General features: G+C 63.0%; 103 protein-coding genes, 1 tRNA gene, 1 pseudogene and 1 riboswitch (1 of these 106 cut by a window edge). Of the genes and pseudogenes, 39 read left to right on the forward strand and 66 right to left on the reverse strand.

Features of this window, described 5'->3' with window-relative positions; translation table 11 throughout:
- The 4 genes and pseudogenes from B7X65_RS09745 to B7X65_RS09760 form a co-directional block, all read right to left on the reverse strand.
- A pseudogene (locus B7X65_RS09745) lies at positions 1–8,820 on the reverse strand (hypothetical protein); the annotation flags it as partial.
- Between the two features lie 15 nt (positions 8,821–8,835).
- Positions 8,836–9,534: a hypothetical protein gene (locus tag B7X65_RS09750; RefSeq protein ID WP_293594115.1), complete on the reverse strand. Its 699-nt coding sequence runs from the start codon at positions 9,532–9,534 to the stop codon at positions 8,836–8,838.
- A gap of 145 nt (positions 9,535–9,679) precedes the next feature.
- Positions 9,680–11,047: an HlyD family type I secretion periplasmic adaptor subunit gene (locus B7X65_RS09755; RefSeq protein ID WP_293594116.1), complete on the reverse strand. Its 1,368-nt coding sequence runs from the start codon at positions 11,045–11,047 to the stop codon at positions 9,680–9,682.
- Positions 11,044–13,224, reverse strand: coding sequence for a peptidase domain-containing ABC transporter (locus B7X65_RS09760; RefSeq protein WP_293594117.1), 2,181 nt, complete (start codon positions 13,222–13,224; stop codon positions 11,044–11,046). The genes B7X65_RS09755 and B7X65_RS09760 overlap by 4 nt, the downstream gene beginning before the upstream one ends.
- 538 nt (positions 13,225–13,762) lie before the next feature.
- Here B7X65_RS09760 and B7X65_RS09765 point away from each other — a divergent pair.
- Positions 13,763–14,386: a hypothetical protein gene (locus B7X65_RS09765; protein WP_293594118.1), complete on the forward strand. Its 624-nt coding sequence runs from the start codon at positions 13,763–13,765 to the stop codon at positions 14,384–14,386.
- A gap of 113 nt (positions 14,387–14,499) precedes the next feature.
- On the opposite strand, the gene B7X65_RS09770 is transcribed toward B7X65_RS09765, so the two are convergent.
- The 12 genes from B7X65_RS09770 to B7X65_RS09825 all read right to left on the reverse strand — a co-directional run bounded on the left by B7X65_RS09770 (position 14,500) and on the right by B7X65_RS09825 (position 22,612).
- Positions 14,500–15,084, reverse strand: a complete 585-nt coding sequence (locus B7X65_RS09770) for a hypothetical protein (protein WP_293594119.1) — start codon at positions 15,082–15,084, stop codon at positions 14,500–14,502.
- A 276-nt stretch (positions 15,085–15,360) separates the two neighbouring features.
- Complete coding sequence (locus tag B7X65_RS09775; RefSeq protein ID WP_293594120.1) at positions 15,361–15,786, reverse strand: hypothetical protein; 426 nt, start codon at positions 15,784–15,786, stop codon at positions 15,361–15,363.
- Positions 15,761–16,021 (reverse strand): hypothetical protein, encoded by a 261-nt coding sequence (locus tag B7X65_RS09780; protein WP_293594121.1) that lies wholly within the window; start codon positions 16,019–16,021, stop codon positions 15,761–15,763. Before B7X65_RS09780 ends, B7X65_RS09775 begins: the two co-directional genes overlap by 26 nt.
- A complete protein-coding gene (locus tag B7X65_RS09785) occupies positions 16,018–16,311 on the reverse strand; it encodes a helix-turn-helix domain-containing protein (RefSeq protein ID WP_293594122.1) in 294 nt (97 codons plus the stop codon). Before B7X65_RS09785 ends, B7X65_RS09780 begins: the two co-directional genes overlap by 4 nt.
- An 11-nt stretch (positions 16,312–16,322) precedes the next feature.
- Positions 16,323–16,538 carry a hypothetical protein gene (locus tag B7X65_RS09790; RefSeq protein ID WP_293594123.1) on the reverse strand — a complete coding sequence of 72 codons (216 nt, stop codon included), beginning with the start codon at positions 16,536–16,538 and terminating at the stop codon, positions 16,323–16,325.
- 91 nt (positions 16,539–16,629) lie between these two features.
- Positions 16,630–17,082 carry a hypothetical protein gene (locus tag B7X65_RS09795; protein ID WP_293594124.1) on the reverse strand — a complete coding sequence of 151 codons (453 nt, stop codon included), beginning with the start codon at positions 17,080–17,082 and terminating at the stop codon, positions 16,630–16,632.
- A gap of 179 nt (positions 17,083–17,261) precedes the next feature.
- Positions 17,262–18,476, reverse strand: coding sequence for an integrase arm-type DNA-binding domain-containing protein (locus B7X65_RS09800; protein ID WP_293594125.1), 1,215 nt, complete (start codon positions 18,474–18,476; stop codon positions 17,262–17,264).
- Positions 18,477–18,662: 186 nt separating this feature from the next.
- A tRNA-Ser gene (locus B7X65_RS09805) sits at positions 18,663–18,750 on the reverse strand.
- 37 nt (positions 18,751–18,787) lie between these two features.
- Positions 18,788–20,128: a serine--tRNA ligase gene (gene serS, locus B7X65_RS09810; RefSeq protein WP_293594126.1), complete on the reverse strand. Its 1,341-nt coding sequence runs from the start codon at positions 20,126–20,128 to the stop codon at positions 18,788–18,790.
- 48 nt (positions 20,129–20,176) lie between these two features.
- Positions 20,177–21,118 (reverse strand): threonine/serine dehydratase, encoded by a 942-nt coding sequence (locus B7X65_RS09815; protein ID WP_293594127.1) that lies wholly within the window; start codon positions 21,116–21,118, stop codon positions 20,177–20,179.
- Positions 21,119–21,134: 16 nt separating this feature from the next.
- Positions 21,135–22,127 (reverse strand): 4-hydroxy-3-methylbut-2-enyl diphosphate reductase, encoded by a 993-nt coding sequence (gene ispH / locus B7X65_RS09820; protein ID WP_293594128.1) that lies wholly within the window; start codon positions 22,125–22,127, stop codon positions 21,135–21,137.
- Positions 22,124–22,612 carry an FKBP-type peptidyl-prolyl cis-trans isomerase gene (locus tag B7X65_RS09825; RefSeq protein WP_293594129.1) on the reverse strand — a complete coding sequence of 163 codons (489 nt, stop codon included), beginning with the start codon at positions 22,610–22,612 and terminating at the stop codon, positions 22,124–22,126. Before B7X65_RS09825 ends, ispH begins: the two co-directional genes overlap by 4 nt.
- Positions 22,613–22,769: 157 nt before the next feature.
- Between B7X65_RS09825 and radC the strand changes: the two genes are divergently transcribed.
- Complete coding sequence (gene radC, locus B7X65_RS09830) at positions 22,770–23,444, forward strand: DNA repair protein RadC (protein WP_293594130.1); 675 nt, start codon at positions 22,770–22,772, stop codon at positions 23,442–23,444.
- Complete coding sequence (locus tag B7X65_RS09835) at positions 23,444–24,106, forward strand: Smr/MutS family protein (protein WP_293594131.1); 663 nt, start codon at positions 23,444–23,446, stop codon at positions 24,104–24,106. Before radC ends, B7X65_RS09835 begins: the two co-directional genes overlap by 1 nt.
- Positions 24,107–24,289: 183 nt before the next feature.
- Here B7X65_RS09835 and B7X65_RS09840 read toward each other — a convergent pair whose 3' ends face one another.
- The 19 genes from B7X65_RS09840 to B7X65_RS09930 form a co-directional block, all read right to left on the reverse strand.
- Complete coding sequence (locus B7X65_RS09840) at positions 24,290–24,706, reverse strand: group II truncated hemoglobin (protein ID WP_293594132.1); 417 nt, start codon at positions 24,704–24,706, stop codon at positions 24,290–24,292.
- A gap of 136 nt (positions 24,707–24,842) precedes the next feature.
- Positions 24,843–27,386, reverse strand: a complete 2,544-nt coding sequence (locus B7X65_RS09845; protein ID WP_293594133.1) for an FtsX-like permease family protein — start codon at positions 27,384–27,386, stop codon at positions 24,843–24,845.
- A 117-nt stretch (positions 27,387–27,503) separates the two neighbouring features.
- Positions 27,504–28,478: a formate dehydrogenase accessory sulfurtransferase FdhD gene (locus tag B7X65_RS09850; protein WP_293594134.1), complete on the reverse strand. Its 975-nt coding sequence runs from the start codon at positions 28,476–28,478 to the stop codon at positions 27,504–27,506.
- Between the two features lie 68 nt (positions 28,479–28,546).
- Positions 28,547–28,936 (reverse strand): hypothetical protein, encoded by a 390-nt coding sequence (locus tag B7X65_RS09855; protein ID WP_293594135.1) that lies wholly within the window; start codon positions 28,934–28,936, stop codon positions 28,547–28,549.
- A 25-nt stretch (positions 28,937–28,961) separates the two neighbouring features.
- Positions 28,962–30,134, reverse strand: coding sequence for a formate dehydrogenase subunit gamma (locus B7X65_RS09860; RefSeq protein WP_293594136.1), 1,173 nt, complete (start codon positions 30,132–30,134; stop codon positions 28,962–28,964).
- 12 nt (positions 30,135–30,146) lie between these two features.
- Positions 30,147–30,368 (reverse strand): hypothetical protein, encoded by a 222-nt coding sequence (locus tag B7X65_RS09865; protein WP_293594137.1) that lies wholly within the window; start codon positions 30,366–30,368, stop codon positions 30,147–30,149.
- Complete coding sequence (fdh3B, locus tag B7X65_RS09870; protein WP_096669558.1) at positions 30,365–30,988, reverse strand: formate dehydrogenase FDH3 subunit beta; 624 nt, start codon at positions 30,986–30,988, stop codon at positions 30,365–30,367. Before fdh3B ends, B7X65_RS09865 begins: the two co-directional genes overlap by 4 nt.
- 9 nt (positions 30,989–30,997) lie before the next feature.
- Positions 30,998–33,973 carry a formate dehydrogenase subunit alpha gene (locus tag B7X65_RS09875; protein ID WP_293594138.1) on the reverse strand — a complete coding sequence of 992 codons (2,976 nt, stop codon included), beginning with the start codon at positions 33,971–33,973 and terminating at the stop codon, positions 30,998–31,000.
- Between the two features lie 32 nt (positions 33,974–34,005).
- Positions 34,006–34,212, reverse strand: a complete 207-nt coding sequence (locus B7X65_RS09880; RefSeq protein ID WP_293594139.1) for a formate dehydrogenase — start codon at positions 34,210–34,212, stop codon at positions 34,006–34,008.
- Positions 34,213–34,441: 229 nt separating this feature from the next.
- Positions 34,442–35,062: a molecular chaperone TorD family protein gene (locus tag B7X65_RS09885; RefSeq protein ID WP_293594140.1), complete on the reverse strand. Its 621-nt coding sequence runs from the start codon at positions 35,060–35,062 to the stop codon at positions 34,442–34,444.
- A 9-nt stretch (positions 35,063–35,071) separates the two neighbouring features.
- Positions 35,072–37,162 carry a 4Fe-4S binding protein gene (locus B7X65_RS09890; protein ID WP_293594141.1) on the reverse strand — a complete coding sequence of 697 codons (2,091 nt, stop codon included), beginning with the start codon at positions 37,160–37,162 and terminating at the stop codon, positions 35,072–35,074.
- Entirely contained in the window at positions 37,092–37,793 is a 702-nt protein-coding gene (locus B7X65_RS09895) for a DUF3306 domain-containing protein (RefSeq protein ID WP_293594142.1), read from the reverse strand. Before B7X65_RS09895 ends, B7X65_RS09890 begins: the two co-directional genes overlap by 71 nt.
- Complete coding sequence (locus tag B7X65_RS09900; protein ID WP_293594143.1) at positions 37,786–38,373, reverse strand: DUF3305 domain-containing protein; 588 nt, start codon at positions 38,371–38,373, stop codon at positions 37,786–37,788. The genes B7X65_RS09895 and B7X65_RS09900 overlap by 8 nt, the downstream gene beginning before the upstream one ends.
- A 69-nt stretch (positions 38,374–38,442) precedes the next feature.
- Positions 38,443–41,319: a formate dehydrogenase subunit alpha gene (gene fdhF, locus B7X65_RS09905; protein WP_293594144.1), complete on the reverse strand. Its 2,877-nt coding sequence runs from the start codon at positions 41,317–41,319 to the stop codon at positions 38,443–38,445.
- On the reverse strand, positions 41,316–43,199 hold the full coding sequence (locus tag B7X65_RS09910) for an NADH-ubiquinone oxidoreductase-F iron-sulfur binding region domain-containing protein (protein WP_293594145.1): 1,884 nt from the start codon (positions 43,197–43,199) through the stop codon (positions 41,316–41,318). Before B7X65_RS09910 ends, fdhF begins: the two co-directional genes overlap by 4 nt.
- A 41-nt stretch (positions 43,200–43,240) precedes the next feature.
- Positions 43,241–44,212: a LysR family transcriptional regulator gene (locus B7X65_RS09915; RefSeq protein WP_293594146.1), complete on the reverse strand. Its 972-nt coding sequence runs from the start codon at positions 44,210–44,212 to the stop codon at positions 43,241–43,243.
- A gap of 25 nt (positions 44,213–44,237) precedes the next feature.
- Positions 44,238–45,329: an iron-sulfur cluster carrier protein ApbC gene (gene apbC, locus B7X65_RS09920; protein WP_293594147.1), complete on the reverse strand. Its 1,092-nt coding sequence runs from the start codon at positions 45,327–45,329 to the stop codon at positions 44,238–44,240.
- A 148-nt stretch (positions 45,330–45,477) separates the two neighbouring features.
- The gene (locus B7X65_RS09925; RefSeq protein WP_293594148.1) at positions 45,478–46,500 is read right to left on the reverse strand and encodes a hypothetical protein; all 1,023 of its coding nucleotides are present in this window, start codon (positions 46,498–46,500) and stop codon (positions 45,478–45,480) included.
- Entirely contained in the window at positions 46,497–46,832 is a 336-nt protein-coding gene (locus B7X65_RS09930; RefSeq protein ID WP_293594149.1) for a hypothetical protein, read from the reverse strand. Before B7X65_RS09930 ends, B7X65_RS09925 begins: the two co-directional genes overlap by 4 nt.
- 260 nt (positions 46,833–47,092) lie before the next feature.
- On the opposite strand from B7X65_RS09930, the gene metG reads away from it, so the two are divergent.
- The gene (gene metG / locus B7X65_RS09935) at positions 47,093–49,174 is read left to right on the forward strand and encodes a methionine--tRNA ligase (protein ID WP_293594150.1); all 2,082 of its coding nucleotides are present in this window, start codon (positions 47,093–47,095) and stop codon (positions 49,172–49,174) included.
- A gap of 71 nt (positions 49,175–49,245) precedes the next feature.
- On the opposite strand, the gene B7X65_RS09940 is transcribed toward metG, so the two are convergent.
- Complete coding sequence (locus B7X65_RS09940; RefSeq protein ID WP_293594151.1) at positions 49,246–50,880, reverse strand: 7TM diverse intracellular signaling domain-containing protein; 1,635 nt, start codon at positions 50,878–50,880, stop codon at positions 49,246–49,248.
- A gap of 261 nt (positions 50,881–51,141) precedes the next feature.
- Here B7X65_RS09940 and B7X65_RS09945 point away from each other — a divergent pair, with 261 nt between their 5' ends.
- Positions 51,142–52,812: a SulP family inorganic anion transporter gene (locus B7X65_RS09945; RefSeq protein WP_293594152.1), complete on the forward strand. Its 1,671-nt coding sequence runs from the start codon at positions 51,142–51,144 to the stop codon at positions 52,810–52,812.
- A gap of 58 nt (positions 52,813–52,870) precedes the next feature.
- On the opposite strand, the gene B7X65_RS09950 is transcribed toward B7X65_RS09945, so the two are convergent.
- Positions 52,871–53,392 (reverse strand): outer membrane protein assembly factor BamE, encoded by a 522-nt coding sequence (locus tag B7X65_RS09950; protein ID WP_293594456.1) that lies wholly within the window; start codon positions 53,390–53,392, stop codon positions 52,871–52,873.
- A 126-nt stretch (positions 53,393–53,518) separates the two neighbouring features.
- Here B7X65_RS09950 and B7X65_RS09955 point away from each other — a divergent pair, with 126 nt between their 5' ends.
- The 14 genes from B7X65_RS09955 (at position 53,519) to panC (ending at position 68,837) form a co-directional block, all read left to right on the forward strand.
- Positions 53,519–53,743: a DUF3460 family protein gene (locus B7X65_RS09955; RefSeq protein ID WP_293594153.1), complete on the forward strand. Its 225-nt coding sequence runs from the start codon at positions 53,519–53,521 to the stop codon at positions 53,741–53,743.
- Between the two features lie 163 nt (positions 53,744–53,906).
- Entirely contained in the window at positions 53,907–54,704 is a 798-nt protein-coding gene (locus B7X65_RS09960) for a ScpA family protein (protein WP_293594457.1), read from the forward strand.
- 327 nt (positions 54,705–55,031) lie between these two features.
- Positions 55,032–56,786 carry a ShlB/FhaC/HecB family hemolysin secretion/activation protein gene (locus B7X65_RS09965; protein ID WP_293594154.1) on the forward strand — a complete coding sequence of 585 codons (1,755 nt, stop codon included), beginning with the start codon at positions 55,032–55,034 and terminating at the stop codon, positions 56,784–56,786.
- Between the two features lie 47 nt (positions 56,787–56,833).
- Entirely contained in the window at positions 56,834–59,059 is a 2,226-nt protein-coding gene (locus tag B7X65_RS09970; protein ID WP_293594155.1) for a filamentous hemagglutinin N-terminal domain-containing protein, read from the forward strand.
- A 230-nt stretch (positions 59,060–59,289) separates the two neighbouring features.
- A complete protein-coding gene (locus B7X65_RS09975) occupies positions 59,290–59,964 on the forward strand; it encodes a hypothetical protein (RefSeq protein ID WP_293594156.1) in 675 nt (224 codons plus the stop codon).
- 52 nt (positions 59,965–60,016) lie between these two features.
- Positions 60,017–60,130, forward strand: a riboswitch (TPP riboswitch).
- A 93-nt stretch (positions 60,131–60,223) separates the two neighbouring features.
- Positions 60,224–62,125: a phosphomethylpyrimidine synthase ThiC gene (gene thiC / locus B7X65_RS09980; protein WP_293594157.1), complete on the forward strand. Its 1,902-nt coding sequence runs from the start codon at positions 60,224–60,226 to the stop codon at positions 62,123–62,125.
- Positions 62,126–62,160: 35 nt separating this feature from the next.
- Positions 62,161–63,237, forward strand: coding sequence for a glycine oxidase ThiO (gene thiO / locus B7X65_RS09985; RefSeq protein WP_293594158.1), 1,077 nt, complete (start codon positions 62,161–62,163; stop codon positions 63,235–63,237).
- A 5-nt stretch (positions 63,238–63,242) separates the two neighbouring features.
- Positions 63,243–63,443, forward strand: a complete 201-nt coding sequence (gene thiS / locus B7X65_RS09990; protein ID WP_293594458.1) for a sulfur carrier protein ThiS — start codon at positions 63,243–63,245, stop codon at positions 63,441–63,443.
- Positions 63,444–63,450: 7 nt separating this feature from the next.
- Positions 63,451–64,233, forward strand: a complete 783-nt coding sequence (locus B7X65_RS09995; RefSeq protein ID WP_293594159.1) for a thiazole synthase — start codon at positions 63,451–63,453, stop codon at positions 64,231–64,233.
- Positions 64,230–65,453: a thiamine phosphate synthase gene (locus B7X65_RS10000; protein ID WP_293594160.1), complete on the forward strand. Its 1,224-nt coding sequence runs from the start codon at positions 64,230–64,232 to the stop codon at positions 65,451–65,453. Before B7X65_RS09995 ends, B7X65_RS10000 begins: the two co-directional genes overlap by 4 nt.
- A 14-nt stretch (positions 65,454–65,467) precedes the next feature.
- Positions 65,468–65,848, forward strand: a complete 381-nt coding sequence (gene panD / locus B7X65_RS10005) for an aspartate 1-decarboxylase (protein WP_293594161.1) — start codon at positions 65,468–65,470, stop codon at positions 65,846–65,848.
- A gap of 65 nt (positions 65,849–65,913) precedes the next feature.
- Positions 65,914–66,930, forward strand: a complete 1,017-nt coding sequence (bioB, locus tag B7X65_RS10010; RefSeq protein ID WP_293594162.1) for a biotin synthase BioB — start codon at positions 65,914–65,916, stop codon at positions 66,928–66,930.
- Positions 66,927–67,823, forward strand: coding sequence for a 3-methyl-2-oxobutanoate hydroxymethyltransferase (panB, locus tag B7X65_RS10015; RefSeq protein WP_293594163.1), 897 nt, complete (start codon positions 66,927–66,929; stop codon positions 67,821–67,823). Before bioB ends, panB begins: the two co-directional genes overlap by 4 nt.
- 165 nt (positions 67,824–67,988) lie before the next feature.
- On the forward strand, positions 67,989–68,837 hold the full coding sequence (panC, locus tag B7X65_RS10020; protein WP_293594164.1) for a pantoate--beta-alanine ligase: 849 nt from the start codon (positions 67,989–67,991) through the stop codon (positions 68,835–68,837).
- Positions 68,838–68,963: 126 nt separating this feature from the next.
- Here panC and B7X65_RS10025 read toward each other — a convergent pair whose 3' ends face one another.
- The 3 genes from B7X65_RS10025 to B7X65_RS10035 are packed head-to-tail and all read right to left on the reverse strand — an operon-like array spanning position 68,964 to position 70,126.
- A complete protein-coding gene (locus tag B7X65_RS10025) occupies positions 68,964–69,338 on the reverse strand; it encodes a DUF3318 domain-containing protein (protein ID WP_293594165.1) in 375 nt (124 codons plus the stop codon).
- The gene (locus tag B7X65_RS10030; RefSeq protein ID WP_293594166.1) at positions 69,331–69,774 is read right to left on the reverse strand and encodes a phage holin family protein; all 444 of its coding nucleotides are present in this window, start codon (positions 69,772–69,774) and stop codon (positions 69,331–69,333) included. Before B7X65_RS10030 ends, B7X65_RS10025 begins: the two co-directional genes overlap by 8 nt.
- 46 nt (positions 69,775–69,820) lie before the next feature.
- Complete coding sequence (locus B7X65_RS10035; protein WP_293594167.1) at positions 69,821–70,126, reverse strand: DUF883 family protein; 306 nt, start codon at positions 70,124–70,126, stop codon at positions 69,821–69,823.
- Positions 70,127–70,308: 182 nt separating this feature from the next.
- Between B7X65_RS10035 and B7X65_RS10040 the strand changes: the two genes are divergently transcribed.
- Together B7X65_RS10040 and B7X65_RS10045 are read left to right on the forward strand one after the other, a co-directional pair.
- Positions 70,309–70,665, forward strand: coding sequence for a hypothetical protein (locus tag B7X65_RS10040; RefSeq protein WP_293594168.1), 357 nt, complete (start codon positions 70,309–70,311; stop codon positions 70,663–70,665).
- Positions 70,666–70,922: 257 nt separating this feature from the next.
- Positions 70,923–71,873, forward strand: a complete 951-nt coding sequence (locus B7X65_RS10045) for an IS110 family transposase (protein ID WP_293594169.1) — start codon at positions 70,923–70,925, stop codon at positions 71,871–71,873.
- 551 nt (positions 71,874–72,424) lie between these two features.
- Here the strand turns inward: B7X65_RS10045 and B7X65_RS10050 are convergent.
- From B7X65_RS10050 to B7X65_RS10065, 4 genes are all read right to left on the reverse strand, one after another.
- Entirely contained in the window at positions 72,425–73,483 is a 1,059-nt protein-coding gene (locus B7X65_RS10050; protein WP_293594170.1) for an NAD(P)H-dependent glycerol-3-phosphate dehydrogenase, read from the reverse strand.
- A 42-nt stretch (positions 73,484–73,525) separates the two neighbouring features.
- Positions 73,526–73,993, reverse strand: a complete 468-nt coding sequence (gene secB, locus B7X65_RS10055) for a protein-export chaperone SecB (RefSeq protein WP_293594171.1) — start codon at positions 73,991–73,993, stop codon at positions 73,526–73,528.
- A gap of 126 nt (positions 73,994–74,119) precedes the next feature.
- Complete coding sequence (gene grxC, locus B7X65_RS10060) at positions 74,120–74,377, reverse strand: glutaredoxin 3 (RefSeq protein WP_293594172.1); 258 nt, start codon at positions 74,375–74,377, stop codon at positions 74,120–74,122.
- Between the two features lie 40 nt (positions 74,378–74,417).
- A complete protein-coding gene (locus tag B7X65_RS10065; RefSeq protein WP_293594173.1) occupies positions 74,418–74,828 on the reverse strand; it encodes a rhodanese-like domain-containing protein in 411 nt (136 codons plus the stop codon).
- A gap of 184 nt (positions 74,829–75,012) precedes the next feature.
- Here B7X65_RS10065 and gpmA point away from each other — a divergent pair, with 184 nt between their 5' ends.
- The 3 genes from gpmA (at position 75,013) to B7X65_RS10080 (ending at position 78,226) form a co-directional block, all read left to right on the forward strand.
- Positions 75,013–75,756, forward strand: coding sequence for a 2,3-diphosphoglycerate-dependent phosphoglycerate mutase (gene gpmA, locus B7X65_RS10070; RefSeq protein ID WP_293594174.1), 744 nt, complete (start codon positions 75,013–75,015; stop codon positions 75,754–75,756).
- Positions 75,757–75,955: 199 nt separating this feature from the next.
- Positions 75,956–77,392: a S41 family peptidase gene (locus B7X65_RS10075; protein WP_293594175.1), complete on the forward strand. Its 1,437-nt coding sequence runs from the start codon at positions 75,956–75,958 to the stop codon at positions 77,390–77,392.
- A gap of 78 nt (positions 77,393–77,470) precedes the next feature.
- A complete protein-coding gene (locus tag B7X65_RS10080; RefSeq protein ID WP_293594176.1) occupies positions 77,471–78,226 on the forward strand; it encodes a HesA/MoeB/ThiF family protein in 756 nt (251 codons plus the stop codon).
- A gap of 28 nt (positions 78,227–78,254) precedes the next feature.
- On the opposite strand, the gene B7X65_RS10085 is transcribed toward B7X65_RS10080, so the two are convergent.
- Positions 78,255–80,297 carry an AsmA family protein gene (locus B7X65_RS10085; protein ID WP_293594177.1) on the reverse strand — a complete coding sequence of 681 codons (2,043 nt, stop codon included), beginning with the start codon at positions 80,295–80,297 and terminating at the stop codon, positions 78,255–78,257.
- A gap of 339 nt (positions 80,298–80,636) precedes the next feature.
- On the opposite strand from B7X65_RS10085, the gene B7X65_RS10090 reads away from it, so the two are divergent.
- The gene (locus tag B7X65_RS10090) at positions 80,637–81,035 is read left to right on the forward strand and encodes a response regulator (RefSeq protein WP_293594178.1); all 399 of its coding nucleotides are present in this window, start codon (positions 80,637–80,639) and stop codon (positions 81,033–81,035) included.
- A gap of 23 nt (positions 81,036–81,058) precedes the next feature.
- Here B7X65_RS10090 and B7X65_RS10095 read toward each other — a convergent pair whose 3' ends face one another.
- Entirely contained in the window at positions 81,059–81,691 is a 633-nt protein-coding gene (locus tag B7X65_RS10095) for a response regulator transcription factor (protein ID WP_096698225.1), read from the reverse strand.
- Positions 81,692–81,846: 155 nt separating this feature from the next.
- On the opposite strand from B7X65_RS10095, the gene B7X65_RS10100 reads away from it, so the two are divergent.
- From B7X65_RS10100 to B7X65_RS10125, 6 genes are all read left to right on the forward strand, one after another.
- Entirely contained in the window at positions 81,847–83,163 is a 1,317-nt protein-coding gene (locus B7X65_RS10100) for a CHASE3 domain-containing protein (protein WP_293594179.1), read from the forward strand.
- A 230-nt stretch (positions 83,164–83,393) separates the two neighbouring features.
- Positions 83,394–83,558 (forward strand): DUF1328 domain-containing protein, encoded by a 165-nt coding sequence (locus B7X65_RS10105; RefSeq protein WP_096667256.1) that lies wholly within the window; start codon positions 83,394–83,396, stop codon positions 83,556–83,558.
- Positions 83,559–83,625: 67 nt separating this feature from the next.
- Complete coding sequence (locus tag B7X65_RS10110; protein ID WP_293594180.1) at positions 83,626–84,027, forward strand: hypothetical protein; 402 nt, start codon at positions 83,626–83,628, stop codon at positions 84,025–84,027.
- Positions 84,028–84,068: 41 nt separating this feature from the next.
- Complete coding sequence (locus B7X65_RS10115; protein WP_293594181.1) at positions 84,069–84,434, forward strand: hypothetical protein; 366 nt, start codon at positions 84,069–84,071, stop codon at positions 84,432–84,434.
- 5 nt (positions 84,435–84,439) lie between these two features.
- On the forward strand, positions 84,440–84,862 hold the full coding sequence (locus tag B7X65_RS10120; protein ID WP_293594182.1) for a hypothetical protein: 423 nt from the start codon (positions 84,440–84,442) through the stop codon (positions 84,860–84,862).
- Between the two features lie 94 nt (positions 84,863–84,956).
- Entirely contained in the window at positions 84,957–85,271 is a 315-nt protein-coding gene (locus B7X65_RS10125; protein ID WP_293594183.1) for a BON domain-containing protein, read from the forward strand.
- A 243-nt stretch (positions 85,272–85,514) separates the two neighbouring features.
- Here B7X65_RS10125 and B7X65_RS10130 read toward each other — a convergent pair whose 3' ends face one another.
- From B7X65_RS10130 to B7X65_RS10220, 19 genes are all read right to left on the reverse strand, one after another.
- Positions 85,515–85,970, reverse strand: coding sequence for a BON domain-containing protein (locus B7X65_RS10130; protein WP_293594184.1), 456 nt, complete (start codon positions 85,968–85,970; stop codon positions 85,515–85,517).
- 42 nt (positions 85,971–86,012) lie between these two features.
- Positions 86,013–86,210, reverse strand: a complete 198-nt coding sequence (locus B7X65_RS10135) for a CsbD family protein (protein WP_293594185.1) — start codon at positions 86,208–86,210, stop codon at positions 86,013–86,015.
- A 140-nt stretch (positions 86,211–86,350) separates the two neighbouring features.
- Complete coding sequence (locus B7X65_RS10140) at positions 86,351–86,764, reverse strand: thermonuclease family protein (RefSeq protein WP_293594186.1); 414 nt, start codon at positions 86,762–86,764, stop codon at positions 86,351–86,353.
- Between the two features lie 68 nt (positions 86,765–86,832).
- Positions 86,833–87,666, reverse strand: coding sequence for a DUF429 domain-containing protein (locus tag B7X65_RS10145; RefSeq protein ID WP_293594187.1), 834 nt, complete (start codon positions 87,664–87,666; stop codon positions 86,833–86,835).
- Positions 87,667–87,678: 12 nt separating this feature from the next.
- Positions 87,679–88,560, reverse strand: a complete 882-nt coding sequence (locus B7X65_RS10150; RefSeq protein ID WP_293594188.1) for a DMT family transporter — start codon at positions 88,558–88,560, stop codon at positions 87,679–87,681.
- A gap of 64 nt (positions 88,561–88,624) precedes the next feature.
- On the reverse strand, positions 88,625–89,050 hold the full coding sequence (locus B7X65_RS10155) for a BLUF domain-containing protein (RefSeq protein ID WP_293594189.1): 426 nt from the start codon (positions 89,048–89,050) through the stop codon (positions 88,625–88,627).
- Between the two features lie 9 nt (positions 89,051–89,059).
- On the reverse strand, positions 89,060–89,791 hold the full coding sequence (gene folE / locus B7X65_RS10160; RefSeq protein ID WP_293594190.1) for a GTP cyclohydrolase I: 732 nt from the start codon (positions 89,789–89,791) through the stop codon (positions 89,060–89,062).
- Positions 89,792–89,950: 159 nt separating this feature from the next.
- Complete coding sequence (clsB, locus tag B7X65_RS10165) at positions 89,951–91,189, reverse strand: cardiolipin synthase ClsB (RefSeq protein ID WP_293594191.1); 1,239 nt, start codon at positions 91,187–91,189, stop codon at positions 89,951–89,953.
- Between the two features lie 76 nt (positions 91,190–91,265).
- Positions 91,266–91,712, reverse strand: coding sequence for a dihydroneopterin triphosphate diphosphatase (gene nudB, locus B7X65_RS10170; RefSeq protein WP_293594192.1), 447 nt, complete (start codon positions 91,710–91,712; stop codon positions 91,266–91,268).
- Positions 91,713–91,876: 164 nt separating this feature from the next.
- Positions 91,877–93,676 carry an aspartate--tRNA ligase gene (aspS, locus tag B7X65_RS10175; protein ID WP_293594193.1) on the reverse strand — a complete coding sequence of 600 codons (1,800 nt, stop codon included), beginning with the start codon at positions 93,674–93,676 and terminating at the stop codon, positions 91,877–91,879.
- 49 nt (positions 93,677–93,725) lie between these two features.
- On the reverse strand, positions 93,726–94,346 hold the full coding sequence (locus tag B7X65_RS10180) for a DUF502 domain-containing protein (protein ID WP_293594194.1): 621 nt from the start codon (positions 94,344–94,346) through the stop codon (positions 93,726–93,728).
- The gene (locus B7X65_RS10185) at positions 94,346–94,693 is read right to left on the reverse strand and encodes an FmdB family zinc ribbon protein (protein ID WP_293594195.1); all 348 of its coding nucleotides are present in this window, start codon (positions 94,691–94,693) and stop codon (positions 94,346–94,348) included. The genes B7X65_RS10180 and B7X65_RS10185 overlap by 1 nt, the downstream gene beginning before the upstream one ends.
- Positions 94,694–94,835: 142 nt before the next feature.
- The gene (locus B7X65_RS10190; protein WP_293594196.1) at positions 94,836–96,281 is read right to left on the reverse strand and encodes a sodium:solute symporter family protein; all 1,446 of its coding nucleotides are present in this window, start codon (positions 96,279–96,281) and stop codon (positions 94,836–94,838) included.
- 44 nt (positions 96,282–96,325) lie between these two features.
- Positions 96,326–97,879 (reverse strand): ubiquinone biosynthesis regulatory protein kinase UbiB, encoded by a 1,554-nt coding sequence (gene ubiB / locus B7X65_RS10195; protein ID WP_293594197.1) that lies wholly within the window; start codon positions 97,877–97,879, stop codon positions 96,326–96,328.
- On the reverse strand, positions 97,876–98,457 hold the full coding sequence (locus B7X65_RS10200) for a hypothetical protein (protein WP_293594198.1): 582 nt from the start codon (positions 98,455–98,457) through the stop codon (positions 97,876–97,878). Before B7X65_RS10200 ends, ubiB begins: the two co-directional genes overlap by 4 nt.
- A gap of 162 nt (positions 98,458–98,619) precedes the next feature.
- Positions 98,620–99,573, reverse strand: coding sequence for a TIM44-like domain-containing protein (locus B7X65_RS10205; protein WP_293594199.1), 954 nt, complete (start codon positions 99,571–99,573; stop codon positions 98,620–98,622).
- Positions 99,574–99,596: 23 nt separating this feature from the next.
- Positions 99,597–100,328 carry a bifunctional demethylmenaquinone methyltransferase/2-methoxy-6-polyprenyl-1,4-benzoquinol methylase UbiE gene (ubiE, locus tag B7X65_RS10210; RefSeq protein WP_293594200.1) on the reverse strand — a complete coding sequence of 244 codons (732 nt, stop codon included), beginning with the start codon at positions 100,326–100,328 and terminating at the stop codon, positions 99,597–99,599.
- Between the two features lie 160 nt (positions 100,329–100,488).
- The gene (locus tag B7X65_RS10215) at positions 100,489–100,902 is read right to left on the reverse strand and encodes a DUF971 domain-containing protein (protein ID WP_293594201.1); all 414 of its coding nucleotides are present in this window, start codon (positions 100,900–100,902) and stop codon (positions 100,489–100,491) included.
- Between the two features lie 19 nt (positions 100,903–100,921).
- Entirely contained in the window at positions 100,922–104,875 is a 3,954-nt protein-coding gene (locus B7X65_RS10220; RefSeq protein ID WP_293594202.1) for an FAD/FMN-binding oxidoreductase, read from the reverse strand.
- Between the two features lie 204 nt (positions 104,876–105,079).
- Here B7X65_RS10220 and ugpB point away from each other — a divergent pair, with 204 nt between their 5' ends.
- The 5 genes from ugpB (at position 105,080) to ugpQ (ending at position 109,991) form a co-directional block, all read left to right on the forward strand.
- A complete protein-coding gene (ugpB, locus tag B7X65_RS10225; RefSeq protein WP_293594203.1) occupies positions 105,080–106,390 on the forward strand; it encodes a sn-glycerol-3-phosphate ABC transporter substrate-binding protein UgpB in 1,311 nt (436 codons plus the stop codon).
- A gap of 92 nt (positions 106,391–106,482) precedes the next feature.
- Positions 106,483–107,370 (forward strand): sn-glycerol-3-phosphate ABC transporter permease UgpA, encoded by an 888-nt coding sequence (gene ugpA / locus B7X65_RS10230; RefSeq protein WP_293594204.1) that lies wholly within the window; start codon positions 106,483–106,485, stop codon positions 107,368–107,370.
- On the forward strand, positions 107,370–108,221 hold the full coding sequence (gene ugpE, locus B7X65_RS10235; RefSeq protein ID WP_293594205.1) for a sn-glycerol-3-phosphate ABC transporter permease UgpE: 852 nt from the start codon (positions 107,370–107,372) through the stop codon (positions 108,219–108,221). Before ugpA ends, ugpE begins: the two co-directional genes overlap by 1 nt.
- Positions 108,222–108,235: 14 nt before the next feature.
- Positions 108,236–109,240: a sn-glycerol-3-phosphate import ATP-binding protein UgpC gene (locus B7X65_RS10240; protein ID WP_293594206.1), complete on the forward strand. Its 1,005-nt coding sequence runs from the start codon at positions 108,236–108,238 to the stop codon at positions 109,238–109,240.
- 4 nt (positions 109,241–109,244) lie between these two features.
- The gene (gene ugpQ, locus B7X65_RS10245) at positions 109,245–109,991 is read left to right on the forward strand and encodes a glycerophosphodiester phosphodiesterase (protein ID WP_293594207.1); all 747 of its coding nucleotides are present in this window, start codon (positions 109,245–109,247) and stop codon (positions 109,989–109,991) included.
- 9 nt (positions 109,992–110,000) lie between these two features.
- Here ugpQ and B7X65_RS10250 read toward each other — a convergent pair whose 3' ends face one another.
- The gene (locus B7X65_RS10250; RefSeq protein WP_293594208.1) at positions 110,001–110,291 is read right to left on the reverse strand and encodes a hypothetical protein; all 291 of its coding nucleotides are present in this window, start codon (positions 110,289–110,291) and stop codon (positions 110,001–110,003) included.
- Between the two features lie 139 nt (positions 110,292–110,430).
- Between B7X65_RS10250 and hemA the strand changes: the two genes are divergently transcribed.
- The 3 genes from hemA to prmC form a co-directional block, all read left to right on the forward strand.
- On the forward strand, positions 110,431–111,711 hold the full coding sequence (gene hemA / locus B7X65_RS10255) for a glutamyl-tRNA reductase (RefSeq protein ID WP_293594209.1): 1,281 nt from the start codon (positions 110,431–110,433) through the stop codon (positions 111,709–111,711).
- Between the two features lie 98 nt (positions 111,712–111,809).
- Positions 111,810–112,928: a peptide chain release factor 1 gene (gene prfA / locus B7X65_RS10260; RefSeq protein WP_293594210.1), complete on the forward strand. Its 1,119-nt coding sequence runs from the start codon at positions 111,810–111,812 to the stop codon at positions 112,926–112,928.
- Positions 112,929–113,016: 88 nt separating this feature from the next.
- Positions 113,017–113,695 carry the 5' portion of a peptide chain release factor N(5)-glutamine methyltransferase gene (prmC, locus tag B7X65_RS10265; RefSeq protein ID WP_293594211.1) on the forward strand. Its footprint extends 212 nt past the window's final position, so the window shows 679 of its 891 coding nt (coding positions 1–679); it begins with the start codon at positions 113,017–113,019; its stop codon lies beyond the right edge, outside the window.

Genomic DNA, 113,695 nt, shown 5'->3' on the forward strand with positions numbered 1-113,695 from the left:
GTTGCCCGCGTTGCCTTCGAGACGGTTGTTCAGCGTATTACCAACAGCGTTGATGTTGGCGCTGCCTGTCAGGGTCAGGCGTTCGACGTTGTCTGCCAGGGCGTAGGGAACGCTGGCATAGACGGTGTCGGTGCCTTCCAGGGTGTTTTCAACCACCAGGTCGTCACTGGAGTCGACCCAGTATTTGTCGTGGCCCAGGCCGCCAATCAGGATGTCGGCGCCTGCTCCTCCGTCCAGGCTGTCGTTGCCCAGGCCGCCCCAGAGTTTGTTGGAGACGGCGTTGCCGGTGAGTTTGTTGGCAAGATCATTGCCCATGCCGGCTTCGGCGCTGCCGGTGAGCGTCAGGTGCTCGACGTTGTCTCCCAGGCTGTAGTTGACGCTGGCTTCTATGGTGTCGCTGCCTTCAGCAGCGTTCTCGACGACGCTGTCGGCCTGGCTGTTCACGATGTACAGGTCGTTGCCTTTGCCGCCTATCAGGACGTCGGCGCCCAGCCCGCCGTCCAGGGTGTTGCCAGCGTTGTTGCCGGTCAGGACGTTGGACAGCTCGTTGCCGGTCAAACTGGCTGCACTGCCCAGCAGGACGCCGTCTTCGACGTTGGCGGCCAGGGTGGCTGCGCTGATGCGGCTGATGAGGGTGTCGCGGCCGCCGTTGACGTCTTCGATGATGGTGTCCAGATCGTCTTCGAAGAGGTAGGTGTCGTTGCCGGTGCCGCCTGCCAGGGTGTCGGCGCCTTTCATGCCGTTGAGGGTGTCGTTGCCGGCACCGCCTGTCAGGAGGTTGTCGGCCACATTGCCTTGCAGGAGGTTGTTCATCTCGTTGCCGGTGCCGTCTGTGGCCAGCAGGCCGGTGAGGAGGAGGTTCTCGACGTTGGCGCTCAGGGTGTAGGTGGCTGTCGCCTCTACCGTGTCCACGCCTTCACCGGCCAGCTCGGTCACGACATCGGCGGTGTTGTCAACTTCGTACAGGTCGTCGCCTTCCCCGCCCAGCATGTGGTCTGCGCCCAGGCCGCCTGTCAAACGGTCGTCTCCGGCCAGACCCGTCAGGGTGTTGGCACCGGCGTTGCCGGTGAGTTTGTTGGCGCTTTCGTTGCCGGTGGCGTCGTTGTTGGCGGTGCCTGTGAGTTGCAGGTCTTCGAGGTTCTCGCCCAGGGTGTAGCTGATGCCGGCGAGCACTCGGTCTGTGCCCTGGTCTTGTTCTTCAATCACTTCGTCGCCAGTGTTGTCGACGTAGTAGCTGTCGTTGCCCTGCCCGCCTTGCATCACATCGGCCCCGGCCCCGCCGTTGAGGGTGTTGTTGGCGCTGTTGCCGGTCAGCACGTTGTTCAGGCTGTTGCCGCTTCCGTTGATGGCTTCCGTTCCAGCCAGCGTGAGGTTCTCGACATTCGCAGCCAGGCTCTTGCTGACCGTGGTGATGACCGTGTCTGTGCCTTCTGCAGTTTTTTCCACCACCACGTCTGCAGCGTTGTCAACGTAGTACGTGTCGTCGCCCAGGCCTCCTGTCATGCGGTCTGCGCCGGCAGCACCGTCGATAACATCCCGATTAACCGTTCCTACCAAGACGTCATCGCCGGTTGTCCCGTTAATTCGATTGACCGGAGGCTGTACCTGCGCCCGGGCGATCTCTAACGCCTCAGCCAGCGTAATTTTCTGTCCATCCTGGAACTCCAGAATTTCTACGCCTGTACCCAAGGGATCGGCCGCCGTGCCGGGTGAAGCGATGGCCCTAGCCAGCTCGATTGCAACCAATCTTCGGCCGTCCCGCTCCACAACCAGATAGGGTTGAGGATCCCAATATCGGCCGACATTGGGCAGGAAATACTCGGAATCGGTGCTGGCGGTTTCAACGCTAAATTGAAGATCGTCCAGAAAAATGCCAGGACCGAACTCGACCGTGTCGATGTCCGCCCCGGGAGGCAAAATTTCCTGGGGAATCCCACCATAGATATAGAACAAATCATTCTTGAGTGGATCGCTGACGGAGTTGTCGGCAATGTAGTCGAACCCAACGCCATCCGCTCTGTGGTCGACCACCAAATAACGATCTGGTCCAGCGCCCCCATCGAGTGAATTGAAACCCGGACCACCGTAAATCACATCCGACACTTCGGAACCACGAATCGTATCGTTGCCTTCCCCACCATTCATCCAACTGGCAGTAGCTTGCCCAGTCATCAAAATTTCGTTTCGGTCCGTCAGGGCTACACTTTTCCCACTGATGACCGAATAATCCTGGCCCCATGTTGGCCATAACGTCACATAGGTGTTCCGCGCGAAGGACGCCAGATTCGCGGTGATCTGATCATCACCCTCTCCGCCATTAACCAATCCCGCGGAAAACGTAAAGGTATTGTTCGCAGACCCTAGCTGCACATCCACAGAAGTGGGGGCAGGATCGAAGGTGTAGTCCGTGGTGTAACCGACCCTCTGCTCGGTAAATGCGGTCAGATTGGGGATGGAGTAGGTGACAGAATGCGGGATCTCATTGAAACTGAGGAGAAATTGCCATGCACCATCTCCCAAGACCCGAATACCTGTGGTCGTAACGGTTGTTGTGTAGGTGGTCAACGTATAGTAATTTGTTGCGTAAACGTTGCCCTGTGCATCGTGGTAGCCACTGACCGTATAGTAATAAGGCGTGCTTTCAGCGACATAGGAGGAGACCGATACGTCTGTTATCGGCTCATTTGAGGTGATTTCCTCCTTCAGCGCCCCTTTTGCATCGCTTGGATCTTCACGCCAAGCTAAAGCACCAATGCTTCCGGCATATTCAATTTGCATGCGCGCCTTGTATTCATGCTGGGCTATGAAGCTTGCATTCGCCCGGGCGGGCGTTGTCGGCGGCTCTTCTGTTGGGGGTGCAACCAGATAGTCTGCAAGCGAAGTGCGCACGCCGTCTATGTCCAATTGGAAGCGCGTCAGTGCGTCGCTTCCTCCTTTTAACTTGACGCCACCCGTGCCCCACAAAACACTGTATTCCTGATTTCCCAAGGAAAATACTTTGACCTCAGACGCTGACGCTCCTTGCACTTGAATGACATCTGCACCCAGCACGTCAGTGATCTGATCTGCCTCGGCAATGCGGTTGGCGCTAAACGGATCACCATCAAACACGTACAAGTCGTTCCCTTCGCCCCCGTTCATCGTGTCTGATCCCAACCCTCCATTCAAGACATCCTGGCCGCCGCCACCGAGCAGCACATCGTCGCCTTCGTTTCCAAGCAGGGTGTCGTCTCCATCTCCACCCTCCAGATGATCGCTCCCTTCTCCGCCTTGTAACCTATCCACGCCAGCACCACCGTACAGAGTGTCGTTACCCAACTCACCTATCAGAAAATCATTGTCGGTATCACCCCATAGAATGTCGTCGTCCTCGCCACCAGCAAGCAGGTCATCACCATTCCCTCCGTGCAATACATCTGCCCCGGCACCGCCCGTCAGAACGTCTTGCCCCAGGCCGCCCCGTAGCAGATCATCGCCGTAACTGCCATCGAGAATGTCGTCTCCGCTACCACCGTCGACAACGTCGTTGCCATTCAGGGCGAACACATTGTCATTTCCACCCAAGGCGTCAATCACCTCTGAACCAGGGTGACCATAAATGATGTCGTCGCCTTCTGTGGCAGGCGTAAACGAAAACAGCAACTCATGAATCGAAAGCACGCTGCCGTCCTCAAATGCCACAGTGGCAGCTGACCAAGCAGCAGCACCTACACCTGAGTCGAAATACCCTTCCAGACGCACACTGGAACTGGTGCCAGACTCCGTGAGATGCGCCGTAATGACCAGGGAGTTGTCTACACGGCTGGTCACCCATGTGTACTGAGACTTCGCTCCGGTGAAAACAATCCGGTCAGCGCCGGCTTGTTCCGCACTTTCACCTGGATCCAGCCCAACCAGCAAGGTCACACTTCCAGCATTGGGCGTAATGACGTAGGTGTCATTGCCTTCTCCGCCAACCAATATGTCGTCGCCACCATCCGCAATCAGGGTGTCATCGCCCTCGTAACCAAGAAGAACGTCATTGCCTGCCGCACCCCGAACCACGTCATCAAACACAGACCCCACAACAAGGTCATTCCCTTCAGTTGCACGCCCAGCGAGGTCCCTCTGGACCAGATCAGACAATTCGAACAATTGATCGTCGTCCTGGAACCTTACTTCAGTAATTCCTCCTCGAATCTGCGCACCGGTGGTTCCATCAACCGTTCGGACCAAAACTTCACCCTGGGCGCCACGTTCAATCACTATGTCGTTAAGCGCAATGCCGCTGCCAAACTCAAGCAAATTGGTTTCCCCGGCAGCTGGGACAGAGCCGTCGATTCGATCAATACCGTCCCCTGCTCTGATCAACACCGTGTTCCCGGTGCTGTACAGGCCTATGTCGTCGTCGCCCTTGCCAGCGGATACCAGTGTGTTGTTGTGCTCTGCCTCCAGATAGTCAGAATCCGCGCCCCCGGCCAAAGTCCGTCCTTCCTGCGCGGTTCGGCCATAAACCCAGTCTTGCAAGTGGGTGCCAATAAATTCCAGGAAATCAAATGTTTGTCCCTCGATCTCAAGCCATTTGATGGCGCCGCCAGCCAGGCCGTCCTGAACTGCAACTTTGGCGCCCGTAGCGTTGTAAGTTATGGACAAATATTCAGCGCCACCACTCCGGGCATGATTGAGTTGAATATCCGCAAGCGACGCGCCTTCTATGCGCAGGGTATTGACGCCTTGTGAATCGCTGATGACGTCGACTCCATTTGCGACAGCGTCACTGGTACGGACCACATACTCGTCATCGCCTTCACCGCCGAATAGCGAATCGGAACCATTGCCGCCATCCAGTGTGTCATTTCCAGCGCCGCCACGAAGCGTGTCATCGCCGTCATCTCCATTCAGTAAATCATCACCGTCATCGCCTGATAGCACGTCGTTCTCTGCACCACCCATCAGGACGTCATTGTCTGCGCCGCCGTGGAGTTGATCCACGCCATCGTCGCCCTTCAGCAAGTCAATGCCTTCATCGCCCCACAGAGAGTCGTCGTCCAGGCCGCCCGTCAGGACATCGTTGTCCGCACCGCCATTGAGGTGGTCCGCGCCTTCGCCACCCATCAGTTCGTCCTGCCCTGCATCGCCAAACAAGGTATCAACGCCGGCACCGCCATCCAGCACGTCATTACCCTCGCCGCCTTGCAGTTCATCAACGCCGTCGCCTCCCCGGAGATCGTCATCGCCCGCATCGCCGTACAGCAAGTCGTTGTCTTTCCCACCGACGAGAGTATCGTTTCCACCCTCGCCGCGCAGCTCGTCATCGCCATCGCAGCCATCAAGAAAATCGTCACCTTGGTATTCGACGGCGTCCTCTTCCATGTCGCCCACTAGCAAGTCATTGCCCGTTCCGCCCAACAAATAGTCCTCTCCCGCGCCGCCGAACAACTTGTCGTTGTCGGCCCCGCCTTCAAGATAGTCATTGCCTGCGCCTGTCCCTGTGACGCCCGGGCCATCGCCGTAAATCTCGTCTTCCCCCGAACCACCGAAGAGAAAATCAGATTGGCCATTTCCGAAAATGATGTCATTTCCACCTTCTCCAGCGATGTAGTCTGAACCGTGCGTCGCCAGGTCCAGTCCGGTGTTGAATTTAAGAAGGGCCGTGAAAAAGTCCAAAATACCGTTCGTCTCGGGTGTCGCGCCTTCCGCATCTCCATCCAGACGATCATTGCCTTCGCCGCCCCAGATTGCATCGTCCCCTGCGCCGCCCACAACGATATCGTTGCCCGAACCTGCCAAAACCGTGTCGATTCCGCCACCGGCATTCACTACATCGTCTCCCCCGCCTGCATAGATCGTGTCGTTGCCTACATGGCGCGCAGTGTTGAAACTCTCTTCGACTCCAAAAGCGGCCGAGTCGCCCGGTTGATGCACAGTCTCAGAGCCGACCTCCGTGTTGCTGTCGAGTAAAAGATCACCGTGGGTATAGCCCAGGTTGCGGACGTCCTGGCCTATCAAGGTGCGAAGGTTTTGATAGTCAATGTCGATAGTCATATCCAGCAGCCGCACCAGGTGCTGGCGGTAGACCCGGCGACCGCCAGTGTTATCTGCGTCACTCACATAGAGTCGGGCCCCTTCGTGCACGACGTAAAGCGTTCTCGCATCGCCCGTTAACGGATCATTGCTCCCCGTTACCCAGCCCGCCTCTGTTACGTTTCTTATAGCTCCCGCATCACCATCGCTATTGATCAGATCGCCTCCTGCCCCGCCCACGATAGTGTCATCACCGGCACCGCCGAACAGAACATCGGCGCCAGTGCTTCCTACGAGCAGGTCATTGCCGGCTCCGCCATCGATCAGGTAATTGGAGCTCGCACTGTCTGGCAGGGTTTCGCCCTGCTCTATCGCTTCTTGCAGGGTCTGCTCTAAATGCGCATATATTCGATCGTTGCCGCCATTGCCTCGTATGTCCTGTTGATCGATGGCCGGAGCCGATCCGCCTTCAATGAGGTCGTCCCCTTGAACGCCTTCTCCCCAAGCCGTTGACTGGGCAACATTTTGCAAGTGACGTGCCATCTGAGGATTTGGGTTAATGGACGCCCAATACGCTGAGTCACCTTCATCCGTACTCATGTCGTACGTGGCGGTGACAGGCGTCGGCGCAGGCCCGACCGTCGGCGCTCCTGGCAGGGTGATACCCAAATTGCCGGAAGTGAATTTATTAACACGCGCTGTAACGCCTGGACCGCTGATAAGCAAGGTGGTGCTGCCGTCACCTTCCTGGCTGGTGGTATAGGTGAAGCGTTTGTCTTCGGACTGCCAAGTGTTGTCGCTGGTGGTGAGCTTGTTGATGACGCCTGTGCCCAAGATCGTTTCACTGCTATCTGAAGCGATGACCTTGATGCTGCCCAGACCGTCTGAGTCAACAATGGTGTCTACGCCAATGTCACTGGCGCGCAAAGTGTAAGTGTCGGTGCCGTTTCCGCCTTTGAGGATGTCTGAGCCCGCTCCGCCGTCGAGTTGATCATTGCCCGTACCGCCTAGGAGAATATCTTGGCCATTGCCGCCTTTGAGGGTGTCGTTTCCGACGTTGCCTTCTAAGTAGTCGTCGCCGGCATTGGCATTGATATAGTCGTCGCCTGCTCCACCGTACAAACGATCCCCCAGACCAAACGCCTCTGAATTTGAGCCGACCAACCCGTTGTCCTGATCGTTGCCAAACATGACTTGCTGGGCTTCTTGTCCGCTGGCGTTCGCAGCCATGCCTCTGAACTTGATGACCTGGCTGCTGGTGAAGTCGGTATAGGTGTAGTTGGCATTGACTCGGCCCGGAAGCGCTATGTCGTAGCTTTTATCAACAAGGTTGTGGGAAATGAGCCCTTGCAGCATGGCTGCGCGGTCTGTGTACCAGTTGTCGCTGTAGTCAAAGACCTTGGTGGTGTCGCCGTACAAGCGCGCATTGTTGTCGGCGGTCCAAGCAGTGGATAAATCGGGGTTTGCTGCTTTGAGGGCACTAATGGCCGCCGCATCGGTAGTGCTGATGACGACTGGGCTTAGGGCATTGAGGCCCAAGAAGACGCCGAAATCTGTCTTCGCCTTGGTGGCTAGGGAATTGTCTGCCAGCGTCAGAGTACCTTTTTCGAGAATGGCCCCAAAACCGGACGACTCACTAAGCGCCTTCATATTGGCGTGAAGCGATTTACGGGTAGCACTCAGTTGAGCGGCTTCAGTACTGTCCAGGCTCGTCGCTGGCAGAGCGTTACCCAGAATGACTTTTCTGAGGCCATCAAGCAATGATTCGTAACTTGCTCCGGGTGTGTTCGATGCGCCGTCAAACAATGCTTTGGCAATACGCGGGTCACTCATATACCGCGCGTCGAGCTTTCCAAACAGCTCAGCCAACGCCAAGCCATCAGCAACATTCGCAACCGAATGATTGGTGGTCAGGGGTGCCAGTACTTCAGAACGAGTTTCCATACCGACAGTCAGCGTCGTACCGGGATAGGTTCGGGCGATTTCAGAAACACCGTCGCCAACTGACTCCATACGCAAAATTTTGCTTTCATTCCATTCACCGAACTGTGAAAGTACGGCCTCTGAGTTTGTCGCATTCAGACTACCAGGTGCTGCAAAGGGGGGGGCATAAAAAGCTACTGCATTGACGGTAATCACATCGTCAAACGCACCGGGAAACAAGCGTTGCGCCAGCATGGCCAAGTGACCGCCAAGACTGTGTCCAGCCAAATCAATCTCTTGACCAGGACCCATCAATGCGACCCCGTCAACACCGCCCTCAACCCCTCTATCGGCTCTTAGTTGGGTTTTGAAGGCATCAAACAATACGTCAGTACCGCCAAGCTGAGAAAAACTATTGCCGTCGAGAAGATAGAGGCTGCGCAGATCAGCTTCACTGTACTCAACCGCAGCACCACCAGCGGTCTGCAACTGCCTGACATACCGATACATCGCAAGTGCTTGTGGCTTGGCATAACCAACTATGCCAATCTGTGCGTCGGTGACCAGGCCATCGCGCAGCGCATCGGTTTCAAACTCCGTACCGGAAAAACCCAGCACCAGCCGATTAGGGTTACTTTTGTCCTGAAACAAAGTAGCGCTAAAGCCACCATTTGCCAAGGTGTCTTCGTCACGGAATTGGTTCAGAACGCGATAGCGGTTGGTGAAATCAATGGATTGCTGCTCGGCGAAAGCTCCATTAGGAGAGGACTGAAGCAATGCTTTAGTTTGCGCAGTGGCTAGATCGCTATCCGAATAAATTGCTTGTTTATTGAGCAGCGCGTAGGACGCTTGTGCAAGTTGTGCAAACTCTTTGAGTTCAGTTGTAGTCTTCATGATTGCTTTCGAAAATTATTTCAAAATTAATTTAGCAAGAGGCTCGTAGGGCAGAATTACGGCATCCGGCTGGCGCTGGTCTGGACAACGCCAAGTGGGCAACGCATCGGGGTAATGAATCCCTGTCCACCAATGCACCAGTTCCGTATATTTGGCATAAGTCGTGCCACTCCTGCTTAGCCGTGTTTCTTTGATCGTGCCATGGGGAATATCGGATTCATGCACACTGATCTCAAACACCGTTGGGTCCAAGGTGTGTACATTCGCTTCTGAAAAAATGAGCTTTGGCTCTTTCCTAGAATCTTTTTCCATGGGTAGACCTGCTCTTGGATTCACTACTGCTGTGTAAGAAAAATAATCCTTTATTTCTTTCCCATCGCTTGCCCGTTTTCCCGAATTGGACTCAACGAGTTGTAGTTGAGGGAAAAACTGCCAAAGAAGAGCCTTGGAGTCAGTGCTGTTGTAGCGATCCCCCACCAACCTCACTCGATCTACTTTCTCTGGCTGAATTAAAACTCTCAGCCCGCCGACGTCCGCGCACATCCTGGCGTGCTCACTTTTAATCTGGTAATACGGCCAACAGTACAGAATTGCGGGGACCGGTAGTAGCGCCCAAAGCACAAAACGCCGCCCCCAGGTTTTGCTGCGTAGGCCGATAAAGATGAATGCGACAGGGTGCAGCGCTGCAAGGATTAAAAAAAGTAACCAACTCATGATTTCCCTAGAATAAAAAACCTCATGCACCGGAAGTTTGAGCGCTTAGATGATGCGATGAATTGAGCATCAAATCGGTCTTTACGGGTTGAGTTAGTAGAGTCAACTATTAATTCAATAGCACTACTTAACGTCAATGTTGTCTTCACCGCTCCCTCCCCGCCTCAGCCGACACCTTCTGCACCGGGCTCAACAAATACTCCATGATGGTTCTGCGCCCCTGGTGAATTTCTGCGGCTACCTGCATGCCGGCCTCCAGGCCCTTGCGTTGGCTGGCGTCGCCGTTGAGGGACTCCAGGTACTGCGTGTCGAGCTTGACCAGCGCCTTGTAGCCCTGCGGGGCTGACTGGCCCGGGTTGTTGTTATTGCTGGCTTGCGAGTCAGGCGCCAGGGTCTGGATGCGGCCTTCGAGCAGGCCGTATTTTTGAAACGGGTAAGCTGCCACCTTGACGCGCACGTGCTGACCTGTTTGCACAAAGCCCACGTCTTCATTTTTTACCTGCACCTCGGCCAGCAGTTGCTCGCCTCTGGGCACCAAGGTCAGCAGCACCATGCCGGGCTGCACAACGGCGCCCTTGCTGGTGGTGGCCACGTCTTTAACGATGCCGGCTTGCGGTGCCTTCAGTTCGAGCAGGCCGGTTTTGTAGCCCATCTTCTGCGTGTCTTGCTCCAGCTTGGCCAGCTGGCCCATGGCCTCGGTGCGCTCAATCAGCAGCTGGCTGCGAAAGGTGCTGGAAAGTCCGGCGATTTTTTTGTCTTGTGCGGTGATGGTGGAAAGCAGACCTTGCACCGTTGCGGCCTGGGCTTTGAGGTCCTGTGACTTTTCAATCGCTTCACGCTCTTTGTCGTTGCCGGCTATGGGGCTCAAGAAACCTTCCGCCACCAGCTTGCTGTGCGCCTTGGCGCTTTGTTCGTAGCTGGGCAAAGTGTTCTTGAGTTTGGTGAGCGTCTCCTGGGCTGAGCGCAATTCGTTTTGTGCACGTTCACGCGTTGCCACTTCCTGGGCCAGTGAATCAGTGAATGCTTGCCGGTGGGCGTTGGCCTGGGCCTGCACCTGGGCAATCATCACGGGGTCGTCACCGTCCTTGATGGAAAGCGGTATGCCGGCCAGTTCTGCATCTACCCTGCGCAGCGTCAGGCGCTTCAGGCTCAGCTCACTGGCCAGGCTGCGGCTGTCGGCACCGGTCATGGTGGGGTCCAGCCGGATCAGCACCTGGCCGGCCTGCACCTGGTCGCCCTCGCGCACCAGAATTTCTGCCACCACACCGGCTTCGGCCGGCTGCACAATTTTTGTGTAGCTGACGGGTACCAGCTTGCCGTCGGCCACGGCCACCACGTCTACCTTGGCAAAAATGGCCCAAGCCAGCAAGATGGTGAAGAGCCCACCAACAAGGTACAAAATCAGCCGCGGCAGCTTGGGCATGGGGCTTTCCTGAATGGCCAGCAGGCCCGGGGAAAACTCAGCCGCATCCGGCAACAAGCGCTTGGTCAAGGTTTGGGCCAGGCTGCTCATGCGACCGCCTTCGCTTGAACAACTTTCTTGAGGTGTCCGCCACCAATGACAAAGATCTCGTCCACCTGTAGCGTCTTGGGCAATGCGTGCGTGACAAACAGCATGCTGACCTTGCCGCGCAAGGCGTTGACCGTGGTGGCAAAAGCGTTGGCGGTTTGCGCATCCAGTGCGCTGGTGGCTTCGTCAAAAATCAGCACCTTGGGTTTTTTGAGCAGGGCACGGGCAATGGCCAGGCGCTGCTTCTGCCCGCCAGACAAGCCGGCACCGCGCTCGCCGATTTCGGTTTGGTAACCCTGAGGCAGGGTCTGGATGGCGTCATGGATTTCGGCCATCTGGCAAGCCTGTACCACTTGCTCAAAACTGGCGTGGGGGTTGGCCATGAGCAGGTTGTCGTACACAGTGCCGCTGAACAGCACAGTTTCCTGTGGCACCACGCCAAAGTTAGCGCGCAACTCGTTGGCGCTCAGGTGCAGGATGTCGATGCCGTCCACCTTGATTTGCCCTTCGGTCGGGCGGTAGAAGCCCTGCAGCAGTTTGGTAAGCGTTGACTTGCCCGTGCCGCTGGGTCCCATGATGGCCACCGTCTGGCCCGGCTCTATGGTGAGGTTGACGTTTTTGTAGAGCAGCGGCAGATCAGGCGCGTAGCGAAAGCCGATGTCTATGAGTTCAATCTCACCCCTGGCATCGCCCTTTCTGCTGGGCGCCAGGCGGTAGGGCTCGGTTGGCACGTTCATCAAATCGCCCAACCGATCTACCGCCAGGCTGGCTTGCTGAAACTGCTGCCACAAACCGACCATGCGAAGCATGGGCTGGCTGAGCTTGCCGGCAAACATTTGAAACGCCACCAGCATGCCGACGGTGAACACCGTGCCGGTGCCTGCGGCCAGGGCAATGGTGTCGGGGTGCATCACGATCCACGCGCCGATGACCAGTATCAGCAGCGTCATCATCTGCTCCAGCGTGTTGGCGATGACGTTGTAGGTGTTGGCTATCTGCTTGGTCTGAAAGCCTGACTGCAGGTAAGTGGCCAGGTAGCCGTCATACCGGGTTTGCAGCTGCGGCTCAAACTGCAGACTTTTGACGGTCTCCAGGCCGGCGATGTATTCGGTCAGAAAAGCCTGGTTACGCGCGCCCAGCATGAATTGCTGGTTCAGGCGAGTCTGAAAGACCGGTGCCACCAGAAAAGACAACAGGGCAATGACAGACAAGATGCCCAACACGATGAGCGTGAGCGTGACCGAGTAATAAAACATCACGCCCATGCAAATCAGCAAAAACGGAACATCCAGAATAATGGTTACCGCTGCCGAGGCAATGAACTCGCGTATGGTTTCCACCCCATGCAACCGGGCAGCGATCACGCCCGTGGGCCGGTTCTGAAAATACTTGGGTGGCAGACGAAACAGGTGCTGAAACACCGCGGCGCCCAGCACAGCGTCAACCCGGTTGCCCGTGTGCAGGATGGCGTACTGGCGCACCCAGGTCAGCAACGCGGTGAAGAGCATGAACACCGCCATGCCGATGCCAAGCGCCACCAACGTGCTTTCGGTGCGATGCACCACCACCTTATCGATGATGGCCTGCGTGAACAGTGGCAAACCCAGCGCAAGAAGCTGCAGCACCAGGCTGGCGCCCAGCACTTCGTGCCATACCTTGCGGTGTTTGAGCAGCTCAGGCACAAACCAGCGAAACCCGAAGGACGATGCCACGCCAGCGGCAGAGTCCGGGTCCCGCACGGCCTCGTCTTCCGGGTAAAGCAGCACTGCCTGGCCACTGAGAGTTTGCGTAAATTCAGCCTTGGGGCTTGTGACGGGCGAGTTGCTGTTGGCGGGCAACCAGACAACCTGCTCGTCGCTCACGGCTATAACGATGCCCAGTGTCGGAGCAAGGGGAGTGACGTCCTCAGGGCCTTCCGGTGCGGGAGCAAGTTCACCCTCGGCACGCGTGGCGCGAAGTTCGACCACCAAGGGCAAAGGCAATTGCGCCAGTACTTTGGGTTCTACAACGCGTAACTGCGCCTTGAAACCCAAACCCCGCGCCGCGCGAACTAGACCCGATTCGTCATACGGCGGTGGAAACTGCTGCAACAGCAATTGCGCGTCAAACGGACGGCGATGCACCGCACACATGGTCTGCAGCGCCCACACAAAATCAGTTTGTGCATACTCTTTTTGCATGACTCCCTTACCCGCAAGCTGGTTACGGGCCCTCCCTCTATTCGTATATGGCAGAGCACACAGTTGAAACATCTCGAAACACCGTCGATGATCAACGAATAGGAAAGCGATGCAACACCAACCCCTGTCAATGTTGACAGGGTAGGAGTTAAAACAAGGGTAAATACTTGAAGGATCTGACTGCGGCGCCAGATTGATGGCATGCCAACAAAATTCAGGGTGCAGCAAGACCTGTGCGAGATGTCAAGACCCATGCTGCCCCACAGACGGCAACAAAAAAGCCCCGTCAACACTTGGTTTACGGGGCTTTTGGGGGTCTGTGTTGGACTACATCAAACCGGTTCTTGGGAGGGTGTCGTTCCCATCATGGGCGCTAACCCGCATGGATGTTAGGTTCTGCTATGTTTGAACACTGACGTACCCCCAAAAATACCCCCCCGCGACGGCATTTTGCGTTATTCGCTGATCACCCCGAAAATCGAGCGCGCCCTTCTGCTTGCGGCGTAAGCCAATCATTGCCAGCCCTATAAGGAACACCATGAGCACCATAAATCAGGCCCTGAAAGATCACCTAGTACGCCAATTGAAATTTCTGACAACCTCATGCGTCACGTTTGACGCAGGTGATAGAGAAGAGGCGCTACGGATCGCGACCGCTATACGTGTCATTTTCTATGACACCACAAACAGTCATTCAATCCTTTATCAGATGGGCGTCAAGGCATCAATTCAGTTGATCTCGACCACTAATCCAACTTCAACCGCCAATGCCCTCGCTATGTTGCCGACCATCGATTTCGGGTCATTCTTTCCCATCACACTTGGGAAACATCTGGACTACACGCCACCGAGCGTCGGCGCTTTAACGCAGTCAGTCGAAGACTGGTGGAACCAGCCCGCTTTGTACACCAACCAAGTTTTATTGACGCGGGGACGTGTGGTGCTTGCAGCCGCCCACAAAGATGGCGGAGCTCACGTCGATCTAAAAAAGGATTTGGACGACATCAACGCCTTGAAAGATGGGCAAATGTTTAACCGCATCATTAAGCAAGCCGACGGCACCCAGAAAGAGGAACGGATCGCCGATCATCATTTTGCTTTATTGCGACATTTCGCCGCTGAGATCTTAGCGAGTCCCGATATTCAGGCGTTACAGACCTAGGGGAATGCGGGCCAATTCCACAGTCCTTTTCGAGGGAGTTTCTTTGCGTGGCGACCAGTTCGATTTCTGCCCACGCCCCTCCAGACTTTTTACTCCCTATATCTATGTGCCCCTTATAGTGCACCCGTCACCGCTAGGAATCGCGCCGTAAATTCGCAGAACGCATCTTCGCGCCTTTGCTCACAGGCTTCCAGTTGATCTATCAGCCGGTCATAGGTGTAATGCCTCATGCCCTTGGGTCGCCGCCAATACTCACCCAGCCGGGCCTCCAGTTTTGATTGCTTGCGCCACATCCGATCCAGCACATCACCTGACTGGCTGGCATAGCTCACCCGCTGGCAGTGCCTGCAGGCAAACCGCCCCGCGCGCATGTACAGCACACCCGCGCGTCGCTGGCAGACGGGGCAAACAAACCAGGGCCGGGACTTGCCGTAATTGCAGGCTGTATGCGCAAGCCGGATAGTTTGGCTCCCATCGCGCCGCTGGTCGTCACTGCCCACCATGTATTGCAGGGCCAGCGAGTCAGTGCCATGCACCAAAACCCCAATGCTGCCCGTAGGTTCATCGCCCCGATGCCAGCTCCAGGTAAATGACTGCCCTGCGCGCAAATAGCCGCCGCGATGCCATCGGCCAATTTCTACGCGTAGCAGGTGTTCCGCCTTGAGCTTGTAGCTGGGCCTGCCAGCGCCGTACCTCATGCCGCCTCTACTCATTCGCCACCTCCACAGAAAACGAAATCAATAGGCCAACTCGCCTTTTTTCAATCAAGGCAACGGCCATCAACCGCCCCCGGTCACGCGCGCGCACCTTTTCGCCTTTTTGCCCATGCCTGTATCTGTGGCTTTGAATGCCTGCAATAGATGGTATTTCTAGATACTCCCCGCCTATCGGGTTAGCGCATTGACTGAAAGTGGCCGGATAGCCCCGATGAGCGGGGCAAAGCCCGTTACACCATCGCCAGAAATCGGGGCTGTTCATACCCTTCCTACCCCGACCTTCGGGTTAAGCGCCGCAAGTCTGTACTGCCCTGTCCGATAGGTTTTTGGATCAAGGTCTATGCCGTCCGTCACGTCCAGGGCATACCAGCCCAATGCAAACCAGGCCGCACGGTTAGGCCGCATACCCATGCGGGTTTCAATCAGCAGCCCCGCCTCCTTGACTTCCGTCAGCGCGCGCGAAACGGTGTCGTGACTTCGCCAGCCCATCGGCTTGAGGTACTTCGCGCAAGCCACCAGCCGCCCGTTATTGCTGCCCGTGTACTGGCGGGCAATATCAAGCAGCAAGGCGCGCGCAGCGTACCCCAAGGCGCGATAGCTGGGGCTGTCAATCACCACATGCGGTAAGGCCACGTAGCGATCACCGTCCCGCTTGTCCTTACTGCGCTTGTAGCTCTTGCTCACGGCCTGCCTTTGTGCGTTTAGCCAGGTACTCGCGCGCCGCGTCCAGGCTATCCAGGGGCTTCCAAAGCCCATAGCGGGTGGCGTAGTAAGGCGTCTGGCCGATCACCTCCGGGTCGCCTTTAATCAGCTCTATGCCGATCAAGGCGAATTGCGCCGCCAGCGTTGCATAGGCTTTGCGCTCACGCTGCCCGGTAGGCAGGTCAAGGTCGTTGTGTACCGCGTCAGGCGTGTTCATTGCTTGCCCTCCCGCGTATACAGGCCCACACAATGCCTCACCCCGGCCTCCGTCACCACGGTCTGCCTGTGCGTCAGGATTCGGTGGCCTTCCTTGCGCAGCTGCAATATGCGCGCGGGGCAGTGGTAAATGTCCAGGTAGCGCATGGCCTCGAACGTGGTGATGGGAAACCGCGCCAGGGCCTCCAGCAGCCGCGCGCATTGCGTATCGGCACTGGTGCCCTTAAACTCTGCCCTGATAGCTTCTAGGGCCGCTTTCTTTTCGGGGGAGGTGGCCTTATTTTTTTCCATGGCTTGCCCGCTTACTTCGCTGCCTGCGCTTTGAGAAAAGCGTCTATGGCGTTGATGTCGAACAGCGTGACTTTTTCCCCGGCCTTCAGGGGCTGCGGGAAACCATGGCGGGATTTCGTCCACTGCCACAGGGTTGACCGGGCTATCTGGAAATGCGCGCAGGCTGCTTTGGCGCGTGCGTAGTGGGGCTTTTGGTCGGTGCCTTGAACCGAGGTTTTGCTGACCATCAAATAACTCCAAGTGTGTCCAGCGCCGTGGTGGCTGGCATGGAGTCGATGATGTTGGTCTAGGCTGTGGAAGTCATTACCCGCCTGCCAGCTACCCGGCCGGTTTGCCTGCAGGCGGGGTATCGCGCAGCCAGACCTCGCGCAGTTGTTTCTCCGTTACCGTCACATTCATTTCGTTCCACACACGTCGCACATAGTCACGTGCGAATGCGGATTTGTTGTCCCCGTAGTTCTCGCGATGCAAACTCCACTCCGCTTGGACGAATTCTTTCGCTTTCCTGTGTGGAGCATGTTTTAACAGTGCTTTGGCGGAATTTGTGTCACTGATGACTATTTCAATTACTTCGATCATGGACAGGGGGTTAGCTTTTTGTCTAAAAACTTCCATCGCCCGCATGTGCATATACGCAAAGGCGTAGCGTTCACTATCACCTTCAATCTCATCCAACCTGCTCATGTCGGGCAACACTGCGAGCAATGAGCGCGCGTCCTCTAACGCGTCGTCTGCCATTTGGCTTGCTTCCAAAATTGAGCGTTCAGTCATTGCCTCAAACTCAGCAGCCGCTAACCCTCGCCTCCGATAGGCAAGAACTGGCCTCGATTTTCCCTGTAGCTTTCTAATATGCGACATGCGGCCCCCGCGCCCCTGATAAGGTGCCAGTCCAGCCCGTCAGGGAAACGGGTTTTCGGGGATCAGCCTAGGACTGGCAAAAATCTTTTAGTTCAAGCTGCCTTGCGTTTGAAGGTCAACACTTTGCCTGATGTGCAGTTCTCCAGATAGTCGCCCCAATGCTGCATCATCTTGGCGCGTTCCTTGAGATAGGTTGCATGGTTGTAGGCCGCGCTCACTTGGTCGCGCTCTTGATGCGCCAATTGCAACTCGATATGGGCATGGTTAAAGCCCATTTCATGCAGAACGGTTGACGCGATGCCCCTATACCCGTGCCCAGTCATCCTGCCCTTGTAGCCCATGCGCTCCAGCGCCTTCAAGATGGTGTTGTTGCTCATGGGCTTTTCATGGTCGCGCTCACCGGGGAACAGCAAAGCCCCATGCCCTGATACCAATTGCAGCGTGCGCAACACCGTTACCGCCTGTGATGACAAAGGCACGATGTGGGGGGTTTTCATCTTCATGCGCTCAGGCGGAATATCCCAGCGCCCGGCCTCCAGGTCAAACTCAGCCCAGCGCGCGCCTATCAGCTCAGAGGTGCGTACAAAGGTCAGCGCCATCAATTTCATGGCTAGGCGCGTGACGGGTGCGCCTTGATAGGCTTCCATGTGGCGTAGCAGGTCGGGCAGCTCTTTAGCGTCCAGCCGGGCATAGTTACCCGCCTTGCGTGATGCCAATATGTCTGCAGGCTTGATGTCGGTCGCCGGGTTGCGCTGTGCCAGCCCATGCGCGATGGCATAGCGGAACACCTGCCCCGATGTCTGCAAAGCGCGTTTGGCAATATCCAGAGCGCCGCGCGCCGCGATGGCCTTGACCATTGCCACCAGTTCGGGGGCCTGAATGTCCGAAATGGGCCTTTTGCCGATGGCCGGGAAAACATCGGCCTTCAAACGCTTATGCACGTCATCAGCATGGCGAGGGCTTTTGGCGCTGCGCCATTGATCCCACCACAGCAGGGCCACGGTCTGAAATGAGTTTTCGGCTGCGGATTGCTTGGCCAGCTTGTCAGCCTTGCGCTGCGCCATCGGGTCGCTGCCCGTCGCCAGCAGCTTGCGCGCCGCGCCCATCGCCTCCCGCGCCTGCGCCAAGGACACATCCGGATAGGAGCCCAGGGCCATCACCTTTTCCTTACCGTCCGCCCGGTACTTCCAGCGCCACAGCTTTGAGCCGCTTTCAGTCACCAGCAGGTACATGCCCTTGCCGTCGCTCAGTTTAGCCGGGCTGGGGCCGGGTTTGGCCTTCTTGATGGCGGTGTCTGTCAGGGGCATGGAAGGCTCCAAACGGCCTTTTTGGAAAAATACCCCCAAGGTTTTGAGCCGATACCCCCGAACATACCCCCAAATCATCCCGACTTGCAATACCCCACATTGGACGACCGGAAACAAAAAAGCCCCGTAAACACTGGGTTTGCGGGGCTTTTGGGGGTCTGTGTTGGACTACATCAAACCGGTTCTTGGCGGAGAGGGTGGGATTCGAACCCACGGTACCTTGCGGTACGCCTGATTTCGAGTCAGGTACATTCGGCCACTCTGCCACCTCTCCTAAATCGAGCCGCAATTCTATCAGGCCGGCGAACCTGTCAGCGGGCAGGCGGTGCCAGCACCGTGATGCCGCCCATGTAGGGCTGCAAGGCAGCCGGCACCGCGACGCTGCCGTCTTCGCGCTGATAATTTTCCAGCACCGCGACCAGCGTGCGGCCCACCGCCAGGCCGGAGCCGTTGAGGGTGTGCACAAATTCGTTTTTGCCCTGCGCGTTTTTGAAGCGGGCCTGCAGGCGGCGGGCCTGGAAGGCTTCGCAGTTGGAGACCGAGCTGATTTCGCGGTAGGCGTTCTGGCCCGGCAGCCAGACTTCCAGGTCGTAGGTCTTGCTGGCGCCGAAGCCCATGTCGCCGGTGCACAGCAGCATCACGCGGTACGGCAGGCCCAGCTTTTGCAGGATGGCCTCGGCGTGGCCGGTCATGGCTTCGAGTGCGTCGTAGCTGTGGTCGGGGTGGACGATCTGCACCATCTCGACCTTGTCGAACTGGTGCTGGCGGATCATGCCGCGGGTGTCGCGGCCGTAGCTGCCGGCCTCTGACCGGAAGCAGGGTGTGTGCGCGGTGAACTTCAGCGGCAACTGCGCTTCGGGCAGCACCTCGTCACGCACAAAGTTGGTCAGCGGCACTTCGGAAGTGGGTATCAGGTACAGCGCCGTGCTTTCGGCTTCTGCCGCCCCTTCCTGCCCGCCCTTTTTGGCGGCAAACAGGTCCTCTTCGAACTTGGGCAATTGGCCGGTGCCGCGCAGGGAATCGCCATTGACGATGTAGGGCACATAACACTCGGTGTAGCCGTGTTCGGCGGTCTGGACGTCGAGCATGAACTGCGACAGCGCCCGGTGCATGCGTGCGAGCTGGCCCTGCATGACCGTGAAACGCGAGCCGGTGAGTTTGGTGCCCAATTCAAAGTCCAGCCCCAGGGGCTGCCCCAGGTCCACATGGTCCTTGACCTCGAAGGCATACGCAGGTGGCTCACCGCCCAGGCCTTCAACCGGCGTCCATTTGCGCACCTCGACGTTGCCGGCCTCGCCCGCACCGTGCGGCACGCTTTCATGCGGCAGGTTGGGCACGGCCAGCAGCAGGGCCTGCATCTCGCCCTGGATCTGTTCGAGCCGGACGCTGGAGGCCTCCAGCTCGGTCTTGGAGCTTGTCACCTGCGCCATCACGGCGCTGGCGTCTTCGCCTTTGGCCTTGAGCTGGCCGATCTGCTTGGACAGGGTGTTGCGCTGGTTCTGCAACTCTTCTGTCCTGATCTGCAGCGCCTTGCGCTCGGCCTCCAGCGCCTGGAAGGCTTCCACGTCGAGGAAAGCTTGCGGGCTTTTGCGGGTTTCCAGCCGGGCGATGGCCGACGGCAGGTCTTTACGGAGCAGGTTGATGTCTAGCATGGGGTCATTGTATTTTGTGCCGCGGCAGGCCGGCCACCGGGGCAGGGTTCAGTTCAGGCTGGCCGGGTCGAGGTTGGCGCCGCAGATGATCAGGCAGACTTTTTCGTCCGGCCGCGGCAGATAGGCGCCGCTGTGCAGCGCCGCCAGCGGCAAGGCCGCGGCAGGCTCCACCGCCAGCCTGAGCTCCTTCCACAGCCACAGCTGGGCGGCCCGGATGGCGTCGTCGCTGAGCAGCAGCGCATCACGCACATGCGCCTGGGTGGCCGCCCAGCCCAAGTCCCCAATGCGCTTGGCGCCCAGTGAATCGGCGGCAATGCCACCGACACTCACATCGACCGGCTGCCCGGCTTCGCGCGCCCGGAACAGCGTGGGCGCGAGTTCGGGCTCCAGCGCGACAACGCGTGCGCGCTGCTCAAACCAGCTGGCGATGCCGGCGATCAGGCCGCCGCCGCCCACACTGACCAGCACGGCATCAGGCAGGCCGGCCTGCTGCTCGATCTCCAGCGCCAGCGTGCCGGCGCCGACCACCACCTCGGGCTGGTCGTAGGCATGGGTCAGCAACGCACCGGTTTGCTGCTGGCGCGCCAGGCAGGCCTGCAGCGCTTCCGAATACGCCGCGCCGGTGACGACGACCTCGGCACCCAGTGCAGCGAGTTTGGCGCGTTTGGCCGGGCTGGACACTTCGGGCACAAACACCTCGCAGCGCACGCCGAGTTCACGCGCGGCGGCTGCGGTGGCAATGCCGGCGTTGCCGCCCGACGCCACAATCACGCCGCTGGGCGGGATGGTGTTGGACAGCAGGCGGTTGAGCATGCCGCGCGCCTTGAAGCTGCCGCTGGTTTGCAGTTGCTCGAGCTTGAGCCAGACTTCGGCGCAGTCCACACCGAGGGCCTTGCCGGGCAGCTTCCACACCGGGGTTTGACGAATAAAGTGGCTGTAGCCCTCGTGGAACCTGCGCTGGCAGCTCTCGATTTGATAGCGGTCTGGCATATCTGGCATACCGGGCCTAGGACTCTGCATGCAGGTCGCTGCCGATGGCGTCCAGCGCGGGGCCGTCCAGCTTGAGCCCCTTGGGCAACGGAAACTTGAGGGTCTCCTCGATGCCGGCCATCTTGCGTACCGACACTGCGCCCAGCGCCTTGATGCGGTCTATCACCTGCTTGACCAGGATTTCGGGCGCCGACGCCCCGGCGGTCAGGCCGACGCGGCTTTTACCTTCAAACCATTCGGGCTTGAGCTCGGTGGCGTCGTCCACCATGTAGGCCTCGGTGCCCAGCTTGGCGGCCAGCTCGCGCAGGCGGTTGCTGTTGGAGCTGGTCGGGCTGCCGACAACGATCAGGATGTCGACCTGCGGGCTCATGATCTTGACGGCGTCCTGCCGGTTCTGCGTGGCGTAACAGATGTCCTGCTGCTTGGGCGCGCGCACGTTCGGGAAACGCGCTTTCACGGCGGCGCTGATGTCGGCCGCGTCGTCCACACTGAGCGTGGTCTGCGTGACCACCGCGAGTTTTTCGGTCTGCGCCGGCTGGATGCGCGCCACGTCGGCCACGTCTTCCACCAGGTGGATGCCGCTGTCGAGCTGGCCCATGGTGCCCTCGACCTCGGGGTGGCCCTTGTGGCCGATCATGATGAACTCGTAGCCTTCCTTGTTGAGCTTGGCCACTTCCACATGCACCTTGGTCACCAGCGGACAGGTGGCGTCGAAAATCCGGAAGCCGCGCGCTTCGGCTTCGCGCTCGGTGGCCTTGCTGACGCCGTGGGCGCTGAACACCAGCGTGGCGCCCGGCGGCACATCGTCAAGGTCTTCAATGAAGATGGCGCCCTTTTGCTTGAGCTCGTTGACGACATAGGTGTTGTGCACGATTTCGTGGCGCACATAAATCGGTGCGCCGAACTTGCCGATCGCGCGCTCGACGATTTCGATCGCGCGGTCGACACCGGCGCAGAAACCGCGCGGTTCGGCCAGGATGATTTCCTGGGGCAATGCCTTGTCGTTCATAAAACGCCTATGACCTGGACTTCAAACACCACCGGCTGGCCGGCCAGCGGGTGGTTGAAGTCAAACTGCACGGCGTCGCCGTCTGCCTTGACCTGCTGCACGCTGCCGGCGTACTGGCCCATGCCGTCGGGCGTGGGGAACTGCACGACATCGCCGACCTTGTACTGCTCGTGGGGGTCGCCCAGTTCATTGAGCAGCTTGCGCGCCACCCACTGCACCAGCTCGGGATTGCGCTCGCCAAAAGCCTCGCCGGCGGCCAGCTCGAAGCTGGTGCGCGTGCCTTCGCACAGGCCCAGCAGGCGCTGCTCGATCGCGGGCGACAGCTCGCCGGTGCCCAGGCTCAGCGTGGCGGGCTTGCCGGCAAAGGTGTTGATGATGTCGGCGCCCGGTTTTCCGTCCACAGACGGCCCGGCCATGCGGTAGTGCAGGGTCAGGAAGGAACCAGGCTGGACAAGGGCGGGAGCGAGTGTTTCCACGGTGGACATAGGACTTTCGGGTGCCGGCCCGGGAGGCCGCCAACTGTTTGTAAACTGCCCCTATTGTAGAAAGTGCCGACCGTCCGGGAAACAACAGCCCGTTTAGCCCTGATACTGGCCCTGTGAAGGCGTTTTTTTCAATGCTTGCCCACCTGCCGGAATGCCCATGCTCCTGAAAGACCTGCCCGAGGACGCCCGCCCCCGCGAAAAACTGCTGGCCCGCGGCCCCGGCGCGCTCAGCGACGCCGAGCTGCTGGCCCTGCTGCTGCGCAGCGGCATTCCCGGCAAAAACGCACTGCAGATGGGACAGGAGTTGGTGGACACTTTCGGCGGGGTGGCCGGCCTGCTGCACACCGGGCATGAGGCCCTCAACCGCATCAAGGGCCTGGGACCGGCCAAACGCGCCGAGCTGGTGGCCGTGCTGGAGCTGGCACGCCGCGCGCTGGCGCAGGAGCTGCAGGACAAACCGCTGTTCACGACGCCGCAGGCGGTGCGCGACTACCTGCAGTTGCAGCTGGGCAGCCGGCCGCATGAAATTTTTGCGGTGCTGTTTCTCGACAGCCAGCACCGGCTGATCGCGCTGGAAGAGCTGTTTCGCGGCACGCTGACACAAACCAGCGTCTACCCGCGCGAAGTGGTGGTGCGGGCACTGGCGCTGCACGCCGGCAGCGTGGTGCTGGCGCACAACCACCCGAGCGGTGAAGCCCGGCCCTCGCGTGCCGACGAAGCACTGACCCAGACGCTCAAAGCCGCCCTGGCCCTGGTGGATGTGCGGGTGCTGGACCATTTTGTCGTGACCAGCACGCAGGCGATCTCGATGGCGGAACGGGGGCTGCTCTGATGGCAGCCAGACCACCGGCCATCAAGGACCTGAAGGGCCTGAAAGCCGTCAAGCTCGAGATAGAAACCCGCGCCCGGCAGGAAGCCGAACTGAAGGCCGCGCGCGCGGCCGCAGCTGCGAAGGTCAAAGCCGAGAAAGAGCTCTTTTCACGCGCCATCGGCCCGGTCAAGGCGCTGCCGGCCAGACACCGGCCCGGCCACCGGGCACAGCTGGCGCCGGCCCAGCCCGCGCCGATCCCCGTGCAGCAGCAACGCGACGAGCTGTCGGTGATGCGCGAGGCGATCTCCGACGAATTCGATGTGGAAACCCTGCTCGACACCGATGAGGCGCTGAGTTTTCGCCGGCCGGGCATGGGGCCGGACGTGGTGCGCAAGCTGCGCCGCGGCGGCTGGAGCATCCAGCGCCAGCTCGACCTGCACGGCCTGCGTCGCGAGGATGCGCGTGATGCGCTCTCGGCCTTCATTCGCGAAGCCCACAAGGCCGGCATGCGCTGCGTGCGGGTGGTGCACGGCAAGGGCCTGGGTTCGCCGGGCAAGACGCCGGTGCTCAAGGGCCGGGTGCAAAGCTGGCTGATCCAGAAGCAGGAAGTGATCGCCTTTGTGCAGGCGCGGCCGGCCGAAGGCGGCGCCGGTGCGCTGGTGGTGCTGCTGGCGCAGAGCTGAATTTCCCCGTTCCGCTATGAATTCAATAGCTGTTGACGCCCGCACGATAAGGGCTGAAGGCCGATTTCATCAGAAACATCAATATAAATGATGTTGCAAGACGGCTTGTGGAATTTTCTGAAGAAAAAGTGCCGCCAGCCAAGGCGGGACGCTCGCAGGAAGCTATCAAATAAATAGCGCGCCCTAGGCCGGCGAATTGCGCATCCAGTCGGCGGTCTGGAAAAAAGAGGCCCGCAGCCTGGCGCGCAGTTCTTCATCGACACCGGTTTCACCCATCGCCTGGTCCATGCAGGCCAGCCACTGGTCGCGTTCGAGGATGCCGATGACAAAGGGCATGTGGCGCAGGCGCAGCTTGGGGTGGCCAAAACGCTCGGTGTAGTGCTGCGGCCCGCCCAGCCAGCCGCACAGGAACCAGAACAGGTGCTGGCGCGCCTTGGCCAGGTCGCTGCCGTGCGCCGCGCGCAATGCTGCGTAGCCGGGCTCCAGGTCCATCAGGTCGTAAAAACGGTCGACCAGCACCTTCACCCGTTCTTCGCCGCCTATCCAGGCGAAGGGGGTGTCGAAGGGCGGTGTGCCCGGTGGTTTTTCTTCGATGTTCATGATTATTCTGAAAAGGGAATCTCTAGGTGAGTTTGTCATTGCGGACTTGATCCGCAATCCATGCGGCGCGAGCCAGGGCTGTGGTTCATGCGGCATGGATCCCGGATCGAGTCCGGGATGACGAGCCGGAGGGAAATTATTGGGCCTTGCGCAAGGTTTCCACGACTGGTGTGTTGAGTACGGAACGCAAACCCCACCAACCCGCCGCCATCGCCAGCACAGCGCCGGCGAGGCTGCCCAGCAGCGGCACGGTCCAGGAGCCGGTCCAGCTGAAATCGAACACATAACGCGCCAGGCCCCAGCCGACGGCGAGCGCCACGATGGAAGCGAGGAAACCGGCCAGCAGGCCGACGCCGGCGAGTTCGGCGCGCTGCACCTGGCGCAGCAGCGAGGCGCGCGCCCCGACGGCGCGCATGATGGCGAACTCGTGGGCACGCTCTTCGCGTGTCGCCGTGATGGCCGCGAACAGCACCACCAGGCCGGCCGCCAGCGTGAAACCAAACAGGTATTCGACCGCGCGTATCACTTGGTCCAGCACGCGCTGCACCTGGGCGATGGTGCTGCTCATGTCGACGTTGGTGATGTTGGGAAAGGCCTTGACCAGTTCGTTGTCAAAGCTGCGCGGCTTCACCCCGTCCTGCGCGGGCACACGTTCGGGCGCGCGGAAGGCGCTGATGTAGGACACCGGCACATCCGTCATCTTTGCCACCGGGTACATCACGAAAAAGTTGACCCGCATGGAGCCCCAGTCGACCTTGCGCAGGCTGGTGATTTTTGCCTCGCTGGTCTGGCCGCCGATGTCGAAACGCAGGCTGTCGCCCAGCTTGAGGCCCAGCGTGCTGGCCAGCCCGTCCTCGACGCTGATGGCGCCCGCCTCGTCGGGCGTCCAGCGGCCGGCCACCACCTGGTTGTGTGAGGGCTGCAGGGCGGCATGGGACAGGTTGAACTCGCGGTCCACCAGGCGCTTGGCGCGGTCGTCCTCGAAGTCCTCCGGCGTCACGTCCCTGCCGTTGATCGCAACGAGGCGGCCACGGATCATGGGGAACCAGTCAAACCTGGTGACGCCGCCATCGCGCAAGGCCTGCTGGAACGCGGCGCCCTGCTCGGGCTGCACATTGATGACAAACCGGTTCGGCGCATCGGGCGGCGTGGCCCGGCGCCAGCTGCTGATCAAATCGGTGCGCAGCAGCACCAGCAGCATCAGCGCGAGCAGACCGACCGCCAGCGCGCTGACCTGCACCACCGCATAGACCGGACGTGCCGACAGCTGGCGCGTGGCCAGCACCAGCCAGCGCGGCGCGGTGGCTTCGTTGACGCTGGCGCGCAGCAGCTTGACGGCCGCGAAACTGGCCACGGCAAACACCGCCACCGCGCCGGCGAAACCGCCGACGGCAATCAGGCCGAGTTTGAGGTCGCTGCTGGCAGCCACCAGCAGGGCCGCAAAACCGAGCACGCCGACCACCAGCACCGCCAGCGAGGCCGGCCGCAGGTTGCCGACATCGCGGCGGATCACCCGCAGCGGTGGCACCTGGGCCAGCTGCAGCACAGGCGGCAGGCCGAAAGCGAGCAGCAGGGTCAGACCCATGCCCATGCCGAAAGCCACCGGCCAGACGGTAGGCGCCGGCAGCGCTGTCTCAACCAGGCCGGCCAGCAGCAGCACAAAACCATAGTGCACGGCAAAACCGATCAGCACACCGAGGGCGCTGGCGGCCATGCCGGCCAGCACAAATTCAAAGGTGTAGGCCAGCGCGATGGTGCGTTGCGGCTGACCCAGCACGCGCAGCATGGCGCAGTCGTCCAGGTGTTTGGAAGCAAAGCCGCGTGCCACGATGGCCACGGCCACGGCGCTCAGCAAGGCCGCCAGCAAGGCCACCAGGTTGAGGAATTTTTCGGCACGGTCCAGCGTCTGGCGCATCTCGGGGCTGCCGCTTTCCAGCGACTCGATGCGCACGCCGCGCAACTCGGCCTTCTTGATCTCCTGCGTGGCCCACTGGACATAGGCTTTCACCGCGGCGTCGCTGCCGGCCACGGCAAAGCGGTAGTTGGTCCGGCTGGCGGGCTGGATCAGGCCGGTGGCCGCCAGATCAGCGCTGTTGATCATCACGCGTGGCGAAAAATTGGCAAAACCGCCGCCACGGTCCGGCTCCTGGACGATCACACGCGTCAAAGTGAAGCGGGCGTCGCCCATCAGCAGGGTCTGGCCGATGCGCAGGCCCAGTGCATCGAGCAGCGATGCGTCGGCCCAGGCCGTGCCGGGGGCGGGAATCTCGCGGGTGGCCGCGCCGGCAGTCTCGGGGCTGGCAGCGACCTGCAGGGTGCCGCGCAAGGGGTAGCCCTCGGGCACCGCCTTGAAGGCCACAAGTTTGCTGGCGCCGCCGTCTTCCTCGCGCGCCCGGCCCATGGTCGGAAAGGTCACTGTCGAGGTGACCTGCAGGCCCAGGCTGCGCGCCTTGGCGATGAACACCTCGGGGGTCATGCCGTCGCTGCGAAGAACGGCGTCACCGCCGAGCAGCTGGCGGGCATCGCGCTGCAGGCCTCCCTTGAGGCGGTCCGCAAAAAAACCGACGGCCGTCAGGGCGGCGACGGCCAGTGTCACCGCGACGATCAGCAGGCGCAGTTCCCCGGCGCGCAGGTCGCGCAGCAACGTCCGCCAGCCGAGTTTGAGGAAAAGGGTGTTCATGCCATGACCATAACGCAAAGTCCACAGCCCCGGCGCCTGTCGGTTTCTGCCGGTGAACAGCCCGGGCAATTCAGCGGGTCGCCCCCTCTGTGGGAATGCCGCACCGCCGTCAGGCCATCAAGCCGTCTCTGGCGCCCGGAGCCTGGGGCCGGCGAGGTCCGGCTGCAGCTTGAGCCGCTGCGGCTGGGCGTAACAGACAAAACGCCGATTGGTCGCGCGACCTATGGCACACAGCCCGACGGCCTGCGCCACCTGGTGGCCCATCTGCGTGATGCCGCTGCGCGAGACCACGATCGGCACGCCCATTTGCGCCGACTTGATGACCATTTCGCTGGTGAGCCGCCCGGTGGTGTAAAACACCAGACTGGTGCCCTCTTCACCAGCCAGGGCCGCGGAACCGGCTTCGCCGGGCCGCAGGCGCAGCGCCCCTTTTTCCCGTGCAAGGGGCAGCGCACCGCCGAAGGTACGCGCAGTGGGGAGCGTGGGGGCCAACAAATTGATCGCCATCCAGCCCGCAATGGTGTCGATGGCGTTGTGCCGTCCCACGTCCTCGACAAACAGCAGCATCTCCGGCTCCGCGGCTGCCAGGGAAAACAGCGCGCAGGCGTGCACGGATCCGGCCGACTTGTAGGTGGTCTCCTTGAGGCGGATGGTGTTGACCAGGCCGTAGAGCTGGGCTTGGGTGATGCAGGCATCGGCCGGCAGCGCTATCTGGTCCACCTCGTCCATCAGGCCGCCGAACACACTGCCCTGCCCGCAGCCGGTGGTCACCACCTTGCGCGCGGTTTTTTCCTCGATATCCGCGATGCCGTGGCGCGTCTTGACCGCCGCGGCCCCCACATCCCAGTCCACCGTGATGGATTCAATGTCTGCGGCGTCCCTGACCAGCCGCTGGTTGCGCAGGTAACCCAGCACCAGCAGTTCGGGGTGGGCACCGAGTGTCATCAAGGTCACCAGCTCGCGCTTGTCGACATACACCGTGAGGGGGCGTTCGGCGGGAATGGCAATCTGGAGCGGATCACCGTATTCGTTGACAACGTCGATGTCGCAGGTGAGCGGCGCCCGGGCCTGGGTCAGGTATGGCAGAGGCATGGTTGGAGACTACAACAAAAAGGCCGACACCTTGCGGGGCCGGCCTTTTTGCAATGGATGGGCGATGGTCAGGATTTTTTCTCAGGAGCAATGGCTGCCGCAGGTGTCTTGCTGCTGGGCGGGCTGGTTGCTGTAGCTGCCGGAGAGTGCGCACCTGCCGCCTCAAGGGGCTTGGCTGCCTCAGGCGGCTTGTAGCTGAAGGCGCCAGGGTCTGCGCACGCAGGCGTGGCCACCGGCGGCTTGGTTTCCTTGCCGGCCGCCTTGGCCGTCTTGTAATAACTGGCCGCGACCTTGTCCATGGATTTGCACAACAGGTAGCCATCGACCTTGCCGGCCCAGGCCGCCTTCGCGGCGGCCTCGGCGGCTTTGGCCTTGGCCTCATCGCTGACCGGGGGGAGCTTGGCCAGCACCATGGTGGACACGCCGGCAAACAAGGCGGCAATAAGAATTTTTTTCATGGAATCCTCGCTGTTCGAATCTGATCTAGGCCTGGACGGTCTGGCCAGGCGGCGCAGGCTCGCTGCGCTGTGCCGGAATCTTGCCTGCCTTCACGTCGTCATACCAGTATTCGTGGTGCTCCCTGGCCCAGGTCTCGTCCACATAGCCGGTTTTCATGCCGTCGTAGGCACCCTGCATGCCGATGGTGCCGATGTAGATATGGCCGATGAACATCGCCATCATCAGCACCGTCGCCACGGCATGCACCATGTGCGCCACCTGCATGGTGTCGCGAACATAGATCAGCCCGGGGATCAGTTTGTCGAGCACCAGTCCCGAGGCCACCACGATGATGCCGAGGAAAAACACGCCGCCCCAGAACACCAGTTTTTCGCCCGCATTGAAGCGGTGTGACGGCACTTCCTTGGCGGCCAGAAGACCACCGCCCTTGAGAAGCCAGCCCATGTCACCACGCCGTGGCAGGTTGTCGCGGACAAAGGTGAAAAACACAATCACCAGCGACACGGCAAACAGCGGGCCGGCAAAATTGTGCATGTTCTTGAGCAGATAGGTCAGCCAGCCGAACAGGGTGCTGCCCATGATGGGTAGCAGGAAGAACTTGCCGAAGGCCATGACGACGCCGGAGATGGCAAGAATACAGAAAGCAATGGCGTTGGCCCAGTGTGCGGAACGCTCAAACGGCGTGAAACGCTCGATCTTGCGGCCCGTTTCGGAACCGTGCAGATTGATCCTGCCCTTGCCGAAGTAAAACAACGCGATCGCACCCACCACGATCAGCAGCAGCGCGCCACCGTAGGGAATCAGCCAGTTGTTGCGCACCTGGCGCCAGGCCTCACCGGCATTGGTCAAGCGCGAGCCCGGGTATTGCACAAAAGGCTGGATCAGGTTGCCGGCCTCGGGCGCCTCGCTTTTGGGCAGGCTACTGTAGCCGGTGACGCCGGAGCCGACCTGCCGCCACATCGGCGCATTGTTGCCGGGCTGGACCCTGGCGCGCTCGCCATTGGTCTGCTCGGCGTATTTGGGATCAGCGCTCGCCTCGGGTTTGACCTCGAAGATGTTGGCGCTCTGAATACCGCCTGCGGGTGCGGGTGCCGCAACTGCTGCGGCCGGGGTGGCCGCAGGTTGCGCCGACACCGTGGCCGAGAAGCCAAACGCTGCAAAGAGGAGTGCTGCCAGGAATCGCGATGGGCGTTGCATGTGAACTCCCTGTTATTTCACGCGGTTGTATTCGTTCTGACCGGCCTGCGCGCGGGTCTTGAGCTGCTGCTCCCAGGCGGTCTTGTCGCCGGCTTTCCAGCCCGGGGCATTGAAGGCGTTGCCGGTCCCCTGAAACGCGGCCGTGTCGCTCTTGACGCCGCCAGCGGACTGGGGTTTGTCGCCGCAAGCGGCAAGTGCCATGACAGCAGCCGTAAGCAGTGCGAGACGCATCATGATTTGGCTCCTTGCACGGGAGGCTGGCCAGCCTGTTTTGAACCGTAGGCCGTTCCCCAGCCCCACACTTCAGCGCCCTTGCCGCGCTGCACCACACGGGTGCGGAAGATGTCGGCAACCACATCGCCATCGCCGGCCAGCAGCGCCTTGGTCGAGCACTGCTCGGCACAGGCTGGCAGCTTGCCTTCCGCCAGCCGGTTGCGGCCGTATTTTTCGAATTCGGCCTGGCTGCCGTTGGCCTCAGGGCCACCAGCACAGAAGGTGCACTTGTCCATCTTGCCGCGCACGCCGAACGTACCCTGGGACGGGAACTGGGGCGCGCCGAACGGACAGGCATAGGAGCAGTAGCCACAGCCGATGCAGACGTCCTTGTCATGCAGCACCACACCCTCATCGGTACGGTAGAAACAGTTGACGGGGCACACAGCCATGCAGGGCGCGTCGCTGCAATGCATGCAGGCCACGGAGATGGACTTCTCGCCGGGTACACCGTCGTTGAGCGTCACCACACGACGGCGGTTGACGCCCCATGGGACTTCGTTTTCGTTCTTGCAGGCAGTAACGCAACCGTTGCACTCGATGCAGCGCTCCGCGTCACAGACAAATTTCATGCGTGCCATGGTATTTCCTTATGCCTTCTCGACGTTGCAGACCGTCGTCTTGGTTTCCTGCATCATCGTCACGCTGTCGTAACCGTAGGTGGTCGCCGTGTTGACCGCTTCGCCGCGCACCACAGGGGCGGCGCCCTTGGGGTAGTAGGCCAGCATGTCGGCACCCTGCCAGCGTCCCGAAAAGTGGAAAGGCAGGAATACGGTGTCGGGTCCCACACGCTCCGTCACCAGCGCCTGGACATTCAGGCGCGCACCCGTCGGCGTGCTGACCCAGGCGCGTTCGCCATTGCGAATACCCTTCTCGGCAGCCACCTTGGGATTGATCTCGATGAACATCTCCTGCTGCAGCTCGGCCAGCCAGGGGTTGGAGCGGGTTTCCTCGCCCCCCCCTTCGTACTCGACCAGACGGCCCGAGGTCATGATCAGCGGGAATTTTTCATGCACCTTGTCAGCGATGTTTTTCTGCTGGATGGTTTTGTACAGTGTCGGCAGGCGCCAGAAGGCCTTCTTGTCATCATGCGTCGGGTACTTGGCCACCAGATCCGGCCGGATGCCGTACAGCGGTTCGCGGTGCTGCGGAATGGCGTCCGGGAAGTTCCAGACCACCGCCCGTGCCTTGGCGTTGCCGAAGGGATGGCAGCCGTGGCCCTGCATGAACACCCGGATCAGTCCGCCTGAGGAGTCAGTCTTCCAGTTCTTGCCCTCAGCGGCGGCCTTCTCCGGCTCGGTCAGTTCATCCCACCAGCCGAGCTTCTTGAGCAGCAGATGGTCGAGTTCCGGGTAGCCGGTCTGGATGTCGGCGCCCTTGGAGTGCGAACCGTCTTCGGCCAGCAGGTTTTTCCCTTCGCGCTCGACGCCGAAATTGGCGCGAAAGTTGCCGCCGCCGTCCATCACGTGTTTGGAGGTGTCGTAGAGGTTGGGGGAACCGGGGTGTTTCATTTCCGGCGTGCCGTAGCAGGGCCATGGCAGACCGAAATAGTCACCCGTCGTGTCGTAGCCCGTTTCCTTGTCCTTGCCGCCTTTGGACTTCAGCGTCTTGACGTCGAACATGTGCATGTTGCGCATGTGGGCCTTCAGGCGCTCCGGGCTTTGCCCGGTGTAGCCAATGGTCCAGACGCATTTGTTGATCTCGCGCAGGATGTCTTCCGGCACGGGCTCGTCCATGCCCTTGACCTTCTGCATCTTGTAGTTCTTCGACAACTCCTTGGCAAAGCCCAGTTTCTCGGCCAGTTGGTGCATGATCATGTGGTCGCTGCGGCTTTCCCACAGCGGCTCGATGACTTTTTCACGCCACTGCAGTGAGCGGTTGGAAGCCGTCACGGAACCGCTGGTCTCGAACTGCGTCGCGGCCGGCAGCAGGTAAACGGCGCGGTTGGGGTTGAGGTCTTCGGCCTTGCCTGGCATGGCCGCCATGGCGGCTGTGGCCGACGGATAGGGATCAATCACCACCAGCAGGTCCAGCTTGTCCATGGCGCGTTTCATCTCCAGGCCACGGGTCTGGGAGTTGGGCGCATGGCCCCAGAACACCACACCGCGAAGGTTGGAGTCCTGGTCGATGAATTCGTTTTTCTCCATCACGCCGTCGATCCAGCGCGACACCGTGATGCCGGGTTTGCCCATCATGGCGGGCGAGGCATAACGCCCCTTGATCCAGTCGAAGTCCACGCCCCAGGTCTTGGCGAAATGTTTCCACGAACCTTCGAGCAGGCCGTAATAACCCGGCAGCGAATCCGGGTTGGGGCCGACATCGGTCGCACCCTGCACGTTGTCATGGCCGCGGAAAATATTGGTGCCGCCACCGGAGACACCGACGTTACCAAGGGCCAGCTGCAGGATGCAGGAGGCGCGGACCATGGCGTTGCCGATGGTGTGCTGGGTCTGGCCCATGCACCAGACGATGGTGGACGGCCGGTTTTTGGCCATCATCTCGGCGGCCATGTACACGCGCGCCTCGGGCACGCCGCAGGCTTCCTCGACCTTGTCCGGCGTCCACTTCGCGAGCACGTCTTCCTTGACCTTGTCCATGCCGTAGACACGGTCGTTGATGTACTTGGTGTCCTCCCAGCCATTCTTGAAGATGTGATACAGCATGCCGAACAGGAACGGGATATCGGAGCCGGAACGGATGCGGATGTACTCGTCGGCCTTGGCTGCGGTGCGCGTGAAACGCGGGTCCACGACGATCATCTTGCAGCCGGTTTCCTTGGAGTGCAGCATGTGCAGCAGGCTGACCGGGTGGGCTTCGGCGGCGTTGGAGCCGATGTACAACGCGCACTTGCTGTTTTGCATGTCGTTGTACGAATTGGTCATGGCGCCGTAGCCCCATGTGTTGGCAACGCCAGCCACCGTGGTGGAATGGCAGATGCGCGCCTGGTGGTCGCAGTTGTTGCTTCCCCAGAAGCTCACGAACTTGCGCATCAGGTAGGCCTGCTCGTTGTTGTGCTTGGACGATCCGACCCAGTACACGGAATCAGGGCCACTGGCCTTGCGCAACTCCATCATGCGTGCGCTGATTTCATTGAGTGCCGTGTCCCAGCCGATGCGTTCGTACTTGCCGTTGACGAGTTTCATCGGGTAGCGCAGGCGGTATTCGCCGTGGCCGTGTTCGCGCAGCGCAGCCCCCTTGGCGCAGTGCGCGCCGAGGTTGATCGGGGAGTCGAACACCGGTTCCTGACGGACCCAGACGCCGTTTTCGACGACCGCATCGACGGCACAACCCACCGAGCAATGGGTGCAGACCGTGCGCTTGACCTCGATTTTTCCGCTACCGTCCCCCGCGCCGGGCGTGGCAGCCCTGGCTTTCTTGACCAGCGTCAGCTGGGTGGCAGCCAGACCGACGCCGACCCCCAGGCCCGAGCGGCGCAGGAAACCGCGGCGGTCCATGGTGGGCAGCGCATTCGACAGTCCGCGCGACAGGCTTTGTACAAAACGTGCAGATCCGGCGCGCTGCGCCGTATCGCCGTGAACACCGTGAATTTTTTTCGTGAGCAGCATGGAGCTCTCCGTAAGAGGGGAAACGGGGAAAACTAGATACGCGCGGTCTGGTAGTAGCGCTTGACGTGATCCGACAGGCTGTAGCCGCCGCCTTTTTCCGGCGCAGGCTTGGGTTCCTGGAGGGCGGCCTCGGGCGCTTGCACTCCGGGCAGGGCGACCGCCACGGCGGCAACTGCACCGGTGGCGGCAGCGCCGAAAAAGAAGCCCCGGCGCGAGGGTTTTGGCTGGCTGTCCTGCATAGTGGTCTCCAAGGAAGCTTGCTGTTATGAACTGGTTTGCATACTTACTGACCTGCCTACTTTACGTCAGACCTGTGCGTGCGACAACGGTCAGGCCAAGCCAAAAGCAACACTTAGGGGAAAACGATAGGGTATCTTGGTTTTTACCCCGATGCTTCTAGTCAAAGGAAAATGTCGCATTTTGAGAAAATCTGCTGCGCGGGAAGTGCCTGACATTGACCCGGCCTCCTCAGGCCAGCATGTCAAAGCCCTGGGTTTCAACGCTGAGAAAGGTCTGCGTGAATCCGGCCAGGCTGCGGTAGAAATCCGCCTTCGGATGGGCACTGACCGCATCGCACAGGGTCGCCGCCCAGGGCTGCAGATGACGTGCGAAAAACTCGCGCTGGCGCGTCAGGTTGGCGACCGCCACATCGTCCCCCGCAATCAGGTAACGCATGACCTCGCACAGGTAGGCGATATGGTCTTCGGTTTCGGGCATGGCTTCGTCGCGCGCCAGGCCCAGCGCCTCCAGATCGGTGCGCAGCGCCGCCAGCGGCTTCTCGTTGAGAAAGCCGCTGAGATAATGGGAGCCGAACAGATAGACCTCGGGCTTGCCGACGCCGCCAAACAACGCCTCGTATTCCCGGGCAATCTCCCCGTCCGGCAAGCTGCGGGCGGCGCCGACCAGTTCAGCCCACGAGGCTTCCAGCAAGGCGCCGGCCGCAGGCGCTTCGGTCACGGCCACCCGAAGGTTGTCGAGCAGGGCAGCCGGGGGAGGTGCGTAATACAGCGCGGCCAGCAGTCCATAAATTTCGGCGCGGGCGGTTTCTTCGTCCAGCGTGGACGGTACGAGTTGGGCGGGCAGGGTCATGGGATGGATTTAGCGAATGTCCGTGATCTTGATTTCGTTGTCGGCAGAGTAGATGTCAATCACGCGGCAGTCGCTGCACATTTTCAGGCGTTCGGCAGCCGCCCCCTGGAACATTGCATGGCCGGCCAGCTTGCCCAGCATGGACTCGATCGCCTTGAGGGTGCCGAACGGTTTGCTGCAGCGTATGCACTGGTAGGGCTGGCTCTCGTTGAGCACACGCGCCTCCTTGCGCTGCGGCGTGAGCAGCAGGCGCGGCTGCAGGGTGATGGCGTTTTCCGGACAGGTCGTCGCGCACAGGCCGCACTGCACGCAGTTTTTCTCGATGAATTTGAGCTGGGGCCGCTCCGGGTTGTCCTGCAGCGCGCTGGCCGGGCAGGCGCTGACGCAACTCAGGCACAAGGTGCAGGCATCCTTGTTGATGGACAGCGTGCCCAGCGGCGAGCCGGCGGCCGGCAATGCAATCGCCTCGGGCCTGGCAGTGGCCTGCTGCGTCATCAGGTGATCCAGCGCCAGCTCCAGCGTGGCACGTTTGTCGGCCTGCACGGCAAAGCCGGCCGCCTGGGCCACGCCCTGCGCTGGTGCCGCCTGCAGCTCGGCATCGAGTGCTGCCAGGTCGCGTGCATCCCTGGCTTCGAGGATGCGGAAGTGTTCCCCCTGGTAACCGAGGCCGCCCAGGATGGCCTGCGCCACGTCCATCTGCTCGCGCACGGCCTCACGGTACTGCGGCGCTTCCTCGGCCGTCATCAGGACCCACACCTGGGAAGCGCCGTGGGCGATGGCCGAGAGCCACAACTCCAGGCCCACCGACACGGTGTGCCACAAGGCCAGCGGCAAAACGCGTGCCGGCACGCCATGCGTGGCCGGATCGAGCCGCGCCAGGCGGCCCAGATCGCCCAATAACCGCATGCCCGCTTCCTGGCTGTGCAGCAGCAGGGCCGCCTGCTTGCCGCCGGTACGCGCATAAGTGCCCAGCAGGGTCTTGATCTTCGCGCCCTGCTCCCCGGGACGCGGGTAGGCAAACGTCAGGGCACCGCTCGGACAGACCGTGGTGCAGGCACCGCAACCCACACACAGATTGGGATTCACAACGATTTGCTGCCGGTCACGCTCACTGCTTATCGCCGAGGCCGAGCAGACATCGATACAGGCCGTGCAGCCGGTTTTTTCATTGCGGCTGTGGGCGCAGAGCTTTTGCTTGTAGTTGAAGAACTTGGGCTTTTCGAACTCGCCGACGAGCGAACGCAGCTGCAACAGGGTGCGGCTGTCCTGGCCATCCCAGCGGAAATAACCTTGGGGCAAGGCATGTTGGGTAAAGGCCGGGGTCGCACGCAGATCCAGCACCAGATCGAATTTTTCACTCAAGGCCTCGGGTGCGCGGCCGAAATCAATCGCCCCGGCCACACCGCAAGCCTTGACGCAGGCCCGGTGCGACTTGCACAGGGCGTTGTCGATCTGGTAGTCGAAACCAATGGCGCCTTCGGGGCAAGCCGCCAGACAGGCGTTGCAGCGCGTGCACAGGTCGAGGTCAATCGCGTTGTTGCGCTGCCAATGGAGTTCGAAAGCTCCCAGCCAGCCGGTCAGGCGCTGGATCTTCCCGGCCAGCACCGGGTAGCGCCGCTCCTGCAGACCGCCGTCGCGGCCCGTCCCCAGACTGAACAGCGTGACGTCCAGCGCGTCCGACAGCAGGCCGGCGGCGCGTTCGGCCGCGTCGAGCTCACCGATGATGAGCACGCGACCCGCACTTTTATAGGTCACAGTCGCCACGGGTTCGGCATCCGGCAGGTGGGCGACCGCAAGCAGGGCCGCAATTTTGGGGCTGGCCTGGGAGGCGTCCCGGCTCCAGCCGCCGGTCTCGCGGATGTTGACGAACTTGATGACCGACGTGGCGCCCTCGGTCTGCTGCGCCAGTTCCGCAAAAAGCCGGGTCTCCTGGGTGCAGGCCACCACCACGTCTTCGCCGGACTGGACCGCCTTCTGGAAGGCGCCCGCTTCGCGGCGGCACAGCGCCGAATGCAGGGTCAGTTTTTCATCAAGTGCCGCGCCCAGCGTCTGGGGCTGGAGCGGCATGGTCTGGTTGCAGTCGCAAATCAGTGTGGGCATGGTTTTCTTGGCTGGCGCCAGAGCCAGGCTGCGGCTCGGGTTGGCTGGAATGTTCTGGGGAAATGGCCGGATCGGATAGGTCCGGGCCTTCGTGGGACTGTGCCACGGTTTCATCCGTGGGGTTATTCGCAGTTTCCCGTGGTGCCGTGGCCGGTGCCGTCTTAACGCCCTCTTTCCCTTCCTTTTCTTCATCCTCAAACAGATTGAGAAACTTGGCACTCGTCATCTGCCGGAGCATGGACTCGGGAATGGGATCGGACCTGGAATAGTCGTCGATGTAGATGTCCAGGCCGTCCATCACATTGAAGTGCGGGTCGGCGAACAGCTTCTTCATCGCGGCATTGCGCACCTCGGGCCCGACATCACCGGCCATGAAGGGCTTGAAGTCGGAATCCCTGGTCAGCAACTGCGCGTCCTCCAGCGTCAGCAGCTTTTTTTCGGGTGGCGCGACGGCATCGTCCGGGGCCGACACGGGTGCTGCAGGGGGTGGGGGTGGCGCTGCCGTCCGGGCGACATCTGGAACCACAGGCGCGGTGGCGGCAGGCGCCGGTTCGTCCAGCCGTTTGCCCTGTAGCGCGTCCGTCTTGCGCCGCGCCCACCGGCCCAGGAATCCAGGGGTTTCGTCAGCCATGGCCGCCCCCGCCAAACTTCTTGTCGGTGCTCACGCGCGCGGGGTTGCCAAACCGGTCCTGCAGCGGCTTGAAGCTTTGCGGGCGCTGGCGACGCTTGGCCTCCAGCACGTAGTGGGCATCGACAAAAGCCTGCATCCACTCGACCACATCGCGCGGCGCCGCCACCTGCTCCACGGTCTCCTGCGCGTCCAGCCAGCGACCGGCGTCGTGGTAACTCAGGGTCACGGTCTGCGGCACGGCCACCGGCTCGTCGGCCAGCGCCGCCTCTTCCTCCATGCGCCAGACCACCCAGAAGCAGGGTTGGGGCGTGCTGACGTTGAGGTAATAACCTTCGGCGTCGTCGGTGAACAGCTCCACCTTGAACCCGGGATGCAGCCAGCGCTCTTCCTGCTCGTCCTTGAGCAGCAGGCGCGGCTGCGTGCCAAAACTTTCCTCGTGCGGCACGATGTCGGCCAGCGACCAGCGCCAGGGCTGCCAGCGGTTGTCGATGCGCTCACGGCGCATGACCACGGCCACCGCCACACAGGGACGGCGAATGACCGTATCGGCACCGGGAAGCTGCAGGACAAATTCAGACATGCCCGCAGTGTACGGCTGTCTTCATGCGCATTTTCGGCACAACTCTTTTGCCACCCACGGTCTTGAAGGTTAAAGGCGTCCGGCAGCACCGGGCCCGTAACCCGCCGCTCCTGCGGGCTGGCCACCGCGGTGAATCGCCACGGCGCAGTACTTGAACTCCGGAATTTTTCCGTACGGGTCCAGCGCAGCATTGGTCATCAGGTTGGCCGCGGCTTCGTGATAGGCAAACGGAATGAACACCGCGCCCTGCGGCATGCCGTCGTCGCGCCGCACATGAAGGGCGACCGCCCCGCGCCGCGATTGCACGGTTATCACATCGCCCGGTGCCAGCCCCAGCGCCAGCAGGTCGGCACCGCACAGCGAGGCCGTGGCTAGGGGTTCGATGGCATCGAGCACGGCAGTTCGCCGCGTCATGCTGCCGGTGTGCCAGTGCTCGAGCTGACGCCCCGTGATGAGCACGAACGGGTAGTCGGCGTCGGGCCGTTCGTTGGCAGGAATGATGTCGGCCGGGACCAGATGCACACGTCCGTCGTCGGTGGCAAAGTGGTCGATGAACACGGTGGGCGCACCGGGGTCGTCTTCGCTCAGGCAGGGATAGGTCACGCTGGACTCGCGCTGCAGCCGCTCCCAGCTGATGCCCGCGATCGCGGCATGCATGGCCTGACGCATCTCCTCGTAGACTGCGGCCACGCCATCGTGCGCACCTGCGTAATTCCAGTTCAGCCCCATGCGGCTGGCGAGTTGCCGGATGATCCACAGATCGGGCCTTGCATCACCGGGCGCCTCGACCGCCTGCCTGCCCATCTGCACCATGCGGTCGGTGTTGGTGACGGTGCCGGTCTTTTCAGGCCAGGCAGTGGCCGGTAACACCACATCGGCCAGCCAGGCGGTCTCGGTCATGAAAATGTCCTGCACCACCAGATGCTGCAGGCTGGCCAGCGCATGGCGCGCGTGGTTCAGGTCGGGGTCGCTCATGGCCGGGTTTTCGCCCATGATGTACATGCCGCGCACCTTGTGCGGGTCACTCTCGGGCGCCAGCGCCTTGTGCATGATTTCAACCACGGTGTAACCGGGTTTCTCGTCGAGTTTCGTGTTCCAGAAATTCTCGAACCATTGGTGCGCGGCCGCGTTGTCCACACGCTGGTAGTTGGGAAACATCATGGGGATCAGGCCGGCGTCACTGGCGCCCTGCACGTTGTTCTGGCCGCGCAACGGGTGCAGGCCGGAGCCGGGCTTGCCGATCTGCCCGGTCACGGTGGCCAGGGCGATCAGGCAACGCGCGTTGTCAGTGCCGTGGACATGCTGGCTGATGCCCATGCCCCACAGAATCATCGCCGCTTTCGCCCCGGCAAATGCCCGGGCGACCTCGCGCAGGGTCGCGGCGGGAATTCCGCAAACCGGCGCCATGGCCTCAGGGCTGTAGCCCTTGACGTTTTCCCGCAGCGCTTCGTAATTGCTGGCGCGCCTGTCGATGAAGTCCTGGTCCACCAGGCCCTCCTCGATCACCGTGTGGATCAGTGCGTTGAGCATGGCCACATCGGTGTCGGCCTTGAACTGCAGCGTGCGCCAGGCGTACCTGCCGATATCGGTGACACGCGGATCGGCCAGCACGATTCTGGCGCCCTTCTGCGCGGCGTTCTTCATCCAGGTGGCGGCCACGGGATGGTTGGCCGAGGGGTTGGAGCCGATCACAAAAATCAGGTCCGAATGCGCAACGTCGTTGACCTGGTTGCTCACCGCCGCCGAGCCCACGCCCTCCAGCAGGGCCGCCACGCTGGAGGCATGGCACAGCCGCGTGCAGTGGTCCACGTTGTTGGAGCCAAAGCCGGTGCGCACCAGCTTCTGGAACAGGTAAGCCTCTTCGTTGCTGCCCTTGGCAGAGCCAAAACCGGCCAGCGACTTGCTGCCATAACCATCGCGCAGGCCCCTGAACCCGCCGGCCGCCAGGCTCAGCGCCTCTTCCCAGCTCGCTTCGCGAAACACCTCCGACCAGTCCGCCGTGTGGCGGTTCAGATGCTGCAGGGCGGCCGGGTCCTTGGGGACACCGGTTTTGCGGATCAGGGGTTTGGTCAGGCGCTGGGGGCTGTGCGCATAGTCGAAACCAAAACGCCCCTTGACGCACAGCCGCGACTGGTTGGCCGGACCGTCGCGACCATCAACGCTGACAATTTTGTTGTCTTTCACCTTGTAGGTCACCAGGCAGCCGACGCCGCAGAAGGGGCAGACCGAATCAACTTTTTTATCGACGGCCTGGGACCCCACCAGGGTCTTGGGCATCAGGGCGCCGGTCGGGCAGGCCTGCACACATTCGCCGCAGGCCACGCAGCTGCTGTCGCCCATGGGGTCGCCCAGGTCAAAGGCGATTTCGCTCTGCGCGCCGCGCCGCGCATAAGCGATCACGTCATTTACCTGCTCCTCACGGCAGGCGGTCACGCAACGCTTGCACTGGATGCAGGCGTCCAGGTTCACGGCCATGGCCGGGTGCGACACATCGGCGGCGGGCTGGACGCGGCGCAACGCCTTGAGTGCGGGGCGCACCGTCACGTCCAGGCGATCGGCCCAGTCGCTCAGCTCGCCGTGTTGCAGCGATTCATCGGTCTCATCCCATTTGTAGCCGGTGTCGGGCATGTCGGAGAGCAGCATCTCCAGCACCAGCTTTTGGCTTTTGCGTGCACGCTCGCTGCCCGCCTGCACCTGCATGCCGGCGCTGACCTGGCGGCAGCAACTGGGCGCCAGGGTGCGTTCGCCCTCGATCTCGACCACACAGGCACGGCAGTTGCCGTCGGCCCGATGACCTTCGCGGTAGCAAAGGTGCGGAATGTCCACGCCGAGACGCTGCGCGGCCTGAAAAATGGTGTCGCCCTGCTGCGCCTGCACGGTTTTTCCGTCCAGCGTGAAGCTGATGGGCTGCGCCGGAACTTCGGCCAGGCGGGCGGTCGCGTTCATGAAGCCTCCCTGCCGGCGGCACGCTCGGTTCCGACCGCGGCACCCGGCCGCGGTAGGTCGCCCGGCCAGGGGGCTTCGCCGACTTCGTGCGCAAAATACTTGTGAATGCTGCGAATCGGGTTGGGCGCGGCCTGGCCCAGCCCGCAGATCGAGGCATCACCCATGACCTGGGCCAGGTCGTCCAGGGTCTGCGCGTCCCAGCGCGGCGCCTGCATCAGGGCCGCGGCCTTGACGGTGCCGACCCGGCAGGGCGTGCACTGGCCGCAGCTTTCCTCGGCGAAAAAACGCATCACATTGAGCGCGGCGTCGCGCGCCCGGTCGTGGTGCCCCAGCACGATGACCGCGGCGGAGCCGATGAAACATCCGTAAGGCTGCAAGGTGTCGAAGTCCAGTGGGAGCCCATTGAGACTGGCCGGCAGGATGCCGCCCGAGGCGCCGCCTGGCAGATAGGCATACAGCTGGTGGCCGTCGGCCATGCCGCCACAGTATTCGTCGATCAGTTCCTGCACCGTGATGCCCGCCGGCGCCAGCTTGACGCCCGGGTTCTTCACGCGCCCGCTGACACTGAAAGAGCGCAGGCCCTTGCGGCCGCGGCGGCCGAAGCCGCTGAACCACTGCGGGCCTTTTTCCACAATGTCGCGCACCCAGTACAGGGTTTCGAAGTTGTGCTCCAGCGTGGGCCGGCCGAACAGCCCGACCTCGGCGATGTAGGGCGGGCGCAGGCGCGGCTCGCCGCGTTTGCCTTCGATGCTTTCGATCATGGCCGACTCTTCACCGCAGATATAGGCGCCCGCACCGCGCCGCAGCTCGATCAGGGGCAGCGGACACGGCGGATCGGCCAGCAGTTTGGCCAGCTCGGCCTGCAGCATGGTGCGGCAATCGTGGTACTCGTCGCGCAAATAGATGTAGCAGGACGCTATGCCCACCACCTGCGCCGCGATCAGCACGCCTTCCAGAAAACGGTGCGGATCACGCTCCAGCCAGGTGCGGTCCTTGAACGTGCCGGGCTCGCCCTCGTCGATGTTGACCGCCATCATGCGCGGGCCGGGCTGGCCCTGCACGATGCGCCACTTGCGCCCCGCCGGGAACCCCGCGCCACCCAGGCCGCGCAAGCCGGAATTTTCCATGGCGGCCAGCACCGCCCCGGCATCTTCTTCCCCGTTGACCAGCGCCGCCGCGAGCGCGTACCCCCCGTGGGAGCGGTAGGTGGCGTAGTCCGTGAAGGCCGGCAGCACCTCGTCGGCCGAGCCGGGGACACTTTTTTCAGCATGCTCGGACGCTACAAAATTAATAGCTTCTTGCGCTTTCCCCTTCTGGGCTGGGGGCTGATTTGCCATCAAGACCACAGCCTCGGCCGTGGCCAGCGGAAGCGCCTGCTGGTGCACCAACACGGCCGGCGCCTGTTCACATCGGCCCAGGCAGGGCGCGGCAATCACACGCACCTCCTGCCCCAGCAGCGCGGGCAGGCGCGCCAGCAGGTCCTGTGCACCGGCCAGCTCGCAGGCCAGCCCATCGCACACGCGAACCGTGAGCCCGGGCGCCTGGCCGTCACCCTTGACGATCTCGAAGTGGTGATAAAAGCTCGCCACCTCGTACACCTCGGCCATGGGAATGTTCATCTCCCGGGCCAGCGCCACCAGGTGCCGCTCATGCAGGCAGCGCCAGGCGTCGTTGAGTTGGTGCAGGTGTTCGATCAGCAGGTCACGCCGGTGGCCGCCTTCGGGCCGCCCGCCTATGAGCGCGCGAACCTCGGCCAGAGAAACCTCGTCGGCCTGGCGGCCCTTGAGTTTGCTTTTGCGGCGGATGCGCTCGCGCATGTCGTCCAGCGTGGCCAGGGCCACGGCGGGAACAGGAACAGGAAGGACCGGGGAAACGTTCATGACGCACTGTCGCTCCTGGGCCCGCCGGCGTCAAATTGAATTCATGTATGCGCTGATTCAGGATCTGAATGCAGCGTCCCGCTGTGCTGCGCCGCGTGACGCAGCCACTCCCCCTCTTGGGCCAGCACCAGCGCGGCCTGCAGCGCCCGCGAGGGGCTGGCCTTGGCCAGCGTGAAAAAGCCGACGGGTGTCGTGAGTTCGGGCTGGACCAGCGGCAGGGCTTCGAGTTCGGCATAACTGCGGACCGCGCCCACCAGCGCACCCGGCAACACGCTGCAGACCTCGCCGGCGACCACGCTGAGGGCCAGTGCCAGGATGGAGTTGGTTTCCATGACCGGCCTGACCGCCAGCCCCAGGCCGGCAAAAGCGCTGTCCACGATGCTGCGGTTGTGCATCTCGGGCGTCAGCAGGCACAGCGGCAACTGCGCCGCTTCGCGCCAGCCCATGGCCGGGCCCACACGCAGCCCGCTGCCTGGCCGGCCGGGCGTCGCCGCTCGGCGCACCAGGAAGTAGTGTTCGGTGTACTGCGGCAACAGCTCGAAACGGCTGGCGCGCTGGTTCAGGCGTTCGACAAATCCCAGGCCCAGGTCCAGCGACAGGTTCTCCAGGCCGAGTTCAATTTCCTGAGAGCTCAGCGACCGCACCACGGGCGCGATGCCCGGGTAACGCTGCCGGAGCCGGGCCGCAAAACGCGTTGCCACCGGCACGGCCGTCGGTACCACGCCCAGCTGCAGCGCACCCTGCGGCTGACTGGCACTGCTGCGCAGCTCTTGCTGCAGCAGTTCGTGTTCGTGCAGCATGCGTTGCGCCGTGGCCAGTACGCGTTCGCCTTCCGGCGTGAGGCCGGCGTAGGTGCGGCCGCGCTTGACGATGGCGATGCCAAACTCTTTTTCCAGCGCACGCAGGGCGTTCGACAGCGCCGGCTGGGTGATGCCGCAGGACTGGGCGGCCCGCGCGTAATGCCGGTGCTCGCTGAGGGCCACCAGATAACGCAGCGAAGCGAGCATGTTCATGGTTGGCCCCCGACGCCCGGGAAGATCAGGTGTTTTTCGAGATCGTGATGGTCGGGAACTTGGCGGAAAAATCCTTGGCCTTGGCGGCAATCGTGATGGCCACCTGGCGCGCCACGGCCTTGTAGATGCCGGCGACTTCGCCGTCCGGGTCGGCCACCACGGTGGGCCGGCCATTGTCGGCCTGCAGCCGGATCTGCATGTCCAGCGGCAGCGCGCCAAGGTAACTCATGCCGTAGTCGGCCGCCATCTTCTTGCCACCGTCTTCGCCAAAGATGTGCTCGGTGTGGCCGCACTTGCTGCACACGTGGACCGCCATGTTTTCGACGATGCCCAGAATCGGCACGCCGACCTTCTCGAACATCTTGATGCCTTTTTTGGCGTCGAGCAAAGCGATGTCCTGCGGCGTGGTGACGATCACCGCACCGGTCATGGGCACGCGCTGGGACAAGGTGAGCTGGATGTCGCCGGTGCCGGGCGGCATGTCGACGATCAGGTAGTCCAGGTCTTTCCAGTTGGTCTGGCGCAGCAGCTGCTCCAGCGCCTGCGTCGCCATCGGGCCGCGCCAGATCATGGCTTCGTCCTGCGCGACCAGAAAACCAATCGACATGACCTGGATGCCGTAGTTTTCCATCGGCTCCATGTTCTTGCCGTCCACGCTTTCGGGCCGGCCCTCGATGCCCATCATCATGGGCTGGCTGGGACCGTAGATGTCGGCATCGAGCAGGCCGACTTGTGCGCCTTCTGCGGCCAGGGCCAGCGCGAGGTTGACGGCGGTGGTGCTTTTGCCCACGCCGCCCTTGCCGGAGGCCACGGCCACGATGTTTTTGACATTGGGCAGCAGTTGCACGCCGCGCTGCACGCTGTGGCTGGCGATCTTGAAGCTGACGTTAACCGACACGTTGGTGACTCCCGCCACACCCTTGGCGGCGGCAATCAGCAGCTTGCGGATGCCGGCGAGCTGGCTTTTGGCCGGATAACCGAGTTCCACATCAAAGGCCACGTCGCCACCGGCGATCTGCAGGTTTTTAAGCGCCTTGGTGCTGACAAAGTCCTTGCCGGTGTTGGGGTCAAGCACGCCTTGCAGGGCGTTCAAAATTGCCTGTTGTTCTACAGCCATCTGGGGAATCTCCGATTGAATCTGGGGTGGCAAGCCGGCCGCACCGGGGGCGCGCCGCGCGGCAGCGGGTTGGGCTGAAGTCTAAGCCAATGCCCGGGCCGGCGCAGGCAGACCGGCGATGACCTGAAAAACCGGCCACGACCGCGACTCAAGGTGAGTTGCCAGCCTGATCCGTCGATGCAGCCGGGGAGGACTGGCCCCAGCGGGTCGCACCAAAAGCCTCCAGGAAGTCGTCCAGATCCTGCGCCGGCAGGCGGTTGATGCCTGCCGCACCGGCCCGGCCGGCACCGCCGAAACGGTGGCAAAGCTCTCTCGCGCCACCCGCGGCGGACAGCGGCGCACGCACGCTGACAACATAGGCATCGCCGCGCACCGCCTTGAGCACGGCATGTGCCTGCTCCGGCTCGGCGCGGGCGAGTTCATTGGCCAGGCAACCGATCACGCGCCGGCTCCAGCCGGCATCCGGCAGCAGCGTCGCACTGGCACGGTCGTTCTGCCAGTACGGCGGCAGGTCCGCCGCCCGGCGCAGGTCCTCGCGGCGCAAGGCATCGAGCTGCTGCGCCAGCGACTCGCGCTGCAGCAGCTCAAGCGGATCGCGGTAACGCAGCAGCGTCTCGTACAGGCGCGCCGGCGCCATGAAAACATCGCTTTCCTCTTCACCGTAAGCGTTGTAATTGATGGCCTCGCCGAGCATGCGCAGGCGGTCACGGTCCTGGTTTGTCATGCCCGTCTGCACTGCGAGCGTGTCGGCCACGCCGGTCAGGTTGTCGCCGTAGGCCCCCACCAGGGCCCAGGACCGGTGGGCGCCGCCGAGGTAGCGGTCCATCAGCAGACTGGTGCAGGTCTGGCTGTCGAGGTCAATGTGGGTTTCCAGATTCGGATGGTCCGGCACATCGGGCGGCGCGTGGTGATCGAAGTAGCGCACCCGTGCGCCCGCGGCGAGCAGGCGCAGCAGGGCCACCCGGTTGCGCTGCAGCGACACGTCGCACACCAGCACCTCGTCGCCCGGCCCGGCCTGCACCCGCTCCAGCAGCGCAATATCTCGCTTGAGCCCCGTGACCAGCACAGCCGATGCCGGCTTCTCCAGCCGCCATTGCAGCACGGCGCACAGGCCGTCGGCGTCGCCGTTGCAGACGTCGATGTGCCGCCCTGCGGCCGGCGCCGCGGTCATTGCCCTTCCGGGTGGGGCGGCGACGGACCTTCTGCGGGCTCGCCGGTCTCGGGATCCAGCCATTCGCCGATGCCGATCTCGCGTTCAGCCTCCTGCAGGCTGAGGGTCGGCTCCTGCTCGCCGCCGTCGGCGGCATCCATGTCCTGTTGCGCCAGTTCCAGCGTTTCGAACGGGCCGAACTCCTGTTTGCCGTCCTGCGCCAGCCAGTGGTAGCCGTCCGGCCTGGCCACGATCCGGCCCGGTTCCTCAGCGGGGTCGGTGGATTCGGACGGCTCCTCGGGCACTTCCTTGCCGTGCCGGGCGTCTGCCGGGATAGTTGTCTTGCGTGTCATTCGTACTCCTTCCGTGGCGGCAGTAGTTCACCTGCCCCACACATGCTAGCGACCTGATCCGTTTTTTTTTGCAGTGTCTCCCCCATGCCGCCAACCCAACCGTGATGTGGATCAAGTTCCGCGCAGATGGCGCAATCAGCCACAAGAGCGCAGTACCGGCGAAAGCGGGCCCCCGTGGGCCCTGCGGGCGCCGCAAGGCCGTCCGACTTAAAATCACCGGTTAGCCTCAGCCAGCTCAAGCAGCTCACCAAAGCACCACCATGTCCCAGCGCCGCCTTTTCGTCACCACCGCCCTGCCCTACGCCAATGGCAATTTCCACATCGGCCACATCATGGAGTACATCCAGGCCGACATCTGGGTGCGCTTCCAGAGGATGCAGGGCCATGCGGTGAATTTTGTCGGCGCCGACGACGCTCATGGCGCGCCCATCATGATTGCAGCTGAAAAGGCCGGCAAGACGCCGCAGCAGTTCGTGGCCGACATCGCCGCGGGACGCAAACCCTACCTGGACGGCTTTCACATCAGCTTCGACAACTGGCATTCAACCGACGCGCCGGAAAACCACCAGCTGGCCCAGCAGATCTACCGGGACCTCAAGAAGGCCGGCCTGATTTCGACCAAAACCATCGAGCAGTTCTTCGATGTCGAAAAAAACATGTTCCTGCCCGACCGCTTCATCAAGGGCCAGTGCCCCAAGTGCGGCGCGAAGGACCAGTACGGCGACAACTGCGAGGTCTGTGGCGCGGTGTATGCACCGACCGACCTGATCAACCCCTACTCGGCCCTGTCGGGCGCCACGCCGGTGCTCAAAAGCTCCGAGCACTTTTTCTTCCGGCTGTCCGACCCGCGCTGCGTCGAGTTCCTCGAGCAGTGGACGCAGGACGGCAAGCTGCAGCCCGAAGTGGCCAACAAGGTCAAAGAGTGGTTCTCGGTGCGTGACAATGCCGACGGCACCCAGAGCGAAGGCCTGGGCGACTGGGACATCTCGCGGGACGCGCCCTACTTCGGCATCGAGATCCCCGACGCACCGGGCAAGTATTTCTATGTCTGGCTGGATGCGCCCGTCGGCTACCTCGCGTCGCTGAAAAACCTGCTGGGCAAGCGCGGCGAGGACTACGAGGCCTACATGGCCGACCCGGCGCTGGAGCAGTACCACTTCATCGGCAAGGACATCGTCACCTTCCACACCCTGTTCTGGCCGGCCATGCTGCATTTCAGCGGCCGCAAGACGCCGGACAACGTGTTTGTGCATGGCTTCCTGACCGTCAACAACGGCGAGAAGATGAGCAAGAGCCGCGGCACAGGGCTGGACCCGCTCAAGTACCTGAGCCTGGGCATGAACCCCGAGTGGCTGCGTTATTACCTGGCCGCCAAGCTCAATGCCAGGAACGAGGACATCGACTTCAACGCCGACGACTTCATGGCGCGGGTCAACAGCGACCTGGTCGGCAAATACGTCAATATCGCCAGCCGCGCGGCCGGATTCATTGCCAAGCGCTTCGCCGGCCGGCTGGGGGAAATCTCCGCCGACGGCGACGCGCTGCTGTCCGTGCTGCGCGCCCAGAGCGACACCATCACGCAGCTGTATGAATTCCGCGAATTCGCCAAGGCCCTGCGTGAAGTCATGCTGCTGGCCGACCGCGTCAACGCCTATGTGGACCAGAACAAGCCCTGGGAACTGGCCAAGCAGGCCGGCATGGACGGACGGCTGCATGATGTGTGCACGGTCTGCATCGAGGCGTTTCGCCTCTTGAGCATTTACCTCAAGCCGGTGTTGCCGGCCCTGGGCGCGGAGGTGGAAAACTTCCTGAAGACCGGGCCACTGGGCTTCGCCGATGCCGCTGCCGGCCTGGGCAACGGCCACATCATCGGTGACTACAAACACCTGCTACAGCGTGTCGACATCAAACAGCTCGAGGCCTTGTTTGAGCCGCCAGTCCAGGAAACACCTGCGCCATCAGCTATCGAATCAATAGTACCTGGCGGCGAGGAGATTGCACCCGTCATCACCATCGACGACTTCAGCAAAATCGATCTGCGCATCGCAAAAATCGTCAACTGCGAAGCCGTCGAAGGCTCGACCAAGCTGCTGCGGCTGACGCTGGACGTGGGCGAAGCAAGCCTGCGCAACGTCTTCAGCGGCATCGCTTCAAGCTACCAACCGCAAGACCTGATCGGCAAGCACACGGTGATGGTGGCCAACCTGGCGCCGCGCAAGATGAAGTTCGGCATCAGCGAGGGCATGGTGCTGGCCGCCAGCCATGCCAATGAAAAAGCCGAGCCGGGCATCTTTGTGCTCGAGCCGCTGCCCGGCGCGCAGCCCGGCATGCGCGTCAGGTAAAGAGGCGCTGAATGAGTCCTTGCGGATGAGCTGATCGCGCCGCAGGGGACTTGTTCGGCGCTTCCTTCAACTCAGGCGACAAATCGCAGGGCCTTGCCCGGGCGGGCTGCCATCTCGGTGACCGCAGCATCGAGCGCCTGCAGCAGCAGTGCCACCCCCGCCGCCTGAAACGGCGCCGCAGCAATGGCAACCTTGAGCTGCAGCACCGCACCCGGTGGCAGCCGTTCGCTGGGCGCCAGTCCCCGCGCAATCAGGCGCTGCCCCATTTCCGAGATCTGGTCGCGCGTGACACGGCCTTTGAGGATCAGCACAAAATCGCCGTCACGGTGGCGCGCCACGGTGTCACCCTCGCGGGCCACCTGGGTGATGCAGGCGCCCGCATGGACCAGCGCCATCTGCGCCACCTGCAGGCCGTACTCGTCGCGGATTGCCTGGAGGTTGCCAATGCGCACGCGCAGCGCCGCACCCGACGCGGGCTCGCGCAGCTGGTGAACCAGCAGCTGGTGCAGACGTTCAAGCATCACCCGATGGTTGACCGCACCGGTCAGCGGGTCGATCCGGGCCATGGCGCCGATGCGGGCCCGGTTGTCGCGCCGTTCCCGGGTGCGCACGTACAAGGCAATCAGCAGCAGGGGGATCTCCAGCGCCACGCCCAGCTGCGCGCCATATTGCGTCATGAAAGACACGGGCACCAGTTGCATGTTGCGCAGGACCGGGAACACGGCGCCGGCCAGCACCGCCAGCACGCCGGCCAGCACCCACAGGCCGACCCGCGGAATACGCCAGGCGTACCACAGCGCCACACCGAGATAAATCACGAAACTGGCCAGGTAGTAGGGGCCGGAGATCGCAAAAAACGGGTTGCGTCCGACAAACAGGAAACCCAGCGCCAGCATGGCACCCACGCCTGCCATGGTCAGCATCAGGCGGGTGACCCAGAGGGCGCCGCGCCCGACCACCAGAGCCCGCATGAAGAGATGGCCCAACGCCGCGCCCGTCACGGGCAGCACATTGGACGCCACGTCATTCCACCAGGGGTTGTCCGGCCAGAAATACTCGCCGGCCAGGCCCGTGAGCGAGAGCTGGCCCAAGGCGATCACCGCCACATAGGCTGCGTAATAAAAATGAATGGAGTCGCGCCAGAAATAGGCGTTGACGGCGCAGATCACCAGCACCAGTGCCACCAGCCCGGCATAGGCGCCCAGCAGGAAATGCCAGCGCTTGCTGGACGCCTGGAAATCGCGCGCAGACCACACCGTCCAGCGCACGCTGATGGGGTGGCTGTGCTGTACCCGCAGGTAGCTGGGCCGGGCTTCCCCCGGCTGCTGCACCAGCTCGAACGCCGGATGCAGGTAAGGCAAGGGCCACTGCGACACCGGGATCGAATCGCCCGACCGCAGGGCATGCCAGCTACCGTCGGCTGCGGGCCGGTACAGATCCACGCGGTTCATGCCGGGGTGCGGCAGCGCCAGCACCAGCGGGGTCGGCTCACTGACGGCGGGCAGTGCCAGCTGGTACCACAGGGCAGCGGTGCCGCCCGACGGCATGATGCGGTCTGCGCGGGCCGGTGTGGCCTCGCCGCCCGCAAAACGCTGCTGAACCTGCGCCAGCGTCTGCTGACCCGCTGTATCCACCAGGACCAGCGCGTCGCCTTGCCGGCCCAGCCATCCGGACGCCGGGGCCGACCCGCTCTGCGCCAGTGTCAACGAACTGGCCGACAGCCAACATGCCGCCAGTACAAAGGCAACAAAGGCGAACAGTGCCCGGCCGGGACGGCCCGTGGCCCGACATGACAAACACCAACGGCGGAGGCAAAGTGGCATGGAGCGTGCGTGAGCGGCTTAAGATGAGCAACCGCAGGTATTTGAAATAAGAAAAGACGTGTCCCACTTTAGCAAGGGACTCCCGGTCTGACCATCCCACAGTTGGAGGATGACCCGGCCGATGTGTCATTCTGGAGTCTTCTCATGAACTTGCCCGCCTACCTCGCGCCGTTTCGCCCCCGCATCCTGTCGGCGCTGCGCGGCTACACGCGCGAGCGTTTCAGCAAGGACCTGGGTGCGGGCATGACCGTCGGCATTGTGGCCCTGCCGCTGGCCATGGCCTTTGCGATTGCATCGGGGCTGTCGCCGCAGGCCGGCATCTGGACCGCCATCATTGCCGGCGGGCTGATCGCCCTGCTGGGCGGCTCGGCCGTGCAGATTGGCGGGCCGGCGGGTGCCTTCATCGTGATCGTCTACGGCATCGTCGAGCAATACGGCCTGCCCAACCTCCTGATTGCCACCGCCTGCGCCGGCGTGCTGCTGTTCCTGCTCGGGTTTCTCAAGATGGGCACCCTGGTGCGCTACGTTCCGGTCAGCATTGTGGTCGGTTTTACCAACGGCATTGCCGTGCTGATTGCGCTGTCGCAGCTCAAGGATCTGCTGGGCTTGCAGATTGCCAAAATGCCGGCCGACTTTTTCTCGCAGATCAAGGCCCTGGCCACAAACATCGACTCCTTCAACGCCAGTGCCCTGGGTCTGGGTGTGGCCTGCTTTCTGGGCCTGGTGCTCTGGCCCAAACTGTTTGTCCCCCGCCCCGGCGCTGGCAATGGCCTCGCCGCGCGCCTGATCAAGCGGGTACAGGTGGTCGAGGGCCTGCAACTGGTAGGTGCCACCCGGGTGGTGTCCCGCGTGCCGGGACCGGTGGTGGCGCTGATCACGCTGACGGCCTTTGCCTGGCTGCTGGGTCTGCCGGTGGAAACCATAGGCTCGCGTTTTGGCGGTATCCCACGCTCGCTGCCGGCCTTTGCACTTCCCGATTTTTCCTGGGATACAGTGCGGCTGCTGCTGCCGCCCACGCTGACCATCGCCGTGCTGGGCGCGGTGGAGTCGCTGCTGTGCGCACGTGTCGCCGACCAGATGTCCGGCCTGCCCAAACATGACCCCAACCAGGAACTGATGGCCCAGGGCGTGGCCAATTTTGTCGTGCCCTTTTTCGGCGGCATGCCGGCCACCGGCACGATCGCCCGCACCGTGACCAACCTGCGCGCGGGCGCGACCTCCCCGGTCGCCGGCCTGGTGCATTCACTCATGTTGGTGGGGGTGGTGCTGATCGCCGCGCCGCTGGCCGTGCATGTGCCGCTGGCCGTGCTGGCGGGCCTGTTGCTGCATGTGGCCTGGAACATGGGCGAGTGGCGCGAGTTTGCGCACCTGCACCAGTACAGCAACCACTACCGGCTGCTGATGCTGGGCACTTTCTTCCTGACCGTGGTGTTTGACCTCACGGTCGCGCTGCAGGTCGGTATGCTGCTGGCCTGCGTGCTGTTTGTGCAGCGCATGAGCAGTCTGTTCCAGGTGGTGGAGACCGGACGCACCGACGACAGCATCCACTTCCAGCTCTATGGTTCGCTGTTTTTCGGCGCGGTCGCCAAGATCGACCCGGTGCTGTCGGTGGTTGAAAGCGCACCGCAGGGCCTGCTGGTGCGCCTGGATGCCCAGTCGCTGCAGTCGCTCGACGCCTCCGGGCTGGATGTGCTGGGTCAGCTGCACAAGGCCATTGTGCTGCGCGGCGGCCGGCTGGTGATCTCCGGCCTGAACGCCCAGCCGCGCGCGGTCATGGCACGTGCGGGTTTTCTGGCGAAGGTGGAAGAACTATGAAAATGATAGCTGTCCACGCATATCCCATAATGGCCGCAGCCCTTTTTGACACCTGATTTCAGCGGCTGGGGCCGCTGGGGCCCGTCACCTCGGCATCGACCGAGGCGGTGCGCACGACGCGCAGATCCCGGTCGAACACCACGGTGAAAATTCTCGGCGTGCCTGGCGGCGACAGGTAACGCCAGTCGTAGTGGGTTTCCTGCTGCAGGGCATACGGCGTGACCCGCATCGGTTTGCCCAGCATCTTTCGCACCTGCTCCATCGGCATGCCAGGCAGGACCAGCGCGAAATTCTGCGGTGTCAGGACCTGGCGCAAGGCGCTCATCCTGCCGTCCGGACCGATGGTGATCATGTAGTTGACCTGGCCTTCGGGCTGGCGGTTGTATTCCAGCGTGCGCGCACCGGGCTGGGCGGCCACGCCGGGAAAGGGGTTGCCGGCCAGGTCGGCGGCTTCCCAGATTTTTTCGGGCTCACCGAAGCGGGCGCGCACATCGGCTTCGGTCGCCACACCTTCCTCGAGTTCGGCGATGCGCTGCGGGTCGCAACCCACCATCCCCAGCAATACCGACAGCAGTCCCATGAGAGCCCAGGTCCTTGTGTGCACCCGGCCCGCCGCTGCGCGGTCTGCCCGGAAAACGAAAAAAGGCAGGCGCATGGTGGTCCCCGGTAAAATCAGCCAATTCAACACTTCAGGCAGTTTAGCCCCATGTCCATCTTCGCCCGCCCCCACTACAGCTCGGAAGCGACCCAGTTCATTGAGGAACTCAAGGCGAAAAAACCCACGCTGGAGGCCGAGCAACGCGCGGGACGCGCGATCTGGTGGGACAAGAAGCTGGACCGTTCCGAGCAGGCCGACTACCAGGACGCACGCGTGCCGCAGCAGCCCTATGTGTATGGCACCAGCGGCCACCCGAACAGCGAACCGGCCTGAGATCAACAATAAAAAAGGCCTCCAGCCCTTGCTGGATATGCGCCAGCAGCTATTGTTTTCATAGTTACTGACGCCACGGCCCCACCCCATGTCCACGATCACCGAACTGCCGCCCACACCTTCCGAGCCGGGATCGCCCCCCGACGCGCTGGCGCTGGCCGGCATGCCCGCGGTGATCGACCAGGTCGCACTGGCCCGCCTGTACGGCGAGCCGCTGTTCGCGATGCCGCAGGACCTGTACATCCCGCCGGACGCGCTGCAGGTGTTTCTGGAAGCCTTCGAGGGCCCGCTGGACCTGTTGCTGTACCTGATCCGCAAGCAGAACTTCAACATCCTCGACATCCCGATGGCGGCGGTGACGCGCCAGTACCTGGTGTATGTCGACGAAATCCGCGCCACCAACCTGGAACTGGCCGCCGAGTACCTGCTGATGGCCGCGATGCTGATCGAGATCAAGTCGCGCATGCTGCTGCCGCCGAAAAAGGTCGCCGACGGCCAGGAGCCGGAAGACCCGCGCGCCGAACTGGTGCGCCGCCTGCTGGAATACGAGCAGATCAAGCTGGCGGCCCACAAACTCAACGACATCCCGCAATTCGGCCGCGACTTCCTGCGCGCCCAGGTCTATGTGGAACAGGCGCTGCAGCCGCGTTTCCCCGATGTCAGCGTGGTCGACCTGCAGGAAGCCTGGCGCGACATCGTCAAACGCGCCAGGCTGGTCCAGCACCACGTGATCTCCCGCGAGGAACTCTCGGTGCGCGAACACATGAGCATCGTGCTGCGCAAGCTGCAGGGCCAGAAGTTCGTCGAGTTCGAGCACCTGTTTGAAACGGCCCGCGGCATGCCGGTGCTGGTGGTCACCTTCATCGCCCTGCTCGAACTCTCCAAGGAAGGCCTGATCGACGTGACCCAGGCCGAGGCCTACGCACCGATCTACGTGCGCCTGGCCTACACGCCGGCCTGAACGGCAGGTATTGCCGGCGGTGCAGGCAGAAAAGGCTGCGCGGGTGACTGCTCCCGCTGCATGCGGCGGGTTTCTCCCGTCCGCCCCAGGCGCACACTTCAACGGACAAGCACCGGGTCCCTCTGGCCGCCGGCCTGGACCGGGCCTGACGGCCGGCGAAGGTCCTTGACCCACATGTCATATTACAAAATATAAATACTATTAACTATTTAATGAGTTGTTGTTATTTATCAAATTAATAACTTCTTACAGTTTTCCGGCCTGCCCGCCTACATTTTTTAACAAAATGGACGCTCATGATGACTTGGCACTTCAAGGCCAAGCACCATGCACCAGACTCACCGCCCCCACCGGGGCACCAACACCCCTTTGTCCACCGCTCCCCGGGGCTCCGGTTCCTGGCGTTTTCCTCTGAACAAGGGCTTGGTGCCGTTTGCACTCCTGGTGCTCAGCCAAAGCCTTCTGGCCCAACAGCCTCCCACGGCGGGCAGCCAGTTGCAGCAGATTCCTGCGGCCCCGGTGCCGCAAAAAGCACCGCCGGAAATCCGCATTGAACGAGGGACCCCGCCCGTCGCCTCCACTGCCGATGAGGCAAAAATCATGGTCCGCAGCCTGCGCGTCACCGGCGCCAAAGCCTATACCGAAGCCGAGCTGATCGCGATCACGGGCTTTACCCCGGGAACCGAGCTGACACTCACCGATCTGCGTGCCATGGCGTCGAAGATCACGACCCACTATGCAAAAAATGGTTATTTTGTGGCCCGGGCTTACCTGCCCGCGCAGCAAATAACGGACAACACCGTCACCATCGAGGTCAGCGAAGGTCAATACGGCAAGATCATCCTGCGCAACCAGAGCACGCTTTCCGACGATCAGGCCTACCGACTGCTTGACGGCCTGAACAGCGGCGACCCCATCCTCAATGATCCACTGGAGAGCCGCCTGTTGCTGCTCTCGGACACGCCGGGCGTGAATGTCAAATCGACGCTGGTGCCGGGCGCCACGCCGGGCACTTCCGACCTCATCGTTGACGTCACACCGGGCAAACGCGTGAGCGGCAGCATAGATGCCGACAACGCCGGCAACCGCTATACCGGCGAGTACCGCGTCGGGGCGACCGTCAATCTCAACAATCCGCTGGGGCTGGGCGACCAGGCCAGCGTTCGCGCCGTCACTTCCGGCTCGGGGCTCAACTACGGTCGTGCGTCCTATCAGGTGCCCTTCGGCAAAACAACCGTGGGCGTCGCTTACAGCCGGCTGGAGTACGAACTGGGCGAGGAATTCGCTCCCCTGCAGGCCAACGGCACGGCAGAGATCGCCAGCGTCTACGCGATCCGTCCGCTGATCCGTTCGCGCAACAACAACCTGTACACCCAGCTCGCGTACGAAGCCCGGACTTTCCAGGACAGGATCGACAGCACCATCCCCCCATCGGTCACCGACAGGAAAGCGGATGTGCTGATGGCCAGTCTTTATGGCGATCACCGCGACAATCTGGGCGGCGGCGGCATCAGCGCTTATTCGCTGACCTGGTCGATCGGCAACCTCGACATACAAACGCCGTCGGCGCTGGCCGCCGACGCGGCGAGCGCCAGAACCAACGGTTCCTACAACAAGCTCGGCTTCACCGCCACGCGGCTTCAGCGAGTCACCAACCTCGTGTCGCTGTATGGGTCCATCAGCGGGCAGGTCGCCTCGAAAAATCTTGATTCCTCGGAGAAGATGGACCTGGGGGGCATGACCGGTGTGCGCGCCTATCCCCAGGGTGAAGCCTCCGGCGACGAAGGCTACCTGGTCAACCTCGAAGCCCGGCTGCTGCTGGGCAAGCTTTCTGACCGCGTGCCAGGCCAGGTTCACCTGATCGGCTTCGTCGATGCCGGCAGTGTCACGATTCACAAAAACCCCTGGTTCACCGGGAATAACCACAGAAACCTCGGTGCTTACGGCGTGGGCGCCAGCTGGGGCGAACCTGGCAACTTCCTGGTGAGGACGTACTACGCCCGCAAGCTCGGCAACGAGCCGGCGCTCTCCGCCCCAGACAAGTCAGGCCGGTTCTGGATCCAGGCCATCAAGTATTTCTGACATTTGCCCGCCTCTGCGCCAACACGACAGCACACAAGGAATCACCCATGAACCGCATTTACCAATCCATCTGGAGCGACAGCTCAGGCGCCTTCGTCGCCGTGTCTGAAAACGCCGGCGGCGCAGGCAAGAAAAAATCCTCGTCCACGACGGGGCGCCCCAGCGCCGCGAGCTTCGCCGTCAAGGCCCTGTCAGCCTGCCTGATGCTCGGCTTGGGCGCCTCTGCCTACGCGCTGCCCACAGGCGGTGTGGTGGCGGCCGGCGGCGCCAGCATCACCAGCGGCGCGTCCTCCACGACCATCACGCAGTCCACCGCCAACGCGGTGATCAACTGGCAGAGCTTCGGCATTGCCGCCGGCCAGTCGGTGCAGTTCGTGCAACCCGGCACCACGTCGGTGGCCCTGAACCGGGTGCTGGGCGCCGATCCGTCCAACATCATGGGCAACCTCTCGGCCAACGGCAGGGTCTTTCTGCTCAATCCGAACGGCGTCCTGTTCGGCAGCGGCGCCCAAGTCAATGTCGGCGGGCTGGTCGCGTCCACCATGAGTCTTAGCGACGCCAGGTTCATGGCCGGCGACTACGCCTTCACCGACGCGGGAAGCGGCTCGGTCGTCAACCAGGGCAACATCACCGCGGCCGACGGCGGTTACGTGGCACTGATGGGCAAAACCGTCAGCAACCAGGGCGTCATTTCCGCCCGACTGGGTTCGGTGGTACTTGCCGCCGGCAACGCTGTCACCATGGACGTGGCCGGCGACGGCCTGCTCAATATTTCGGTGGCTCAAGGTGCTGTCAACGCACTGGTTGCAAACGGCGGCCTGATTCGCGCCGATGGCGGCCGCGTGCTGCTGACGGCCCAGGCGGCCGGCAACCTGCTGCAAACCGCGGTCAACAACACCGGTGTGATCCAGGCGCAAACCATTGGAAACCGCAACGGCACCATCCTGCTGCTGGGCGACATGCAGAGCGGCACCATGAATGTAAGCGGCACGCTGGATGCCAGCGCACCGAACGGCGGCAACGGCGGCTTTATTGAGACCTCGGCGGCGCACGTCAATATCAAAGACGATGTGCGCGTCACCACCGCCGCGCCTCAAGGCCTGATGGGCACCTGGCTGATCGATCCCCAGGACTTCATCATCGGCGCTGGCGGCAACATCTCTGGCGCCACACTCTCGGCCCAGCTGGTGAACAACAGCATCAACATCACCACAGCCGCTGGCCCAGGCAACGGTGATATTTTTGTCAACGACGCGATCACCTGGACAGCCGCCGGCGCCCCGACGACCCTCACCCTGACTGCTGACCGGGACACCAATATCAATGCGGCCGTGACGGCCACCAACGGAAACTTTTCAGTCTGCTGCGGACGCGATATCAACGTGAACGCCGCCCTGACGACCACCAACGGAAGCATCCTGCTGGCCGCCGGACGCAACGTCAACCTGAATGCCGCCGTCACCACCACAGACGGCAACCTCATGATGTGTGCCGCCAACGATGTCAACGTCAGCAGCAAAATCACGGTGACCAACGGCACGCTGGACACCACCCGCAGCCTGGGCTTGCCCCGTGGCCTGACCATCAGCGCGGACACGGACGGCACAGGCCCCGGTGTCGCGGGCGGCACGGTGATCTTCGCGCCACTCGCGCCACTGGCGGCCGTCACCAATGCGCCGGTCGTCGTCACCTACAACCCCGTGTCCTACACCACGCCAACGGACTATTCGACCAAATTCACACTGACCGCGGGTGCAACACTGACGCAACGCATGCTGGTCTTTCCCGAAGTCACCAAGAACTTCGACGGTACCATCGCGGCGGTCCTCACCACACTGAAAGGCAACCCAGCCGGCGTGAGCCTGATTGCCGGCCCCGGCGCCACCGCCACCTTCGACAACGCGACCGCAGGAACGAACAAGACCGTCACCTTAACCGGCTATACCCTCGGGGGTCCCAATGCCAGCCAATTCGCCCTCGCGTCCAATTGCTGTGGAACCATCGTCCAGAAAACCACCGGCACCATCAGACCGGCGGTTTTCGGTTTCAACCCGGATGGCAGTGTCAATCTACCCTATATTGAACTGGCCATGCCAGCACTCGCCACTTTGGCGTCGTATCGGTCGGGGCTGATGCCAACCTACATGTCTGACGCTGGCGATGTGTTTTTCGTCACCAAGGAAGAAGAGGTGGCAACGCCCACGGTGATACCGTTCGCCCCTCCTCCGCCTTATATCGCACCACGTTATGCGCCCCGGCCAGCGCGTAACTGACCGCCGCACATTCGGTGCGTAAAGCTTGCACACAGGTTTTCGGCATGCCGGTGCAAGACTATCCGATGCAGAAAATAGTGCAGACATGCAGCCCATCCGGTTTGAGGCGGGCCGGACTTTGCCTGACCCTGCTGTTCACAAGCCTTGCGTATGCCCCGGCCTTTGCCGGCGGCGAGCTGGGGCAACGGTCCGGTCCCGCCCCGGTCTCCGGAATATCAGCCGACGCAGCCATGGCCAGCGCTCCGGCTCGGGCCCCGGTCCACAGTCCTCCCAGGCGCGCCTACTTCGGACAGGAGCGCGCGTCCCCTGAGGCCATCCACATCGCTGACTGGGTCGTCGATTCCGCCGACAACCAGGGCATGCCCTTCATGATTGTGGACAAAGTCCATGCCAGGGTGCTGATGTTCGATGCCGCCGGCCGCTTGCAGGGCTCGGCTTCAGCGCTGCTCGGTCTGGCTCGTGGCGACGACTCCGTGCCTGGCATTGGCGAACGCAAGATGTCCACCATTCGCCCCGAGGAGCGGACGACACCCGCCGGGCGGTTTGTCTCGTCCCTCGCTCGCGATATCCATGGCCAGGAAATGCTCTGGGTGGACTACGACACGGCCATCTCGCTGCATCGGGTCGTCAAGGGTACGCCCGGTGAGCGGCGGGCACAGCGACTGGACAGCCCAGCATCGGATGACAACCGGATTTCCTACGGCTGCATCAATGTGCCGGTGAGGTTCTACGACAAGCTGGTCAGTCCGGCCTTTACAGGAACAAACGGCGTCGTCTACATCCTGCCGGAGACCCGCTCAGCCCGTGAAGTCTTCGGCTCCTACGACGTCCATGAACGCTCCCTTCAGGTGGCCAGGCAGCAGGCAGCCACCCCGACGGATTCGTCGGCCGCCATCCGGAAATAGGCCCCCGGGCGATCACTGTCATCCCGCATGTCGCTGCCCAGTGCACTAGAATGGACTCGCTCCGGGGTGCAGCCCGACCATGGTGGTCGGGTCGCTGAGATGGCCAACCCAAACCCGTGAACTTGAATCGGTTCGTACCGACGTAAGAAGAGCTGACTGCCACCGGTCCCCGGCCCAGTCAACGACCAACACCACAGCGCTGGTGCTGGCCACACCTTCGGAGCATTTTGTGCCGCAACGCACGCCAAGGAATGCCCCGATGAACGCCCCCGACCCATTCGCCCAGTTGCTGTCCCTCACCCGTGAGCCTTTCCCCGCCTCGCGCAAGATCCACGTGCCTGGCCAACTCCATGCCGGCATTCGCGTACCCATGCGCGAAGTCAACTTGAGCAACGGCGAATCCGCCACGCTCTACGACACCTCCGGTCCCTATACCGACCCGGCCGCCGACATCGACGTGCGCCGCGGGCTGGACGCGCTGCGCACGCCGTGGATCGAGGCACGGGGTGACACCGAGAACTACACCGGCCGGACCGCGCAAGCCGTGGACGATGGCACCCGGCGGGAGGATCGCACGGATGCCTCGGACCCGGAGGCGCAACGCATCGCGGCCCTGCGCGCCCAGGCCGCCGGGCTGCAGCGCACGCCGCGGCGCGCCAAAGCCGGCGCCAACGTCACCCAGATGCACTACGCGCGCCGCTGCATCATCACACCCGAAATGGAGTACATCGCGCTGCGCGAAAACACCAAACGCGAATGGATGGCCGAGTACCTGGGCGATGCCGAACGCGCAGCCCGCGTGCGTGGCAACCCCATGGGCGCGCAACTGCCCGCCTTCGTCACGCCCGAGTTCGTGCGTGACGAGGTGGCGCGTGGCCGCGCCATTATTCCCGCCAACATCAACCACCCGGAGGTTGAGCCCATGATCATCGGGCGCAATTTCCTGGTGAAGATCAACGCCAACATCGGCAACTCGGCCGTCACTTCGAGCATCGAGGAAGAGGTGGAAAAACTGGTCTGGGCCATCCGCTGGGGCGCGGACAACGTGATGGACCTGTCCACTGGAAAAAACATTCACACCACACGTGACTGGATCATCCGCAACTCGCCGGTACCCATCGGCACGGTACCAATTTACCAGGCCCTCGAAAAAGTCGGCGGCGTCGCTGAAGACCTGAGCTGGGAGATTTATCGCGACACGCTGATCGAGCAGGCCGAGCAAGGCGTGGACTACTTCACCATCCACGCCGGGGTGCGCCTGCCTTTCATCCCGATGACGGCCCATCGCCGCACCGGCATCGTCTCGCGCGGCGGCTCCATCCTGGCCAAGTGGTGCATGTCGCACCACAAGGAAAACTTCCTATACACGCATTTCGAGGAGATCTGCGAAATCATGAAGGCCTACGACGTGAGTTTTTCGCTGGGCGACGGCCTGCGACCCGGCTCGGGCGCCGACGCCAACGACGAGGCGCAGTTTGCCGAACTGCGCACGCTGGGCGAGCTGACAAAAATCGCCTGGAAGCACGATGTGCAGACCATGATCGAAGGGCCCGGCCATGTGCCCATGCACATGATCCAGGCCAACATGGACGAGCAACTCAAGCATTGCCACGAGGCGCCGTTTTACACCCTGGGCCCGCTGACCATCGACATCGCGCCTGGATACGACCACATCTCGAGCGCCATCGGCGCGGCCATGATCGGCTGGTTCGGCACCGCCATGCTGTGTTACGTCACGCCCAAGGAACACCTGGGCCTGCCGGACCGCAACGATGTGAAGCAGGGCATCATTGCCTACAAGATCGCCGCGCACGCCGCCGACGTGGCCAAGGGCCACCCCGCCTCCCGCGCGCGGGACGAGGCGCTGTCGAAGGCGCGTTTCGAGTTCCGCTGGCACGACCAGTTCAACCTGTCGCTGGACCCGGACACCGCGCGCGAATTCCACGACGAAACCCTGCCCAAGGAAGTGAGCAAGGTCGCCCACTTCTGCTCCATGTGCGGACCGAAGTTCTGTTCGATGAAAATCAGCCAGGAAGTGCGCGAGTTTGCGGCACAACAAGGTATTGCGGAAAACGCGGCGCTGGACCAGGGAATGCAGGCAAAATCGGCCGAGTTCCGCGAGGGCGGCAGCGAAATCTACATCCCCATCCAGAAACTCTGAGCGTCTGGGCGCACGCAAAAAAGGCGGACATCATCATGCACATCGGCATCGCAGGCGCAGGCCTGCTCGGGCGGCTGCTGGCCTTCGAACTGAGCCGGGCCGGCCATTCGGTCGAGGTCTTTGACCCTGCGCCCGGCCCACAGGCGCCCGTCTTCGGCCCGGGCACGGCGCCCTATGCGGCAGGCTGGACCGCCGCCGGCATGCTCAGCCCCACGGCCGAACTGGAGGCGGCCGACGAACACGTGTTCGCGCTCGGCTTGCGTTCGCTGGATCTGTGGCCGGCCATCGTGGCTGACCTGGGCGTGCCGGTGGAACTGCACCGGCGCGGCAGCCTGCTGCTGGCACACCGCGGCGACGAAGGCGCGGCGCACCGCGTGGTGGACCTGCTGCAGCACAAGGCGCCGGCCGGTCACGCGCCGCAGCGGCTCGACGCTGCAGCACTGCGAGAGCTTGAACCCGACGTCCACGGCGTGGCGCACGCCTGGCTGCTGCCGCATGAGGGACAGATCCATACCGTGCAGGCCATGGAGGCCCTGGCCCATGCCGCCACAGCGGCGGGTGCGCGCTGGCACTGGGGCGTGGCCGCAAGCCAGCTGCAGGCCGGCGAGATCCACACACCGCAAGGGGTCAGCCGGTTCGACTGCGTGTTCGATGTGCGCGGCACCGGGGCGCGCCCCGACCCGGCCGGCGTTGCACCCAACGACGGCTTCACGCCGCAGGTCCGCGGCGTGCGCGGAGAAATCATCTGGCTGCATGCGCCCGGCGTGGCACTGCAGCGGCCGGTGCGCCTGCTGCACCCGCGGCACCGGGTCTACCTGGTGCCGCGTGAAGGCGGCCACATCGTCGTCGGCGCCAGCGAAATCGAAAGCGAGGACCGCTCGCCGATCTCGCTGCGCAGCACGGTCGAACTGCTGGCTGCGGCGCACAGCATCATTCCGGAACTGGCTGAAGCGCGTATTGTTCATACCGAAACGAATTTGCGCCCTGCCCTGCCCGACAATCTGCCACGCGTCGACCAAAGCCCCGGGCTGGTCCGCATCAACGGCCTGTTCCGCCACGGCTGGCTGATTGCGCCGGCGCTGGTCGAACAAACGCTCAAGGACCTGGCATGACATCCATCACCATCACCCTGAACGGCGAAACCCGTGAGCTGCCCGCAGGCAGCACGCTGGCCGATGCCCTGGCGGCCGGCGGCCAGCCCGCGGCATCGTTCGCCAGCGCCGTCAACGGCGAGTTTGTGGCGCGCGACGCGCGCGCCCGCACCGTACTCGCAGACGGCGACGCCGTTTTTACCTTTCAAGCCATCACGGGAGGCTAGCCACGCCATGACATTTCGCATTGCAGATACAGAACTGAACAGCCGCTTTTTCCTCGGCACCGCCAGCTACCCCTCACCGCAGGTCCTGCAGGACGCGATTGCCGCCTCCGGCGCCGAGGTCGTGACCGTCGGCCTCAAGCGCCAGATGGCGGCCGGCGGCGCGGGCACACAAAACGATTTTTATAAGATGATCCGGGCCAGTGGTGCCCGCCTGCTGCCCAACACCGCCGGCTGCCGCAGCGCACGCGAAGCCATCACCCTGTCGCAGATGGCACGCGAGCTGTTCGGCACCCACTGGATCAAGCTCGAAGTGGTCGGCGACGAACACACGCTGCAGCCCGACCCGTTTGAACTGGTGACGGCGGCAACTGAACTGGTGCGCGATGGTTTTGAAGTGTTCCCCTACTGCACCGACGACCTCGTCAGCTGCCAGCGCCTGCTCGACGCCGGCTGCCGTATCCTGATGCCCTGGGGCGCACCCATTGGCTCGGGCCAGGGTCTGGTCAACCCCTACGCGCTGCGCACGTTGCGCGCCCGCCTGCCCGGTGTGCCGCTGATCGTGGATGCCGGCATCGGCTCGCCAGCCGACGCGGTGCAGGCCATGGAACTCGGCTACGACGCCGTGCTGCTCAACTCGGCCGTGGCCCATGCGCGCGACCCGGTGCAGATGGCACGCGCCTTCAAGCTCGGCATCGAGTCCGGGCGCCTGGCCTACAAGGCCGGCATCATGGCCCAGCAGGACATGGCGGTCGCTTCCACACCGGTGACAGGCCGGCCCTTCATCCTGTGAGCGCCGCCAACACCCCGTCGGTCTGGACCTTTGCCGGCAACGCGAAGGACATACAAGCGCTGCTGGCCGGCAGCGCGCGGGACCTCCCGCGTCCCGCCCTGCTCTGCCTGGATCGCAGGGAAGCCGCCACCTTGCTCGGCACGGCTGCACTGAACAACCCCGAGGCCGTGACACAGGCCGCAGCCCGTTTGCGCGCCGCCGTTAGCGAGGCGGTCGTGATCACCGGCGACGAAGCCGACTATGCCGACACGCCGCAGGCCAGCGGCTGGCTTGAGCTGCCGGACGGTGCCGCGCCGCCGCTCACCGTCCCCGGTGCCGACGCCGTGTTCACCGCCAGCGCGGCCGCGGCCCTGGCACAGGGTTTCGTCGCGATGGAAGCCATCATCCTGGCACGCATGGCGACAGCAGATGCACTGCGACAACAGGCCCTGACAGGCCTGTTGCAGCCGCGTCCTGATTTTGCAGGGCTTAGCAGCAACCTGCCGCACTTCAGCCTGCCCCGGCCCACGACCGTCAGCGGGTTTGCCGCACTCAGCGACCCGGACCTGGGACTGTATGCCGTGGTCGACAGCGCCGCCTGGGTAACCCGCGTCGTTGCTGCCGGCGTGCGCACGGTTCAGCTGCGCATCAAGGACGCGGAAGGTGAGCAACACCGCGCGATGGTGCGCAAGGAAATTCGCCAAAGCATTCGCGCAGCCACCGCAGCCGGCGCCCAGCTTTTTATCAACGACCACTGGCAGCTCGCCATCGAGGAAGGCGCGTACGGCGTGCACCTGGGGCAGGAAGACCTGCACGTGGCCGACCTGGCTGCGATCAAACAAGCCGGCTTGCGGCTGGGCATCAGCACCCATGCTTACTGGGAAGTCTGCCGCGCCTGGGCACTGCGGCCCAGCTACATCGCCTGCGGGCCGATTCACCCCACCCAGGCCAAGGCCATGCCCTGGATACCGCAGGGCAACAACAACCTGGCCTACTGGTGCGCCCTGCTGCCCCTGCCGGTCGTCGGCATTGCCGGCATGGACGTGGCGCGGACCGAACAGGCCGCGCGGGCCGGCGCCGCCGGTGTGGCGGTGATCAGTGCCATCACCGCAGCGGCCTCACCGGAAACGGCCATCGCACAGTTGCAGGAGGCCGTGCTGCGTGGCCGGGCGAGTCCCCCCGTCACGGCGCCCCTGTTTCCCAAACCCACACTTTCACTCACGCCTTCACCCACGGTTTAAGGGCTTGAGACTCCATGCAACGTACCCTTCTCGCCGGAAAAATCCACCGCGCCACCGTCACCCAGTGCGAACTGCATTACGAGGGTTCCTGTGCCATCGACGACGACTTGCTGGAAGCCTCGGGCATTGCCGAGTTCGAACAGATCCACATCTGGAACATCAACAACGGCGCGCGTTTTGTGACCTACGCGATGCGCGCCCAGCGCGGCAGCGGCACTATTTCCGTCAACGGTTCGGCAGCGCGCCAGGCCGCCGTCGGTGACCTGATCATCATTGCAGCTTTTGGCCAGTTGCCGGCAGACCAGGTGGCCAGCTTCCAGCCTAAACTGGTGTTTGTCGACAGCGCCAACCGCATCCGGGAAGAGCGCTCCACCATTGCAGTACAAGGCATCTGATCCGGCCGCACCACCCTCCCGATCAAACCCGGGGTCAAACGACTCTCACCTCCAGGAGCCACGACATGTCCAGCGTTTTTGAACAACCCGTCACCCTGCATCGCCCGCGCCAGAGCGTCCCGGCCAGCTCCGAGGCCCGCTGGAGCGTGGATGCCATCGAAGCACTGTTCGACCTGCCTTTTCCCGAGCTGATGCACCAGGCACAAACCGTGCACCGTGAAAACTTTGATCCAACGCGCATTGAATTTGCCACACTGCTGTCGGTCAAGACAGGTGGCTGCCCGGAAGACTGCAACTACTGCCCGCAGGCGGCACGCTTCGACACCGGCGTGGAGGCCACCAAACTGATGGAGCCGCATGAGGTAAAGCTGGCGGCGCAACGCGCCAAGGATGCCGGTGCCACGCGCTTTTGCATGGGTGCGGCCTGGCGCGCGCCCAAAGACCGCGACATTGAAAAAGTGGCCGAGCTGGTGCGCACGGTCAAGGCCCTCGGGCTGGAAACCTGCGCGACGCTGGGCATGCTGGAAGACGGCCATGCGCAAACACTGCAAAACGCCGGCCTCGACTACTACAACCACAACCTCGACAGCGCGCCTGATTTTTACGGTGACATCATCACCACGCGCGACTACCAGGACCGGCTCGACACGCTGGCACGTGTGCGCGATGCCGGCGTCAAGGTTTGCTGCGGCGGCATCGTCGGCATGGGCGAAACCCGGCGCCAGCGCGCTGGCCTGGTGGCCGAGCTGGCCAACCTGTCGCCCTACCCCGAGTCGGTGCCGGTCAACAACCTGGTGAAGGTCGAAGGCACACCGCTGGCCGATCAGGAGGATCTGGACCCGTTTGAATTCGTACGCACGATTGCCGTTGCGCGCATCACCATGCCCAAAGCACGTGTGCGCCTGTCGGCCGGCCGCCAGCAAATGGGTGATGCGGTGCAGGCCCTGTGTTTCCTCGCCGGTGCCAACTCCATCTTTTACGGCGACAAGCTGCTGACCACCGGCAATCCCGACACCGACGCCGATGTGGCTTTGCTGGAGCGCCTGGGCATGACACGTTCTGCACCGGACACAAAACCATGACGCAGGCACCCGCCCATCCACCGGCCGCAGGCAGCACCAGCCCCTACGGCACGCTGCCCGCCGCGCCGCCCCCGGCGGTACGCAAACCCGTCAGCCTGCCGCGCCTGCGCGAGATGCATGCGCAGGGCGAAAAAATCACCATGCTGACCGCCTACGACGCCACCTTTGCCGCCGTGGCCGACGCGGCCGGCGTCGAATGCCTGCTGGTCGGCGATTCGCTGGGCATGGTCTGCCAGGGCCTGTCCAGCACCGTGGGGGTGACGCTGGAAACCATGCGCTACCACACCGAATGTGTGGCCCGTGGCCTGCGCCGCGCCCAGGCCACCGCCTGGCTGATTGGCGACCTGCCTTTTGGCAGCTACCACGAGTCGAAAGAGCAGGCACTGCGCAGCGCCGTGGTGTTGATGCAGGCCGGCGCCCACATGGTCAAGCTCGAAGGCGGCGGCTGGACCACCGAGACCGTGCATTTCCTGGTCGAGCGCGGCATTCCGGTCTGCGCCCACCTGGGCCTGACGCCGCAAACCGTGCATGCCCTGGGCGGCTACCGGGTGCAGGGCCGGGGCGACGAGGCCGCCGCCACCTTGACCAGCCAGGCGCACGCGCTGCAGGACGCTGGTGCGTCCATGCTGGTGCTCGAGATGGTGCCGGCGGCCCTCTCCGCAGCGCTGACAAAGGAACTCACCCATTGCGCGACCATAGGCATAGGCGCCGGTGTGGGCACCGCCGGCCAGGTACTGGTGCTGCACGACATGCTGGGCATGAACCTCGGCAAAATGCCGAAGTTCGTGCACAACTTCATGGCCGAAGCCCACAGCGTGCAGGGCGCGATGCAAGCCTATGTGCAGGCGGTCAAGCAGCAGCGTTTTCCGGTCGATGCGCTGCACGCCTGGTGAAGATATGACCCCCACGCTTGTCACTCCGTGTACTACGCTGCCCCCCGAGGGGGCCGCTGCGCCTGCGGCCCGGCGAAGCCGGTTCCGCGGCCCCGGCTGGTCTGAATTCGGAACCCCACGCTTGTATAGTTCGCCTCTTTTGAACTGCAATCCCACATAGCACGCATGAAAATCGTCCACACCATCCCCGACCTGCGCGCCGCGCTGGCGCCTTTCCAGCACCCGGCTTTTGTGGCCACCATGGGCAACCTGCACGACGGCCACATTGCGCTGGTGAACCAGGCCAAACCGCTGGGCGACGTGACGGTGGCCAGCATTTTCGTGAACCGCCTGCAGTTTGCGCCGCACGAAGATTTCGACACCTATCCCCGCACTTGGGAAGCCGACTGCGAGAAACTGCAGGCCGCCGGCTGCGATGTGCTGTTTGCGCCGCGGGAGCACGACCTCTATCCCGAGCCGCAGACCTACAAGGTGCATCCGCCGGCCGAACTGGCCGACATCCTCGAAGGGCATTTCCGCCCCGGCTTTTTTGTCGGTGTCAGCACCGTGGTGATGAAGCTGTTTTCCTGCGTGTTTGCCGGCAAGTCCGGGGGCACCGCGCTGTTCGGCAAAAAAGACTACCAGCAGGTCATGATCATCCGGCGCATGGTGCAGCAGTTTGCCCTGCCGATAGCGATCGTCCCCGGTGAAACCCTGCGCGCCGCGGACGGCCTGGCGCTGTCCTCGCGCAACGGCTATCTGGATGCCGCGCAGCGTGCCGAAGCCGTGTATCTGTCCAGGGCCTTGAAGGCGCTGGGCGAGGCCGCCAGGGCGCAAGGTCTGGACACGCTCGATGTCCTGGAAGCCCAGGCGATGCAGGCCCTGAGCGCGCGCGGCTGGGCCCCCGACTACCTGACCGTGCGCCGTCGCACCGACCTGTTGCCGCCCGGAAGCAGCGAGGCAGCGGAGCCGCTGGTGGTGCTGGGCGCGGCCAGACTGGGCACCACGCGGCTGATTGACAACCTGGAAATCTGAGTTGAGGTCAGTCCGCTTCTTTTAAGAGAAAAATGCCTCCGCCCCAATAGACACGAGCGCAAGCAGCTATCTATTCAGGAGCATCAAAGGCCCGGTGAACGCGCACGCTGCCGCGCAGGCGCAAGATCAGGAGGCAGGCGGTGGATCGCCCTCGTCTGCCGGCCCGGTCGCAGGCGGGCGCTGATCTGCCAGCCACTGGTAACCCTTCCACACCAGCAGGGCCGAACCCGCACCGAGCAAGGCGTAACGCAGCAGCGGCCGGCGCGCGCCGGCCAGCACCAGCGACAACACCGGGGTGAGCAGGGGCGCACGCTTGAGCAGGCCCAGCGCCAGCGGCAAGCCTTTACCGAACACCCCTCCCGGGATACCGCCTTTGAACATCGTCACCGACTGCCGCGCCGCACCGAGAGCCTGGACCAGTTCGGCGCGCTCCGTTGCCGAGCGCATCAACAGCAACTGCTTTCTCAGCGCCCGCTGGCTCTGGGGGGTGGCGTTATCCATGGGGGTCTCTGCCCTGCGGCATGGCGCTGGTCGCGGCGGCTTGCAGGGCATTGCGGTCCTGCGCCATTTCGGCAAAGGTGGCCTGCAGGAAGGGCGGCCGCGTGGCCAGCGTGCGCTGCACGCGCCACCAGAACCAGCCGCCCAGGCCCAGGTACACCGCCGCAAAAAACGCCAGCACTGCAACACGCTGCGCAGGGTCCACGGCCAGCACCACCATCAAGGTGACCATCAGGACGCCGACCAGACCGAACACGAGCAGGCCCAGCAGGCTCAGCAACAGGCCGATCAGCCGCTGCAACTCTTCCTCGAGCTCGACGCCTGCCAGCGCCACGCGCGTGTGCGCCATGGACAGCGCCGTCAGGCCCAGCTGGCGCAGCGATGCGAACAGGCGCGGCGGCTGGGGGCCGTCCGGACGGTCATGAGAGGGTGTGTTCATGGCAACAACAGGCACACCGGCACGCCGGTGCTTCCCGCCATGGCAATCATGACCTGCGGTTGACCAGCAGGCCGATCAGGAAACCGGCCGCGGCGGCGATGCCGACAGCCCTCCACGGGTTGGCATGGACATACTCGTCCGTGACCTTGGCCGCCTCCTTGCCCTTGAGCAGCGCCGCCTCCTGCAAGCCGGTCAGTTTTTCGGTGGCGAGCTTGAGCTTGCCCGCAGCTTTTTCACGCAGCGCGGCCGCCGTCTCGCCGGTGGCGGCGGTGGCGGCCTTGAGCAGATCCTCCACGTCGGTGAGGACCACTTTCATGTCGGTGATCAGTTTGTCTTTGCTGGTGGTGTCCATGGCATGCTCCCAAGTGCGGTGGTAAAAAATCAGGCATCGCGTGAGCCCAAGACCAGTTTAGTCCCATCCGGAAGCCGCAGGCTGCGCACAGGTTGAAACCTGCCGGGGCCTTGATTCACCGCAATAATGCGGACTGCCCAAATCCGGCAAGCCCCTCTGACCCACCCACCCGCGAGCCCGCCATGGACCCCACCCTCCTGACCCCCTTGTTCACCCTGCTGGGCACGCTCGTAGGCGGCCTGGTGACCTTTGCCGTGAACCGGCAGCAGTTCAAGCACCAGATCCAGGCGCTGCAGCAGCAGTACCGGACCGAGTTCATGGCCGAGGAAACCGCGCGCCATTTCCTGAGCCACAAAAGCTTCACCGACCGGTCCTTCGAGGTGCTCAAAAAACACCTGGGCGGTTTCGACGACGACGAACTGCGCAAGATCCTGGTGCGCGCCGGAGCGGTGCGAACCTATCGCGACGACGACAGCGAGTGGTGGTACCTGCTGTCGCGCATGAGCGAGCGGATTGAGAAGATGCAGCAAAAGGGCTGACCTCTGCGTTGCGGCATCACGCTGCGTTCCTGATTCGCGCTGGACAGCAGGAGCGACTCCCCACTCCCTCCCCCCGCCCCTTGTATGTTCAGAAATCTAGAATGAACAGGCCGATGATGGTTTCGGTGTGGCAGCTCGTCCGCCCCTGGGGATATCCAAGCCCGCGAGGGAGCAAGGAGCGTCACATCGTTTTTCAGCGATAGCCCGAACGGTTGCCTGGGCCTGCAAGCCCGCATATTGCAAGGAAGGGTATTGGTATGAACGACACTGAAGTGGAGGTGTTTGTCGGTATCGATGTGTCCAAGTCCACTTTGGACGTTTGCATTGATTCAAGCGCTGAAGTCATACATGTCGAGTACGACGATAAAGGTATCCGCAGTGTCTGCGAACGCCTGACGGCGGCGCAGCCGGCGTTGATCGTGATGGAAGCCACGGGAGGTCTGGAGATGCGGCTGGCCTGCGAGCTGGCAGCGCAGGGACTTCGCGTGGCCGTCATCAACCCGCGCCAGGCACGCGACTTTGCCAAGGCCACCGGTCGCCTGGCCAAGACCGATCGGGTCGATGCTGCCATGCTGGCAGCCTTTGCCAAGGCGATCCGGCCACAGGCGCGGCCTCTGAAGGATGAGCAGACCCGGAGCCTTGACGAGATGGTCAGCCGGCGCCGGCAATTGATTGCCAATCGGGTGCAGGAAACCCTGCGGCTCGATACGGCCGGAACCAAACCGATGCAAAAGAGCTTGAAGGCGCACATTGCCTGGCTGGACAAGCGCATTGCCGAGATCGATGCCGACCTGAGCCGGCGCTTGCGGGCCTCTGACGTGTGGCGTGCCAAGGATGATTTGTTGCGCGGCATTCCCGGTGTCGGCGCCGTCACCACCGTGACCTTGCTGGCCAAGTGCCCGGAATTGGGAACCCTCAACCGGCGCGAGATCGCCGCCTTGGCCGGTGTGGCGCCGCTGGCCAACGATAGCGGCAAGCATCATGGCAAACGCTTCGTCTGGGGCGGCCGGGCCGATGTGCGAGCGGTCTTGTACATGGCCACCATTTCTGCCATGCGCTGCAATCCAGGCATGAAGGTGTTCGCCACGCGACTCAGGCAAGCGGGCAAACCGCCCAAAGTAGTCATCGTTGCGTGTATGCGCAAGTTGCTCACCATCATGAATGCCATGGTGAAAAACAGTGAGCCCTGGGCACCAAAAAGCGCTTGACTTTGAACACGGTTGCTCCCTCGCCCCGCTGGGCGATGGAGGGGGACTTCATTTGGCCGCGTGTGCTGCTCCCGCGTGCAAACATAACGGCCGCTCGACGCTGACATGACGCGCTTTGCGCGTCATGTCTCCCCGCACCCGAACCCGAACCCGCAATTTTCCCCCACCCGTCGGGCTGGGCCGAGGAGCGCAGCCGAAAGCGGATCAGGGCGAGCGATTGTCTGAGCGCAGCGAGTTCGAGCTCGACCCCGCTTTCGGTGAGCACCGCAGGGTGCCCGCAGCGGAGCGGAGGGACCCAGACCATCGGGTCGCCTTTTCTTTGGTGACTTTCTTTTGGCGACGCAAAAGAAAGTTACTTGCCGCCGGGCAACCCCCGGCTTGCTGGCAAGCTACCGCACTTTGAACAACGCGGGGGACAGCAAGCATGAATCGTGGATTAAGTCCGGGAGGACAAGCCACAGAAAACATTTGCTACAAATTCAATAGCTTCCTGCGCCCGTCGATTAAGGGCTGGAGCCATAAAACACCATCAACCGGGCCCGCAACAGCCGCTAACGCAGCTCGGCCGCCGGATCCCGTCCCATCAGCGCCGCCACCGCCTCAGCCGGCTTCACCTGCCCGTCCAGCAAGGCCACCACCGCTTCGGAAATCGGCATCTCGACACCAAGCCCCTGCGCCCGCTGCACCACCGTGCGGGCGCAGTACACCCCTTCGGCCACATGGCCCAGCGAGGCGACGGCCTGCTGCAGGCTCTGGCCCTGGGCCAGCAGCAGGCCGACCTTGCGGTTGCGGCTGAGGTCACCGGTGGCCGTCAGCACCAGATCGCCCAGGCCCGACAGGCCGGTGAAGGTTTCGGCCCGCGCCCCCAGGGCCAGGCCCAGGCGCGTCATTTCGGCCAGGCCGCGCGTGACCAGCGCGGCGCGGGCATTGAGCCCGAGGTTCAGCCCGTCGCACAGGCCGGTCGCAATCGCCAGCACATTCTTGACGGCGCCGCCGACTTCCACGCCGACGATGTCGTCGTTCGCGTAGATGCGCAGGGTCGGGCTGTGGAAGGCCGCCACCAGCGCGTCGCGCACTTCGGCGTGTTCGCTGGCGGCCACCAGCGCGGTCGGTTGGCCGCACGCCACTTCCTGTGCAAAACTCGGGCCGCTGAGCGCGCCCGCTCTCAAATTAATAGCTACCTGCGCCCGTATTTCATGGGCCAGGAGCCCAAAAGGCTTGAAGGATGAGGAGATGGATGGAACGGCCGGAAGAGCCGGAAGTGGCGCCTCAAACCCCTTGCACAACCAGGCCACCGGCACGCGAATCTGCTGCATGCGCTGCAACATGCCGCGCAGGGCCGCGATCGGGGTGGCGATGACGATCAGGTCCTGCTGCGCCAGCACGGCATCCAGCGAAGCATCGGAGCCGCCCGCCAGCAGCAGGGCATCGGGTAAGGCGATGCCGGGCAGGTAGCGTGTGTTGATCCGCTGCGCCTGCATCGCCGCCAGCTGTGCGGCGTCACGCGCCCACAAGGTGACCTGATGCCGCGCAGAGGTGCCGCCAGCATTGGCCGCGCTGATGGCCAGCGCCGTGCCCCAGGCACCGGCGCCAATGACGGCAATTTTCATGGGAATGAAAAGGCCAGGGGCAATGCCAGTACCACCGCGTCCTTAAACGATGATCTGCGGGGCTTCCTGGGCCGCCGAGGCTGCCGCGGCCTGTTGCTGCTCGAACATGGCCTGGAAGTTGATCTCCGCCAGGTTGACGGGCGGGAAACCGCCGCGCTGGATCACGTCGGCCACATTGCCGCGCAGGTAGGGGTACACGATCTGCGGGCAGGCAATGCCCAGCACCGCGTTGAGCTGCTCGGCCGCCATGTTGCGGATCTCAAAAATGCCGGCCTGCTTGGCCTCGACCATGAACACGGTCTTGTCTTCGATCTTGGTGTGCACCGTGGCGGTCACGCTGACTTCGTAGAGGCCGTCGGCGATCGGGGCCGCCTCGACGCCGAGCTGGATATCGACCGCAGGCTGCTCCTGGTTGAGCAGGATTTCGGGAGAATTGGGTTGCTCCAGGGACACGTCCTTGAGGTAAACGCGCTGGATCTGGAACACGGGGTCAAGGTTGGCTTCGGCCATGGTGGTCTTTCGGATTGCTTGAAAAATGAAAGCCCGCTGGACAACAGGCATGGGACATTATCCCCGTTCGGATAACCGGCCCCGGACAGCGCGCGGCCCGGGTGGTGCGAGCGGCCGCCTGTGCGTTCAGCCGGCCAGCAGGGGCAACAGGCCGCCACGGCCGTCCAGCGCCATCAGGTCGTCGCAGCCACCCACATGGGTCTGGCCGATGAAGATCTGGGGCACGGTCCGGCGACCGGTGATTTCCATCATTTTCTGGCGCTCGTCCGGTTGCAGGTCGACGCGTATTTCCTCGATCTCGGCCACACCACGCTGCTTGAGCAATTGCTTGGCCTGAATGCAGTAGGGGCAGGAGGCGGTCAGGTATATCTTCACAGGGGACATCGAAAATCTCCGGGTCGGGTCAATGGGCAGTGGCAGGTTTTCAGGCCTTCTCAATGGGAAGGTTAGCCTCTTTCCACGATTTCAGCCCGCCCGACAGGCATTGGGCCTGCTCGTAGCCGAGCTTTTTGGCGATGGCCACCGCCCGGTTGGCGCGCGCGCCGGAGGCACACACCAGAATCAGGGGGAGTGCCTTGTTTTTCACGGTGGCGGGCAGTTTTTCCTCGAATTGTCCCAGCGGCAGGTTTTTGGCACCGGCAACGTGGCCCGCGGCGAATTCCGGAGCCTCACAGACATCGATGACCACGGCCTTCTCACGGTTGATCAGCTGCACGGCGCCGGCGGCGCTGAGCGAACCGGCTGCCATGCCGCTGGAAATCAGGGGCCAGAGCAGCATTCCGCCGGATGCCAGCGCAATGGCGATCAGCATCCAGTTGTCGATGAAAAATTTCACTGTAAGTCCTTCTTGGGTTTTGCAATTAAGGAGTGATTTTAGAATGCAGGGAGCGCTGCCGGCTTTCCCCTGGGCTTTCCCGGATGCCTGCCGCAGTCTTTGCCCGCCTTTCTGGACACTTTTTTCGCCTCGGGCACCCTGCCGGGGCCCGCCCCTTTTCAACTTCACGAAGCTGCCTCACACCATGTACAAACTTGTGCTCATCCGCCACGGCGAATCAACCTGGAACCTGGACAACCGCTTCACCGGCTGGACCGACGTGGACCTGACCGCCACCGGCGTGCAGCAGGCCGTCAACGCCGGCCGGCTGCTCAAGAACGAGGGTTACGACTTCGACCTGGCCTACACCAGCGTGCTCAAACGCGCCACGCGCACCCTGTGGCACACGCTCGACGAGATGGACCGCACCTGGTTGCCGGTGGTTCACAGCTGGCGCCTCAACGAGCGCCACTATGGCGCCCTGCAGGGCCTGAACAAGGCGGAGACTGCCAAAAAATATGGCGACGAGCAGGTCCTGATCTGGCGCCGCAGCTACGACACGCCGCCGCCGCCGCTGGAGCCGAACGACCCGCGCTGCGAACGTGACGACCCGCGCTACGCCAGGTTGAAGCCCGGCGAGGTACCGCTGACCGAATGCCTGAAAGACACGGTGGCCCGGGTGCTGCCTTTCTGGAACGAGTCCATGGTGCCGGCCATCCTGGCTGGCAAACGCATTGTGGTGGCGGCACACGGCAACTCGATACGCGCGCTGGTGAAGTACCTCGACAACATTGCCGACAAGGACATCGTCGGACTGAACATTCCCAACGGCATTCCGCTGGTGTACGAACTCGATGCCAGTCTGAATCCGCTGCGCCACTATTACCTGGGCGACAGCGAGGCCATTGCCAAAGCCGAGGCGGCGGTTGCCGCCCAAGGCAAGGCCTGAGTACCCGGACCGCTGACGGCGCCCTGCTGGCGCCCCTGTGTCAACGCGAGGTAAAGGTGGCCCGTTTCTGAAACATTCCGGCACGCTGGCACCCGAGTGGCGTCGACTGCGGGAACTGTTGGCAAGGGCCTTTCTCCAAGGTGTATATTGTTTCGAATTCTGTGACAACTGCCCCAAAATCGGGCAAATGAAGGTGTTTATGGGTCAGAAACTCAAGATAGCAGGCTGGATTTCCTTCGGCGCGGTCGCCGGTGCGCTGACGACCGTGCAACTGCAGGCGGTTGCGCGGGGCGGACTCACGCCGCTGCCGCTGGAAGAACTGCAGCAGCTGGCCGCCGTGTTCGGCATGGTCAAAACCGACTACGTGGAGCCTGTTGACGAGAAAAAACTCATCACCGACGCGATCTCGGGCATGGTTGCCAGCCTGGACCCGCATTCGGTCTACTTCGACAAGAAGTCCTTCAAGGAATTCCGGGAGGGAACGAGCGGCCGCTTCGTCGGCGTCGGCATCGAGATTTCGCAGGAAGACGGGCTGGTCAAGGTGGTCTCGCCGATCGAAGGCTCGCCCGCCGACCGCGCCGGCCTCAAGCCCAATGACCTGATCACCAAAATCGACGACACCGCGGTCAAGGGCCTGAGCCTGAACGAAGCGGTCAAGAAAATGCGCGGCGAACCGCGGACCAAGGTCACGCTGATGATCTTCCGCAAGGACGAAAACCGCACCTTCCCGGTGACCATCACACGCGAGGAAATCCGCACGCAGTCGGTGCGCAGCAAGGTCATCGAGCCCGGTTATGCGTGGATCCGCCTGAGCCAGTTCCAGGAACGCACGGTCGATGATTTCGTCGTCAAGCTCGAACAGATCTACAAGCAGGAGCCCAACCTCAAGGGGCTGGTGCTGGACCTGCGCAACGACCCGGGCGGCCTGCTGGACGCCGCCGTCGCCGTGTCGGCCGCCTTCCTGCCCGAGAACGTCACCGTGGTGACGACCAACGGGCAACTGGCTGAAAGCAAGTTCACCTACAAGGCTTCTCCCGAGTTCTACCAGCGCCGCAATGCCGCCGATCCGCTCAAGCGCCTGCCCGCGGCCGTGAAGAACGTGCCGCTGGTGGTGCTGGTCAACGAAGGCTCGGCATCGGCCAGTGAAATTGTCGCCGGCGCGCTGCAGGACTACAAGCGCGCCACCATCATGGGGAACCAGACCTTCGGCAAGGGCTCGGTGCAGACCGTCCGGCCGCTGGGTCCCGACACCGGCCTGAAACTCACCACCGCGCGTTATTTCACGCCCAGCGGCAAGTCGATCCAGGCCAAGGGCATCGTGCCCGACGTGATGGTGGACGAAACGCTGGAAGGCAGTCCGTTTGCGGCCCTGCGCACGCGTGAAGCCGACCTGGAAAAACACCTCGCCAGCGGCCAGGGTGCCGAAGTGAAAGACCCAGGCCGTGAAAAAGCCCGCGAGGAAGCGCTCAAGCGCCTGGAAGAAGAGTCCAGGAAGAGCCCCGAACAGCGCCGCCCACCCGAGTTCGGCAGCGACAAGGACTTCCAGCTCGCGCAGGCCATCAACCAGCTCAAGGGCCGGCCTGTAATGATCAGCAAGACCATGGTCGAGCGCAAGGAAGAGAAAAAGGAAAACTGACCGTGTCTGCCCGCCAGGGTGCTGGTCCGGACGGGCCGGCAGCCTGGTTGCCCCGCACTGCCCGGGTCACGTCCGCCCATGAACGACACCCAGCTGCTGCGTTATTCCCGCCACATCCTGCTCGACGAACTGGGCGTGGAAGGCCAGAACACCCTGCTGTCGTCGCGTGCGCTCATTGTGGGCGCTGGCGGCCTGGGCTCACCGGTTGCGCTTTATCTGGGCAGCGCCGGGGTCGGGCGCATCACCGTGGTGGATGACGATCCGGTCGACGCCACCAACCTGCAGCGGCAAATCGCCCACACGCTGGCACGTGTCGGCCAGTACAAGGCGCACTCCGTGCAACAGGCCGTCGCCGCCATCAATCCGGACGTCGAGGTCACTGCCGTCACCACGCGCGCCGACGCTGCCGTGCTCGAAGAACACGTCCAGCAGGCCGACGTGGTGCTGGACTGCACCGACAACTTTGCCACGCGCCAGGCGATCAACCGAGCCTGCGTGAAACACCGCAAACCACTGGTATCCGGTGCGGCCATCCGCTTCGATGGCCAGGTGACGGTCTACGACCCGCGCCAGAGCACCTCACCGTGTTATGCCTGTGTCTTTCCGCCGACGGAGACCGTGCAGGAGGCCCAGTGCGCCACCATGGGCGTGTTTGCCCCGCTGGTGGGCATTGTCGGCACGGTGCAGGCGGCCGAAGCGCTCAAGCTGCTGTGCGGCATTGGCCAGGCACTCACGGGGCGGCTGTTGATGCTCGACGCACGCAACATGGACTGGCATCACGTGCGGGTCGCACGCCATCCCTCCTGTCCGGTGTGCGGCGGCGCGTCGGCCTGAACGCCGGGCGCCCCTGAGGCGCCACGGCCTATTTGGCCGCCGAGCTGGCCGCCGCGGGCTTGTCCGGCGGCTTCACCGGACTGGCCACTGCCAGCACCCGTTCGCAGTCGGCATCTTTGCCAGGTCCGGTTTCCACCGTGGCGGCCAACGCGAGCAAGGGATTGATCGCGCCGAGCAGCAGTGCAATGCCGGCCCGGCCCGCCAGCGCCGCCTTGTCGGGGCCGGCCGCCGGCCGGGCAAACGTGCCGGTGATTTTCAAGGGAGAGCGCAGGCTCAGGATGCTCTGGTCCTTGGGCTGCGGGTACAGCACCAGGTCCAGCGTTTCATCGGTCAGGCTGATCTGGCCCGTGCCGTTGATCAGCGTGTCGGAGGTGTCCAGCAGGATGGCCCGGCTGGTCATCAGGCCCTGCTTGACATCAAATGCCGCGGCAGCGCAACGCAGGGTGACATTGCGGTCGCCGCTGGCCAGAAACTTGATGATCTCGCCGCCGTCCAGCCCCATGAACTCGAGCAGGATGTTGCTGACCTGGCCCCGGCCCATCAGCAGGGCCACGCTACCGGAGGACGAGCCCAGAACCTGCGCGCCGGAGTTGCCGCGGCCGGTCAGGTCGATCCGCCCGTTGAGCTTGCCCAGGCTGCCTTCGGTGCGTTCGATGCGCGGAAACAGCTGGTTCAGCTGCAGCGTGCGAGCTTCGAGTCTGGCCTGCACCAGCGCGGGTTTGCTGTTGGCGTCGATACGGACTAGGCCGGCCAGCCGTCCACCGGCAACCCCCATGTCCAGCGGATCGAGCTGCAACACGCCGTCCTTGAGCAGAATGCGCGCGTCAAAGCGATCCAGCGGAAAGGCGCCGGCGTTCTTGACATCCACCACCTTGTAGTTGACGTCGGCATTCATGGTTTTGAGCCGCTCGAAATCCAGTGTCGCCGTCGGCAACACCTTGCCGGCCGCCTGCACCTGCTTGGCGGCCGAGGAAGGCTTGCCTTTGGCAACGGTTTTGGTCGTTGCGCGTGAAGCACCTGTCGGCACACCAATCAGCGGGCCCAGGTCCTCGAAATCGAGCGATCTGGACTGCACCTTGCCCGACAGCAGGGCCAGCTGGCCCGAGCGGTCGTAGGTGAGATCGCCCGACAGGTCGGATTTGCCCAGACGCCCCTGGATGGCGGCCACCTTCCACACGGCCCCCTGCTTGCCGAGGTGGCCGCGCAGGGCATAGGTGGGGGTATCCGGCAAAACGACGCCCAGCAGGTTGTAGAGGTCGGCCAGCGTGCGGCCCTTGAGGTCGAAATTGGCATCCAGGCCGTCGAGCGACGCCAGATTGCCGATGCTGCCCCTGGCTTGCAGCGTTGTACGGCCTGCACTGGCATTGACGTCCATCGGAAACGGGTTGATCTGGGTGTCGCTGAGTTGCAGCACACTGCCAGCGCGCCCCTGGGCCGAAAAGACCTCTTTTTTCCAGGTACCACGCGCCTTGAAGCTCAGCGGCATGTCGCGGGCCGCCGCCGTTGTTCCGGCTTCGGCCTCACTCGCTGCGACCATGCCAAACTCGGTTTTGATGTCGGCCCCCTGCGCTTCGGCCAGATAATTGAGTACGCCCTGGTCCACCAGCAGCTGGCCAACAAGCGGCACGGTAGAGGCATCGGACGTGTCCTTGCCCAATGCCCAGGTGCGCCGGCCATCCGGCTGGATTTGCAGTCCCAGCACCGGCTGGCTCAGGCTGACGCGCGGGAGTTCAACCCGTCCGCGCAGCAAGGGCCAGAACCGGATGTCGAACTCGGCGGACTCGGCCTTGACCAGGTACGGGTCGCGCGCCCAGTCGGGGTTGGCGAAGGTGATGCCATCGGCCTTGACCGTGATGGTGCGCCCCAGCTGCACGTCCAGCCGCCGGGTGATTTCGAACGGGCGCCCGGTCTGGTCACTGACGTAGCGGTTCACCGGCCCGCGCAACCAGTCCCACGGAAAAAAAACAATCACCAGAATCAGGACCGCCAGAACCAGTGCCGCGCCCGCCACGAGCCGACCCCATGTTGGGAGGAGGCGAAGGCGGGAGACGGTGGAAGCGACACGGGTCATGGGGGCGGCCTGCGATTCTTGATTTGGGAAGACCGGGAGAGGCCCGACACCTGCAAGTGGTTGGCACCGCGCTGTGAAAGCGAAGGGGAAATCAGCTGACAGTGAAGTATCTGCCGGTAACCGCCTTCACACCGTGGGCCACAGCCATCGATGACTGTCAGTGCCTGCCTACAGTTGCATCGTAGGAAACTTCCTACAAACCAAGCACGCTCACCCTGTCAGAATCGGTCTGAAGACATGGATACATTAGTTAACAGATAGATCGGTGTGCGGCCAACAGCCGTTGTAACCGTTTGAAAAATGCCGCGGTCAAGGATGGCAGACCGGGATTGAAGCTCAGTGGGACTAAAAACTTATATCGTCGAAGACAACGCCACCATCCGCGACAACCTCCTGGCTACGCTCGAAGAGCTGGCCGGTATTGACGCAGTGGGTACGGCGGAGACAGAAAATGAAGGCAAGGCCTGGCTGCTGGCAAACGGTCAGCAATGGGACCTGGCGATCGTGGACCTGTTTCTCAAACAGGGAAGCGGACTGGGCGTTCTCGAAGCCTGCCGCAACCGCCAGGTGCATCAAAAAGTCATCGTGCTGAGCAATTACGCGACGGCCGACATCCGCAAGCGCTGCGCCCAGCTCGGCGTGGACGCGGTCTTCGACAAATCCAACGAGATCGACGCACTGATCGACTATTGCATCGAGCAGTGCAGGTCGATCCATGCCGGCCAGCCCCAGAAATAGGGCCGGCGGCTTGCGGCAGGCGCTCAGTCAATCAGCTTGTTCTTGAGGGCGTAATACGTCAGGTCGCTGTTGGACGCGAGACTCATTTTCTCCATCACGCGGGTCCGGTAGGTGCTGACCGTTTTGACACTCAGGGACAGCGCCTTGGCAATGTCGCCCGCGGTTTCGCCCTTGGCAAGCTTGAGGAACACCTGGAACTCGCGCTCGGAAAGCTGCTCGTGAGGCGTGGCATCGTTTTTCCGGTTCAGCTGCTGCGCCAGCAACTCGGCCACTGCCGGCGTGATGTAGCGTTTCCCGAGCGAAATCACGCGGATCGCATTGACGATCTCCATCGGATCACACTCCTTGTTCAGGTAGCCGCTGGCGCCCTGGCGAATCAGGTTGACCGCATAGTGCTCTTCCGGATACCCGCTGAGAATCAGGATGCCGACATCGGGGGCCTTGGCGCGGATCATGGCCAGGGCATCGATTCCGCTCTGGCCAGGCATGGACAGGTCCATGACCAGAATGTCCAGCTCGACATTTCGCACCAGGTCAATGGCCTCGCGGCCACTGGCGGCTTCACCGACAACCCTGAAATCGACCTGATCCGAAAAGAACTGCTTGAGCCCGGAGCGCACGATGGCATGGTCATCCACAATTCCGATTTTGATCATTTCATGTCCTCTTGGTTAGGCTGACATCGCCAAACGGCACAATGCAGCAACACGGCCTCGCGCAATTGCGGGCTTCTGTCTTCAGTAGCGATTATTCACGAATTATTGATCCATGCCGAACGGAGATCAGGATGAGATGGTTTGCAATCCCCAAAATGGCAATCAGCCTGCCGCTGGCGGTGCTGGCAGCGGTCGTTCTGATTTCCATCAACGAAGCGGGTTTTCGCCTGTCCACCCAGGCCGTTACCCGCATTGAGCAGTCTCAGGCTACCCGTGGGGCCGTCCATCTGCTGCTGCAGCAGATGCTGGATGCCGAGACCGGGCAGCGCGGCTACCTGCTGACCGGCGATCCCAAATACCTGGAACCTTACGACGCGGCAACCGCCGCCCTCAACCACACCCTGGACACCCTGCGCGGACACTACACCGCCTATCCCGCGGAGCTGGCGGAGTTTGGCCTGCTGTCGCGCAGCGTGTCGCGCAAGCTGGCGGAGATGGACCTCAGCGTACGCATGCGCAAGCAGGGCAACGAGGAAGCCTGGAAGTTTGTGCTGACCACCGACGTGGGCATGGACCAGATGAACGCCATCCGCAGCCAGATCGTCAAGCTGATCCAGGCCAGCAACAGCAAGATGGGCACAGCCCAGGCCCAGATCACCCGGTCGTTGCAGTTGTCACGCATCGGCATCGCCCTGATCGCTCTGGCCGGGCTGCTGGCGTTTTACATGTATCTGCGGCAAACCGGGGCCCTGCTGGACGCCGGCAGGCGCGAACAGGAAGCACTGCAGCGCGAACGCGACCAGCTGGACAAGGAAGTGCGCGATCGCACGGCCACGCTGGCCGAGCTGGCCACCCACCTGCAGCAGGTGCGGGAAGATGAGCGTGGCCACCTGGCACGTGAACTGCACGACGAACTGGGCGCCCTGCTGACGGCAGCCAAACTCGATGTGGCACGCATCAAATCGCGGCTCGGGGTCATGTCACCGGAAGCGGCCGAACGCATGCAGCACCTGATCGAGACGCTCAACAGCGGCATTGCCCTGAAGCGCCGCATTGTGGAGGACTTGCGGCCCTCGTCGCTGTCGCACCTGGGGCTGGTCGCCTCCCTCGAAATCCTGGCGCGCGAATTCGAAGACCGGTCCGGCCTGAGCATCATCACCGACCTGGAGACGGTGGAGCTCGGCGGCTCCGCACAACTCACGATCTATCGGCTGGTGCAGGAGTCGCTGACCAACATGGGCAAATACGCCGATGCAAAACAGGCCGAAATCAGCCTGCATGATTTTGACGGCTACATCATGGTCGAGGTGCGGGACGACGGCAACGGCTTCGACACCACGCAAATCAAGGGATCGAGCCACGGGCTGGCCGGCATGCAGCACCGGGTCGAAGCGGCCGGCGGACGCCTGACCGTGGCCTCCAGTCCCGGCCAGGGCACACGCATCTCCGCAGTGTTGCCCAAATCGCTTTAAGCGCCGGCGTTCCCGATGGCGGGGCCACAACAACAAACCCCGGCCCGGGCCCAGCCACATGCGCAGAAGCGCCTATCGGCAGCGTCCTACACGGCATGTTCATGCCAGCCGACAAGGGCATCCGGCACTCACCGATGAATGGATGGGGCTTCGACGTTTAACCTTGCTACAGGTGTTTCATTTGCGAGCGCCACGTACATCATGGGGCGCGCCCCTGCAAGGAGATCGACATGCTGCACTATTCCGTTGTTTTCCTCGTGATCGCTCTGATTGCAGCCGTGTTCGGTTTCGGTGGCATTGCCGCCGGTGCCGTCGAGATTGCCAAGATCCTCTTTTTCATCTTTGCCATCATGGCCGTGATCAGCTTCGTGGTCGGCCTGATGAAAAGAAAGTGAATTCCCATCTCCCGGTCCAGGCGCAGATTGCGCCGGATCTGTCTTTTTCCATTTCCCAAGGAACCCCATGAAAAACCCGCTCTCCAGCCACCCCCAAGCCCAAGACACGCTGTCGGGTGCACGTCATATGTCCGAGCAGATGCTCAACGGTGCCGAGAGGGCCATGGACAGCACCCGCAGCCTGGCCAACGACACGCTGGACCGCGCCGAGGACAAGGTTCGACATTTGCGCGGCAGCATCGACCCGCTGGTCGACAAGCTGGCCACCCAGGCGCAGAAACTGGCACGCCAGAGCCTGGACATGGCCTCGGAGGCCAGCGACCGCGCGCAGCGTTCCATGCACCGCTATGCGGACGCAACGACACGTTATGTGTCCAATGAGCCGGTGAAGTCCGTCCTGATCGCCGCTGCGGTGGGCGCCGCCGTCGCCTTGCTGGTGGCCTCGACCGTGCATCGCGACAAGCGCTGATTTTCGCGGCTTCGCCCCCTCTTCACGACCACTGAGGCTTCATGCTGCATCCGCTGTTTTCCATTCTCGTGCGACGGCCCGACCTGGTGGTTGATCACCTGTCGGCCTATGGCGCCCTGGTCCACGAGGAAGCCTCGGAAGCCGGGTCGGAACTGCTTCAGCGCGGGCTGGCGTGGGGTCTGGTCATCCTGTGTGCCGGCGTGTTTTTGACGCTGGCCGGTGTGGCCCTGATGCTGGGCGTGTTGTTGAACCAGTTTCACTGGGTGCTGGTTGCCATTCCGGCGGTCATGCTGGTGCTGCTTCTGGCCGCCTTCAGCAAGGCGCGGCAGCCCCTGGCCGCGACCCGTTTTGACGAACTCAAGGCCCAGCTGGACCGCGATGCGCAGGCATTGCGCGCAGCAGCCTGACCCCGATGATGAACGACAACACCGTGCTTTCTCCCCGCGAACGCCTGGACAAGAGCCGGCAGGCAATTGTTCGCCAGATGGGGCATGACAACGCCACGGCGGTCGAGCATGGCGGCAGCGACACCGAAATTGATGCGTCGGCCAGCACCTGGTCGCTCGTCAAACAGACGGCCTCATCGTGGTGGCATGGCCACCCGGCCAGCCTGGCTCTGGATTTTGCCCGACCGAGGATGCAGCGTTTTGCCCAGGAGCAGCCCCTGAAGCTGCTGGCCATTTCTGCGGGCATGGGCGCAGCGGCCGTGTTGCTGCGTCCCTGGCGTCTGATATCGCTGACCGGCCTCGTGCTCGCGGCTCTGAAGTCGTCCGAGGTCACCGGCCTGGCCAGCTCCCTGCTGGCCTCCGGCACCCGGAACGACCGCTTTCGATGAATTCCATTCGCAAACCGACCGGCGTGGTGCCGTCAGTCGGCCAGCTTCTCAACTCTCAGCACCAAAACATATTTATAAACTTCAAGGAAACACCATGAAATACGCTCGCGCAATTGCATTCGCCGCCCTGGCCGGCATCACCATCATCAGCGCTGGTTGCGCAGTTACCCGCGGTCAGGAAACTGCCGGCTCTTACATCGACGATGCCGCCATCACCACCGCTGTGAAGGCCAAGTTTGCTTCGGACAAAACGGTTGCCGCCACCGCCATCAGCGTGGAAACGCTGAACGGCACGGTCCAGCTTTCCGGCTTTGCCAAATCGGCCGCTGAAAAAGCCCAGGCTGAGGCCATTGCACGCGGCACCAAGAACGTCCGCGCTGTGCGCAACGACATCGTCGTTCGTCCTTGAACTAGCCACTATGGGGTAACACAGGCCGGCCCTGCCAGCCTGTCAACGGGGTCCGGTTGTCTGCAACCGGACCCCGCTTTGCCTTGTGGGGATCCATGCGCGATGCGCTGCCAGTTGGTCGACGCACCCTGAGCGCAGAGGGTCACGGCCCGGCGCCCCCGCTTCCAGCAAACGCCCATAAAAAAGTCACTGGCCCGCCACCCGAAGGCGCGCGCCAGTGACCGGCTTGGGCGGAAGAGTGAATTAACCGGGTGTGACCACCAGCTGGTTATTCACCGACGTCACGCCTTTGACCTGCCTGGCGATGTCTGCGGCCTTGTCTTTCGCTACAGCGCTGGGCGCCGGGCCGTTGAGCGTCACCACGCCATCCTTGGTGTCGACATTGATCTTGATCGCGCTCAGATCCGGGTCCTTGGCCAGTCCAGTGGAGACGGTCGCCGTGATGGTCACGTCGTCTATTTTTTCACCCATGGTGGTGCTGGCCTGGCTGCCCGTGGCTTGCGCGTCCTTGGATGCTTCCTTCATGGTGTTGCCGGCATCCTTGGCCGCCTGCTCGGTCTTGGCGATGCCGGAGTCGATCGACTGGCCGACGGTCTTGCCGTCATCCGCCTTGTTGCAGGCCGTCAGCGCCAGCAGCACGGCAGCGGAATACGCCAGCGCCAGAAGCGGGCGCCGCGCGTGAAGAGGGGTCGGGTTCATGATGGCTCTCCTGGTGTGGGATGAGATTCGCAAGCGGTGCGTTCAGATCTTGTCGATCAGTTTTTTGGCGTCGTCCTTGACGCTTTCCTTGGCGTCGCCGTAACCCGCCTGGGTTTTGCCCTTGACCTGGTCCGCCAGACCTTCGGCCTCCAGCTTTTCATTGCCAACCACGCGGCCAGCCACTTCCTTGGCTTTGCCCGCAGCCTGGTCCACACGGCCTTCGACTTGATGCTTGTTCATGGTGCTTCTTCCTTTGAAAATGGGGTGCGGCCCGCCTGGATGGCGAGCACATCCCCACTGTAGGCAGGCCGGTTGGGGCGGCCCGTCAGCGCCTGCGGAATTTTTTGTAGGACGGCAGGCATTCACTGCGCAGCGGCACGTCAAGGGTGGCAGGCGCCGTGCTGTTTGCGGAAAAGGCGGGGCGGCAGCGCCTGCGGATCGGCAAACAGCCCACGCTGCGCCGACCGGGCCTGCGCCTGCAACTTCAGGTAGGGCCCGCCCTCACGCCCATACCGGTCCGACCAGGCATGGCCTTGCGCGACCATCCAGCCGGCCATGTCTTCCCCACCCAGATGCACGGTCGCCACGGCGCGGCCGTAGTCGTCATGACGGTGCGTTCTCACGACCACCGTGCGGCGCGCCACGCGGCTGGCCAGCGCTGCACGCGCGGCACGGCCGCCGGCCTGGCAGATCTCGGGTGCATCGATGCCGGCCACGCGCAGCTTCACCGGCTTGCCGCCTCCGGCGGGCCGGACCCACAGGGTGTCTCCGTCGGTGACCCGAGTGACTTTCATGCTCTCCGCCCATGCAGGATGGGCGGAAGCGGCTATCAAAAATATAGCAATCTTGAACGCGGTCATGGTCATGCAGTAACGATCCAGCCCTCAATCGGGTCGACATCACTGGGCAGGCCGTAACGCGCGACGCCCTGCGCATGCTGCGCTTGGGCCCACGCGGCCTGCATCAGGCAGAGCGCCGCGTCCAGACTGTCACCGCTGGCGTCGTCGACCAGGGTGTCACGCTGCGCGTGGCTGAGCTTCAGGCGCAGGCCGAGCCGGGTCTGGCCCATTTCCAGCGCGGTGATCAGGTCCTTGCGCGCGATCAGCCGGTCCGGCGTCTGCTTGAGCCGGTCATCACTTTTGTAGGATCGCCGGCCCAGCACCTCGCGCGCGAGAAGCCCCGGGTAGGCTTCGAGCGCAACGCGCGACAGGTCGCCCGCGTGCAGGCCCGGCAGGTGAACGCCCGCTGCCAGCAACTGCGGCACACCCGCGTGAAGCATGAAGGCCACCGGCGGATTGATCCATTTCATGGACGGGCTGGAACCGGCGGGAATATCGGTGGCGCGGTGCGCAAACTTGCCGCCCACAGGACGCGCCGCGCAGAAGGCCGCAAAAGTCTGACGGATCTCTTCCCGGCTGAGGCTGGCGTAGTGGGCCATCAGTTCCGTCCAAGTGCCCGGCCAGCCGAGATGCTCGACCAGCTCGCGCGGCAGGCCGAAGGGAAAGTCGAACGCACCCAGCCACGCGCGCGGCTGGTTCAGCCAGTCGCCGAAGGCGTCCAGCGACGCAATATGCTCCAGGCCGGTCAGCAACACGCGCCCGCCGGAAAGTGATCCGCTGGCCAGGACAATCGGCTTGCGGCGCGTCGGGCTGCTGGAGAAATCGCAGCCGATCAGCAGGGGCAGGGTCTGAGGCATGGCCGCTTCCGTTCAGCCCAGGGCGAGCGCGGTCACGCCCGCGGCAATCAGGCCGGCGCCCAGCAGGCGCTGCAGGCGGTCGCCCTCGCCGAGCAAGTGCCCGCCGATCAGCGCGGCGAACAGCATGGAGACTTCCCGCGCCGGTGCCACATGCGACAGCGGCGCCACCTGCATCGCATACAGCACCAGCACGTAGGAGACCGGGCTGATAGCGCCAACCAACAGCGCGTACCTCCATTGCTCGCGCCACAGCCGCGCCGCCGCCGGCCTGTCGCGCAGGACCACCGGTGCCAGCAGCGCCAGCCGCACGAAATTGCCCAGGTAGTCGAGCAGGATGGGCGACATCAGCATGAACTTGACCGCATAACCGTCCACCACGGTGTAGCTGGCGATGAAAGCCCCGGTGAGCAGGCCGTACAGCATGCCCTTGTGCACGCGGCGGCGCTGGGCGGGATCCTGCGCGGCACGCAGCAGGCCGGGCCCGCCGGCAATCAGGAACACACCAACCACCACACCAACAATGCCTGTCAGCCCCAGCGCCGAGATCTGTTCGCCCAACAGGGTGATCGCCACCAGCGAGGACAGCAGCGGCCCGGAGCCGCGTGCCAGCGGATAGACCACCGTCAGATCGGCCTTGCGGTAGCCGCGCAGCAGGATCACGTAATACAGCACATGCAACACACCGCTGACGGCGATAAAGACCCATTCGCGCCAGCCCCAGCCGGGAATCACGCCCCAGGCGGCCCATGCACCGACCGGCGCCCAGACCAGCATCAAGGTCACGCTGGTAAAAAAGGCGAAACGGGCGTCGCCGCCGGCTTTTTTGGCCGCAATGTTCCAGCTGGCGTGAATCAGGCCGGCAAGCAGGACCAGGGCAAAAGCGGACAGCGGCATGACGCAAGCGGCCGGCGGCGCGCATGAACGCCGTGCGCCCGCGCAGCCGCCTGGCCAGGAGAACTCAGACCTTGCCGCAGATGGAGGCGGTGGCCATCAGGTCTTCCAGCAAGGCCAGCGACACCTTGCCCGACACCGAATAAGGGTCGAGCTCGGCCTTCTCGGAGTATTTGAGCAGGATGGAGGTGTTGATGCGCTCGACATTGACCTGGCCCATGGTCCAGCCGCCAAAACGCCGCTCGGAGATTTCCTCGTAATGCAGCAGCACCACGTCCTTGTGGCGCGGATCTTTCTGGATGTGGCCGTAGAGGTCGCTGATCTGCATGCGTCCGCCTTCGAGGGCCTGCAGGAAAATGCCGCCGCCGTAGCAGAGGATGCCGGTGATGCCCATGGCCGGGTTGTGGCTGCGCGACTGCGCAAGAATGGATTCGGTGAGATCGCTGGAGCCGGGGTTGACCGAGCGGCTGGCGTAAAGAAGGCGTACCAACATCGTGTGTCCTTAGCTGCTGCTCTTTTTCGGGATGAGTGACAAAAATTCGCGGCGCAGGTTCGGGTCCTTGAGGAAGACCCCGCGCATGACGGAATTGATCATCTTGCTGTCCAGGTCCTTCACACCGCGCCAGCCCATGCAGTAGTGACTGGCCTCCATGACGATGGCCAGGCCGTCAGGCCGGGTTTTTTCCTGGATCAGGTCGGCCAGCTGCACCACCGCCTCTTCCTGGATCTGCGGGCGGCCCATGATCCACTCCGCCAGGCGCGCGTATTTGGACAGGCCGATGACGTTGGTGTGTTCGTTGGGCATCACGCCTATCCAGAGCTGCCCGATCACCGGGCAGAAATGGTGCGAGCAGGCACTGCGCACCGTGATCGGACCGACAATGATCAGTTCGTTGAGGTGCTCGGCATTGGGAAATTCGGTGACAGTGGGGCCGGCCACATAACGGCCCTTGAACACCTCGTTGAGGTACATCTTGGCCACGCGGCGCGCGGTGTTGTTGGTGTTGTGGTCGCGCTCGGTGTCGATCACCAGGCTGTCCAGCACGCCCTGCATCTTGCCTTCCACCTCGTCCAGCAGCTTTTCCAGTTCACCCGGCTCGATGAAGGCGGCAATGTTGTCGTTGGCATTGAAGCGTTTTTTCGCCAGGGCGAGGCGTTCGCGGATCTTGACGGAGACCGGCGTGCCTTCGTCAAGAAGGGCGGGGGAATCAGGCGTATTGGATTTCATAAGCATGGCCAGATGTTACCAGTCTGCCCCAAAACGGCCATGCCCCTTTTTTACAAGGGTTTTAGGCCTCCAGCCCTTGATGGACGTGCGCTGACAGCTATGAATTAAGGAGCGTTTTAGCACCTGCCGGGGAGGAGCCCCGTCAGCAGGCGAATCGGCACGGGCTCAATAACGCTGACCGGCGATCAGCAGGGCCAGGCGCATCAGGGCGTAGGCGATGTAGTCCAGCGCCCGCTGGCGCCACGGCCGGCGGCTGTAAATGTCCGGATCCAGCCGCACGCCGCTGGCCGTCATGGCCAGCACCAGGCGCTCGCGCAAGGCCTGCGCAAAGCCGGGGTCCTGCACCACCACGTTGGCCTCGCGCGCCAGCAGCAGGCTCAGGGGATCGAGGTTGGACGAGCCGACAGTGGCCCAGCGCCCGTCGATCACCGCCACCTTGGCGTGCAGGAAACCGGCGTCGTATTCATGGATCTCCACACCCGCCGCCAGCAGCGCGCCATACACCGGCCGCGCCGCATGGTATTGCATGAAGTATTCGTAGCGGCCCTGCAGCAGAAGGCTGACCTTGACGCCGCGCCTTGAAGCCCGGATCAGGGCTCGGCGCAACTTCCCGCCCGGCACGAAGTAGGCATTGGCAATGATGATCTCGTCGTGCGCCTTGCCAATGGCCTTGCGGTAGGCGCGTTCGATGGTGCGGCGATTGAGCAGGTTGTCGCGCAGCAGCAGGCCCGCGGTGTCGCTGCGCCCACGCGTCGGGCGAAAGGAGGCGCCGTGACCCAGCCCGGCGGACCGGCCACCGTAACCGGCAGCCTTGACAGCCTCCCAGGCGGCGAGCAGGTGGCGCTGGCGCGCGCTGTAGCCGGCCTCCACACGCCACCAGAGCAGCGCCATGGCGTCGGAGGCTTCCACCGCCAGCGGCCCGATGAGCGCCACGGCAAAGTCGAAACGCGGTTCCGTCAGCGGCCCGTGGTTGGGGTCGTAAAAATCGTCCAGGATATTGATGCCGCCGCAAAACACGATGTGTTCATCAACCACACACAGCTTGCGGTGCAGGCGGCGCCAGCGCTCGGGAACCAACAGCCCCAGCGCAGCAAACCGGCCGCGGCCCAGCGGCGCGTAAAAGCGCCATTGCACCCCGGCCTGGTCGAACTTCTCATGCCATTCAGGAGAAATGCGGTCGGTGCCTACGCCGTCGACCAGCACCTGAACCAGCACACCGCGGCGCGCCGCGCGCACCAGCGCTTCGGCGACGTCCGCCCCCTGCCCATGGACGTCGAAGATATAGGTTTCCAGCTGCACCCAGGCCGTGCCCGCGTCGATCGCCTGCACCAGCGCCGGGAACAGCGCCTGCCCGCCCTGCAGCAATTGCAGCGCCTGCGGATCCTGGTTTTGAAGTGTGGGCATGGTTCAGGGCTTGTGCAGGGAGCGGACCATGTCGGGCGGCGCCGGCGCGATGCCGCGCCGGGCAGGCAACAGCCCTTTACCCCGCAAATTGTGGCAGCATCAGCACGGCCTCTGCGTTGGAGGGGGAAAAGCACCGGTCCGCCGCTTCCCGGTAAGGCAGCCACTCCCAGGCACGGTGTTCGCGGGGGCTGAGCGTGACCGGCGTGACCGGCGGCACACACAGGCTGAAGACATGTTCGGTGTTGCGTGTCACGCCGGGCGCGTAACGATGCCGCCAGACCGGGTAGATCTCGTAGACGTTGGCCAGCGCCCAGTCCCGGAAATCTTCCGGCCGCACTGAAATGCCGGTTTCTTCCATCACTTCACGCGCGGCGGTCTGCGCCAGGGGCTCCTCCACGGCGTCCATGGAGCCGGTGACACTTTGCCAGAAACCGGGCTGGTCGGCCCGTTCGATCAACAGCACCTCCAGCGCCGGCGTGTGAATGACGACCAGCACCGACTCGGGAATCTTGAAGGAAGTCATGGCCTGGGTCCTCTTCTGTCCGGACAGGTAGCGATGCGCGGGAGCTGAGCCGCTCCCGCCGAGCACCGTGCAAATGGCCTGTTTTCACAAGACAAATTGGTCTCCAGCTCAATAAACACGGACGCCAGCAGCTATCAATATCGCAGCACGCCGCTGCACCGGCATCAGGCCGGCTGCGGATTGCGCAGGCGGATGTGCAACTCGCGCAGCTGCTTCTCGTCGACCGGGCTGGGTGCATGCGTGAGCAGGCACTGCGCGCGCTGGGTCTTGGGGAAGGCAATCACGTCACGGATGGACTCGGCGCCCGTCATCATGGTCACGATGCGGTCCAGGCCGAAGGCCAGGCCACCGTGCGGCGGCGCGCCGTACTGCAACGCATCGAGCAGGAAGCCGAACTTCTCCTGCGCTTCCTCCGGCCCGATTTTCAGCGCACTGAAGACCTTGCTCTGCACCTCGGCGCGGTGGATACGCACCGAACCGCCGCCCAGCTCCCAGCCGTTGAGCACCATGTCGTAGGCCTTGGCGATACATTTGCCGGGATCGGTGTCCATCCAGTCCTCATGGCCATCCTTGGGCGCCGTGAAGGGGTGGTGCACCGCGCTCCAGCGCTGGCCGTCCTCGTCGAATTCGAACATCGGAAAGTCCACCACCCACAGCGGTTTCCAGCCGGCGGTGAAGATGCCGGTCTTCTTGCCGAAGGCGCTCAGGCCGATCTTCAGGCGCAGGGCGCCTATGCTGTCGTTGACCACCTTGGCCTTGTCGGCGCCGAAGAAGATGATGTCGCCGTTCTGCGCACCGGTGCGCTTGAGGATCTCGGCCACCGCTGCGTCATGGATGTTCTTGACGATGGGGCTTTGCAAGCCGTCGCGGCCCTTGGTGACGTCGTTGACCTTGATCCACGCCAGGCCCTTGGCACCGTAAATCTTGACAAACTCGGTGTAGCCGTCGATCTCGCCGCGGCTCATCTCGGAGCCGCCCGGCACGCGCAGGGCCACCACGCGGCCGCCTGGTGTCGTGGCCGGCGCGCTGAAGACCTTGAAGTCCACATCGGCCATCACGTCGGTCAGCTCGGTGAACTCCAGGTTGACGCGCAAGTCGGGCTTGTCGGAGCCGAAGCGGTGCATGGCGTCGGCATAAGCCATGACAGGAAACTCGCCGAGGTCGGTGGCCAGCACGGTCTTGAAGATGTTGCTGATCATGCCCTGGAACAGGTCGCGGATGTCCTGCTCGCCCATGAAGGACGTCTCGATATCGATCTGCGTGAATTCCGGCTGGCGGTCGGCGCGCAGGTCTTCGTCGCGGAAGCACTTGGTGATCTGGTAGTAACGGTCGAAACCGGCCACCATCAGCAGCTGCTTGAAGAGCTGCGGACTCTGCGGCAGCGCAAAAAACATGCCTTCGTTGACGCGGCTGGGCACCAGGTAGTCGCGCGCGCCTTCCGGCGTGCTCTTGGTGAGCATGGGCGTTTCGATGTCGATGAAGCCGTTGGCATCAAGGAACTTGCGCGTTTCCATGGCCACGCGGTAACGCAGCATCAGGTTGTTCTGCATGTAGGGGCGGCGCAGGTCCAGCACACGGTGCGTGAGGCGGGTGGTCTCCGACAGGTTGTCGTCGTCGAGCTGGAAGGGCGGTGTCACGCTGGGGTTGAGCACGATCAGTTCGTGGCACAACACTTCAATCTTGCCGCTTTTCAGCGCGTCGTTGACCGTGCCGTCCGGGCGGGCGCGCACCAGGCCCTTGATCTGCACGCAGAACTCGTTGCGCACGCCTTCGGCCGTGGTGAACATGTCGGCGCGGTCGGGATCACACACCACCTGCACATACCCCTCGCGGTCGCGCAGGTCGATGAAAATCACGCCGCCGTGGTCGCGCCGGCGATTGACCCAGCCGCACAGGCTCACAGTCTGACCCATCAGGGCTTCGGTCACCAGACCGCAATAGTGGGAACGCATTTGGGAGGTCATAGATATATCGCTTGTACTGGTGGACGCTTGCACGCCCTGGAAGAAAAGATTATTTCGGTTTGTAGCTGGCGGGGCTGCCGGGCACCACCACACCCATGGAAATCACATAGGTCAAGGCTTCGTCAACACTCATTTTGAGTTCAATGCAGTCGACCCTGGGGAGCATGATGAAATAGCCGCCAGTAGGGTTGGGCGTCGTCGGGACATACACGCTCAGGTAGTCCCCCTGCAAATGGTTGGCCACATCGCCGCCCGGCATGCCGGTCTGGAACGCGATGGTCCAGACACCTTCGCGCGGCCACTGCACCAGCAAGGCCTTGCGAAACGCATTGCCGTTTTCCGAGAACAGGGTGTCGGAGACCTGCTTGACGCTGGAATAAATGGACCGGACGATGGGGATGCGGCTAAGCAGGGCATCCCACCAGCTGACCAGCTTCTTGCCGAGAAAATTGGTCGCCAACGCACCTATCGACAGCACGATGGCCAGCGCCAGCAGAACGCCAAAACCCGGAATGTGAAAACCCAGCAGTTTGTCGGGATGCCAGTCACCGGGAAGAATTTGCAGCGTCTGGTCCAGCGTGCCAATGATCCAGTTGAGCAGCCAGACGGTGACCGCCAGCGGCACCAGGACCAGCAACCCGGCCAGCAACCATCGGCGTATCGCGCCCATCAACTCGCCTTGGTTGGACCGGAAGCCGCCGGCGCCGGCGCGGGAGCAGCCGCGGGGGCAGCGGCTGTTTTCCCTGTCGGCTCGGCGGGCTTGCTGTCTGCAGCAGCAGCAGCAGCAGCAGGGGCTTCGCCGCCGCTGACGGGCGGAACCGCGGTGGGACCGCCGCCGCCGCGAAAATCAGTCACGTACCAGCCCGAACCCTTGAGCTGGAAGCCGGCCGCGGTGAGCTGCTTCTTGAAAGCGGGCGCGCCGCACTGGGGGCAGTCGGTCAGCGGGGCATCGGACATTTTTTGCAAAACGTCCTTGGTATGCCCGCAGGACTCGCATTTGTAAGCGTAGATTGGCATGGTTTCAGAGGTTTTGTCAGAGGGGTGCTGTCCCGAAGTGACCCTCAGGATGCAAAACCTTCAATTATAGGCGCTACGGCTTTCTGAAGCCGGCACCCGCAACCCGCCCGGGATGGGCGCCTGGCGCCGCTGGCGGCGCCGGTCAGCCTTCGGTGGACAGCCGGTGGTGGCTGCCCCGGCTGTTCTCTATCGTCTGCGGCGTCAGCGACCCCACCAGCATGCCCAGCGTCGCGGCCAATACACCCGCCAGCTGGGCAGGGAATTGTTCCCCCAAGGTACTGAAGGTAAACAGCAGCCAGGTCGCGATGCCACAAACCACCGAGAAAATGGCGCCCTGGGTGCTGGCCTTTTTCCAGTACAGCCCAAAGACCAGCGGCACAAAAGCGCCGACCAGGGGCACCTGGTAGGCGCCCGACACCATGTCGTAAATCGAGGTGCCCTGCATGAAGATGGCGTAACCCAGTACCAGGGCACTGAAAATCAGCACCGTGGTCCGCATCAGCTTGAGTTCGCGTTTGTCGCTCATGCGCGGTTTGAACTGGCGCCAGATGTTCTCCACAAAGGTCACGCTGGGCGCCAGCAGGGTCGCCGACGCGGTGGACTTGATGGCCGACAGCAGCGCACCAAAAAACAGCACCTGCATGATGAAGGGCATTTTTTCGAGCACGAGCATGGGCAGGATTTTCTGCGGGTCTTCCTTGAGCAGCAGGGCCGTCTGCTCGGGCATGATGATCAGCGCACTGGCCACCAGAAACATCGGGACAAAGGCAAACAGGATGTAGAAGATGCCGCCAATAACCGGCCCCTTGGTCGCCGCGCTCTGGCTGTTGGCCGACATCACGCGCTGGAACACGCCCTGCTGCGGAATCGAGCCGAACATCATCGTGATGGCCGCGGCAAAGAAAAACACCATGTCCCTGAAGTTCGGTTCCGGCCAGAACCTGAACAGGTCCTGGCTGGTGGCCAGGGCGATGACCTTGTCCGCGCCGCCGGCGAGGTTGCCGGCAAAAATGGCCAGCACGGCCAGGCCGGCAACCAGTACGATCATCTGGATGAAGTCGGTCACAGCCACCGACCACATGCCGCCGAACAGGGTGTAGGCCAGCACCGAGGCCGTGCCGATGACCATGCCGGCGGTTGTGCTGATGGCGCCGCCCGACAGGAGGTTGAACACCAGCCCGAGCGCGGTGATCTGGGCGGCCACCCAGCCGAGGTAGCTGATCATGATGATGATGGAGCACACTACTTCGATGGTGCGACCGTAACGCTCGCGGTAGTAGTCGCTGATGGTCAGCAGGGACATCTTGTAGAGCTTGCCCGCAAAAAACAGGCCCACCAGGATCAGGCAGGTGCCGGCACCGAAGGGGTCCTCCACCACGCCGTTCAGCCCGCTTTCGACGAACTTGGCCGGGATGCCCAGCACGGTTTCAGAGCCGAACCAGGTCGCAAACGTCGTTGTCACGATCATGATCAGCGGCAGATTCCGGCCGGCGATCGCATAGTCGGCGGTGTTTTTGACCCGCCTGGCGGCGTACAGGCCGATGATGATGGTGATCAGAAGATAGACAAAAACCAGGGTCAAGAGCACGGCGATCTCCTCAGGAATGCGTGATTATCACCAGATTTTCCGGCTTAAAAAAGCCGGATTTTCAGCACTATTTGCATGGCCAGCAGGCCCAAAGCAAAACCCAGACCACCATAAATCAGGCTTTGCAGCAGCTTGTTGGTGCGCCTCTGCTCCTGCAGCAGCTCCTGAAGCTCCCGACGGTTTCCGCCGCTTTGGCCCTTGAGGTATTGTTGCAACAGGCGCGGCAGGCCGGGCAACAGCTTGGCGTAGGTCGGCGCCTCGGCCTTGAGTTGCTCCAGCAGTTTTTCCGGCCCGACCTGCTCGAGCATCCAGGTCTCCAGAAAAGGTTTGGCCGTACTCCACAGGTCCAGCTCGGGGTCCAGCTCCCGGCCCAGGCCTTCGATGTTGAGCAGGGTTTTCTGCAGCAGCACCAGCTGCGGCTGGATCTCCACATGAAAACGGCGCGAGGTCTGGAACAGCCGCATCAGCACCATGCCCAGCGAGATTTCCTTCAGCGGGCGATCAAAGTAGGGTTCACAGACGGAACGGATGGCCGATTCCAGCTCATCCACCCGCGTCTGCGGCGGCACCCAGCCGGATTCGAGATGCAGCTCGGCCACCCGTTTGTAGTCGCGCCGGAAAAAGGCACTGAAATTCTGCGCCAGGTATTCCTTGTCGACCTCGGTGAGCGTGCCCACAATGCCGAAGTCCAGCGAAATGTAGCGTCCGAAGGTCGCTGGGTCCAGGCTGACCTGGATGTTGCCGGGGTGCATGTCGGCGTGAAAAAAACCGTCCCGGAAGACCTGGGTGAAAAAGATGGTGACGCCGTCGCGCGCCAGCTTTTTCATGTCCACCCCGGCGTCCCGCAGGCGCTGCACCTGGCTGATGGGCACGCCGTCCATGCGCTGCATGACCATCACGTTCGGCATGCAGAAATCCCAGACCATTTCCGGAATCAGCACCAGGTTCAGGTCCTGCATGTTGCGACGCAGCTGGGCCGCATTGGCGGCTTCGCGCAGCAGGTCGAGCTCGTCATGCAGGTACTTGTCGAATTCGCCCACCACCTCACGCGGCTTCAGGCGTTTGCCGTCGGTCGACAGGCTGTCGACCCAGCCGGCCATCATGTGCATCAGGGCCAGGTCTTTTTCGATCGCGGGCAGCATGTTGGGACGCAGCACCTTGACCGCCACCTCCCGGCCACCAGGCAGCGTGGCAAAGTGCACCTGCGCAATCGAGGCGCTGGCCACGGGCTGGCGCTCGAAGGTTTCGAAGATGGCGGCTATCGGTCGGCCGAAGGCTTTTTCAATGATGGCAATGGCCACATCCGGGTCGAACGGCGGGACCCGGTCCTGCAGGCGGGCCAGTTCGTTGGCGATGTCCAGCGGCAGCAGGTCGCGGCGGGTTGACATGACCTGGCCGAACTTGACAAAAATCGGGCCCAGACTTTCAAGGGCTTCGCGCAGGCGCTCGCCGCGGGGCGCTTTCAGGTTCCGGCCGACCGAAACAATACGCGTCAGCATCCGGACCCAAGGCCTGCTGAAACTGGAAAGCACCAGTTCGTCGAGGCCGAAGCGCAACACCGTCCAGACGATGAAAACGCCCCTGAAAAGGCGGCTCATGCGGCAGCTTTCGGGGGCTCCGTCGCCGGCGGCACACCGGGTTGCACCGGGGAAGAGGACGAAAACGGCCGCGGCGCCTGGGCCAGAAACTGCTGCAAGCCCGTCAAGCCCTGGCGCGCCGCGCTGGCCAGCGTATGCGCCGGCACGTCGCCGATCAGGCGCGAAAGGTCTTCCTCCACATCCCAGCGCAGGTTGTCCGCCAGCCAGCCGAGTTCGGCGGCAAGCTGGACATCGCCTTCAATTTTGACCGGCGGAGCCTTGCCGGCGAGCACCGACTGCAACACCACCGCTGGCGACTCGTCGGCGACGGCCAGCAGCAGATCCGGCTTGGCGCCGGGCTGGGCCCGGTCCACCAGCCCGGCCGGCGTGATGACCAGATCCAGCGCGAACGGGCCCCAGCGCACGTGAACCACGCTGCCCTTTTTACGCAGGAGGCGGTTTTGCGCCTCTTTTTCCTGCATCAGCACATGGTTCAGGAAAAGGACCAGCTTCTGCTGCCCTTCATCAACCGCCCAGGCGGGAGGCTGAAAACGGGTGGCCAGGGACTGCAGAAAAGAAAAAGGGGACGTGGTATTCATACGTCCCCGATTTTGCAGCAGATTGAAGAAGTCCCTCCATCGCGTCAGCGATGGAGGGACTTTAAAGTTCAGTAGGGGCCGCGGGTCTGGCTTTGCCAGCCCGCAGGCGCAGCGGCCCCCTCGGGGGGCAGGGAGTTACGCGAAGCGAACGACCGTGGGGGCTTATTGAAGCGCTTGTACGCCAGCAACAAGCCAGCCACCACCGTTGCGCGGCTTGGTCATGTTCCACACTTCGCGGAAGGGGCTCGGGCCCGCCGAGGCGTCTTCACGGATCATGCCGGAGAACTCCACACTGGCCATGTAGACGTCGCTGAGCTCTTCAATGCCCAGCAGCTGGGCATCGAGCATGACCACGTCGGTCTTGTTGGCCACGCCGCCGGTGTGCGATTCACGGTCGGCCAGCTGCGTCTTGATCTGCTCGAGCATCTCGTCGGTCATCATGGCGCGCAGGCTGTTGACATCGGAACGGTCCCAGGCGTCCTGCAGGGTCACGAAGTTGGCCTTGCAGGCCTTGAGGAAACCTTCGGCATCAAAACCGGCTGGTACACCCCAGGACTGCGAACCGCCGAGGGCGGAACCGATCATCGAGCCGCCGCCCGCGGCAGTTCCGGCGCCCGCCTTGGTGGCATCAAACGCCATGCTGCTGCGCTCCCAGGGCCGGGCCGAGGCGTCGTTACCGACGTTTTCCGGGCTGTAGTTGCGCGGCGTGGTGGCGTTACCCGCCCCCTGCATGGCATAGGGCGTCGCACCCTGCCCGGTATTGCCCTTGAGCTTGCGCATGATGAAACCGACGACCACCATCACCAGCATAGCGAGCAGGGCAAACATGATGATCTGCCCAAATGCGCCGCCCAGACCGAGCGAAGAGGCCAGCCAGGCCAGACCCAGGCCTGCGGCCAGACCACCCAGCATCGCGCCCCAGGGCTTCCTGGGCGCTGCCGCAGCGGCCCCGGTGTTGGCCGGCGCGGCCGGTGGGGTGGCCTGGCGCTGCGTCACATTGGACGACTGACGGCCGAACGACCCCCCGCCGCCCATGCGTTTGGCTTCCGCAGGCGCATACGCCAGGAGCATGGTGGTGGCCAGGACAGCCGCCAGAATCGCAGACCAAATTTTCATACCGTTTCCTCTAAATAAATATCTCAACACTTGATTCCAACATGTAATGCCACTACCCCGCCGGTGAGGTTGTGATAGTCCACATGGCCGAAACCACCTTTATGCATCAGGGCTTTTAGTTCTTCCTGGCTGGGATGCATGCGGATGGACTCCGCCAGATAGCGGTAACTCGAGTCGTCGTTGGCCACCAGCTTGCCCAGACGGGGCAATACCTTGAAGGAATACCAGTCGTAGGCCTTTTCCAGCGGCTTGGCAATTTTGGAGAACTCCAGCACCAGCAGCTTGCCGCCCGGCTTGAGCACGCGGTTCATCTCCTTGAGCGCCTCGTCCTTGTGGGTCATGTTGCGCAAACCGAAAGCTACCGTCACCAGGTCAAAACTTGCGTCAGGAAAAGGCAAATGCTCGGCATCACACACTGCGGTCGGAAGAATTTTTCCGGCGTCGAGCATCCGGTTGCGGCCTTCGCGCAGCATGGCTTCATTGATATCGGTGTGCACCACGCAGCCGGTGCTGCCGACTTTTGGGGCGAACGCCAGGGCCAGGTCGCCGGTGCCTCCAGCGATGTCCAGCACACACTGGCCTTCCCGGACATCGGCCACCATCACGGTGTAGGCCTTCCAGACCCGGTGCAGGCCCATGGACATCAGGTCGTTCATGACGTCGTATTTCGGCGCCACGGAATCGAACACGCCACGCACGCGGCGCGCCTTGTCTTTTTCGTCAACCGACTCGAATCCGAAATGGGTGCTGCTCATAAGGTAATGCTAGGGGTGAATGCCGGCAATTCAAGCGACAACCCTGCCCCTGATTGGGGCATTGCCGGGGATTTATGTTGAAAAACAACAGCTGCGCCCACATACCGGGCGTCGTCAGCTATAAAAAGAATAGCGAGCGAGGGTTTGCCCGCATCAACCATCAATGGCTGCCGCAGGCATGGCCGCCTGCGACGACCATGGGCGCATCGCGCTGCATGCCGGCCGCCTCCAGACGCTGCAGGTAGTCGGTCCACAAACGGGCCTGCTCCGACCCCAGGAAGTGAAGGTAGTCCCAGGAAAAAATGCCGCTCTCATGGCCGTCGGAAAACACCGGTTTGACGGCGTAGTTGCCGATGGGTTCGAGTTCGACCAGAGTGACCTCGCGTTTGCCGGTCTGCAGCACCTCCTGGCCGGGGCCGTGGCCCTGGACTTCGGCCGAGGGCGAATAAACGCGCATCAGTTCGAACGGAATCTTGAACTCGCTGCCGTCCGAAAACGCAATCTCGAGCATCCGCGACTGCGCGTGCACGGTCAGCGCGGTGGGGGTGGGGGTGTCGGGGGTCAGGCCTGCCATGAACTTTTCCTTCGGTGAATCAGACCAGCACGCGTTCGATGCCGCCGTTGTTGGCCGCTTCGACATAAGCGGGCAGCCACTCCTTGCCCAGGATCTGGTTGGCCATTTCCACCACGATGTAGTCGGCCTCGAGCAAGCCGTTTTGCAGGTCGTCGCCGTACCGGGTCAGGCCCTGCAGGCAGCTCGGGCAGCTGGTCAGTATCTTGACGTTGCCGGTGCCGGCCACGGCGCCGCTGGCGCGCAATTTGGCCTCGTCCTTGCGCAACTCTTCTTCCTTGCGAAAGCGGATCTGCGTGGAGATGTCCGGTCGCGTCACGCCCAGCGTACCCGACTCGCCGCAGCAGCGCTCGGACTTGAGCACCTGGTCGCCGAGCAGGGCCTTGACGGTTTTCATCGGTTCCTGCAGCTTCATCGGGCTGTGGCAGGGGTCGTGGTAGAGGTAACCCTGGCCCGGCTGGTCGGTGCGCAGGGTGATGCCTTTTTCGAGCAGGTACTCGTGGATGTCGATGATGCGGCAGCCCGGGAAAATCTTGTCGAACTCATACCCCTGCAGCTGGTCGTAACAGGTGCCGCAGCTCACCACCACGGTTTTGATATCGAGGTAGTTCAGCGTGTTGGCCACGCGGTGGAACAGCACCCGGTTGTCGGTGATGATTTTCTCGGCCTTGTCGAACTGGCCGCTGCCGCGCTGCGGGTAACCGCAGCACAGGTAACCGGGCGGCAGCACGGTCTGCACGCCGGCATGCCAGAGCATGGCCTGGGTCGCGAGGCCGACCTGCGAAAACAGGCGCTCCGAGCCGCAACCGGGGAAATAAAACACCGCCTCGGTCTCGGCCGTCGTGCTGGCGGGATTGCGGATGATGGGGACGTAGTCCTTGTCCTCGATGTCCAGCAGCGCGCGCGCGGTTTTCTTGGGCAGGCCGCCCGGCATCTTCTTGTTGATGAAGTGGATCACCTGCTCCTTGACCGGCGCCGGACCGACCGTCGCGCGCGGCCTGGCCGTCTGTTTGCGCGCCAGGCGCTTGAGCAGCTCGTTGGCCATGCGCTGGGCCCTGAAGCCGACGTCCACCATCGCGCTGCGCATGAACTTGATGGTCTGCGGGCTGGTCGCGTTGAGGAAAAACATGGCCGCCGCATTGCCGGGACGGAAGGACTTCTGGCCCATCTTGCGCAGCAGGTTGCGCATGTTCATGGACACCTCGCCGAAGTCGATGTCCACCGGGCAGGGGCTCAGGCACTTGTGGCAAACCGTGCAGTGGTCGGCCACGTCCTCGAACTCTTCCCAGTGCTTGATGCTGATGCCGCGCCGCGTCTGCTCTTCGTACAGAAAGGCCTCGACCAGCAGCGAGGTCGCCAGGATCTTGTTGCGCGGGCTGTACAGCAGGTTGGCGCGCGGCACGTGGGTGGCACAGACAGGTTTGCATTTGCCGCAGCGCAGGCAGTCCTTGACGCTGTCGGCAATGGCGCCGATGTCGGACTGCTGCATGATCAGCGACTCGTGGCCCATCAGGCCGAAGCTCGGCGTGTAGGCGTTGGTCAAATCTGCGAACAGGCTCTCCGGTGTGAAGTTATCAGTCTTTTTGGCCTCCAGCCCAATACCGGCGGGCGCAAGCAGCTCCTGATTTCGTAGCAACTTGCCCTTGTTGAAGCGGCCCTCGGGGTCCACCCTGCCCTTGTAGTCAGCGAATGGCTGCAGCTCCGCGTCTGTCAGAAACTCCAGCTTGGTGATGCCGATGCCGTGTTCGCCGGAAATCACGCCGTCCAGCGAACGCGCCAGCACCATGATGCGCGCGACCGCTTCATGCGCCGCCTGCAGCATCTCGTAGTCGTCGCTGTTGACCGGCAGGTTGGTGTGCACATTGCCGTCGCCGGCATGCATGTGCAGCGCGGCCCAGACCCGGCCCTTGAGCACCTGCTTGTGGATGGCGCTGCATTCGGCCAGGATGGGCGCAAAAGCGGCGCCGGAAAAAATCGCCTGCAGCGGCGCGCGCAGCTGGGTTTTCCAGCTGGCACGGAGCGAATGGTCCTGCAACTGCGGAAACAGCGTGTCCACATCGCGCAGCCAGCCCGACCACAGGGCACGCACATCGGCAATCAGCGCCACGGCCTGGCCGACACGGTCTTCCAGCAGCTCGGCCGAGGGAATCTCGCCGGCGTCGTCCGACTTGCCCAGGGGCAGCTTGCCCTTGAGGAAAAAAGCTTCCAGCGCATCGCACAATTTGACCTTGTTGGCCAGGCTCAGTTCGATGTTGATGCGTTCGATGCCGTCGGTGTATTCGGCCATGCGCGGCAGCGGAATCACCACGTCTTCGTTGATCTTGAAAGCGTTGGTGTGGCGCGAAATGGCGGCGGTGCGCTTGCGGTCCAGCCAGAATTTCTTGCGCGCGTCCGGGCTGATGGCGATGAAACCCTCGCCGCGGCGCGAGTTGGCGATACGCACCACTTCCGAGGTGGCGCGTGCCACCACGTCGGCATCGTCGCCGGCGATGTCGCCGAACAGCACCATCTTGGGCAGGCCGCCATGGGTTTTGGACTTGGTGGCATAACCGACCGCCTTCAGGTAGCGGTCGTCCAGGTGTTCCAGGCCGGCCAGGATGGCGCCGCCGCGCTTTTGCTCGGCGAACATGAAGTCCTTGATCTCGACGATGCTCGGCACCGCGTCCTTGGCATTGCCGAAAAACTCCAGGCAAACGGTGCGGGTGTGCGCCGGCATGCGGTGCACGATCCAGCGCGCGCTGGTGATCAGGCCGTCGCAGCCCTCCTTCTGGATGCCGGGCAGGCCGCTCAAAAACTTGTCGGTCACGTCCTTGCCCAGGCCCTCCTTGCGGAAGGTCTTGCCGGGGATGTCGAGGCGTTCGGTGCGCACGGGCGTCTTGCCATCGGCCTCGAAATATTTCAGCTCGAAGCTGGCCATCTCGGCGTCGTGGATCTTGCCGAGGTTGTGGTTCAGGCGGGTGACTTCCAGCCACTGCGCCTCGGGCGTCACCATGCGCCAGGATGAGAGATTGTCCAGCGCCGTGCCCCAAAGCACGGCCTTCTTGCCGCCGGCATTCATCGCGATGTTGCCGCCTATGCAGGAGGCTTCGGCCGAGGTCGGATCGACCGCAAAGACGTACCCGCCGCGTTCGGCCGCATCGGCCACGCGCTGCGTGACCACGCCGGCTTCGGTCCAGACGGTGGCCACGGGCTGGTCCAAGCCGGGCAGCGCCACCTGCTCGACCTCCGTCATGGCCTCGAGTTTTTCGGTGTTGATGACGGCCGACTTCCAGCTCAGCGGAATCGCGCCGCCGGTGTAGCCGGTGCCGCCGCCGCGCGGAATGATCGTCAGCCCGAGCTCGATGCAGCCCTTGACCAGGCCGGCCATCTCGACTTCGGTGTCCGGTGTCAGCACCACAAACGGGTATTCGACGCGCCAGTCGGTGGCATCGGTCACATGCGAAACGCGTGACAGGCCGTCGAACTTGATGTTGTCCTTGAGCGTGAACTTGCCCAGCCTGCGCGCGGTCTGGCGGCGCAGGTCGGCCATCTCCTCGAACGAGGTGGAAAAACGGCTGACTGCCGCGCGCGCGGTTGCGAGCAGCTCGCCCACAATGGCGTCGCGCTGGCTGTCCGCCTCGGGTGTGCGGCGTTTTTCGACCTCGGAGAGACGGTGCTGCAGGGCCTCGACCAGCATCCTGCGGCGCTTGGGGTTGTCCAGCAGGTCATCCTGCAGATAGGGGTTGCGCTGCACCACCCAGACATCGCCGAGCACCTCATACAACATGCGGGCCGAACGGCCGGTGCGGCGCTCGTCGCGCAGCAGGTTCAGCAGGTCCCAGGCCCGTTCGCCGAGCAGGCGGATCACAACTTCGCGGTCGGAAAACGATGTGTAGTTGTAGGGAATCTCGCGGATGCGGGCTTGCCCGGGCACCGCGTCGGGCGTCGCTTCGGTAGCGAAAACGTTCAGTTCTTGGAGGGTGTCAGGGGCGTTCATCGTGGGGGAAATTCCGCCGCGCTCAGCGGCCGTGCGTGCTGTGGGCCTAATGTTACCGCAGTGCCACATTTGTTCCGGGCTCGCCCTGACCCTCGTGGAAACCCGCTTGTAGGCGCAGTGTCAAATGGCTTAAATCCAACTGTCATAAATCTTTTTTAGACTAACGGTTCATTGTTTGTTCATCCGTTCCAATCAGGAGTTGTAATGAAAAAAAGCCTCACCGCGATCACTTTGGCCGCGTGCGCCTTGGTCGCACCCGCCATCGGCCACGCGCAAACCGAAATTCAGTGGTGGCACTCGATGACCGGTGGCCTCAACGACTGGGTCATGGACCTCGCCGACGGCTTCAACAAGAGCCAGAAGGAATACAAGATCGTGCCGACCTACAAGGGCACCTACGACGAAACCATGCCGGCAGCCGTTGCCGCCTTCCGCGCCGGCAACGCGCCCCACATCCTGCAAGTGTTCGAAGTGGGCACCGCCACCATGATGGCCGCCAAGGGCGCCGTGGTGCCCGTGGGCAAGGTACTGAGCGATGCCGGCTACAAGTTTGATCCCAAGGCCTATATCCCTGCCGTGGTGGGTTACTACACCGCACCCAGCGGTCAAATGCTGAGTTTCCCGTTCAACAGCTCGACCACCGTCTTCAATTACAACAAGGACCTGTTCAAAAAAGCCGGCCTTGACCCCAACAAGCCGCCGGCCACCTGGCCTGAAGTCGTGCTGGCGGCGGCCAAGCTGAAGGCAGCTGGCGTGAACTGTCCGTTCACCACCAGCTGGCAGGGCTGGACCCAGCTGGAGAGCTTCTCCACCTGGCACAACGTCGAATTTGCGACCAAAGGCAACGGCTTCGGCGGCACCAGCGCCCGACTGGTCACCAACAGCCCGCTGCACGTGCGTCACATCGAGAACCTGTCCAACATGGCCAAACAGGGCCTGTTTGTCTACCGCGGCCGCGGCAACAAGGCCGACGCACCGTTCTATTCGGGCGAATGCGCCATGGCCACGGCCTCGGCATCAACCTACGCCAGCATCAAGAAAAACGCCAAATTCGACTTCGGTATCGCGCCACTACCCTACTACCCCGATGTGGCAGGCGCGCCGCAGAACACCGTGATCGGTGGCGCCTCGCTGTGGGTCATGGGCGGCAAAAAACCGGCTGAGTACAAGGGCGTGGCCGAGTTCTTCCACTACCTGACCAGTGCCGAGATCCAGTCGAAGAGCCACCAGCGCACCGGCTACTTGCCGATCACCCTGGCTGCATTTGACATGACCGAAAAGTCAGGTTTCTACAAGCAAAATCCCGGCACCGACGTGGCTGTCAACCAGATGATCCGCAAAACCACGGACAAGTCGCGCGGCATTCGCCTGGGCAACTTCATCCAGATCCGCGCCATCGAGGACGAAGAACTCGAGCAGGTCTGGGCTGGCAAGAAGACAGCCAAGGAAGCACTGGACGCCATCGTGAGCCGCGGCAACGAGCAACTCGAGCGTTTTCAGAAGGCCAACAAGTAACGCGTACGGAGTCGGGCGTGCTCAGGCACTAAACTCGCTGCTCCGATTGCCGCGCTCCAGCCCGGGGCGCGGCGTTTCCAGATTTAAATACTGTGGCTTCTGAAAAACGCGTTGTTTTCCGTTCGGCATGGCTGCCCTGGGTGTTGTTGACGCCCCAAGTCGCGGTCATCGCCATCTTCTTTTTCTGGCCGGCCGCCCAGGCCCTGTTGCAATCGTTCCAGCAATCTGACGCTTTCGGCCTGTCCACCGAATGGGTGGGGCTCAAGAACTTCACCAACCTGCTGCACGACCCAACCTACCTCGCCTCGTTCAAGATCACTGCCATCTTCTCGGTGCTGGTGGCGGGCCTGGGGATTGGGTTGTCGCTGGTACTGGCTGTGTTTGCCGACAGGGTGGTCAAGGGAACGGGGATCTACCGCACCCTGCTGATCTGGCCCTACGCCGTCGCACCCGCTGTGGCGGGGGTGTTGTGGCTGTTCATGTTTGCGCCATCCATTGGCATTGTGTCGTTCGCGCTGCGCAAGCTGGGCATCGACTGGAACAGCCTACTCAACAGCAACCACGCCATGACGCTGATCGTGGTGGCGGCGGTGTGGAAGCAGATCTCCTACAACTTCCTGTTTTTCCTGGCCGGATTGCAGAGTATTCCCAAATCGCTGATCGAGGCCGCTGCCATTGACGGCGCGGGTCCATGGCGCCGCTTCTGGTCGATCCAGTTCCCGCTGCTGTCGCCCACCACGTTCTTTCTGTTCGTCATCAACATGGTCTACGCCTTCTTTGACACCTTCGCCATCGTGGACGCGGCAACCGAAGGCGGCCCCGGCCGGGATACCGCCATCCTCGTCTACAAGGTCTATTACGATGGCTTCAAGGCGCTCGACCTGGGTGGCTCGGCCGCGCAGTCGGTGGTGCTGATGTTCATCGTCATCATTCTGACCGTTATCCAGTTCCGGTTCGTCGAAAAGAAGGTGCAGTACTGATGGTCGAACGCAGCCCTTTCCTGCGCATCCTCGCGCACCTCGTACTGATCATCGGCGTGTTTGTCGTGGCGTTTCCGCTGTATGTGACCTTCGTCGCCTCCACCCAGACGGCCGACGAGATTTTGCAGGCACCGATGTCCATGCTGCCCGGCTCGCACATGGTCGAAAACTACACCGCTGCGCTCAAAGGCACCGGCATGGGCGCGGCCTCGAATGCGCCGGTGGGCCGCATGATGATGGTCAGCCTGATCACGGCACTGGTCATCGCGATCGGCAAAATCGTCATCTCGCTGCTGTCGGCGTTTGCCATCGTGTACTTCCGGTTTCCGTTTCGCATGTTCTTTTTCTGGGCCATTTTTGTCACGCTGATGCTGCCGGTGGAGGTACGCATCGGTCCGACCTACCAGGTGGTGTCCGACCTGGGCATGCTCAACACCTACGCCGGTCTGACCATCCCGTTGATTGCCTCGGCGACAGCCACCTTCCTGTTCAGACAGTTCTTTCTGACCGTGCCCGACGAACTGGTGGAAGCGGCACGCATGGACGGTGCCGGGCCATTACGCTTTTTCAAGGATGTGCTGGTGCCGCTGTCAACCACCAGCATTGCTGCGCTCTTCGTGATCCAGTTCATCTACGGGTGGAACCAGTACCTGTGGCCTCTGCTTGTCACCACCAACGAAACCATGTACCCCGTGGTGATCGGCATCAAGCGCATGATCAGCGGTGGCGATGCCGCCACCGACTGGAACATCGTCATGGCAACCGCCGTGCTGGCCATGATTCCGCCCGCACTGGTGGTCATGCTGATGCAACGCTGGTTCGTCAAGGGCCTGGTCGATACAGAAAAATAAGACGGAAACAGAACATGGCTTCGATTCAACTCAAAGATGTCGTCAAGCACTACGGCGCCGGCAAAACCGCGGTCAAGGTGATCCACGGCGTCAATGCCGAGATTGCCGACCACGAATTCATCGTCATCGTGGGCCCCTCGGGCTGCGGTAAATCGACCCTGCTGCGTATGGTTGCGGGACTGGAAGAAATCACCGCTGGCGAGATATCCATAGGCGGGCGTGTCGTCAACGATCTGGAACCGGCCGAACGCGACATTGCCATGGTGTTCCAGAACTACGCGCTGTACCCGCACATGAGCGTCTTCGACAACATGGCTTATGGACTGAAGATCAAGAAGGTTCCGCTGGACGAAATCAAGACCCGCGTCGACAAAGCCGCCAAAATTCTGGAGCTGGGTCATCTACTGGACCGCAAGCCGCGGCAACTTTCGGGTGGCCAGCGCCAACGTGTGGCCATGGGCCGTGCCATCGTGCGCCAGCCGCAGGTTTTTCTCTTCGACGAGCCGCTGTCCAACCTGGACGCCAAGCTGCGCGCCCAGACCCGGCTGGAGATTCAGAAATTGCACCGCGAACTGGGCATCACCAGTCTGTTCGTGACGCACGACCAAGTTGAAGCGATGACGCTGGCCCAGCGCATGATGGTGATGAATGCCGGCGTGATGGAGCAATTCGGCACACCCGAAGAGGTGTATCACCGCCCAGCGTCCACCTTCGTGGCCAGCTTCATCGGTTCACCACCGATGAATCTGCTCAAGAACGCCCCCGGCGCACGCGAGGGAAGCATCATGGGCATACGACCCGAGCATCTGGACATTGGCAACACTGGCTGGGAACTGAAGGTCGAGACCGTGGAACTGCTGGGCGCCGAGCGCCTTATTTACTGCCGCCTTGGGGACGAGACGCTCATCGTGCGCACCGACGAACAGTACCCCGCTCCCAAGCCCGACAGCACCATCCAGGTTGCACCACGCGAAGACCGGGTGCACTGGTTTGACGGCGCCACGGGCAAGCGCCTCTGACGCGGTGACCGGTTTGCCCGATTGGCCCTATCCGCGCTGGATCGCGCACCGCGGCGCCGGCAAGCTGGCGCCTGAAAACACGCTGGCAGCCTTCCGCCTGGGCGCGGCCCACGGCTACCGCATGTTCGAATGTGATGTGAAGCTCAGTGCCGACGGCGTGCCCTTCCTGATGCATGACGCCACGCTGGAACGCACCACCAGCGGCCGGGGCACTGGCGGCGAGCAGCCTTGGGAGGCGCTGTCGCGGCTCGACGCGGGCGGCTGGCACTCGCGCGCTTATGCCGGTGAGCCGCTGGCCAGCCTGGACAACGTCGCGCGGTATTGCCTGCGCAACGGCTATTTTCTGAACATCGAGATCAAGCCCACCCCGGGCGCGGAAGCGCATACCGGCACCGTCGTGGCCAACGCCGCGGCCCGCCTGTGGGAAGGTGCCGCCGTGCCGCCGCTGCTGACTTCTTTTCAGCCCGAGGCGCTGGAAGCCGCAAAAGCCGCACAACCGCAGCTGCCGCGCGGCCTGTTACTCGACAGTTTGTGGAAGGGCTGGCTGGAAACAGCGCTGACGCTGGACTGCGCAGCGCTGGTCTGCAACCAGGCCCTGTGGGACAGCTCCACCGTGCTGCAGGCCAAAAGCGCCGGTTTTCGTTGCCTGAGTTACACCGTCAACGACGAATGGGCAGCCCAGCGCCTGCTCGATCTGGGGACCGACGGCATCATCACCGACCGGATCGACCTGTTCGCCCCCGACGCCTGAGCAGGGCGTTCAGGCTTTCCAGCCACGCAGCAACACCCACTGGCAGGTCGCCGCACCCACGGCCAGCAGGGCATAACTGGCCATCTTGCCGTCGCGGCCAAAAATGACCAGGCCGGCCACCAACAAGGTCAGGGACGCTACAAAAACAATAGCTATCTGCGCAGACAGGGAAAGGGTCAGAGGACTTTTTGATCTGAGAATTCGGGCAAAGGCACGGGCCGCCAGCACCACGAACAGCGCCACAAAGGCGGCCGGAGCCATGAAATTGAGCAGCTGGTTGATCAGGTTGAGTGCAGTCATGCCGGTGGCGGATTGAAGGGATTCAGGCGGGAATCATCGAAAGGAGCCGGGCGCGCCATCTGCCCCCCGGCTTGCCCTGTATCAAGGGCATTGAAAGAATGTCCGCGTCGGACCATCCCTTCAATTTTATAATCGGGCCATGTCAGTCTGGACCTTGGGGATCAACCATACCACCGCACCGCTCGATTTGCGCGGCCGGTTTGCGTTCGCCATCGACCAGATCGAGCCCACTTTGAGGGGCTTGCGCGAGTCCCTGGCGCGCCAGCCCGAGGCCACGCTGCTGTCGACCTGCAACCGCACCGAGATCTATTGCGCCGGCGACAAGTCCGACCTCGAGCACACGCTCGAATGGCTGGCGCACCGCGGCGGCGTCTCGCCGGCCCTGCTGCGCTCCCACGCCTACACCCTGGAAAACGACCATGCCGCGCGCCATGCCTTTCGCGTCGCCAGCGGGCTGGACTCCATGGTGCTGGGCGAGCCGCAGATCCTGGGCCAGATGAAGGACGCGGTTCGCGCCGCCGAAGACGCCGGCGCCATGGGCACCACGCTGCACCAGCTGTTCCAGCGCTCCTTTGCGGTCGCCAAGGAAGTCCGCACAAGCACCGAGATCGGCGCGCACAGCATCAGCCTGGCGGCCGCGTCGGTCCGGCTGGCCGGCCAGCTGTTCGAGGATCTGGGCGACATCAAGGTCCTGTTTGTCGGCGCGGGCGAGATGATCGACCTGGCCGCTACCCACTTTGCCGCCAAAAACCCGAAAGCCATGACGGTGGCCAACCGCACCTTGGAGCGCGGCGAAAAGCTCGCCGGACGCTTCGGCGCCGAGGTCATGCGCCTGGCCGACCTGCCTGGCCGTCTGCATGAGTTCGACGCGGTGATCAGCTGCACCGCCAGCACCCTGCCCATCATCGGCCTGGGCGCGGTCGAGCGCGCCGTCAAGCTGCGCAAGCACCGCCCGATGTTCATGGTCGATCTGGCCGTGCCGCGCGACATCGAGCCGGAAGTCAAGGAACTGCCGGACATCTACCTCTACACCGTCGACGACTTGGCGCATGTGGTGCAGGCCGGCAAGGACAGCCGGCAGGCCGCAGTGGCCGAGGCCGAAGTCATCATTGACGCCGGTGTGCAGAACTTCATGCACTGGCTGGACCAGCGGCGCACCGTGCCGCTGATCCAGCAGCTCAACGCCCAGACCGACGAATGGCGTGCGCTGGAAATCGCCCGTGCCAAAAAACTGCTGGCCAAAGGCGAGCCTGTGGATGCGGTCCTCGAGGCGCTGTCGCGCGGGCTGACGCAGAAAATGCTGCACGGCGCACTCGCCGAGCTGCATGCCGGCAGTGCGGACACCCGCGAAGCGACGGCTCAAACCGTCTCCCGGCTGTTTTTGCGCGGCAACCTGCCAAGGGAACAGAAAGAGCGTTAGCGTCACTGTCGCGCGAACCACAGCCCGTGCATCGGGCTGAACGCGGGGCCGGGTTACCGGCCGCCTGTCTCCTGAACGTTTTTGCTCCCGGCCTTTCAATGAAACCCTTTCTCCGCCAGACACTTGACCGCCAGATTTTCCGGCTGCACGAGCTTGACGCACTGCTGTCGGCCGCCGACGTGGTCAGCAACATGGAGCGTTTTCGCAACCTGACGCGTGAACATGCCGAGGCCAGCATCGTGGTCACGCAGTACCAGCAACTGACGGCGCGCGAGGCTGATCTGGCCAGTGCGCAGGCCATGCTGGCCGAGGCGAAAGACGACCCCGAGATGGCGGCCATGGCCGAAGAAGAGATCACGGCCGCGCAGGCCGACATTGCCCGGCTGGACGAAGCCCTGCAGCTGATGCTGATCCCCAAGGACCCGGACGATGCGCGCCCGGCGTTCATCGAGATCCGGGCCGGCGCCGGCGGCGATGAATCCGCGCTGTTCGCCGCCGACCTGTTTCGCATGTACACGCGTTACGCCGAACGCAAGCGCTGGACCGTCGAGATCATCAGCGAGTCGGTCAGCGAGCTCGGCGGCTACAAGGAAGTGGTGCTGCGCCTGGACGGCCCGCCTGATGCCTTGGGCGTCGGTGTTTACGGCAAGCTGCGTTTCGAGTCGGGCGGCCACCGCGTGCAGCGCGTGCCGGCGACCGAAACCCAGGGCCGCATCCACACCAGTGCCTGCACGGTCGCGGTGCTGCCCGAGCCCGACGAGGCGGTGGCCATCCAGATCAATCCGGCCGACCTGCGGATCGACACCTACCGCGCCAGCGGTGCGGGCGGGCAGCACATCAACAAGACCGACTCGGCGGTGCGTATCACCCACCTGCCGACCGGCATCGTGGCCGAGTGCCAGGAGGGCCGCAGCCAGCACGGCAACAAGGCCCAAGCGCTGAAGGTGCTGACCGCCCGCATCCATGAAAAAGACCGTTCCGAACGCGCCGCCAAGGATGCGGCCATGCGCAAGGGCCTGATCGGAAGTGGCGATCGAAGCGACCGGATCCGGACCTACAACTTCCCACAGGGGCGGCTGACCGACCACCGCATCAACCTGACGCTGTACAAGCTGCTGTCCATCATGGAAGGCGACATGGACGACGTGGTCACCGCCCTGCAGGTCGCACGCGGCGCCGAACTGCTGGCCGACCTGGAAACCTCGTCCAATGGCTAATGGTTGATGGCTGAATTTTTAATGCCAAATTGGCCTTCAGCCCTTGATCAATGGGCGTCACCAGCTCCTGTTTTCATAGCAGTGCACCGTGACTGAATCCCTTCCCAAAAACACCCTCACCTGCGCGCAGGCGCTGACAGCCGCCCGCGGACTCGGGCTGGAGCGGCTGGACGCCCAGCTGCTGCTGCTGCACGCACTCGGCAAACCCGGTACTGACCGCGCCTGGCTGCTCACCCATGACACAACCCCTTTGCCGGCAGAGGCAACGCAGTGTTTCCGCGAACTCAGCCTGCGCCGCGCTGGCGGTGAGCCGCTGGCCTACCTCGTCGGCAGCAAGGAGTTTTTCGGCCTGGAACTGCAGGTGGATGGCCGCGTGCTGGTGCCGCGTCCGGACACGGAAACCCTGGTGGAATGGGCCCTGCAACAACTGGCCCAGACGGACATGCCGGCGTCCGCCCGGGTGCTCGACCTGGGCACCGGCAGCGGCGCGATTGCCCTGGCGCTGAAGAAAACCCGGCCGGCGCTCGACGTCACGGCGGTGGATGCCAGCAGCGATGCGCTGGCGGTGGCGGCTGCCAACGCAGGGCAGCACCAGTTGCCGGTCCATTTCCTCCAGGGCAACTGGTTCGAAAATGTAAGTGCCCGCTTTCACCTGATTGTCAGCAACCCGCCTTATGTGGCCGATGCCGATCCGCATTTGCCCGCCTTGCGCCACGAGCCCCCGCAGGCACTGACGGCCGGAAAAGACGGCCTGGACGATCTCCGGC

Origin of the sequence: Polaromonas sp. 39-63-25, from assembly GCF_002278925.1 — a bacterium.
In the GTDB taxonomy this organism is placed as follows: domain Bacteria; phylum Pseudomonadota; class Gammaproteobacteria; order Burkholderiales; family Burkholderiaceae_C; genus Polaromonas.

What these genes read in the sequence shown, in the direction of transcription:
- B7X65_RS10250 (WP_293594208.1), bottom strand. Translation starts at nt 110,291, where the DNA reads ATGACTGCACTCAACCTGATCAACCAGCTGCTCAATTTCATGGCTCCG.
- B7X65_RS09865 (WP_293594137.1), bottom strand. Translation starts at nt 30,368, where the DNA reads ATGATGCGTCTCGCACTGCTTACGGCTGCTGTCATGGCACTTGCCGCT.
- B7X65_RS09955 (WP_293594153.1), top strand. Translation starts at nt 53,519, where the DNA reads ATGTCCATCTTCGCCCGCCCCCACTACAGCTCGGAAGCGACCCAGTTC.
- panD (WP_293594161.1), top strand. Translation starts at nt 65,468, where the DNA reads ATGCAACGTACCCTTCTCGCCGGAAAAATCCACCGCGCCACCGTCACC.
- B7X65_RS10035 (WP_293594167.1), bottom strand. Translation starts at nt 70,126, where the DNA reads ATGGACACCACCAGCAAAGACAAACTGATCACCGACATGAAAGTGGTC.
- fdh3B (WP_096669558.1), bottom strand. Translation starts at nt 30,988, where the DNA reads ATGGCACGCATGAAATTTGTCTGTGACGCGGAGCGCTGCATCGAGTGC.
- hemA (WP_293594209.1), top strand. Translation starts at nt 110,431, where the DNA reads ATGTCAGTCTGGACCTTGGGGATCAACCATACCACCGCACCGCTCGAT.
- B7X65_RS10120 (WP_293594182.1), top strand. Translation starts at nt 84,440, where the DNA reads ATGATGAACGACAACACCGTGCTTTCTCCCCGCGAACGCCTGGACAAG.
- B7X65_RS09945 (WP_293594152.1), top strand. Translation starts at nt 51,142, where the DNA reads ATGAACTTGCCCGCCTACCTCGCGCCGTTTCGCCCCCGCATCCTGTCG.
- B7X65_RS09915 (WP_293594146.1), bottom strand. Translation starts at nt 44,212, where the DNA reads ATGAACATGCTCGCTTCGCTGCGTTATCTGGTGGCCCTCAGCGAGCAC.
- thiO (WP_293594158.1), top strand. Translation starts at nt 62,161, where the DNA reads ATGCACATCGGCATCGCAGGCGCAGGCCTGCTCGGGCGGCTGCTGGCC.
- B7X65_RS10200 (WP_293594198.1), bottom strand. Translation starts at nt 98,457, where the DNA reads ATGAATACCACGTCCCCTTTTTCTTTTCTGCAGTCCCTGGCCACCCGT.
- B7X65_RS10185 (WP_293594195.1), bottom strand. Translation starts at nt 94,693, where the DNA reads ATGCCAATCTACGCTTACAAATGCGAGTCCTGCGGGCATACCAAGGAC.
- B7X65_RS10180 (WP_293594194.1), bottom strand. Translation starts at nt 94,346, where the DNA reads ATGGGCGCGATACGCCGATGGTTGCTGGCCGGGTTGCTGGTCCTGGTG.
- B7X65_RS10100 (WP_293594179.1), top strand. Translation starts at nt 81,847, where the DNA reads ATGGCAATCAGCCTGCCGCTGGCGGTGCTGGCAGCGGTCGTTCTGATT.
- serS (WP_293594126.1), bottom strand. Translation starts at nt 20,128, where the DNA reads ATGCTAGACATCAACCTGCTCCGTAAAGACCTGCCGTCGGCCATCGCC.
- ubiB (WP_293594197.1), bottom strand. Translation starts at nt 97,879, where the DNA reads ATGAGCCGCCTTTTCAGGGGCGTTTTCATCGTCTGGACGGTGTTGCGC.
- metG (WP_293594150.1), top strand. Translation starts at nt 47,093, where the DNA reads ATGTCCCAGCGCCGCCTTTTCGTCACCACCGCCCTGCCCTACGCCAAT.
- B7X65_RS10240 (WP_293594206.1), top strand. Translation starts at nt 108,236, where the DNA reads ATGGCTTCGATTCAACTCAAAGATGTCGTCAAGCACTACGGCGCCGGC.
- B7X65_RS10025 (WP_293594165.1), bottom strand. Translation starts at nt 69,338, where the DNA reads ATGGATAACGCCACCCCCCAGAGCCAGCGGGCGCTGAGAAAGCAGTTG.
- B7X65_RS10145 (WP_293594187.1), bottom strand. Translation starts at nt 87,666, where the DNA reads ATGCCTCAGACCCTGCCCCTGCTGATCGGCTGCGATTTCTCCAGCAGC.
- secB (WP_293594171.1), bottom strand. Translation starts at nt 73,993, where the DNA reads ATGGCCGAAGCCAACCTTGACCCCGTGTTCCAGATCCAGCGCGTTTAC.
- ugpB (WP_293594203.1), top strand. Translation starts at nt 105,080, where the DNA reads ATGAAAAAAAGCCTCACCGCGATCACTTTGGCCGCGTGCGCCTTGGTC.
- B7X65_RS09900 (WP_293594143.1), bottom strand. Translation starts at nt 38,373, where the DNA reads ATGTCTGAATTTGTCCTGCAGCTTCCCGGTGCCGATACGGTCATTCGC.
- B7X65_RS09845 (WP_293594133.1), bottom strand. Translation starts at nt 27,386, where the DNA reads ATGAACACCCTTTTCCTCAAACTCGGCTGGCGGACGTTGCTGCGCGAC.
- B7X65_RS09825 (WP_293594129.1), bottom strand. Translation starts at nt 22,612, where the DNA reads ATGTCCACCGTGGAAACACTCGCTCCCGCCCTTGTCCAGCCTGGTTCC.
- B7X65_RS09840 (WP_293594132.1), bottom strand. Translation starts at nt 24,706, where the DNA reads ATGAACATCGAAGAAAAACCACCGGGCACACCGCCCTTCGACACCCCC.
- B7X65_RS10095 (WP_096698225.1), bottom strand. Translation starts at nt 81,691, where the DNA reads ATGATCAAAATCGGAATTGTGGATGACCATGCCATCGTGCGCTCCGGG.
- B7X65_RS10030 (WP_293594166.1), bottom strand. Translation starts at nt 69,774, where the DNA reads ATGAACACACCCTCTCATGACCGTCCGGACGGCCCCCAGCCGCCGCGC.
- B7X65_RS10040 (WP_293594168.1), top strand. Translation starts at nt 70,309, where the DNA reads ATGGACCCCACCCTCCTGACCCCCTTGTTCACCCTGCTGGGCACGCTC.
- B7X65_RS10205 (WP_293594199.1), bottom strand. Translation starts at nt 99,573, where the DNA reads ATGAAAATTTGGTCTGCGATTCTGGCGGCTGTCCTGGCCACCACCATG.
- B7X65_RS10140 (WP_293594186.1), bottom strand. Translation starts at nt 86,764, where the DNA reads ATGAAAGTCACTCGGGTCACCGACGGAGACACCCTGTGGGTCCGGCCC.
- B7X65_RS10220 (WP_293594202.1), bottom strand. Translation starts at nt 104,875, where the DNA reads ATGAACGCCCCTGACACCCTCCAAGAACTGAACGTTTTCGCTACCGAA.
- B7X65_RS10105 (WP_096667256.1), top strand. Translation starts at nt 83,394, where the DNA reads ATGCTGCACTATTCCGTTGTTTTCCTCGTGATCGCTCTGATTGCAGCC.
- ubiE (WP_293594200.1), bottom strand. Translation starts at nt 100,328, where the DNA reads ATGAGCAGCACCCATTTCGGATTCGAGTCGGTTGACGAAAAAGACAAG.
- B7X65_RS10130 (WP_293594184.1), bottom strand. Translation starts at nt 85,970, where the DNA reads ATGAACCCGACCCCTCTTCACGCGCGGCGCCCGCTTCTGGCGCTGGCG.
- B7X65_RS09925 (WP_293594148.1), bottom strand. Translation starts at nt 46,500, where the DNA reads ATGACCGCGGCGCCGGCCGCAGGGCGGCACATCGACGTCTGCAACGGC.
- B7X65_RS09815 (WP_293594127.1), bottom strand. Translation starts at nt 21,118, where the DNA reads ATGCCAGACCGCTATCAAATCGAGAGCTGCCAGCGCAGGTTCCACGAG.
- ugpE (WP_293594205.1), top strand. Translation starts at nt 107,370, where the DNA reads ATGGTCGAACGCAGCCCTTTCCTGCGCATCCTCGCGCACCTCGTACTG.
- bioB (WP_293594162.1), top strand. Translation starts at nt 65,914, where the DNA reads ATGTCCAGCGTTTTTGAACAACCCGTCACCCTGCATCGCCCGCGCCAG.
- gpmA (WP_293594174.1), top strand. Translation starts at nt 75,013, where the DNA reads ATGTACAAACTTGTGCTCATCCGCCACGGCGAATCAACCTGGAACCTG.
- B7X65_RS10155 (WP_293594189.1), bottom strand. Translation starts at nt 89,050, where the DNA reads ATGTTGGTACGCCTTCTTTACGCCAGCCGCTCGGTCAACCCCGGCTCC.
- B7X65_RS10115 (WP_293594181.1), top strand. Translation starts at nt 84,069, where the DNA reads ATGCTGCATCCGCTGTTTTCCATTCTCGTGCGACGGCCCGACCTGGTG.
- B7X65_RS09750 (WP_293594115.1), bottom strand. Translation starts at nt 9,534, where the DNA reads ATGAGTTGGTTACTTTTTTTAATCCTTGCAGCGCTGCACCCTGTCGCA.
- B7X65_RS10080 (WP_293594176.1), top strand. Translation starts at nt 77,471, where the DNA reads ATGAACGACACCCAGCTGCTGCGTTATTCCCGCCACATCCTGCTCGAC.
- B7X65_RS10135 (WP_293594185.1), bottom strand. Translation starts at nt 86,210, where the DNA reads ATGAACAAGCATCAAGTCGAAGGCCGTGTGGACCAGGCTGCGGGCAAA.
- nudB (WP_293594192.1), bottom strand. Translation starts at nt 91,712, where the DNA reads ATGACTTCCTTCAAGATTCCCGAGTCGGTGCTGGTCGTCATTCACACG.
- B7X65_RS09770 (WP_293594119.1), bottom strand. Translation starts at nt 15,084, where the DNA reads ATGAGGTACGGCGCTGGCAGGCCCAGCTACAAGCTCAAGGCGGAACAC.
- B7X65_RS10085 (WP_293594177.1), bottom strand. Translation starts at nt 80,297, where the DNA reads ATGACCCGTGTCGCTTCCACCGTCTCCCGCCTTCGCCTCCTCCCAACA.
- B7X65_RS10125 (WP_293594183.1), top strand. Translation starts at nt 84,957, where the DNA reads ATGAAATACGCTCGCGCAATTGCATTCGCCGCCCTGGCCGGCATCACC.
- B7X65_RS09795 (WP_293594124.1), bottom strand. Translation starts at nt 17,082, where the DNA reads ATGACTGAACGCTCAATTTTGGAAGCAAGCCAAATGGCAGACGACGCG.
- B7X65_RS10110 (WP_293594180.1), top strand. Translation starts at nt 83,626, where the DNA reads ATGAAAAACCCGCTCTCCAGCCACCCCCAAGCCCAAGACACGCTGTCG.
- B7X65_RS09755 (WP_293594116.1), bottom strand. Translation starts at nt 11,047, where the DNA reads ATGAGCAGCCTGGCCCAAACCTTGACCAAGCGCTTGTTGCCGGATGCG.
- folE (WP_293594190.1), bottom strand. Translation starts at nt 89,791, where the DNA reads ATGCTTATGAAATCCAATACGCCTGATTCCCCCGCCCTTCTTGACGAA.
- B7X65_RS09960 (WP_293594457.1), top strand. Translation starts at nt 53,907, where the DNA reads ATGCCCGCGGTGATCGACCAGGTCGCACTGGCCCGCCTGTACGGCGAG.
- B7X65_RS09910 (WP_293594145.1), bottom strand. Translation starts at nt 43,199, where the DNA reads ATGAACGTTTCCCCGGTCCTTCCTGTTCCTGTTCCCGCCGTGGCCCTG.
- B7X65_RS09930 (WP_293594149.1), bottom strand. Translation starts at nt 46,832, where the DNA reads ATGACACGCAAGACAACTATCCCGGCAGACGCCCGGCACGGCAAGGAA.
- B7X65_RS09890 (WP_293594141.1), bottom strand. Translation starts at nt 37,162, where the DNA reads ATGCCCACACTGATTTGCGACTGCAACCAGACCATGCCGCTCCAGCCC.
- panC (WP_293594164.1), top strand. Translation starts at nt 67,989, where the DNA reads ATGAAAATCGTCCACACCATCCCCGACCTGCGCGCCGCGCTGGCGCCT.
- B7X65_RS09880 (WP_293594139.1), bottom strand. Translation starts at nt 34,212, where the DNA reads ATGCAGGACAGCCAGCCAAAACCCTCGCGCCGGGGCTTCTTTTTCGGC.
- B7X65_RS09850 (WP_293594134.1), bottom strand. Translation starts at nt 28,478, where the DNA reads ATGCCTCTGCCATACCTGACCCAGGCCCGGGCGCCGCTCACCTGCGAC.
- prfA (WP_293594210.1), top strand. Translation starts at nt 111,810, where the DNA reads ATGAAACCCTTTCTCCGCCAGACACTTGACCGCCAGATTTTCCGGCTG.
- B7X65_RS09760 (WP_293594117.1), bottom strand. Translation starts at nt 13,224, where the DNA reads ATGCAAAAAGAGTATGCACAAACTGATTTTGTGTGGGCGCTGCAGACC.
- B7X65_RS09790 (WP_293594123.1), bottom strand. Translation starts at nt 16,538, where the DNA reads ATGGTCAGCAAAACCTCGGTTCAAGGCACCGACCAAAAGCCCCACTAC.
- B7X65_RS10050 (WP_293594170.1), bottom strand. Translation starts at nt 73,483, where the DNA reads ATGAAAATTGCCGTCATTGGCGCCGGTGCCTGGGGCACGGCGCTGGCC.
- B7X65_RS09875 (WP_293594138.1), bottom strand. Translation starts at nt 33,973, where the DNA reads ATGCTGCTCACGAAAAAAATTCACGGTGTTCACGGCGATACGGCGCAG.
- B7X65_RS09785 (WP_293594122.1), bottom strand. Translation starts at nt 16,311, where the DNA reads ATGGAAAAAAATAAGGCCACCTCCCCCGAAAAGAAAGCGGCCCTAGAA.
- B7X65_RS09950 (WP_293594456.1), bottom strand. Translation starts at nt 53,392, where the DNA reads ATGGGACTGCTGTCGGTATTGCTGGGGATGGTGGGTTGCGACCCGCAG.
- radC (WP_293594130.1), top strand. Translation starts at nt 22,770, where the DNA reads ATGCTCCTGAAAGACCTGCCCGAGGACGCCCGCCCCCGCGAAAAACTG.
- panB (WP_293594163.1), top strand. Translation starts at nt 66,927, where the DNA reads ATGACGCAGGCACCCGCCCATCCACCGGCCGCAGGCAGCACCAGCCCC.
- B7X65_RS09895 (WP_293594142.1), bottom strand. Translation starts at nt 37,793, where the DNA reads ATGGCTGACGAAACCCCTGGATTCCTGGGCCGGTGGGCGCGGCGCAAG.
- B7X65_RS10045 (WP_293594169.1), top strand. Translation starts at nt 70,923, where the DNA reads ATGAACGACACTGAAGTGGAGGTGTTTGTCGGTATCGATGTGTCCAAG.
- B7X65_RS09970 (WP_293594155.1), top strand. Translation starts at nt 56,834, where the DNA reads ATGAACCGCATTTACCAATCCATCTGGAGCGACAGCTCAGGCGCCTTC.
- clsB (WP_293594191.1), bottom strand. Translation starts at nt 91,189, where the DNA reads ATGCCCACACTTCAAAACCAGGATCCGCAGGCGCTGCAATTGCTGCAG.
- thiC (WP_293594157.1), top strand. Translation starts at nt 60,224, where the DNA reads ATGAACGCCCCCGACCCATTCGCCCAGTTGCTGTCCCTCACCCGTGAG.
- grxC (WP_293594172.1), bottom strand. Translation starts at nt 74,377, where the DNA reads ATGTCCCCTGTGAAGATATACCTGACCGCCTCCTGCCCCTACTGCATT.
- B7X65_RS09765 (WP_293594118.1), top strand. Translation starts at nt 13,763, where the DNA reads ATGAGCACCATAAATCAGGCCCTGAAAGATCACCTAGTACGCCAATTG.
- B7X65_RS09885 (WP_293594140.1), bottom strand. Translation starts at nt 35,062, where the DNA reads ATGACCCTGCCCGCCCAACTCGTACCGTCCACGCTGGACGAAGAAACC.
- B7X65_RS09995 (WP_293594159.1), top strand. Translation starts at nt 63,451, where the DNA reads ATGACATTTCGCATTGCAGATACAGAACTGAACAGCCGCTTTTTCCTC.
- B7X65_RS09975 (WP_293594156.1), top strand. Translation starts at nt 59,290, where the DNA reads ATGGCCAGCGCTCCGGCTCGGGCCCCGGTCCACAGTCCTCCCAGGCGC.
- B7X65_RS09860 (WP_293594136.1), bottom strand. Translation starts at nt 30,134, where the DNA reads ATGCAACGCCCATCGCGATTCCTGGCAGCACTCCTCTTTGCAGCGTTT.
- B7X65_RS09855 (WP_293594135.1), bottom strand. Translation starts at nt 28,936, where the DNA reads ATGAAAAAAATTCTTATTGCCGCCTTGTTTGCCGGCGTGTCCACCATG.
- apbC (WP_293594147.1), bottom strand. Translation starts at nt 45,329, where the DNA reads ATGGCTGTAGAACAACAGGCAATTTTGAACGCCCTGCAAGGCGTGCTT.
- B7X65_RS09965 (WP_293594154.1), top strand. Translation starts at nt 55,032, where the DNA reads ATGCACCAGACTCACCGCCCCCACCGGGGCACCAACACCCCTTTGTCC.
- aspS (WP_293594193.1), bottom strand. Translation starts at nt 93,676, where the DNA reads ATGACCTCCCAAATGCGTTCCCACTATTGCGGTCTGGTGACCGAAGCC.
- ispH (WP_293594128.1), bottom strand. Translation starts at nt 22,127, where the DNA reads ATGAACGACAAGGCATTGCCCCAGGAAATCATCCTGGCCGAACCGCGC.
- B7X65_RS09800 (WP_293594125.1), bottom strand. Translation starts at nt 18,476, where the DNA reads ATGCCCCTGACAGACACCGCCATCAAGAAGGCCAAACCCGGCCCCAGC.
- B7X65_RS10075 (WP_293594175.1), top strand. Translation starts at nt 75,956, where the DNA reads ATGGGTCAGAAACTCAAGATAGCAGGCTGGATTTCCTTCGGCGCGGTC.
- fdhF (WP_293594144.1), bottom strand. Translation starts at nt 41,319, where the DNA reads ATGAACGCGACCGCCCGCCTGGCCGAAGTTCCGGCGCAGCCCATCAGC.
- B7X65_RS10215 (WP_293594201.1), bottom strand. Translation starts at nt 100,902, where the DNA reads ATGGCAGGCCTGACCCCCGACACCCCCACCCCCACCGCGCTGACCGTG.
- B7X65_RS09835 (WP_293594131.1), top strand. Translation starts at nt 23,444, where the DNA reads ATGGCAGCCAGACCACCGGCCATCAAGGACCTGAAGGGCCTGAAAGCC.
- B7X65_RS09780 (WP_293594121.1), bottom strand. Translation starts at nt 16,021, where the DNA reads ATGAACACGCCTGACGCGGTACACAACGACCTTGACCTGCCTACCGGG.
- B7X65_RS10150 (WP_293594188.1), bottom strand. Translation starts at nt 88,560, where the DNA reads ATGCCGCTGTCCGCTTTTGCCCTGGTCCTGCTTGCCGGCCTGATTCAC.